The organism is Paenibacillus sp. FSL M7-0134, assembly GCF_038007865.1.
In the GTDB taxonomy this organism is placed as follows: Bacteria; Bacillota; Bacilli; order Paenibacillales; family Paenibacillaceae; genus Paenibacillus; species Paenibacillus polymyxa_B.
In genome coordinates this window covers 402,501-517,843 of the sequence record NZ_JBBOXV010000001.1, presented here as the reverse complement: position 1 = coordinate 517,843, position 115,343 = coordinate 402,501, and the positions used below count along the sequence as shown (strand labels likewise).

General features: G+C 44.6%; 77 protein-coding genes and 2 pseudogenes (2 of these 79 cut by a window edge). 66 read left to right on the top strand and 13 right to left on the bottom strand.

The window, feature by feature from the left end:
* From NSQ58_RS02145 to NSQ58_RS02115, 7 genes are all read left to right on the top strand, one after another.
* Positions 1-607 carry the 3' portion of a glycosyltransferase family protein gene (locus NSQ58_RS02145; RefSeq protein WP_341056810.1) on the top strand. Its footprint begins 128 nt before the window's first position, so only the last 607 of its 735 coding nucleotides appear in the window; its start codon lies off the left edge, out of view; its stop codon occupies positions 605-607.
* Positions 604-1,647, top strand: a complete 1,044-nt coding sequence (gene pseG / locus NSQ58_RS02140) for a UDP-2,4-diacetamido-2,4,6-trideoxy-beta-L-altropyranose hydrolase (RefSeq protein WP_341056808.1) — start codon at positions 604-606, stop codon at positions 1,645-1,647. Before NSQ58_RS02145 ends, pseG begins: the two co-directional genes overlap by 4 nt.
* A 15-nt stretch (positions 1,648-1,662) precedes the next feature.
* Positions 1,663-2,130: a GNAT family N-acetyltransferase gene (locus NSQ58_RS02135; RefSeq protein ID WP_341056807.1), complete on the top strand. Its 468-nt coding sequence runs from the start codon at positions 1,663-1,665 to the stop codon at positions 2,128-2,130.
* The gene (gene pseI, locus NSQ58_RS02130) at positions 2,123-3,172 is read left to right on the top strand and encodes a pseudaminic acid synthase (protein WP_341056805.1); all 1,050 of its coding nucleotides are present in this window, start codon (positions 2,123-2,125) and stop codon (positions 3,170-3,172) included. Before NSQ58_RS02135 ends, pseI begins: the two co-directional genes overlap by 8 nt.
* Before the next feature lie 26 nt (positions 3,173-3,198).
* On the top strand, positions 3,199-4,146 hold the full coding sequence (locus tag NSQ58_RS02125; RefSeq protein WP_160788504.1) for a dTDP-glucose 4,6-dehydratase: 948 nt from the start codon (positions 3,199-3,201) through the stop codon (positions 4,144-4,146).
* A 30-nt stretch (positions 4,147-4,176) separates the two neighbouring features.
* Entirely contained in the window at positions 4,177-5,361 is a 1,185-nt protein-coding gene (pseC, locus tag NSQ58_RS02120) for a UDP-4-amino-4,6-dideoxy-N-acetyl-beta-L-altrosamine transaminase (RefSeq protein ID WP_160788505.1), read from the top strand.
* Between the two features lie 287 nt (positions 5,362-5,648).
* Positions 5,649-5,846 carry a cold shock domain-containing protein gene (locus NSQ58_RS02115; RefSeq protein WP_013312263.1) on the top strand — a complete coding sequence of 66 codons (198 nt, stop codon included), beginning with the start codon at positions 5,649-5,651 and terminating at the stop codon, positions 5,844-5,846.
* A 159-nt stretch (positions 5,847-6,005) separates the two neighbouring features.
* Here NSQ58_RS02115 and NSQ58_RS02110 read toward each other — a convergent pair whose 3' ends face one another.
* Complete coding sequence (locus NSQ58_RS02110) at positions 6,006-17,081, bottom strand: DUF7507 domain-containing protein (RefSeq protein ID WP_341056802.1); 11,076 nt, start codon at positions 17,079-17,081, stop codon at positions 6,006-6,008.
* A gap of 434 nt (positions 17,082-17,515) precedes the next feature.
* On the opposite strand from NSQ58_RS02110, the gene hpf reads away from it, so the two are divergent.
* From hpf to NSQ58_RS02090, 4 genes are all read left to right on the top strand, one after another.
* On the top strand, positions 17,516-18,076 hold the full coding sequence (gene hpf / locus NSQ58_RS02105) for a ribosome hibernation-promoting factor, HPF/YfiA family (protein WP_023990642.1): 561 nt from the start codon (positions 17,516-17,518) through the stop codon (positions 18,074-18,076).
* A gap of 413 nt (positions 18,077-18,489) precedes the next feature.
* Positions 18,490-20,940, top strand: coding sequence for a preprotein translocase subunit SecA (secA, locus tag NSQ58_RS02100; protein WP_023990640.1), 2,451 nt, complete (start codon positions 18,490-18,492; stop codon positions 20,938-20,940).
* A gap of 445 nt (positions 20,941-21,385) precedes the next feature.
* Positions 21,386-22,499 (top strand): peptide chain release factor 2 gene (prfB, locus tag NSQ58_RS02095; RefSeq protein WP_103744773.1). Its coding sequence is split into 2 segments (ribosomal slippage): positions 21,386-21,457 and positions 21,459-22,499, totalling 1,113 coding nucleotides; the frame shifts between segments, so codons are not numbered across the junction.
* A 96-nt stretch (positions 22,500-22,595) separates the two neighbouring features.
* Positions 22,596-23,495 (top strand): YitT family protein, encoded by a 900-nt coding sequence (locus NSQ58_RS02090; RefSeq protein ID WP_023990638.1) that lies wholly within the window; start codon positions 22,596-22,598, stop codon positions 23,493-23,495.
* Between the two features lie 94 nt (positions 23,496-23,589).
* Here NSQ58_RS02090 and NSQ58_RS02085 read toward each other — a convergent pair whose 3' ends face one another.
* Positions 23,590-24,510, bottom strand: a complete 921-nt coding sequence (locus NSQ58_RS02085) for an SMP-30/gluconolactonase/LRE family protein (RefSeq protein ID WP_013312255.1) — start codon at positions 24,508-24,510, stop codon at positions 23,590-23,592.
* 390 nt (positions 24,511-24,900) lie between these two features.
* Here NSQ58_RS02085 and argC point away from each other — a divergent pair, with 390 nt between their 5' ends.
* The 13 genes from argC to NSQ58_RS02020 all read left to right on the top strand — a co-directional run bounded on the left by argC (position 24,901) and on the right by NSQ58_RS02020 (position 41,319).
* Positions 24,901-25,950 (top strand): N-acetyl-gamma-glutamyl-phosphate reductase, encoded by a 1,050-nt coding sequence (gene argC, locus NSQ58_RS02080; RefSeq protein WP_023990636.1) that lies wholly within the window; start codon positions 24,901-24,903, stop codon positions 25,948-25,950.
* A gap of 103 nt (positions 25,951-26,053) precedes the next feature.
* On the top strand, positions 26,054-27,280 hold the full coding sequence (gene argJ / locus NSQ58_RS02075; protein ID WP_028542130.1) for a bifunctional glutamate N-acetyltransferase/amino-acid acetyltransferase ArgJ: 1,227 nt from the start codon (positions 26,054-26,056) through the stop codon (positions 27,278-27,280).
* Positions 27,281-27,398: 118 nt separating this feature from the next.
* Positions 27,399-28,238 (top strand): acetylglutamate kinase, encoded by an 840-nt coding sequence (argB, locus tag NSQ58_RS02070; protein ID WP_025723996.1) that lies wholly within the window; start codon positions 27,399-27,401, stop codon positions 28,236-28,238.
* 53 nt (positions 28,239-28,291) lie between these two features.
* On the top strand, positions 28,292-29,554 hold the full coding sequence (locus tag NSQ58_RS02065; protein WP_341056799.1) for an acetylornithine transaminase: 1,263 nt from the start codon (positions 28,292-28,294) through the stop codon (positions 29,552-29,554).
* Positions 29,555-29,602: 48 nt separating this feature from the next.
* Positions 29,603-30,559 carry an ornithine carbamoyltransferase gene (gene argF / locus NSQ58_RS02060; protein WP_028542128.1) on the top strand — a complete coding sequence of 319 codons (957 nt, stop codon included), beginning with the start codon at positions 29,603-29,605 and terminating at the stop codon, positions 30,557-30,559.
* A gap of 60 nt (positions 30,560-30,619) precedes the next feature.
* Positions 30,620-31,855, top strand: coding sequence for an argininosuccinate synthase (locus tag NSQ58_RS02055; protein ID WP_013312249.1), 1,236 nt, complete (start codon positions 30,620-30,622; stop codon positions 31,853-31,855).
* Between the two features lie 86 nt (positions 31,856-31,941).
* Complete coding sequence (gene argH / locus NSQ58_RS02050; RefSeq protein WP_028542127.1) at positions 31,942-33,354, top strand: argininosuccinate lyase; 1,413 nt, start codon at positions 31,942-31,944, stop codon at positions 33,352-33,354.
* Between the two features lie 513 nt (positions 33,355-33,867).
* Positions 33,868-34,119 (top strand): hypothetical protein, encoded by a 252-nt coding sequence (locus NSQ58_RS02045; RefSeq protein WP_028542126.1) that lies wholly within the window; start codon positions 33,868-33,870, stop codon positions 34,117-34,119.
* Positions 34,112-36,571, top strand: a complete 2,460-nt coding sequence (locus NSQ58_RS02040) for a glycosyltransferase family 2 protein (RefSeq protein WP_279835377.1) — start codon at positions 34,112-34,114, stop codon at positions 36,569-36,571. The genes NSQ58_RS02045 and NSQ58_RS02040 overlap by 8 nt, the downstream gene beginning before the upstream one ends.
* Before the next feature lie 23 nt (positions 36,572-36,594).
* The gene (locus NSQ58_RS02035; protein WP_023990627.1) at positions 36,595-37,602 is read left to right on the top strand and encodes a glycosyltransferase family 2 protein; all 1,008 of its coding nucleotides are present in this window, start codon (positions 36,595-36,597) and stop codon (positions 37,600-37,602) included.
* Complete coding sequence (locus NSQ58_RS02030) at positions 37,565-37,984, top strand: GtrA family protein (protein ID WP_023990626.1); 420 nt, start codon at positions 37,565-37,567, stop codon at positions 37,982-37,984. The genes NSQ58_RS02035 and NSQ58_RS02030 overlap by 38 nt, the downstream gene beginning before the upstream one ends.
* Positions 37,981-39,582, top strand: a complete 1,602-nt coding sequence (locus NSQ58_RS02025; protein WP_341056797.1) for an ArnT family glycosyltransferase — start codon at positions 37,981-37,983, stop codon at positions 39,580-39,582. Before NSQ58_RS02030 ends, NSQ58_RS02025 begins: the two co-directional genes overlap by 4 nt.
* A 102-nt stretch (positions 39,583-39,684) precedes the next feature.
* Entirely contained in the window at positions 39,685-41,319 is a 1,635-nt protein-coding gene (locus NSQ58_RS02020) for a glycosyltransferase family 39 protein (protein ID WP_076156394.1), read from the top strand.
* A 75-nt stretch (positions 41,320-41,394) separates the two neighbouring features.
* Here NSQ58_RS02020 and NSQ58_RS02015 read toward each other — a convergent pair whose 3' ends face one another.
* Positions 41,395-42,183, bottom strand: coding sequence for an alpha/beta hydrolase (locus tag NSQ58_RS02015; RefSeq protein ID WP_341056796.1), 789 nt, complete (start codon positions 42,181-42,183; stop codon positions 41,395-41,397).
* Between the two features lie 266 nt (positions 42,184-42,449).
* Here NSQ58_RS02015 and NSQ58_RS02010 point away from each other — a divergent pair, with 266 nt between their 5' ends.
* On the top strand, positions 42,450-43,613 hold the full coding sequence (locus NSQ58_RS02010; protein WP_028542121.1) for an S-layer homology domain-containing protein: 1,164 nt from the start codon (positions 42,450-42,452) through the stop codon (positions 43,611-43,613).
* Positions 43,614-43,684: 71 nt separating this feature from the next.
* Here the strand turns inward: NSQ58_RS02010 and NSQ58_RS02005 are convergent, their stop codons facing one another.
* On the bottom strand, positions 43,685-45,103 hold the full coding sequence (locus NSQ58_RS02005; RefSeq protein WP_341056794.1) for a VanW family protein: 1,419 nt from the start codon (positions 45,101-45,103) through the stop codon (positions 43,685-43,687).
* A gap of 224 nt (positions 45,104-45,327) precedes the next feature.
* On the opposite strand from NSQ58_RS02005, the gene ftsE reads away from it, so the two are divergent.
* The 9 genes from ftsE (at position 45,328) to NSQ58_RS01960 (ending at position 58,784) form a co-directional block, all read left to right on the top strand.
* A complete protein-coding gene (gene ftsE, locus NSQ58_RS02000; protein ID WP_023990620.1) occupies positions 45,328-46,014 on the top strand; it encodes a cell division ATP-binding protein FtsE in 687 nt (228 codons plus the stop codon).
* Positions 46,004-46,921, top strand: a complete 918-nt coding sequence (gene ftsX / locus NSQ58_RS01995) for a permease-like cell division protein FtsX (protein WP_013312238.1) — start codon at positions 46,004-46,006, stop codon at positions 46,919-46,921. The genes ftsE and ftsX overlap by 11 nt, the downstream gene beginning before the upstream one ends.
* A gap of 86 nt (positions 46,922-47,007) precedes the next feature.
* The gene (locus NSQ58_RS01990) at positions 47,008-48,291 is read left to right on the top strand and encodes a M23 family metallopeptidase (RefSeq protein WP_076156385.1); all 1,284 of its coding nucleotides are present in this window, start codon (positions 47,008-47,010) and stop codon (positions 48,289-48,291) included.
* 206 nt (positions 48,292-48,497) lie between these two features.
* On the top strand, positions 48,498-49,964 hold the full coding sequence (locus tag NSQ58_RS01985; RefSeq protein WP_023990618.1) for a S41 family peptidase: 1,467 nt from the start codon (positions 48,498-48,500) through the stop codon (positions 49,962-49,964).
* A gap of 164 nt (positions 49,965-50,128) precedes the next feature.
* Positions 50,129-51,445, top strand: a complete 1,317-nt coding sequence (locus NSQ58_RS01980; RefSeq protein ID WP_076264487.1) for a PDZ domain-containing protein — start codon at positions 50,129-50,131, stop codon at positions 51,443-51,445.
* 177 nt (positions 51,446-51,622) lie between these two features.
* Positions 51,623-52,180 carry a class I SAM-dependent methyltransferase gene (locus tag NSQ58_RS01975; RefSeq protein ID WP_341056793.1) on the top strand — a complete coding sequence of 186 codons (558 nt, stop codon included), beginning with the start codon at positions 51,623-51,625 and terminating at the stop codon, positions 52,178-52,180.
* A 273-nt stretch (positions 52,181-52,453) separates the two neighbouring features.
* A complete protein-coding gene (locus NSQ58_RS01970; protein ID WP_023990615.1) occupies positions 52,454-52,837 on the top strand; it encodes a hypothetical protein in 384 nt (127 codons plus the stop codon).
* A 302-nt stretch (positions 52,838-53,139) separates the two neighbouring features.
* Positions 53,140-57,195 carry a glycosyl hydrolase gene (locus NSQ58_RS01965; RefSeq protein WP_341057729.1) on the top strand — a complete coding sequence of 1,352 codons (4,056 nt, stop codon included), beginning with the start codon at positions 53,140-53,142 and terminating at the stop codon, positions 57,193-57,195.
* A 191-nt stretch (positions 57,196-57,386) separates the two neighbouring features.
* Positions 57,387-58,784, top strand: a complete 1,398-nt coding sequence (locus NSQ58_RS01960) for a DNA-binding protein (RefSeq protein ID WP_341056792.1) — start codon at positions 57,387-57,389, stop codon at positions 58,782-58,784.
* Positions 58,785-58,870: 86 nt separating this feature from the next.
* Here NSQ58_RS01960 and NSQ58_RS01955 read toward each other — a convergent pair whose 3' ends face one another.
* The gene (locus NSQ58_RS01955; protein WP_341056791.1) at positions 58,871-59,251 is read right to left on the bottom strand and encodes a helix-turn-helix domain-containing protein; all 381 of its coding nucleotides are present in this window, start codon (positions 59,249-59,251) and stop codon (positions 58,871-58,873) included.
* Between the two features lie 257 nt (positions 59,252-59,508).
* Here NSQ58_RS01955 and NSQ58_RS01950 point away from each other — a divergent pair, with 257 nt between their 5' ends.
* A complete protein-coding gene (locus tag NSQ58_RS01950) occupies positions 59,509-60,918 on the top strand; it encodes a DNA-binding protein (protein WP_341056789.1) in 1,410 nt (469 codons plus the stop codon).
* A gap of 205 nt (positions 60,919-61,123) precedes the next feature.
* Positions 61,124-61,351, top strand: coding sequence for an aspartyl-phosphate phosphatase Spo0E family protein (locus tag NSQ58_RS01945; RefSeq protein WP_023990607.1), 228 nt, complete (start codon positions 61,124-61,126; stop codon positions 61,349-61,351).
* 235 nt (positions 61,352-61,586) lie between these two features.
* Here the strand turns inward: NSQ58_RS01945 and NSQ58_RS01940 are convergent, their stop codons facing one another.
* Both NSQ58_RS01940 and NSQ58_RS01935 read right to left on the bottom strand, forming a co-directional pair.
* On the bottom strand, positions 61,587-62,402 hold the full coding sequence (locus NSQ58_RS01940; protein ID WP_068938859.1) for a flagellar motor protein MotB: 816 nt from the start codon (positions 62,400-62,402) through the stop codon (positions 61,587-61,589).
* Positions 62,386-63,213 (bottom strand): flagellar motor protein, encoded by an 828-nt coding sequence (locus tag NSQ58_RS01935; protein ID WP_028542113.1) that lies wholly within the window; start codon positions 63,211-63,213, stop codon positions 62,386-62,388. The genes NSQ58_RS01940 and NSQ58_RS01935 overlap by 17 nt, the downstream gene beginning before the upstream one ends.
* A gap of 208 nt (positions 63,214-63,421) precedes the next feature.
* Between NSQ58_RS01935 and uvrB the strand changes: the two genes are divergently transcribed.
* The 3 genes from uvrB (at position 63,422) to NSQ58_RS01920 (ending at position 70,071) form a co-directional block, all read left to right on the top strand.
* Entirely contained in the window at positions 63,422-65,413 is a 1,992-nt protein-coding gene (gene uvrB, locus NSQ58_RS01930) for an excinuclease ABC subunit UvrB (protein ID WP_068938857.1), read from the top strand.
* Positions 65,414-65,585: 172 nt separating this feature from the next.
* On the top strand, positions 65,586-68,447 hold the full coding sequence (uvrA, locus tag NSQ58_RS01925; RefSeq protein WP_023990603.1) for an excinuclease ABC subunit UvrA: 2,862 nt from the start codon (positions 65,586-65,588) through the stop codon (positions 68,445-68,447).
* Between the two features lie 412 nt (positions 68,448-68,859).
* Positions 68,860-70,071 (top strand): hypothetical protein, encoded by a 1,212-nt coding sequence (locus NSQ58_RS01920; RefSeq protein WP_341056787.1) that lies wholly within the window; start codon positions 68,860-68,862, stop codon positions 70,069-70,071.
* Positions 70,072-70,183: 112 nt separating this feature from the next.
* Here the strand turns inward: NSQ58_RS01920 and NSQ58_RS01915 are convergent, their stop codons facing one another.
* Positions 70,184-71,809, bottom strand: a complete 1,626-nt coding sequence (locus NSQ58_RS01915; protein WP_023990601.1) for a nitrite/sulfite reductase — start codon at positions 71,807-71,809, stop codon at positions 70,184-70,186.
* Positions 71,810-72,168: 359 nt separating this feature from the next.
* On the opposite strand from NSQ58_RS01915, the gene NSQ58_RS01910 reads away from it, so the two are divergent.
* The 3 genes from NSQ58_RS01910 to NSQ58_RS01900 all read left to right on the top strand — a co-directional run bounded on the left by NSQ58_RS01910 (position 72,169) and on the right by NSQ58_RS01900 (position 78,648).
* Entirely contained in the window at positions 72,169-73,413 is a 1,245-nt protein-coding gene (locus tag NSQ58_RS01910; RefSeq protein ID WP_023990600.1) for a S1C family serine protease, read from the top strand.
* A gap of 48 nt (positions 73,414-73,461) precedes the next feature.
* Entirely contained in the window at positions 73,462-75,375 is a 1,914-nt protein-coding gene (locus tag NSQ58_RS01905) for a stalk domain-containing protein (protein WP_023990599.1), read from the top strand.
* Between the two features lie 762 nt (positions 75,376-76,137).
* Positions 76,138-78,648 (top strand): U32 family peptidase, encoded by a 2,511-nt coding sequence (locus NSQ58_RS01900; RefSeq protein WP_076294074.1) that lies wholly within the window; start codon positions 76,138-76,140, stop codon positions 78,646-78,648.
* Between the two features lie 136 nt (positions 78,649-78,784).
* On the opposite strand, the gene NSQ58_RS01895 is transcribed toward NSQ58_RS01900, so the two are convergent.
* Both NSQ58_RS01895 and NSQ58_RS01890 read right to left on the bottom strand, forming a co-directional pair.
* Positions 78,785-79,222: a GtrA family protein gene (locus NSQ58_RS01895; RefSeq protein WP_223821961.1), complete on the bottom strand. Its 438-nt coding sequence runs from the start codon at positions 79,220-79,222 to the stop codon at positions 78,785-78,787.
* Positions 79,223-79,236: 14 nt separating this feature from the next.
* Complete coding sequence (locus NSQ58_RS01890; protein ID WP_076294076.1) at positions 79,237-80,268, bottom strand: glycosyltransferase family 2 protein; 1,032 nt, start codon at positions 80,266-80,268, stop codon at positions 79,237-79,239.
* Positions 80,269-80,456: 188 nt separating this feature from the next.
* Between NSQ58_RS01890 and galU the strand changes: the two genes are divergently transcribed.
* Positions 80,457-81,338 (top strand): UTP--glucose-1-phosphate uridylyltransferase GalU, encoded by an 882-nt coding sequence (gene galU, locus NSQ58_RS01885; RefSeq protein WP_341056786.1) that lies wholly within the window; start codon positions 80,457-80,459, stop codon positions 81,336-81,338.
* Between the two features lie 63 nt (positions 81,339-81,401).
* Here the strand turns inward: galU and NSQ58_RS01880 are convergent.
* Positions 81,402-82,335, bottom strand: a pseudogene (locus NSQ58_RS01880) (IS3 family transposase).
* 244 nt (positions 82,336-82,579) lie between these two features.
* On the opposite strand from NSQ58_RS01880, the gene NSQ58_RS26735 reads away from it, so the two are divergent.
* From NSQ58_RS26735 to NSQ58_RS26730, 4 genes and pseudogenes are all read left to right on the top strand, one after another.
* A complete protein-coding gene (locus NSQ58_RS26735) occupies positions 82,580-82,747 on the top strand; it encodes an FDLD family class I lanthipeptide (protein WP_445671665.1) in 168 nt (55 codons plus the stop codon).
* Positions 82,748-82,822: 75 nt separating this feature from the next.
* Positions 82,823-86,053, top strand: coding sequence for a lantibiotic dehydratase (locus tag NSQ58_RS01875; RefSeq protein WP_341056784.1), 3,231 nt, complete (start codon positions 82,823-82,825; stop codon positions 86,051-86,053).
* Positions 86,031-87,371: a lanthionine synthetase C family protein gene (locus NSQ58_RS01870; protein ID WP_341056783.1), complete on the top strand. Its 1,341-nt coding sequence runs from the start codon at positions 86,031-86,033 to the stop codon at positions 87,369-87,371. Before NSQ58_RS01875 ends, NSQ58_RS01870 begins: the two co-directional genes overlap by 23 nt.
* Before the next feature lie 297 nt (positions 87,372-87,668).
* Positions 87,669-87,924 (top strand): annotated as a pseudogene (locus NSQ58_RS26730) (transposase); the annotation flags it as partial.
* Between the two features lie 723 nt (positions 87,925-88,647).
* Here the strand turns inward: NSQ58_RS26730 and NSQ58_RS01865 are convergent.
* Positions 88,648-91,098, bottom strand: a complete 2,451-nt coding sequence (locus tag NSQ58_RS01865) for an O-antigen ligase family protein (RefSeq protein WP_341056782.1) — start codon at positions 91,096-91,098, stop codon at positions 88,648-88,650.
* Positions 91,099-91,249: 151 nt separating this feature from the next.
* On the opposite strand from NSQ58_RS01865, the gene NSQ58_RS01860 reads away from it, so the two are divergent.
* From NSQ58_RS01860 to NSQ58_RS01825, 8 genes are all read left to right on the top strand, one after another.
* Positions 91,250-92,038: an ABC transporter permease gene (locus tag NSQ58_RS01860; RefSeq protein ID WP_028542104.1), complete on the top strand. Its 789-nt coding sequence runs from the start codon at positions 91,250-91,252 to the stop codon at positions 92,036-92,038.
* A 10-nt stretch (positions 92,039-92,048) separates the two neighbouring features.
* The gene (locus tag NSQ58_RS01855; RefSeq protein WP_028542103.1) at positions 92,049-93,356 is read left to right on the top strand and encodes an ABC transporter ATP-binding protein; all 1,308 of its coding nucleotides are present in this window, start codon (positions 92,049-92,051) and stop codon (positions 93,354-93,356) included.
* Between the two features lie 13 nt (positions 93,357-93,369).
* Positions 93,370-94,908: an asparagine synthase (glutamine-hydrolyzing) gene (asnB, locus tag NSQ58_RS01850; RefSeq protein ID WP_341056780.1), complete on the top strand. Its 1,539-nt coding sequence runs from the start codon at positions 93,370-93,372 to the stop codon at positions 94,906-94,908.
* Positions 94,905-95,318 (top strand): adenylyltransferase/cytidyltransferase family protein, encoded by a 414-nt coding sequence (locus NSQ58_RS01845; protein WP_013312205.1) that lies wholly within the window; start codon positions 94,905-94,907, stop codon positions 95,316-95,318. Before asnB ends, NSQ58_RS01845 begins: the two co-directional genes overlap by 4 nt.
* 42 nt (positions 95,319-95,360) lie before the next feature.
* Positions 95,361-99,197: a glycosyltransferase gene (locus NSQ58_RS01840; RefSeq protein WP_341057727.1), complete on the top strand. Its 3,837-nt coding sequence runs from the start codon at positions 95,361-95,363 to the stop codon at positions 99,195-99,197.
* Positions 99,198-99,266: 69 nt separating this feature from the next.
* Positions 99,267-100,403 (top strand): hypothetical protein, encoded by a 1,137-nt coding sequence (locus tag NSQ58_RS01835; RefSeq protein ID WP_028542100.1) that lies wholly within the window; start codon positions 99,267-99,269, stop codon positions 100,401-100,403.
* A gap of 13 nt (positions 100,404-100,416) precedes the next feature.
* Entirely contained in the window at positions 100,417-101,145 is a 729-nt protein-coding gene (locus tag NSQ58_RS01830) for a sugar phosphate nucleotidyltransferase (RefSeq protein WP_028542099.1), read from the top strand.
* A 65-nt stretch (positions 101,146-101,210) separates the two neighbouring features.
* On the top strand, positions 101,211-102,311 hold the full coding sequence (locus NSQ58_RS01825) for an acyltransferase family protein (protein WP_028542098.1): 1,101 nt from the start codon (positions 101,211-101,213) through the stop codon (positions 102,309-102,311).
* Positions 102,312-102,381: 70 nt separating this feature from the next.
* Here NSQ58_RS01825 and NSQ58_RS01820 read toward each other — a convergent pair whose 3' ends face one another.
* Entirely contained in the window at positions 102,382-104,256 is a 1,875-nt protein-coding gene (locus NSQ58_RS01820) for a hypothetical protein (RefSeq protein WP_071558173.1), read from the bottom strand.
* 83 nt (positions 104,257-104,339) lie between these two features.
* Here NSQ58_RS01820 and rfbC point away from each other — a divergent pair, with 83 nt between their 5' ends.
* The 11 genes from rfbC to ligA all read left to right on the top strand — a co-directional run.
* A complete protein-coding gene (gene rfbC, locus NSQ58_RS01815) occupies positions 104,340-104,885 on the top strand; it encodes a dTDP-4-dehydrorhamnose 3,5-epimerase (RefSeq protein WP_071558174.1) in 546 nt (181 codons plus the stop codon).
* 27 nt (positions 104,886-104,912) lie between these two features.
* Positions 104,913-105,932 carry a dTDP-glucose 4,6-dehydratase gene (gene rfbB, locus NSQ58_RS01810; protein ID WP_071558175.1) on the top strand — a complete coding sequence of 340 codons (1,020 nt, stop codon included), beginning with the start codon at positions 104,913-104,915 and terminating at the stop codon, positions 105,930-105,932.
* A gap of 1 nt (position 105,933) precedes the next feature.
* Entirely contained in the window at positions 105,934-106,806 is an 873-nt protein-coding gene (rfbD, locus tag NSQ58_RS01805; protein WP_068938835.1) for a dTDP-4-dehydrorhamnose reductase, read from the top strand.
* A 192-nt stretch (positions 106,807-106,998) separates the two neighbouring features.
* Entirely contained in the window at positions 106,999-107,910 is a 912-nt protein-coding gene (locus NSQ58_RS01800; protein ID WP_081365980.1) for a glycosyltransferase family 2 protein, read from the top strand.
* Between the two features lie 184 nt (positions 107,911-108,094).
* Complete coding sequence (locus NSQ58_RS26725; RefSeq protein WP_219727884.1) at positions 108,095-108,187, top strand: putative holin-like toxin; 93 nt, start codon at positions 108,095-108,097, stop codon at positions 108,185-108,187.
* Between the two features lie 371 nt (positions 108,188-108,558).
* Positions 108,559-109,467, top strand: coding sequence for a glycosyltransferase family 2 protein (locus tag NSQ58_RS01795; RefSeq protein ID WP_071558177.1), 909 nt, complete (start codon positions 108,559-108,561; stop codon positions 109,465-109,467).
* Positions 109,464-110,864, top strand: a complete 1,401-nt coding sequence (locus tag NSQ58_RS01790; RefSeq protein WP_071558178.1) for an undecaprenyl-phosphate glucose phosphotransferase — start codon at positions 109,464-109,466, stop codon at positions 110,862-110,864. Before NSQ58_RS01795 ends, NSQ58_RS01790 begins: the two co-directional genes overlap by 4 nt.
* A gap of 106 nt (positions 110,865-110,970) precedes the next feature.
* Positions 110,971-111,843 (top strand): phosphatidylinositol-specific phospholipase C/glycerophosphodiester phosphodiesterase family protein, encoded by an 873-nt coding sequence (locus NSQ58_RS01785; protein WP_023990579.1) that lies wholly within the window; start codon positions 110,971-110,973, stop codon positions 111,841-111,843.
* A 126-nt stretch (positions 111,844-111,969) separates the two neighbouring features.
* Complete coding sequence (locus tag NSQ58_RS01780; RefSeq protein ID WP_071558179.1) at positions 111,970-112,680, top strand: heptaprenylglyceryl phosphate synthase; 711 nt, start codon at positions 111,970-111,972, stop codon at positions 112,678-112,680.
* A 41-nt stretch (positions 112,681-112,721) separates the two neighbouring features.
* On the top strand, positions 112,722-115,046 hold the full coding sequence (gene pcrA / locus NSQ58_RS01775; RefSeq protein ID WP_023990577.1) for a DNA helicase PcrA: 2,325 nt from the start codon (positions 112,722-112,724) through the stop codon (positions 115,044-115,046).
* A gap of 89 nt (positions 115,047-115,135) precedes the next feature.
* Positions 115,136-115,343: the 5' end (the start) of an NAD-dependent DNA ligase LigA gene (ligA, locus tag NSQ58_RS01770; protein WP_341056778.1), read on the top strand. 1,808 nt of this gene lie beyond the right edge of the window; the window shows 208 of its 2,016 coding nt (coding positions 1-208); it begins with the start codon at positions 115,136-115,138; its stop codon lies off the right edge, out of view.

Sequence of the window (115,343 nt, the reverse complement as noted above, 5' to 3'; positions counted from 1 at the left end):
TAATAAAATTGTAGTGGCAACTACTGATTTAACGGCAGATGAAACAATAGTAAATCTGGCTCATAAAGCAGAGGTTGAAGTATATCGTGGTAGTGAAAGTGATGTGCTAAAACGCTACTATGAAGCGGCTGTCACACATAATGCGGATGTGATCATTCGCATTACTTCAGATTGTCCTGTGATAGATTCTGTGATTATTGATGAGCTAATCGCAAACTATATTACTGGTTCTTATGATTATGTCAGTAATACGATTGAGCGTTCTTACCCAAGAGGATTGGACGCAGAGGTGTTTTCTTTCGCTTCTCTAGAAAAAGCACATATGGAAGCGAAGAGTGTGGAGCAAAGAGAACATGTGACACCCTATATTTACCAAAATCCAGATCGATTTTCTATGCTAAGTGTTACTTGTGCGAAAGATTACTCTAATTATCGCTGGACTTTGGACACAACTGAAGATTGGGAGCTAATTCAGCAGATATATACCTATTTTAGGGATAGGGACAGCTTTGATTGGCAGGATATTGTGGAACTAATGGAGACTCGCCCAGAAATTGCCCTTATTAACTCGCATGTGGAGCAGAAGAAGCTCAAGGGGGAAGAATGAAATTTTTGATTAGAGCGGATGCCTCTGTTGCAATCGGTACAGGACATGTGATGCGTTGTTTAGCCTTAGCAAAATCACTGATAATCTCAGGAAGAGAAGTGGTTGTTGTCTTTCAACAAATGCCTGATCACTTAGTTGAGAAAATTAAACAGATTGGTTGCATTCCGTTCTATTTAAACAGCAAATATCCGGTAGGATCAATTGAGGATGCTGTGTATGTAAGCTCAAAAGTCAATAATGCTTTTCAGAATGGTTTTGATTGGTTGATTATTGATCATTATCAAATCAGTGATATATGGGAAAAAGAGATGTCTCGGATTGCTAAGAAACTTTTAGTAATTGATGATTTAGCTAATCGAGCGCACATTTGCAACATCCTTTTAGACCAAAATTTATATGAAATTTCTGATTCAAGATATAATGAACTAACGAATAATGCAAAACAATTGATAGGACCAAGTTATGCTTTGTTAAGAGATGAATTCCATCTGGAACGTCAGAAAGTTAAAACAAGAAGCGGCACCATTCGACGGGTATTGGTCACTTTTGGAGGGACTGATCCTACTAATGAGACGCTGAAGTCTCTTTATGCGTTAGATAAAGAAGGGTTACTGGATAGCAATCTGAATTTTGATATACTAGTCGGTCAATCATATGCTCATCTCAATGAATTGAGAAAGATTGTTGATTCAAAAAAAAGGTTGAGTCTGCATATTCAATCCAATTCTGTTGCAGCTATTATGAATAAAGCTGATTTAGCCATTTGCTCTGGGGGGACCTTGACTTGGGAACGATATTGTATGGGCCTTCCGGGTTTGGTTATAGCGGTTGCTGAAAATCAGATTCATAATGCTATTATGGGAGAAAAGTTAGGGATAGACAGATTCTTGGGTTTCCACTCCGATGTTAGTGATGGTCATATTGTGAACAATTTAAAGGATTATGAAGGTGACTTAAAGAACAATAGCTTAACAGCGTTTAATATTGTTGACGGCAGAGGAGTAGAGAAAGTAATTAAAAACTTGGAGGATACTATTTAAATAAGTGGGGATCATATGGAACTTCGAAGCGCGACCTTAAATGATTCGATCATCATTTTTAATCTAAGAAATGATTTAGACACTAGAAAAAATTCATTTGTCACGGACGAGATTCCCTATGAAGAGCATAGACATTGGTTTGAAAAGTCATTAGACACCAAAACAAGGAAAATTCTCATTGCTTATGAAAATGAAGCCTTAATAGGCGTAATTAGGTTAGACTTAAAGAGTGACAATGAAGTGGTAATTAGCATAAATATTGATCCAAGTCTTAGACAAAAAGGATATGCTAATAAAATACTATGCGAAATTGAAAGTTATACAACCTCTTGGAATAATAAAGTAAGGATTCTGACTGCTCTGATAAAGCCAAGCAATATTGCTTCAATTAAATTGTTTAGTAAGAGGGGTTATGCTGTCGTTTCAAAAGATAAGGAAGAAATAATAATGTGTAAAGAGCTTAGGGGGGAATGTCTTGACTGAATTTAACATATTGAACAGGGAAATAAGCACCAATACTCGTCCCTTCATCATTGCAGAAATGTCAGGAAATCATAATCAATCATTGGAGCGTGCCTTGCGTATTGTGGAAGCAGCGGCAGCTGCGGGGGTAGATGCTCTAAAAATTCAAACCTATACTGCTGAAACTATGACTCTTAATATAAATTCAGGAGAATTTTTTATTAAGGATGAGGATAGTCTGTGGGAAGGCAAGAGCCTATATAATTTGTATCAGGAAGCATACACTCCATGGGAATGGCATGAACCTATTTTTAAGAGATGTAATGAGTTGGGGATTATAGGGTTTAGTACTCCCTTTGATGCTACAGCGGTAGATTTTTTAGAATCACTTAATGTTCCGGCTTATAAAATAGCTTCATTTGAAAATACGGATATTCCATTAATTAAAAAGGTAGCCTCTACGGGAAAACCTGTGATCATCTCTACTGGAATGGCTACTATAGCAGAATTAGAAGAAGCTGTTCAAGCAGTGAGAGAAACAGGGAATAATCAAATTGTATTGTTAAAATGCACTAGTACTTATCCCGCATCACCTGAAAATACGAATATACGTACAATTCCTCATTTAAAGGATTTATTTAATACCCAAGTAGGATTGTCTGATCACACTATGGGAGTGGGAGTTGCTGTTACTAGTGTTGCGTTAGGTGCTACTGTAATAGAAAAGCATTTTACTTTGTCTAGAGCTGATGGAGGAGTAGATTCAACGTTCTCGTTGGAACCAGATGAAATGAAGTCACTAGTTATGGAAACTGAAAGAGCTTGGCAATCTCTCGGGGGGATCTCGTATGGAGCAACGGATGCAGAAAAAGCTTCTCTTCAATTCCGAAGATCATTATATATCTCTGAAGACTTGCAGGCGGGAGATATTCTCACAGATAAAAATGTGAGGGCAATACGTCCAGGTTATGGTCTCCCGCCTAAATATATAGATCAGTTATTGGGAAAACCAGTTCGTAAGAATGTATTAAAAGGGACGCCTATCAGTTGGGATATCTTATGAATTCAAAAAATAAAGGAGGATAAAATATGAATATTCTACTTACTGGTGGTGCAGGATTCATTGGGCGTTGGGTTGCCAAGCGCCTGCTGGAGGATGGGCATCAGGTTTGGATTGTCGACGATTTGTCGAATGGTCGTGAAGAAAATTTGTCGGAATTGGTCGAACATAGCAACTTCAAGGCATTCATCAAAGGGAGTATTTTGGATGAAGCGCTGTTGGAACAGTTGTTTGAAGAGCATTCGTTTGAAATTTGCTACCATTTGGGAGCTTCTATAAATGTACAGGATTCTATTGATGATCCACGCACTACTTTTAATAATGATACGGTAGGAACTTTCGCAATCTTGGAGCAGTGCCGCAAGCACCACACCAAGGTAGTTTTTATGAGTACATGTATGGTATATGACCGCTGTAGCGACGATCAAGGTATTAATGAGCTACATCCTACCAAACCTGCTTCTCCTTATGCAGGAGCAAAGGTAGCTGCTGAGAATATGGTACTGTCCTATTATTTCGCTTATGGTTTACCGACCGTGGTTATTCGTCCATTTAATACGTACGGCCCTTTTCAAAAGACAGGCGGTGAAGGGGGCGTAGTTGCGATTTTTATTAAAAACCACTTGGAAGGTAAAAATCTTAATATCTATGGAGAAGGCACACAAACCCGTGATCTTCTGTATGTTGAGGATTGCGCTCGCTTCGTTGTAGAGACAGGCTTTAGCGATCGTGTCAACGGTCAGATTGTCAATGCGGGATTGGGGCAAGATATTTCTGTGAATGATCTAGCGTTGCTTATTAGTGGGGACTCGTCGCGTATCAAGCATGTGGAGCATATCCATCCGCAAAGTGAAATTCAAAAGCTTCTGTGTAACTCGACGAAGGCGAAGGAGTTACTTGGTTGGGAACCGCGTATTAGTTTGGAAGAAGGTATCCGGCGTACGACGGTATGGATTCGTGAGAGCGGCATGATCTAGTTTGCTTCAAGTATAGAGGGGGTTAACAGGATGTCCAATGATGTAATATCTGGACCTGTGCGTGATACGCTGCTGCCCTATGGACAGCAATGGATTGACGATGAAGATATTCAAGCTGTAGTGGATGTACTCCGTAGCGGGTTTGTTACACAGGGGCCTGTGATTCAGCAGTTTGAGAGCAAGGTTGCTGAGTATGTAGGAGCCAAGTATGCAGTGGCGTTCACCAACGGAACTGCTGCACTGCATGGGGCATGCTTTGCCGCAGGAATCGGAAAAGGTGATGAGGTCATCACGACGCCGCTTACGTTCCTCGCTAGTAGTAACTGCGTGTTATACCAAGGAGGAACACCGGTGTTTGCTGACATTGATATGCATACCTACAACATTGATGCGGACCGGATTGCAGAGCGGATTACCAAGCATACTCGGGCGGTCATTGCTGTCGATTTTACGGGTCAGCCAGCTGAACTCGACAAGATATCGATGCTGTGCCGAGATCATGGGCTGGTATTCATTGAGGATGCGGCTCATTCTTTGGGTGCAGATTACCAAGGGAGCAAAGTCGGTTCATGGGCAGATATGACTATGTTCAGTTTCCATCCGGTCAAGCATATTACGACAGGCGAGGGTGGCATCATTGTGACGAATTCTGAGGAATTTTATCGAAAGTTGTTACTGTTCCGTAGTCATGGTATGACACGCGATCCACAGGAGTTGACAAAAAACGACGGCCCTTGGTATTACGAAATGCAGGAACTGGGGTATAACTACCGTATGACAGATATCCAGGCTGCATTGGGTCATTCCCAGATGGACAAACTGGATGCATTTGTAGAGAAGCGTCGCACGATCGCTCGGTTGTACAATGAAGCATTGAGTGAGTTGACAGGGATTGTCCTTCCTGAGCAGCTTGCTGGGGCATACTCCAGCTGGCATTTATACGTGATTCGTTGGCAACCGGAGCATTTTAATGCAAACCGGAAAATGATATTTGAGGCCCTACGGTCTGAGAATATTGGTGTAAATGTGCATTATATTCCTGTTTATCTGCAACCTTATTACCAACACCTCGGATACGAGGAAGGGTTGTGCCCGAACGCAGAGGAGTACTATCATACAGCGTTAACACTCCCTCTCTTTCCTAAGATGACAGATCAGGATGTACAGGATGTAATTCAGGCGGTTCGTAAGGTATGGACTAGATACACAAGATAGGTTGCTGAAGAAAATGTAACAAAGTGAGACCTTTACTTTAGTTGATTTATAGGGAAAATTTATTTTAATTTTTGATTCAAATTAATTTGTAAAGGGTAAAGGAGCTGAGAAGCTCCTTTATTTTTATATAAACTACCTTGACTAAGTTAATACCTAACCATAATTTGTGGTAAAAAAATGAATGAAAACATTATCAATTCCAATTGACAATGGATAACTTTGGGTGGTATAGTCGGAAATGTGGGCGAGAGCTTCACTTCATTTGATGACGAAGGGAATGTTAGTGCATGCAAGGTAAAGTAAAATGGTTTAACGCAGAAAAAGGTTATGGTTTCATTGAAACGTCTGACGGCGGCGACGTATTTGTACATTTTTCCGCAATTCAAACAGAAGGCTTCAAAACACTTGAAGAAGGACAAGACGTGGAGTTCGACATTGTCGAAGGCGCACGTGGACCACAAGCCGCTAACGTAACCAAATTATAATCATCCCCGGCATAGCCGACCTACATAATTGGTAAGATGGTTAGCAATGGATAACGCGCTAGCAACTGCCCTGGAAAATATTCCAGGGCTTTTTTATGTTTTCTAATTACATAAAAAAGCCCCTTACCCAGTGGTAAGGAGCTCGACACAATAGAACATTTACTCTAGAGAACCATCAAAGTCAGCCATCTCCACAAAAATGGTATTGGAGGAGGCAGATTGTTTCTCTACGCTTCCGTCTGGATAGCGGAATTGATAGCGCAGGATGACCTGGGCGATCAGATACGCGCGGAGCGCAGATTCGATGTCGAAAGAAAAGACGATAACGGCTTTGTGGTCTGGGTCAAGCCGACCTAACGGAATACCTTGGAGCAGGTTAGGATGCGGAAGCGGCACAGAATTCACGGTGACAGTTCGCAACAAAATGAAATCTTCGGCTGCAAATGGTGCAGTGAGCAAGAGTTCTTCCAGCGGAGTATTGCCGATGTTTTCCACATGGACGGTGAAGGACAGGGTATCTTCTTGCCCGACACGCAAAGCGCTGGAGCTAAGTGTAAGTTTAGGGATGGCTGCAATAACGGTCACGCCGACGGTGTTGGTTTGGGTTGTTTCCTGGATGGTCTCTCCTCCACTACGACGTGAGGTATATTCGATGGTGGCTTGGTTGCTGAATGTTCCCTCTGTTGGTGCTTCACGAATTTGTGCCTGGAGCGTAAGGGTGAGCGTCTCCCCTGGTGCAATATCCGGAAGCGTGATACCTGCGGCGGGATTAGCGCCTGGCTGTGCTTTTTCTTGGATAGTTAGGCTGTTGGGTACATAAATGAGTCCATGCGGCAACGGGTCTGTGAACAGCGGATACTGTGCTGGAATTCCTCCTTTGTTTGTAATCTGAATGGTGAAGGTGAGTATGTCTCCTACAGAGGCATCCGTGGTATTCACTTTTTTAACTAATTCGAGCAGTGGGAATACAACTGGGATGGTAACGGTATTCGTAGTCAATGTCCCTGATACGACTCTTCCTCCAGGTAACGTAAACGAGTAGGCAAAGGCAGCTTGATTTACGATGTAGCCAGATGGAGGCGTCTCCGATACGGTCACTTGATAAGTCAGTGTCAATGACTGTCCAGGTTCCACAGACCCCAGACTAACACCGACAGCAGGATCGGTTCCCAACAGTGATTGACCGTTCAACTGTATGCTGTCAGGAATCAATAGAGTCCCGGCAGGAATGAAATTTTGCAGTGTAACTTCGGATGTTACGTTGCCAAAGTTGTTGAGCAGTACCGTATAAGTAAGGCTTTCTCCTGCGATGGCCTCCGTATTTTCCGTAGAGATACTTGCGGCAAGCTGTGGATCAAAAACAGTTATAGTCACGGTGTTGCTGGTAACCTCGCTCGCACCCTCATTGCCAGCATAATGGAGCCGTACGCTATTGTTTAGACGTCCTCCGAGAGGCAGAGACTGAACGTTCACGCTGTAGGATACATCCATTGTCTGTCCCGCCTGTAAGCTGCCGATAAATAATGGTTCACCCGGCTTGCTAGAAGCAGGTGGAGAACCGTTAATTTTCAAGCTGTCCGGGTTTATGATGGTTCCAATCGGTACGTAATCGGCTAACACTACATCGGTAATGACTGAGCCTCCATCGTTAACAAGAGTCAGCTGATAAGGCACAGAATCGCTTAATGCGACAGTAGATACTGTTGTGCGTAGCACAGCTGACAAGGCTCCTTTACCAGTAGGGGCCACTTTAACTGAGACAGAAGGTGAAGCAGTTACCAAATTCATGCTTCGTCCGTCCGGCAGCTGGTAGGAGTAAGCCAGCGAAGCTTGATTCACCAGTGTGTCTGACTCGGAGGCACGAACGACAAGCGCGGAGAAGGCGGAAGTCGTTTTTTCTCCTGGTGCGATGGTACCTAGGGCAATGCCTTGCCCTGGACTGACCCCATAATGAGGGGTTCCATTAACCGAAACAGAGCCAGCAACAAAAGAAAGCTCCGATGGTAATGAGTCCGTCAACAAGCCAAAGGCACCGATATTTCCAGTATTTTCTGCAATGATGGAATAGGTGATGCTTTGGCCTGGCTGCACGCTCTCCGTGCTGGCTATTTTCGTCAGCTTCACCACAGGCTGGAGTACGGCAATGGTGACAGCATTGGACAAAACGGCACTCGCTTCTTCACTATTCGTGAGTAACAAGCGCGCCTGATTCGTACGCGGTCCTGGCTGTTCTGTTGCTGTGATACGGACATCAAAGGATATGACAGTCTTGGTATTCGCTTCTAACGGTGGCAAAGGTATGCCGGTGCCGGGATCGCTTTCTGCCACCGTAGATCCATTAATCTGAACTGAACCTGTAATAAACTCGATGTCCTCTGGCAAAGTATCCAGCAAACGGGCATCTTGCACGGTATTCGTATCCTCGTTGAGGATCACGAGTTCATACGTCAAGGTATCGCCAGTAGTGGCGAAAGGTGAGCTTACGCTTTTACTTAATGTGATGTCTAGCGGTGACACGGCAACCTCAACAATGTTGGATAAATGGAAACCGCCTGCCTCTCGCCCATCTGGTGCATTAAAGCGATAGTCTACCTCAGCCTGATCGACCAGTAATACGGTTGCAGGGATGGAAGATACCAGCACTTGGAAAGTGACGGTTGCCGATTGTCCTGGTGGTATGGCTGGAGTCGGGATGCCGGAAACTGGGCTTGCACCGGGAGCTGCAATGCCGTTAATCGAGACTGTGTTCGGAAGGAATACAGAGCCGTCCGGAATATTGTCACTTACAGTAGTTGAGGCTGCAATGTTACCCGTGTTGGATACGACAATCGTGTAAGTGATGATGTCTCCGACTGTGGCATTATTGGTATTGCTTGTTTTGACTGCTGTCAGGATCGGCTGGAAGACCGGAATGGTTATTACATTAGATGTTGAGCTACCAGTAAATGCCCCGCTGGTAAAGCTAACGGATGCCTGATTGTTTAATTGTGCCGGTGTGGGCAAGAAATCGACTCGAACCTGGAACGTAACAGTAGTAACAGCTCCTGGAGCGAGCGTACCGATGGCAATACCAAATCCAGGATTTCCATCAGGGAAGGAAGTTCCGTTTATGGTAACACTGCCATTTACAAAGGAGCTTCCCGCCGCAATCATATCTGAAACCACTATATTATTGGCTGTACTGATCCCATTGTTGGAGACAGCCAGTGTGTAGGTGATGATATCGCCAATAATGGCGTCGGTAGCCGCCGTTCCTTTGACAATGCTAACGTCTGGTGAGGATACAGAGATACTAACTGAATTGGATACCGCAGATCCGGATACAGTTCTGCCATCTGGTGGTTGGAAAGTGAATGAGCCTGATGCCTGATCGACCAGTACCTGTGGATTAGGCAGTGTATTGATAATGGTTTGGAACGTTACGGATACCGTTCCGCCTGGCAACACGGATCCAACTGGAACGCCAGTTTCGATGGACAATCCAGGTTGCGGACTGCCAGCAATGCTGACACTGTTGGCAAGGAAAGTCGATCCGGCCGGGATGTTATCACTGATGGTAAGCGCTGCTGCAATATTGCCGCTATTCACGGCTGTAATCGTGTAGGTCAGTGTATCGCCGACGGAGGCGTTAAGAGTGCTGGATGCTTTAGTAATTGCAATTAACGGTTGGAACACAGGTACGATGAGTGGATCGGAAAAGGCAGTGCCAGTGAACGTTCCGCTAGTAAACGTGACGGCTGCAATATCTGAGAGCAGTGGTGGCTGCGGCAAAGACTGGACAGTTGTCTGGAAACTGACGACGAATGTATTTCCAGGTGCGACGTTTCCGATGGCAATTCCAGCAACCGGAGAGGCATTAGGGAAGGCTACTCCGTCGATTAGGACACTGCCCGGAACGAAGGAGGTACCTGCAGGAATTGTATCGGTTACAACAGTATCTGTGACTGAATCCACGCCACTATTCGTGATGCTCAGTGTATATCTGATCGTATCTCCGACTACAGCGGCTGCCAGGCTGGATGTTTTAATTACCTGAATATTAGGTGCAGACACAGCAACGTTGACTGTATTCGATGTGACAGAACCGCTCAGTACTCTACCGTCAGGTGGTGAGTAGGTAAAGTCCGCTTGCCCTTGGTCGGTCAATATAGGCGGAGTTGGCAGAGACGAGACGATGGTTTGGAAACTCACTGTAATACTGCCTGAAGGGGCCAGTGATCCGAGCGTTATGCCTGTAACTGGCGAAGCTCCCGGGACAAGGATGCCGTTAACGACTACGCTGTTAGGCAGTAGTTCAGAACCTGCGGGGATGTTATCTGACAGCACAGGTATAACGGCAATATTTCCGGTATTAGTTAGCGTCAGGGTATAGACCAATGTTGATCCGATCTGTGTGTTGACGGTATTGACGGTTTTGGTCAGGCCGATGATCGGCTGATAAACAGGCAAGGTAACCGGATCGGATTGCGAAGACGTGGTCAACGCGCCTGAAGTAAAGCTAACGGTCGCTTGATTGGTTATTTGCGGCGGCTGCGGCAGACTAACGACGGAGACCTGGAATGTAACTGCTGCCGAACCACCTACTGCAATGGTGCCTACAGGGATACCGGAGCTTGGTGACGCAGCAGGTACAGAAGTTCCATTTACGGTTACGCTACCCGGAACAAAGCTGGTGCCGGGCGGCAGCTGATCAGATACAACGGCATTGACGACTTGACTGATTCCGTTATTCGTAGCAATCACAGTATACGTAATGGTATCTCCGACTACGGCATCTGTAGCGGATGCTGTTTTGATAACGTCCACATCTGGCGAAGAGACCGAGACGGTCACGGACGGAGATACTGCACTTCCAGTCAGGACACGACCATCTGGAGGTTGATAGCTGTAAGCTGCGGTCGCCTGATTGACCAATGTACCTGATGCGGGCAGTGAGGTAATGACTGCCTGAAAGGTCAGAGTGACAGTCGTAGCTGCACCTATGATACCTAATGGAATCCCAACACTTGGATCTGAGCCAGGTGCGGCGGTGCCATTGATCACTACACTATTAGGGATAAAGGCAGCCCCTGCCGGGATGGGATCACTAAGGACGGTATCTGCACCGATGTTTCCAGAGTTTGTAACGGAGAATGTATAGGTTACCGTATCTCCAACCGTAGCTCTTCCCGTTCCCGCGCTTTTAGTTACAGTGACGATCGGTTGATACACAGGGATGGTAACGGGATTGGATACCGAAAATCCATTAAATGCACCTGAAGTAAAGCTTACGGTCGCCTCATTGGTAATGGACGCTGGCGACGGCAGAGATTGTACGTTAAGCAAAAAGCGAATGGTAGCTCCGCCACCAGCTCCAAGCGTTCCGACAGGAATACCGTTTTGTGGGTTGGCTGTAACAACAGGCGTACCATTAATTGTAACGCTGCCCGGGACAAAGGCGGTTCCAAAAGGAATGGTATCCGTGACGATTACGCTAGTAACAGGATCGAGTCCGTTATTGAACGCAGTTATGACATAGGGGACAGAATCACCCACGACAGCGACAGCCACATCAGCTGCCTTCGTGACTGTTACATTCGGTGACGAGATCGGAATGGATACAGGCAGGGCCGCTCCGCTTCCGCTCAGCGTTCGTCCATCGGGCAATTGGAACGTGTAGCTCACAGTGGCCTGGTTGGTTAGTATGGAGCCAGGTGGTACTGATATGACCACGGCGCTAAACGAGACGGTTACCGTCGCACCTGGGGCGACCGAACCGATATTAATGCCTGTAATCGGGTCTGCTCCGGGAATGGGCGAACCGTTGACCAGTACGCTATTTTGATTCAGACTAAGCGAGCTGGACAACAGATCAAGCACGACCGTTTCTGCGGGCGCGTTGCCGGTATTGGTTACAGTGATGAAAAAGCCAAGTGTATTCCCTACGGTTGCACGATCTGCACTGAGGGTATTGGTCACATTCAAGATTGGCTGAAATACAGGCAGGCTGACCTGATTCGAGGCGGATTGACCTGCGAAAGCCCCGGAATTAAAGGAGACCGTTGCCTGATCCGTTGACAAACCTGACGCTGGCAAGGATGTTACCGTTGCCTGGAAGGTGACCGTTACTGAGCTGGCAGTAGGGATAGTGCCTACGGATACGCCTGTGGCGATGTTGGCTCCCGGTATAGTGACACCATTGACTTGTACGGAGTTAGGTATAAAAGTAGTGCCATCAGCAATCGGGTCGATAAAGACAGTTCCCGTTACGGGTGTAATACCGCTATTTACTGCGTTAATGGTATACGTAATGGTATCGCCGAAGGCTACAGAGGTCTGATTGACCGTTTTGGTCACGGTGACATTCGGATTGGATACGGGAATGAACACCGGATTCGATTGTGCGCTTCCATTTAATGTGCGACCGTCAGGTGGCTGGAAGGTGAATGTGGCCGAACCTTGATTTAACAGACCCAGGCCAGCAGGGACAGCGTTAATGACCACTTGAAAGGTAAGGGCGACAGAAGCCCCCGCTGCAATGTTTCCGACCAATACCCCTGATTGGGGATTGGCTCCAGCAACAGGCAGACCGTTCACGGTGACGCTATTCGGTATAAAGGAGGAACCAGATGGAATAGCATCGGTGAATGTGGCGGTCGCTGCTAGATTACCTGTATTTTGAGCAGTGAGTGTATAGACTACGGTGTCGCCTACCGTTGCTTGACTCGTATTTGCAGTTTTAACAAGACTGACAATAGGCTGGTAAACAGGGATGACAACAGTGTTGGAGAGTGATGTGAAATTCAGTGTACCGCTGGTAAAAGAAACTGTAGCCTGATCACTCAGCTGAGGTGGGTCAGGCAGGCTGTTGACAGATACGGAAAAGGTGACGGTTGTTGACGCACCAGCAGCGATGGAACCGATTGGAATCCCCGTTAAGGGGCTGGCTGACGGCAATGTCGTTCCATTTACAATAACCGAGCCAGGAATAAAAGTGGAGCCCGACGGGATCGTATCGTTTACCCGAACATCCGTCACGGTTTGGACTCCGCTATTGGTAGCTGTAATGGTATAGGTTATCGTATCCCCAGGAACGGCATCAGCTACCGAGGCGCTTTTGCTTACCTGTACATTGGGTGACGATACAGGAATTGTGACAATATTGGACGAAACATTGCCGTTAACAATCCGGCCATCCGGCGGTTGAAAGGAAAAGCTGATATTCGCCTGGTCGGTGAGTTGGGGAGGTAAAGGCACGGAAGTAATCACCACCTGAAAAGTTGTTTGAGTCACGGCTCCAGGTGCAATGGAGCCAATAGACAGACCTGCTTCGGGACTGGCACCGGGAACAGGAACACCGTTGACGACCACACTGTTCGGTACCAGTGCTGAGCCTGCGGGGATATTGTCTGTCAATGTGGCAGCAGCTGCAATATTACCGCTGTTGGTTACTGCCACAGAGTACGTTACGATGTTCCCGACTGTGGCTGATATAGGTTCTGCGGTTTTGCTTACGCTTAATACCGGAGCGTTCAAAGCCACTGTCACTGGGTTAGATACTGATACGCCTGAAAAAGCACCGCTGGTGTAGCTGGCACGCGATTGATTGGTGAGCTGCGGCGGACTTGGTAATGGAGAGGATACCGTTACCCTGAAAGTGATTGTAGCTCCCCCTCCAGCGGCAATGCTCCCAATTACGATACCTAAAGACGGATCTCCACTGGCTATTGTGGAGCCATTCAGCGTTACGCTACCGGCAGTGAATTGAGAGCCGGCCGGGATAGGATCGGAAACGACCACATTGCCCACGGTCTGGATTCCGTTGTTGAGTACGGTCAGGGTGTATAACACCGAATCACCCGGAATGGCGGTGAAACGGTCTGCAGTCTTCAAAATGGACACATTCGGCGCAGACACGGGAATGGATAACACGTTGGACGATGTGCTATCTGTTCGCACTCGCCCATCGGGCAAGGTAAAGGAAATGGCGGCGGTGGCCTGGTCTGTCAGTTGGGATGGTGTTGGAAGGGTAGCCACTACAGTTTGGAATGTCAGTGTGATAGGGCTTTGCGGCGACACGGTTCCGATGAAAATACCTGCTGCTGGACTGGCTCCGGGCTGACTAACGCCATTGATTACCACGCTGTTCTCCATAAATGTGGACCCGGCAGGAATAGCATCTGTCAGCGTTACAGAAGCATTATAGTTGCCGCTGTTCGTGACTAACAATGTGTACAGAATCGTGTCGCCTATCGTAGCTGCTGTTGTATTTGCAGATTTGACCACACTGATACGAGGCTGATAAACCGGCACAGAGACGGTATTTGTCTGGGATGTTCCGGTAAAAGCACCACTGGTGAAGCTGACACTGGCTGTGTTTTGCAGCGGCTGCACGGATGGAACGGCATTGACTAGCACGGCATAGGACACCTGCACGGATGCGCCTGCGCCAATGGTGCCGACTGGAATGCCACTTCTTGGGTCGGCTGTGCTCACAGGTGAACCACCGACGGTTACGCTTCCGGGCACAAATGACACGCTGCCGGGGAGTGGATCGGTAATCACGGTGTTTGTGATGGGGTCAATTCCGTTATTAACGGCGTTCACGCTGTAGGTCAGCGTTTCGCCAACACTAACGGATGTGAATCCCGCAGACTTGGTTACTGCTACGTTGGGAAGAGAAATCGATACGGAAACAATATTGGAGAGAAGCGAGCCCGACAGGGTTCTTCCGTCTTGCAACTGATATGAATATTGGAGCAGGCCCTGATCGTTTAATCCACCCCCGGGTGGTAGCGAATCCACTGTCGTCCGGAATGAGACTGTAATTTGTGCACCAGGGTTTACGGTGCCTACTGAAATTCCCGTATTAGGATTGGCGCCTGGCACTGAGGACCCGCCAACAATGACGCTTCCGGGAATAAAGGTGGAGCCTGTCGGTACAGTTTCCGTCAAGGTCGTGTTTAATACGGCTGTTCCGGTATTAGCGATGAGAAATGAATAAGTAATCGTCCCGCCAACGCTGGCACGGTTGGAGCTGGCGCTTTTGGTAATCGTCGGCGCTGCAATAACGACAGGTATGGTTACAAGATTGGACAAAGATGATCCGGTAAAGGCCCCGGAAGTGAAGCTGACAGTTGCACGATTGTTGATTTGTGCAGGAGAAGGTAGAGAATTAATGGCTGCCCGAAATACAACCGTAACCGATGCGCCTGGAGCTAAAGTGCCGATCGGAATACCGTTCACAGGTGTAGCAGTCGCAGAAGCAGTTCCGTTCACGGTGACGCTACCAGGTACAAAGGCAACTCCGCTTGGCAGCGGATCGGTAACGACTACATTGGTCACATTGGCGATTCCGTTGTTTGTGGCGGTTATGGTAAATTGAACAGTCTCTCCGACTGCGGCTGCCGCCAGGGAAGAGGCTTTTGTCACGGTCACATTTGGTGAGGATACGGGAATGGTGAGCGTGTTGGACGTCCCGCTTCCGTTCAATATACGTCCGTCAGGCGGTGTGAAGGTATACGTGTAAGCCGCCTGATCGGTCAAATTACCAGAGGCGGGAACCGCGTTGACGAGGGCCTGGAAGGTCACGGGTACAGTAGCACCTGTATTAATCGTTCCTACTGAAAAACCAGTAGCGGGATTGGCAGCAGGCACGGAAGAACCACCAATGGTCACACTGCCCGGTATGAAGGATGATCCGGCGGGAATGCTCTCCGAAAAGCTGAGATTTGCAGCAATGCTGCCCGTGTTGGATATCTGAAACGTGTACGTAATCGTATCTCCAACTGTAGCAGCCGTTGTATTGGCACTTTTAACAATTCCAATAACAGGTTGGTAGATTGGTGTACTGGCAGTGTTGGACGGAACGTTGCCAGAAATGACAGGTCCTCCAGGCACGGTTTGGAAGGAAAAGGATGCCGATGCTTGATTGCCCAGCTGGGTGTTTGCTGGCAATGAAGTGACGGTTGCACGGAATGTAATGGTCACCGTGGAAGCAGGAGCTACACTGCCCACTGTGATACCTGTAGCGGGATTGGCTGTTGGCTGGGCTGTGCCCGCGACAACAACACTGCCGGGTACGAAGGTAGCCCCAGCTGGTATGGTATCGGTAAGTACTGTGTTGGAAGCACTGACGAGCCCCGTATTCGAAATGTTAACCGTATAGGTCACAGTATCGCCAATAACCAAGCCTGTAGAGCTGGCAGTTTTGGTCAGGGTCACCAGTGGAGCATTGATATCAATTTGAATGGCATTGGCATTTACAGTGTAAATGTCACCATTTGTTGTCAGCTGGAGGACACCTGTGGTTTGGCTATTGAGCAGCGTGGAGGAAATATCGACATTGGTAATGTCCCAACCTTGCCGTCCACCCGTGACCTGCGTTCCAGGTGCTCCATTCACGGCATTAGTTGTACCGAAGGTCCCCGTCGTGACCAATGTACCGTCGTCTCCGTTAATTTGGGAAGCGAAAAAATTAGTCGAAAAATTATTAGGCCCAGACAGCGCAGTCAAACTCGATGTGGTAGGTCCAAACAACGCACGGTCACCCGTAATGTCCACGTCACCCTCTTGGGCGCTAATCAGCGCCCTACCACGCAAAGTCCCCTGCACAGGTGTGGCAAAGCCGCTCACCACTACATTGACCGAGCCTGTAGCGGTACTGACCCCTTCACCACCAACACGTAGCGACAGGTTGCGGAAGGGCAGAGACGGGTTATTGTACACCACAGCCAGCGTCCAGCCGGCATGGTTGGTGTTGGTGGAATCGGGAACCGTGATGGTGCCCGTCACATTTCCGACCGTATACGCACCAGCGCCACCTTGAATGACCAGATTTGTGACATTCGCTGTTCTCACATAGGTACTGAGACTAGTGACGTTGACCGATGTTGCAGATTCAGGACTGACCGTAGTAGATAAAGCAGGTGTCTGAAATGTGACAGGGTTGCTGGTGCTGGACAATACATTGGTACTGCCGTTGGCATAACTTCCTCCCCAAATAAGCTCAGCATACAGCACCGTACTGCCCGCAGGGAGCACAAGGAATGCTGTCGATGAGTTACTGGTAAAGGTAGAAGTCGTGCCAAATGGATACGTACCGAAGCGAGAGGCTGTATTAGTTGTGATGAACGCGCCAATGCTGGTCGCTGTTCCCGGCACTCCTACCGAATTAGAGCGTGCCAGCCCAAGTGTATTCCCTATAAAGGTGACAGCCCCCGTCTGGTTCGTTACGTAACGCTGAATAAAAGCCATGGATTAGCTTCCTACTTTCCATCTCTTCCAAATCCGTTATCTTAGGATTTTCGTATAGGAAGAGCCAGCTAGGCTGGGTGTAATAATCCTTTCGTATAAATTGCCTGCGTTATAACCAGGCCTTGCATATCGCACAAGCCCATGTACCTAATCCAGCGGGAAAAGGCCACCCCCTTTTTCGATAAAATAGCTTAGCATGAAGCCCAAAATAGTTGTTTGTCGTGACGTCAGCGGGGCAATATTTATATATGCACTCATTATTCACATATGTATGCAAGTCAATTTTAAACATACCTGTTTTCAAAGAATGACGTTATCGGAAGCGTTTTAGCGAAAAAAGAAGAATTTTGTAAAATAGCTTCGAAATGTTGGTCTCTTTTTTTACTTGGCGTTAACATATGTGCTATACTGAAGGAGCAAAGGAGGCGTGCCCTATGAACTTAACAGTACGAGGTCAACAGATCGAGGTTACCGACGCTTTGAAGGACTACGTTGATAAGAAATTCAGCAGACTTGAAAAGTATTTCGATGCACCCCCGACGTCTGATGGAAGTGTAACGTTAAGCACAACCAGAGATTTGCACACTGTAGAAGTAACCATTCCTTTGCCGGGGCTTGTACTCCGTGCCGAAGACGAGAGCGATGACATGTATTCATCCATTGATGCCGTGGTAGACAAGCTTGAACGGCAAATTCGCAAGCACAAAACCAAGCTAAACCGTAAATTCCGTCAGGAAGGCAGTTTGAAAACTCTTTTTGTGGAAGATCCGGCAGGTGGCGTGGCTGTTGCTGAAGATGAGGATGTAGAACTGGATGAGCTGGAAGTCGTCCGCACCAAGCGTTTCTTATTGAAACCTATGGATGTGGAAGAAGCTATTCTTCAAATGAACATGGTTGGACATAATTTCTTTGTGTTTTCCAATATTGACAACGAAGAAGTTAACGTAGTTTACAAGCGCAATGATGGTAAATACGGTCTGATCGAACGGGAATAGCCTATGAAGTAGGAACTTTTCACATTTTAAAATGAATAGAACGATTTTGATTGAAGCATGCTTCATGGATATTAGGAAAATGAAAACAACACGAGCCTTATCCTTGCGAACCTGGCGGGATAGGGCTCTTTTATATGTTTTTTTTGTAAATGTAAGGAAATTTCAACTTGGATAAGCGTAACGAAGTTGTGTATTTCGTGCGTCAATTGTTTTGGTATCTTTAACCGGATGCAAATCTGGAGGCTGCTTGTGTTGCGGCATGTCCTACAAACTGTTACAATTTATGCAAAGAACATCGCACGATGGGCTGGTACAGCCGGGCCTGTCAAACATATCGGGAATCAATTTCATCATGGACCCTTTCTTATTGTGAAATTGATTCTATTAATTGTTTTGCGCGAAAGGGGTAAACCATGCTAGGAATTGTTAAGAAAATCTTCGGAGATACCAATGAACGTGACGTCAAGCGTTTAATGAAGACGGTTGAACTGATCAATAAGATAGAGCCGGATTTCGAAAAGCTCTCGGATGAGGAGTTGCAAGCGAAGACGGCAGAATTTAAAGCTCGGGTCGAACAAGGGACTACGGCTGAAGAAATTTTGCCGGAAGCTTTTGCAACGGTTCGCGAAGCGTCAAAGCGGGTGCTGGGTAAACGTCATTATGACGTACAGATGCTCGGCGGTATTGCGCTGCATGAAGGTAAAATTGCCGAGATGAAAACCGGTGAAGGTAAAACACTGGTAGGAACACTGCCGGTTTATTTGAATGCTCTGTTGGGCAAAGGCGTGCACGTGGTTACGGTCAATGACTATTTGGCGCAACGTGACAGCGGAGAAATGGGACAGATTTATAACTTCCTGGGAATGTCCGTAGGGCTGAATTTGGCCAATATGGATCATGCCGCCAAGCAGGCAGCCTATGCTTGTGACATCACGTACGGTACAAACAACGAGTTCGGGTTCGATTATCTGCGTGATAATATGGTGCTTTACAAAGAGCAGATGGTACAACGTCCGTTGTACTTCTGTATCATTGATGAAGTCGATTCTATTCTCGTCGATGAAGCCCGTACGCCATTGATTATTTCAGGACAAGCTCAGAAATCGACAGAGCTGTATTTCGCGGCTGACCGTTTTGTGAAGAGCCTGAGTGTTGAAGAAGATTACACGCTGGATATTAAGGTGAAGTCGGTTGCTTTGACCGAAAACGGCGTATCCAAGGCCGAGAATTTCTTTGGTCTTGAAAACTTGTACGATCAGGAAAGTGTTACAATCAATCACCACATTGTACAGGCATTGAAGGCTAATGCTATTATGCGTTTGGATGTGGACTATGTCGTAGCTGACGGTGAGGTCCTGATTGTCGATGAGTTTACAGGTCGTCTGATGGCTGGACGCCGTTACAGTGATGGTCTGCATCAAGCCATTGAAGCGAAGGAAAACATCATTGTACAAAATGAAAGCATGACGCTAGCGACGATTACATTCCAAAACTATTTCCGTATGTACCGCAAATTGGCGGGGATGACGGGTACAGCGAAAACAGAAGAAGAAGAATTCAAAAAAATATATGGTCTGGAAGTACTCCAAATTCCAACGAATCGGCCTAACCAGCGTGTAGATATGCCTGACGTTGTATACAAGAGCGTAAAAGGCAAATTCCATGCAGTGGTGGATGAAATCCTGGAGCGCAACAAAAAGAACCAACCGATATTGGTAGGTACGGTTTCTATTGAAAACTCGGAGCTTCTTTCTGAAATGCTGAAACGCAAAGGCGTTCGTCACAAAGTGCTTAACGCCAAGTATCATGCTGAGGAAGCTGAGATTATTTCCCGTGCAGGTGAAGCTGGCGCAGTTACCATCGCTACCAACATGGCTGGACGCGGTACTGACATCGTACTGGGCGAAGGCGTATCAGAACTCGGTGGTTTGCACATCATCGGTACAGAACGTCATGAATCCCGTCGTATTGATAATCAGCTTCGCGGACGTGCAGGACGTCAGGGTGATCCGGGCTCCACACAGTTTTACTTATCGCTGGGCGATGAGTTAATGAAGCGTTTTGGTGCGGACAACGTGCTGAGTATGATGGAGCGTTTGGGCTTCGAGGAAGACCAACCTATCGAGAGCCGTATGATTACACGTGCTATCGAATCAGCTCAAAAACGTGTCGAAGGCAACAACTTTGATCAGCGTAAAGTTGTTCTCCAGTATGATGATGTAATGAACCAGCAGCGTGCTATTATTTACAAGCAACGCCGTGAGGTGCTGGAATCAGAGAACATCAAGGAAATTGTGTTCGATATGATCAAGCCTGTCATTGAGCGCGTAGTGGAAGCTCATTGCGGCGATGACATTCCTGAAAACTGGGAGCTTGAAGAAGTAGCAGAGTATGTGAACAACAACCTGCTTGAGGAAAATACACTTACGCGTGATGACCTGTGGGGCAAGGAAAAAGAGGAGATCGTGGATATGATCTTCGAGAAAGTTACCAACAGATACCACAGCCGTGAAGAAATGATTGGCGAAGATATGGTACGCGAGTTCGAGAAGGTTATCGTATTGCGTGCAGTCGATAGCAAATGGATGGACCATATTGATGCTATGGATCAATTGCGTCAAGGTATTCACTTGCGTGCTTACGGCGGTACCGATCCGCTGCGCGAATATCAATTTGAAGGCTTCGAGATGTTCCATGCTATGATTGCTAGCATCCAAGAGGAAGTAGCCACATACATCATGAAAGCACAAATCGAATCCAATCAAGAGCGTCAGGCTGTCATCGACGAAGACAAAATCTCGACGAGTGGTGAACCTGCGGCTCCTAAAAAGAAATCCGCTCCTTCGCGTCCGCGTAGAAAATAACGGATTGAAATTAAGGGAGAGATCTTGAGATACACTATTCCCTGCAGTGCATATAATGGCAGGCGGCAGTTCAACCACTGACCGTCGGCCATTTTGTGCCATACAGGGGTGAGACTGATGTTTTCAACTTATAGGTCTCTGTTGGAGGATCAGTTTGAACATTGATGAATGGCTAGCTTGATCTCAATTCTTTTTAAACAATTATGACAAGCAAGCTGGTCTCTGCTTGTTTGTCAGTTAATTCAGTTCTTGACTCGGCTCATATACCAGAGCCGATAATTTAAAAGTCGTTTGACTCTACGGCGGTCGGCAGCGAAGCGGAGGATTTGAATCTGGAGAAGCGCCAGCGATCGTAAGATCAAATCATTCGCGCAGCGCCTACCCATCAGCCGTAACTCACAACGCTTTTACTCCCCTAACCCTATATTAAAAGGAGAATGTCATCATGATTGATCCAAATGTAAAACATGATTTAAGAGAAATAGGCAAGAAACTAACAAACCTTAGGGGGTCTCTTTGACTTAGATCTCAAACAGGAAATGATCTCAAACTTTGAGGAAAAGATGGCTGCGCCTGATTTTTGGGATGATAACGATAAAGCTCAAGCCGTGATCGCGGAAATGAACGCGGTTAAGTCTTCTGTAGACAGCTATGAACAGCTCCGTCAGGAATATGAGGATGCGGGGATGATGGCTGAGCTAGCTGATGAGGAAGGCGACGAAACACTGGCTGGAGAAATTGAAAATAGTATCAGATCTTTGCTGAGCAAGCTTCAAGAGTTTGAACTCCAATTGCTTTTGAATCAGCCATATGACAAGCTTAATGCCATTTTGGAGTTGCATCCGGGGGCGGGTGGAACCGAGTCGCAGGACTGGGGTCAAATGCTGCTACGGATGTATACACGCTGGGCAGAAAAACGCGGTTTTAAGGTAGAAACGCTGGATTACCTTGCGGGTGATGAAGCAGGGATCAAAAGTGTAACGCTGCTGATCAAGGGCTATAATGCTTATGGCTACCTCAAAGCAGAAAAAGGCGTGCATCGTCTCGTTCGCATTTCTCCATTTGATTCCTCGGGTCGTCGGCATACGTCGTTCGTATCCTGCGATGTCGTACCGGAAATTGCGGATGATGTGGACGTTGAGATCCGGACAGAGGATCTTAAAATTGATACGTACCGGGCCAGCGGTGCAGGTGGTCAGCATATTAATACGACCGACTCAGCCGTTCGAATTACGCATCTTCCTTCCGGCATTGTGGTAACTTGTCAAAATGAGCGCTCCCAGATCAAGAACCGTGAGCAGGCAATGACGATGCTCCGTTCCAAGCTCTACGAGCGTAAGATCGAAGAGCAGCGTCAGCAATTGGACGAAATCCGCGGAGAACAGTCCGATATTGCATGGGGCAGTCAAATTCGCTCCTACGTGTTCCATCCATACAGCATGGTTAAGGATCATCGTACTAGCGTGGAAACTGGCAACGTAGGAGCTGTCATGGATGGCGATCTCGATCCGTTCATCGATGGTTACCTGCGCAGCCAAATTAAGCTGGACGCAGAATAATAGCCTGTACGTTTTCCTACAGTCTGCAGACCATGTGCCTGCGGACTGTAGGAATTTTTGTGTAACGGTATTTTTAACTAAAGGAGAACACGAATGATGTCTCAATTGAATCCCCCCGCTGCCCGCCGAAGACGCCGTAAGCCTCTGATTGCCGCCAGCGGACCCGCACGCAACGTGACCGACATTTTGCTGATTATACTCGGCTCTTTCATTACAGCGCTGACCTTTAACATGTTCTTGCTTCCAAACCGGATTGCATCCGGGGGTGTATCGGGCTTGTCTATCTTGGGTGAGGACCTGTTTGGCCTGGAACCAGCCTATACGCAGTGGGGAATGAATATTCCGTTATTTATAGCAGGGGTCCTGCTGTTAGGGAAAAAATACGGTTTGCGTTCTTTACTGGGAAGTATTATGCTGCCGCTATTCGTTTATGTCACGAAGGACTGGGCAGTTCCGACAACAAATCCGTTGCTGGCTTCGCTATATGGTGGAATCGGAGTAGGGTTGGGTTTGGGGACTGTATTTCGGGGCAGGGGCTCGACGGGTGGACTGGCTATTTTGGCGCAGATTATTCAAAAGTATACGGGCTTTAGTCTTTCTCTCTGTGTTATGTTGATGGATGGCACGGTGATTACACTGGCTGGTTTCGCCCTCTCGCCGGAACGTGCGCTGTATGCGTTGATTGGCTTGTTTGTAACTGGTAAGGTCATTGATGCTGTGGAAATGGGACTGAGCTACTCCAAAGTAGCTTACATCATATCCAATCAGAAAGAAACGATCACGCAGGCTATTTTGCAGGATTTGGACCGAGGATTGACAGAGCTGGCAGGGCGGGGTGGTTACACGAACGAAGAACGTCCTGTTCTTATGGTTGTAGTCGGACAAAACGAGGTAACTCGCCTCAAGACGCTCGTCCGCTTGGTAGACCCGGAAGCTTTTGTGATTATTAGTAATACTCGTGAGGTATTGGGTGAAGGGTTTAAGAAGGAAAGCTAAAACAAAGGGGCCTGTCTGAGACTTGCTCTTAACTGAATCAATGCAGGAGAGCCCACTAATGTAGTAGGCTCCTCTCTCTTTTAGAATAGCTTTACTAGATTCTTTTTACTAATCGTTCAAGCCAATTTGCCGGTTGTCCTTGATTGAAATACGAGGTTAGCGTTCCTCTTACCCCTGTTTTGACCATAAATAGACCGCCTGCTAATGGTTGATCGGCACTATCATTATCTTGAGCAGTCGTAATATATAACTCATCCAGATGTTCACCGCCAAAAGCACACGAAGTCACACAATTGACGGGGAGTGACACCTCAGCAATCACTTCTCCATGAGCAGGATGGATACGGGAGACACGTTTACCACCCCATCGCGCGACCCACAACATGCCCTCTGCATCGATTGTCATGCCATCTGGATACCCTTCACTTTCATCCAATCTAGCCACCAGTTGCTTATTCCTAATCGTGCCTTGTGCCACATCGTAATCGAAGGAGACGACCTCCAATGTTGGAGTATCAATGTAATACATTGTACGATGATCTGCGCTCCAGGCTAATCCATTAGATATGGAAGCTTTATCAACCAGTAAGGAGACATTGCCTTTTGTGCTCAGACTATACAATGCTCCTTGCGCGTGTTCGCCATTTAGGCTCATTGTTCCTGCTAAAAAACGTCCTGTAGGATCGCATTTTCCATCATTAAAACGATTACCTAGTTTACCTTCCTCAGGATCATGGATCAATACTTTGGCCCCTGTCTCAATATCCAAACAATATAGACCGCTAATCAGCGCTACGATCACTTTATTTTTGAGATAAGGTACAACTGCACCAATATGTTCACCAACCTCTATTGTACGATCTGTGCACGTAGAAGGATCATAGATATGCAATTGAAAACCTTCAATATCGACCCAAAATAAACGCTGAAACCGCTGATCCCAGCTGGGACCCTCGCCTAACTTTGCCTTTGCATCTATAACGATATTCGCTGTATATGTTTCGATGTGTAGCACCCCTAACGTTTAAGTTTATTTTCGACCCCAATTATCCGCTTCAGCGGCTCCTCTGCGCAGATTCACTAGATGCAGCCCATGTGACTCCCTTCATGTTCAACAAGTTCATAAAGTGCAGCAAACGGCCAATCGAGATGAATACCAATATATGAGATAATTTAAAGGGAATATCCCCCCCTTTTCTTTATGCAAAACGGCAGACTGTATTCAAGAGACTCTCTGTCTATTTTTTATTTCCTTTATTATAGCTCGTACAGCTTGTCCGTCAAAAGAATAGACAAGAGCGCATATTTTAAATTTGGAGGAATAACATGACATGAGGTGTTGTATTTATATGAATAGAGTCGTATAATAATACATATTTCATAAGAACGGAATGGAGGAAGGTCTGTGAGCAGCAAGTTAAAAGTGGCAATTGTCGGTTCCACCGGGTATGGCGGGGTGGAGCTGATTCGTTTTTTGGTTCATCATCCGCAAGTAGAGATTGTATCTGTTATTTCTTCGTCCAGCGCGGGTGTCCCAATCAGTGACGGGTTTCCACATCTAACGGACATTGTGGTGCAGGATTTGGACGGTGTCGAAGTCCACGAAATTGCTGCCAAGGCCGATCTGGTTTTCACTGCTACGCCATCGGGCGTTAGTACCAAGTTAGTGCCGCAGCTTCTTGATGCCGGACTGAAAGTCATTGACCTTTCCGGGGACTTCAGGCTTCGAAGCGGGGAAACGTATGAAGCATGGTATAAAAAGCCTGCGGCTTCACCCGAGTATCTCAAGCAAGCGGTATACGGACTCAGTGAGGTGTATGCAGAAAAGCTGGCGGGCGTTTCTTTTATTTCAAATCCAGGCTGTTATCCGACCGCAACATTGCTGGGGATTATTCCTGCGCTGAAAGCGGATTGGATTGACCATCGGTCGCTGATTGTGGATGCCAAATCCGGTGTATCCGGCTCGGGTAGGGGAACAAGTCTTGTTTCGCATTATGCGGAAATGAACGAGAATTTCAAGGCTTATAAGGTGAATAAGCACCAGCACATCCCTGAGATCGAACAGGTACTAGGTGATATTGCGGGCGAGGACGTTACGATTACGTTTACGACACAACTTGTTCCAATGACCCGAGGAATTATGAGTACAATTTATGTCACGCTGAAGGGTGACCATACAGATCAGGATCTTATCGGGTTATACCGGGATTATTATAAAGGGCATCCTTTTGTCCGTGTACGTGGCGAAGGTATATGGCCAGCAACGAAGGAAGTATTGGGTTCGAATTACTGCGACATCGGTTTTGCAGCAGATGCCCGAACCGGGCGTCTTACGATTATTTCTGTCATTGATAATGTTGTGAAGGGTGCAGCTGGACAGGCGATTCAGAATTTAAATTTGATGATGGGATGGGAGGAGACCCTCGGGCTGGGCTTCATACCGGTATATCCGTAAGTAGCAAGTAACCGCAACAAGATGCAGGAAACGTCAGCGAGCGGAATTTCGAATACAGGCAGCTGCCATTCATCGAATATGTTGCGAACGAGGGCACATAATTATGGGCAAAGTAGAGTTTACAGTAGTAAACGGGGGGAACATTGTAACTCCGCGTGGCTTTACAGCCGGGGGATTACACTGCGGACTAAAAAATTCGAACCGCAACGATATGGGCGCGATTCGTTGTGAGGTAGAGGCGACAGCTGCTGCGGTGTACACCACCAATGTGTTTCAAGCTGCACCGCTGAAGGTGACCCGCGAGAGCTTGGCAGATGGTCGATTGCAGGCAGTAGTGGTGAACAGCGGGAACGCCAATGCCTGTACGGGACAGCAAGGGGAGCAGGATGCCTACGCTATGCGTTCGGCTGCGGCTCGTGAACTGGGTGTTGCTGAGAGCAATGTAGCCGTCGCCTCGACGGGCGTGATCGGCGAGCATTTGAAAATGGATCGTGTGCTTGGCGGAATATCCTCCTTACCTGACCGTATGAACGGGGCAAACGATGGAGCGGAGCAATTTACCCAAGCCATTCTGACAACGGATTTGGTTAAAAAGGAAGCATGTGTGGCGGTTGAGGTGGACGGTGTGACCGTACACATCGCCGGGGCGGCCAAGGGATCGGGCATGATACATCCGAATATGGCAACGATGCTCGCTTTTATGACCTGTGATGCAGTGATCGGACAGACGGCGCTTCATCAACTATTAAAGCAGGCAACGGATACCAGCTTTAATATGATTACGGTGGATGGGGATACGAGCACGAACGATATGCTAATCGCCATGGCGAGCGGACTGGCTGGCAACCGTGAGCTGCACGTAGGGCATCCCGATTGGGACGCTTTTGCCGAGGCGTTCACCTATATCTGCCGAGAGCTGGCGAAGGCAATTGCTCGCGATGGAGAGGGTGCTACGAAGCTGGTAGAGGTGTCTGTAAGCGGAGCGGTAAGCGATGCGTCCGCCCAAGCGATAGCCAAGACAGTGGTTGGGTCCAGTCTGGTCAAGTCGGCCGTTTTCGGAGCAGATGCGAATTGGGGACGGATTATTGCGGCCGTAGGGCGTGCCGGAGAACCTGTTAATCCAGATACGGTAGATATTCGCTTGGGTGATATTGTTGTGCTAAGCCAATCGAGTCCGGTCGCTTTTGGCGAAGAAGAGGCGCTAGCCTATTTGCGGGGAGATACGGTGCAGATTATTGTTGATTTGCATCACGGGAACGGAACCGCTACAGCATGGGGCTGTGACCTAACCTATGATTATGTGCGGATTAACGCAGCTTATCGGACATAGGTACCAGAATAAAATACGGATTGAATAAGGATAGTAGTTGTTAGAAGCAACGAGCGGATGGAAGTCCAGTATCATTTGAAAATGGCACGGATATGCAGAGAAGAAAAGGAGAGATGATATGCAATCGGCAGTGGAACACGCGGATCAAGCGAATCATGCGGGAGTGGCACGTCGTAATTTTGTGATGAAATGCGGAGGAAGTACGCTGGCTGCGTTACCTGATTCCTTTTTTGAAGATTTGGCGCGTTTGCAGTCGGAAGGTCTTCAACCTGTCATTGTACATGGCGGTGGCCCTGCGATTTCCGACAACTTGGCGAAGCTGGGGATCGAAACGGAGTTTATTCATGGATTACGCAAAACGACCGAACCTGTGTTGGATGTCGTGGAAATGGTACTGGCAGGCAGCATTAACAAGCAGATTGTACGTAGAATAGGGATGCATGGGGGCCGAGCGTTGGGGTTGTCAGGCAGTGATGGCTATTTAATCGAAGCCAAGCCTGTGTCGAATGCCGCTGAGGTCGGTTGGGTCGGAGAGGTAACATCCGTTCAAGCCTCGATTATTACAGGTGTACTGGATATGGACTATATGCCTGTTATTGCACCCATCGGGATTGATCGATCGGGTCAGCGTTACAACATTAATGCGGATACAGCGGCGGGTGCGGTAGCCTCTCATCTGGGGGTCAGTCGGATGATCGTCGTTACAGATGTACCAGGCATATTGAAGAAGTATGGCGGAGAAAAGAGAGTGCTGGACTCTATCACTGTACAGGAGATTGAGGATATGATCAGCACAGGTGAAATATACGGTGGTATGATCCCGAAAGTGAGAGCGGCTATTGCCTGTATCCACGGCAAAGTGAAGGAAGTCGTCATTGTGAACGGTAGCGAACCGCAGGTACTAAGCCGTGTGCTGGGCGGAGAATCGATTGGAACACGCATCGTGCGTATGCAGTAATTACAATATATAGCTCGACCTATATAACCAAACGATAAAGGAGCGTGAACATAATGAGTAAGGAACCGAATACGCTGGTGAGCGAGGAAATGCCAAGTACGGATGGAAGCGGAGTGCAAACGGAAAAGGTGTCGGCAAAAGCGCAGACAGAAAGCTCTCTTTTTCCAACCTACGCAAGATACCCGCTTACGCTGGTAAAAGGACAAGGAAGCTGGCTGTGGGATGATCAGGGCAAGCGTTATCTGGATTTCATGTCAGGCATTGCCGTTACCAATCTCGGCCATGCGCCTCAAGCAGTAGCTGAGCGATTGAAAAAACAGATCGATGAACTGTGGCATGTATCCAATCTGTTTCATATTCCGGGGCAAGAACGAGCCGCTGCCTTGCTGACAGCAAATAGCAGCGCGGATGCTGTGTTTTTCTGCAACAGCGGGGCCGAAGCGAACGAAGCTGCAATTAAGCTGGCGCGTCGTTACCACCAGAAGGTAAAGCAGACTGGTCGCTACGAAATCATTACGTTCACGCAATCCTTTCACGGACGGACGCTGGCAACCTTGACTGCTACGGGTCAGGACAAAGTTAAAGAGGGTTTTTTACCGCTTCCTGCTGGGTTCAAAAGTGTTCCGCTTCATGATCAGACGGCGCTTGAAGCAGCCATCAGTGAGCATACGGCGGCAATTATGCTGGAAATGGTGCAGGCCGAAGGCGGCATGTATCCGGTAGACCCTGTTTTCGTAGATGTGATCACAAAGTTGTGCCGCGAGCATGGTTTGCTGCTGATCATTGACGAGGTACAAACAGGTATGGGACGGACGGGCAAACTGTTTTCCTTTGAGCATTATGGTATAGAGCCGGATATCTTTACATTGGCGAAAGGACTGGGCAGTGGTTTCTCTGTGGGTGCGATGCTAGGCAAAGGATATTTGTGTGAAGCGTTCACAGCGGGCAGTCATGGTTCTACCTTTGGGGGTACGCCACTTGCTATGGCAGCGGTTCAAGCTACTATTGAAACGATTATTGATGACAAGCTACCAGAACGTGCAGCTGAGATGGGAGATTACCTTTTCCGTAGTCTGCAAAAGCAGCTTGGAGATAGTCCTTTTGTAAAGGATATCCGTGGAAAAGGTCTGATGGTCGGTATTGAGTGTGCAGAACCGGTAGCGGAGCTTGTTTTGGCAGGACAGAAGAAGGGGATTCTGTTCATTACAGCAGGACCGAACGTGATTCGTCTGTTGCCTAACTTGTATGTAACGAAAGACGAAATAGATCAGGCTGTAACATTGATTGCTGAATTGATTCGGGAGCATGTGGCTTAGTGTAAAGGCCAAATCATCCTAGACTAGAGTGTAAAAGGAGACGATAGCATGAGCCAGGGCGGCGCACTGCAGCAGATGAATTTGAAGGGGCGGGACTTCCTGGAACTGGACGATTACTCTCCAGAGGAAATCCAGTATTTAATTGATCTCGCCATTGAAATTAAGCGTAAGCACAAAAACGGAGAAACCTATCAGCCGCTAAAAGGGAAAACGCTCGGACTGATTTTCGAAAAATCCTCTACACGTACACGGGTATCTTTCGAAGTCGGTATGTATCAATTGGGTGGGCATGCTCTTTTCCTCAGCAAAAATGACATTCAATTGGGACGCGGCGAACCGATTAGCGACATGGCTCAAGTCATGTCACGTTATCTAGATGGCATTATGATTCGTACCTTTGGGCACGATAATGTTGTAGAGTTGGCACGTTATGCGTCCGTTCCTGTGATCAATGGATTGAGTGATTTAGCTCATCCGTGCCAAGTGCTAGCTGATTATCAAACCTTGTATGAGCAAAAGGGTAAGCTAAAAGGGCTCAAATTGGCTTACATCGGAGACGGTAACAATATGGCTCATTCCCTCTTGATTGGGGGAGCGAAGCTTGGAGTGCATGTGTCCATCGCAAGTCCAGCTGGATACGAGCCTGACCCGAGTGTGGTCGCAGCTTCCCGTGAAATTGCCAAACAGACAGGTAGTGAGATCGTTATAACCCAAAGTCCGCAGGAAGCAGTACGAGATGCGGATGCGATCTACACAGATGTGTGGGCGAGCATGGGCTTTGAGGAAGAGCAGAAGGAGCGGGAGCTTGCTTTTGCCGACTTCCAGGTGAATGAGGAGCTGGTCAAGCTGGCGAAGCCGGATTATTTATTCCTGCACTGTCTCCCTGCGCATCGTGGGGAAGAAGTGAGCGCAGGCGTAATCGATGGTCCGAATTCGGTCATTTTTGATGAAGCGGAGAATCGTCTGCATGCGCAAAAAGCACTGTTAGTTGCTTTAATGGCATAAGATTGATAGGTATTGATAGGTAAAGAAGATAAAGGTAAGCAATCGGGGAGGACTTCAACAATGGCAAAAGAAAAAATCGTACTCGCATATTCCGGCGGTCTGGATACGTCGGTCATTCTGAAATGGCTCAAAGAAACTTATGATGCTGAAATCATCGCATTCACCGCAGATATCGGTCAAAAGGAAGAACTGGACGGTTTGGAGGAAAAAGCACTCGCTACGGGGGCTTCCAAAGTATACATTGATGATCTGCGTGATGAATTCGCCAAGGATTTTATCTATCCGATGTTCCAGGCGGGTGCTTTATATGAAGGACAATATTTGCTCGGAACGAGTATTGCACGTCCATTGATCGCTAAGCGGATGGTCGATATTGCGATTGCCGAGGGAGCAACAGCCATTGCTCACGGGGCAACAGGCAAAGGTAACGATCAGGTGCGCTTCGAGCTGAACGCGGCGGCGTTGACGCCGGATATCAAGGTGATCGCACCTTGGCGGCTGGAAGAGTTCCGCAATCAGTTCCCGGGCCGTGCAGAAATGATTGCCTATGCGGAAAAACACGATATTCCGGTAACTGCTTCTGCAGCCAAGCCATACTCCATGGACCGTAATCTGCTGCATATCAGCTATGAAAGCGGTGTGCTGGAGGACCCTTGGTTTGATCCAAGTGCTCCTGAAAATAAAGAAATGTTCTTGCTCAGCAACGCGCCTGAGGACGCTCCTGATGAAGCAGAATATTTGGAGTTGGAATTTGAAGCAGGTAACTGCGTCGCTTTGAACGGAGAACAGCTAAATCCACTGCAAGTGATGGAAAAACTGAATGAGCTGGGCGGCAAGCATGGTATCGGACGTGTGGATATGGTGGAGAACCGTTTTGTTGGTATGAAGAGTCGGGGAGTCTATGAGACGCCGGGCGGTACGATCCTGTTCACAGCTCACCGTAAAATGGAATCTATCACGATGGATCGCGAGGTTATGAATCTGCGTGATAGTCTGATTACCCGTTATGCTACCTTGGTTTACAACGGTTTCTGGTTCGCACCGGAACGTGTCGCTTTGCAGGCTCTGGTTCATGAGAGTCAGAAAAATGTCAGTGGTACCGTGCGCGTGAAGCTGTACAAAGGCAACATTATCGGCGCAGGCGTTAAAAGTCCGGTTAGCTTGTACAATCCGGACATTGCGACCATGGAAGCCGATCCGACACAAGCCTACGATCAAGGCGATGCAACAGGCTTTATCCGCTTGAATGCTCTTCGTTTGAAGGTCAACGCGGGTGTAACACAAAATCATAAATAATGATGTAACCTAAAAAATGTACGGGATGCGGGCCGTTCTTGTCCAAACGACGAGGGCGGCTTGTATTGCAGAGAGGGGATCATGCAATGAGTAAGCTATGGGGCGGACGGTTTACGAAGCAAACGAACAAGCTGGTAGAGGAATATACGGCTTCTATCGGGTTTGATCAGGCGTTGGCGGAAGAAGATATTCAAGGCAGTTTGGCTCATGTGGCCATGCTGGGGAAATGTGGAATTATTCCGCAGGAGGATGCAGACACGATCAAGGAAGGACTACACACGGTCCTAGAGCGTATCCGCCGTGGGGAAATTGAATTTTCTGTTTCGGATGAGGATATTCACATGAATATCGAAAAAAATCTAATCGAGGCCATTGGTCCGGTCGGGGGTAAGCTGCACACTGGGCGTAGTCGTAACGATCAGGTAGCAACGGATATGCACTTGTATTTGCGCGGACGTGTGGTATCGCTGGTGGGTATGCTGCATGATGTACAAGCTGCATTAATCGGGCAGGCAAAGGATAATCTGGACACGATTGTACCTGGATACACACACTTGCAGCGTGCGCAGCCTATTTTATTTGCACATCATCTGCTGGCGTATGTGTCTATGCTGGAGCGTGATATTGACCGACTCAAAGACAGCTACAAGCGGATTAACGTGTTGCCGCTCGGTGCTGGCGCTTTGGCCGGGACCACTTTTCCGATCGACCGTCATTTTGTAGCCGAGCAACTGGGATTTGATGGCGTATATGAAAATAGCCTCGATGCCGTCAGCGACCGGGATTTTATCGTAGAGTTCCTGGCTGGCGCCTCGCTGATTATGACGCATTTGTCTCGTCTGAGCGAAGAATTGGTGCTATGGAGCAGCACGGAGTTTGGTTTTATCGAGCTGGATGATGCTTTTTGCACAGGCAGCAGCATTATGCCGCAGAAGAAAAACCCGGACGTGCCCGAGCTGGTACGTGGTAAAACCGGACGTGTCTATGGAAACCTCATGGGCTTGTTGACTGTACTGAAATCCTTGCCGTTGGCATACAACAAGGACATGCAGGAGGACAAGGAAGGGATGTTCGATACCGTTGCCACGCTGGAAGGAGCCTTGCAACTGTTCGCACCGATGATCGCCACGATGAAGGTGAACAAGGATCGCATGCGTCAAGCGGTCAACCAGGATTTCTCCAATGCAACTGATATTGCGGACTTTTTGGTCGGCAAAGGGCTTCCGTTCCGTCAGGCGCATGAGGTCATTGGCAAAACCGTGCTGTATTGCATCCAGCATGGAAAATATTTGCTTGATCTGACACTGGACGAATTTCAGCAGTTTTCGGATCTGTTCGACGATCGTATTTATGAGGTGCTTCAACCAGAAGCGGTAGTTAATGCACGGAATGTATATGGCGGAACCGCTACTGGGCAGGTACAGGCAGCCATTGGGCGCAGTGAACAGCTCCTGGCTAATACATCAACATGGTTTGAAGGGCACAAGCCGAAAAATTAATCAGTAAAGAAAGATATTATTGTCTTGCACAGTAGCGGGATGCTGTGTAAAATCAGATTTTAAGGAATTAGCAATCTAGGTTTCAAAGGCACCGCTCGCGGTGTCTTTTGTGCTTTTTGAGGTATTTGTTTTATTCATGATCCCAATGATCATGAAATGCATAGATTTCCTGGAAGGTATTTTTCATAGCATTTAATTTATAGTTCTAAATACCTACTAGTACGCTAGTGTGAAAGTTTCTAGAATTTACATTTTTGTATACTACGCCTACGATGATTATGGTAGAATAGCACTAAGTTTTTCATTGAATTACCAATTCAATAGGACAAGAACTATATTCAATAAATAAATGTCAAGTTACTAGAGGCACTTTTGATTAGGCCAATTTCATAAATGTGTAAATGAAGGGCTTGAATGAGAACATAGGTATGTCCTGGTTTCGGGAGAACGGCAAGTAAAAGCTCTAAAGTCGATGTAGCTGAAGGCAGAGTCGGGATGATCTAGGGAGGTATTATGAGAACTAAAAGGACGGCGCGTCAGTTAAAGAGCGCTTGGTTCGGTTATCGCGCTTCTGAAGCCGATCAACTGATATCTTCATTGCATGAGGAACGGATGCAAGCGGAGGAGTTACTGCGTGAGGAGCGGGAACTTTTCCATGCGGCGCTGGAACGGAAAAAGCAGCGGGATGCGGAGTTAAAGCAGCTGCTTGCGGATGCGCTTGCGGAAGAGCGGCGCTGGATTGAAAGGGCGGGAATTCATGGGTGACAAGCTTAGGTGGCAGGTTGGAGGAGTTTCAATTCGCCAAACCAAGAGAAGAATAAAAGAAGAGCGTCAGCGAATCGAACAACTGCAACAACAGCTAGAGGCTCAGCGGTTAGAGCAGGCCCCGGTGCTGTACAAGCTTGATTTTCATATTGAAGAGTTAGAACGGCGACTTCAGGATACAGAACTTCGTATCCAGGCGATACAGAACGCCAATGATACAGCAGCAGCTGTGGAACAATTGCTGGATGAAGGGATACAGGATGGACAGGTGCAGGAGGCTCAAGTCCAATATGCCTCTGGGCAGGAACAGACAGCAGCAGGAGCTGCTATGGGCGCTGCTTCCAGTATCCCTGGTACGGAAGGCGAAGAGGCCGCAACAGGAACGCAGAGCGGACGAAACGGCAAGGCCCGTCTAGGGGATCAACTGGTGGAGAACGGGATGATCACCCGCGATCAGCTGACAGATGCCATCCGTAACCAGAAGCGTTACGGTGGCAGGTTGGGCGATATTCTTGTAGAGATGGGCTTCATTACAGCCGAGCAGCTCCAAGAGCAGGTTGACGGCGACGAGTCCAAGGAGCGTCTAGGCGATATGCTGGTTCGTTCCGGCTATATATTACCGGAACAACTGGAGCGCGCACTGGAGTTCCAGGCGAAGAGCGGCGGGCTGCTCGGCGACATCTTGCTGTCATTGCAAATGCTGGAACCTGCGGATTTGTACCGCGCGATTGCTACACAGAACCGAATCGGGCGTATTGGTGAGGAGCTGGCGCTGGATGCGGCGTACAAACTACCCGAGCAAGTGGCAATGGCTTATGGCGTGGTCGTCATCCATCAGTATATGAACCGATATATTGTGGCGGTTAGCGATCCGTTGCCAGAAGAGCGACGCTTGAAGCTGGAGGAAATCCTGGGTATGCCGGTAGAGCAGGTGCTTGCTACGAAGGAAGAGATGGAGCAGCTCTGGGGTAAAATCTACGGTGAAGAAATGATGCAGGAGAGCACGACTGGGCTATTGGAAAAAGAACCGCACAATTCGGCGCGGACGACTTTTACAAAGGGACAACTTTGGGTGTTCGCAGCTATGGGTATGATTACACTGCTCGGTCTCTTGTGGAACAGTTGGAAAACGGTGTTGATCATCAATATGATGATTCAGCTGTTTTATTTTGCGATGACGCTATTTAAATTTGGCATTATTTATCTCGGTTCCCGGCGTGGGGCGCAGCTTCGTTTTACGAAGGAAGAGGTTGACGCCATGGATGAAAAGAAACTGCCGATCTATACCATTCTTGTACCTATGTATAAGGAGGCGGGCGTGCTTCCGATGTTGTTGCGGAATTTGGAGCAGCTGGATTATCCAAAGTCCAAGCTGGATGTGCGGCTGCTGATTGAAGAGGATGACATTGAGACGATCGAGCTACTTCGTGAAATGAAGCTGCCGGCCTATTACACGACACTGGTCGTTCCAGACGGTTTGCCGAAAACCAAGCCGAAGGCATGTAATTATGGACTTATTCGGGCACGTGGCGAGTTTGTCGTGATTTACGATGCTGAGGATCGTCCCGACGCTGATCAGCTTAAAAAGGTCATTGCAGCGTTCGATTCACTCCCTGAGCATTATGCATGTATTCAAGCGAAGCTCAACTACTTTAATAGTACACAAAATTTGCTGACCCGCTGGTTCACTCAAGAATACAGTATGTGGTTCGAGTTACTGCTGCCGGGTATTATGCAGTTAGATACCCCAATTCCTTTAGGCGGCACATCCAATCATTTTCGGGTATCTGTATTGAAAGATATTAATGCGTGGGACCCCTACAATGTAACCGAGGATGCCGATCTGGGCATACGTCTGTATAAAGGCGGCTACAAAACTGCTATTGTCGATTCCCGCACATGGGAGGAAGCTAACAGCCGCGTGGGCAACTGGATTCGTCAGCGGTCACGCTGGATCAAGGGGTATATGCAGACATGGCTGGTTCATATGCGCAATCCGGTTAAGCTGGTGCGCGAAGTGGGCTGGAAGGGCTTTTTCGGCTTTCAGGTGATGATTTTGGCAACTCCGATGTTGCCGTTGCTGAATCCGATTTTTTGGGGTTTGCTTATTTTATGGTTTGGCTGGGAATTGTCCTTTATTCCCAAGCTGTTCCCGGGGTATGTGTATTACCTGGCCAGCGCGGAATTTTATATTGGTAACTTTCTGTTCGTATTCAGTAACGTGGCCGGAATGTATTGGGTCATCGGAGAACTGGAAGAGCGCGGTGAACGAACATTTTCATACGCGATGGTCAAATATGGGCTACTCTCGCCGTTATATTGGGTACTTATGAGTATAGCTGCGGTGAAAGCCGCTTGGCAGCTCATTACCAAGCCGTTCTATTGGGAGAAGACGACACATGGTCTGACCGATATGCACGACTTGGATGATACCCCGGCACAGTCCTCCTGAATATGAAGAAAGAAGGAGCAAGAATGGAGACAAAAACACCTTTTTTATCCGTCGTCATTCCCATGTATAATGAAAGCTCGCATCTCGAGCGTTCACTTAAGGTAATTGATGGGGTATTGTCTGTTGTCACCTCACGCTATGAACTCATCATAGTAGATGATGGTTCCAAAGACGATACGTGGCTCAAGCTGTCCGAATTGTCCCGTCGTATGCCCTCTTTGCTCGCGCTCCGACTGAGTCGGAACTTCGGTAAGGAACTGGCGTTGTGTGCAGGTTTGGAAAATGCCTCTGGCGATGCAATCATTGTCATGGACGGTGATTTGCAGCATCCTCCTGAAATGATTGGTGAAATGGTACGTTTATGGCAAAATGAAGGTTATGATTTGGTCGAATGTGTGAAAGAATTTCGGGGAGAAGAGTCGGTGGGCAAAAAGCTCGGAGCTTCTTTGTTCTACGCGACCCTGAACCGCTTGACGGGCTTTAATCTCAAGGATGCCTCCGATTATAAGCTACTGGATCGACGAGTGGTGGATGCCTGGATGGCGATGCCAGAACGGATGCCGTTTTTCCGTGGGATGACGGCCTGGCTAGGTTTCCGCAAAACCCAGATTTCATTCCGGGTGGCTCCACGCGAAGAGGGGCCAAGCCGCTGGAGTCCGTTAGGGCTGACTCGACTGGCAGCAGAAGCGATCGTTTCGTTTTCGACAGTACCGTTGCGGGTAGTAAGTCTGATGGGCCTCATTTTTATGCTGATTTCAGTCGTATTGGGGATTCAGACCTTAATGCGCAAATTAACGGGTGATGCTGTGACCGGTTTTACCACTGTCATTTTGCTGCTCTTGATTATTGGCAGTGTACTCATGCTGTCAATTGGTGTGGTAGGAGAATATATTGCCGCCATATATCACGAAGTCAAAGCTAGGCCTCGCTATCTGATAGCAGATAAACGGGCGAATGCTGACCGATTGTGGGTGGACAGGGAGTTTAATCAACATGATCAGACGTTCATATCTAAAGTATCCAATCATTAAATACGGTATTGTGGGGCTGCTGGGTACAGGTATCCATGTTGGTGTGCTTGTGTTGCTGGTGGAGTTGTTTACGGTACCAGCAGTAACGGCTACTACAATCGGATTCGTGGTTACATTGCTCGTTTCGTATGTGCTGAACCGAAACTGGACGTTCGAGCCTACCGGCGAGGGAAGCCGCACCCAGTTTCTTAAATATTTATTGGTCTGTACCTGTGGCTTGCTCTTAAATGCCGCTCTGATGTACGTGACCATTCACTGGATCGGTTGGTCGTATCTGATCGGTGAAGTACTAACTACCATCATCGTGCCTGTTCATAATTATATCTGGAACCGTTACTGGATCTTCTCCGTTCCGCAACAGCGTCAGAAAGAGGTTTCATGATTTTAAGAAAACACGGAAAATTGCTATCATTGTTTGCTTGTATTACTACTCTTGAACTGGCCGTGGGTGTGTATTTTGCATGGCATCTTGGCTATATGCATACCGATGCGCTCAGTCGAGTGGCTAACGCATTTTATGTGCTATACAGTCGTGACCCACACTTGGGTGCTATCGGGTTTGTATGGAATCCGCTGCCCAGTTTGATGGAACTGATTGTGCTGTTGTTTTATCCTTTATTTCCAGTACTCGCTTCCCACGGGCTGGCGGCAGTGATTGTGAGTAGCCTATTTGCAGGGGCGAGCGCGGCATTATTGTATGCGACGGGCAAACAGTTGGGGCTTCACGGTGCAACCAGTTTGCTGATTGCGCTATTATTTTCACTGAATCCATTTATGTTTCTGTTTGGCTTCAACGGCTTGAGTGACTCGCCATATATCTTTTTCATCCTGTTGACAGTGAGTCGATTTTGTATGTGGTTGAAGGATCGCAAGGCGGCGAATTTGATCGTATCCGGTTTTGCGCTTGCACTGGCATTTTGGGTACGCTATGAAGCGGTCCCGCTCGGCGTTGCGATGGCTGTGGGTGTATTGCTGACGATCTTTTTTCTGCACCGGTGGCGTACAAACAGAGAGAGGGTTAGAACGGAATTGTCTTTAAAAGAGCGCCTGTACAAGGTGGAGGCGACATGGCTTCTATTATTGTTGCCACTTGTCTTTTCCGGTCTGCTGTGGCTCTTTTTTAACTGGATTATCATGGGCGATCCGCTTTACTTCTTACGCTCGCAGTATTCCAATTCCACACAATCAGCGGCTTTGTTGGAGGATCAACGCTTTGTGGCCATGTTTGCCCACCCTGTGCTGATGCTAAAGTTTATCGGGCAACGAACCTTATGGTATGCTGCTCCGTTGATTGCCATTTTGCTCATACGACTATTGGACAAACGTCTGTTGAGTTGGAGCACGCTTACGCTATTAGCAATCTTTTTATCGGTGCCAGGACTTCAGCTTTTGCTGATGCTCAAGCAGTCTTCTTTTGGCTGGTTCCGATATTTTATGTATGTATTCCCGATTACGGTTGCCTGGTTGCCGTATGAGCTAAGTTTATTGAAGGGGAAAATGAGGGGGATCGGAATCTCTCTGGTAACAGCAGGAATGTTGGTAACAGCAGGCTTGTTATCCTACGCACTGACGAACCCCGCGATTGCAGCAGATGAACACAGCTATTTAACGCATAGTGGTAATGAAAGCTACGAACGGCAAATTATTGAGCGGAAAATAGCGCCGTGGCTGGATGAGCATTATGGTTCATCTCTCATTTTGACAGATTCTTATGCCGCCTATCCGATCATTTTGAGCAGCAAAATTCCGAAGAAGTTTATGATTACGAGTGATTTTGATTTTGGGGAATCTTTAACGGATCTGCCTGCTTCCAAGGTGGATTATGTCTTGGTCACGCGCTTGGTGGATGGGGTACCGCTGGATCAGGTGAACCGGAACTATCCTGATTTGTTCGAAAAGGGAGCGCCGTGGGCCTCGTTGGTACATGACTTTGACGGTCAGTGGCGACTGTACAAAATAGAGCATGAAGAATCAAAATAATTATGATATTTAGTGCATCGTAGCGGAGGAAAGCATACAGCTGTGGGGTGTGATTAGGCTACAGCTGTATCACCGCAAGAAGTTTGAGGGGGAACGAGAGGAATGTCCTTTCGCAAATGGTCTGCAAGCAGATGGATGGCTATAGGTCTGTTTGTATTTATACTTGCATTGGAACTGTCTGCGGGCATCTATTTCAGCTATGTTCTGGGATATATGCACACAGACGCGCTCAGTCGCGTAGCTAATGCATTTTATGTGCTGTACAGCCGTGACCCGCATCTGGGCGCAATCGGATTTATCTGGAATCCACTACCCAGTCTTCTGGAAATGGTGATTCTACTGCTGTATCCAATCTTTCCGGCATTAGCCACCTATGGATTGGCTGCTGTCATTCTTAGTGCTACCTTTGCCGCTTTGACCGCTATGTTGCTGTATCGGGCGGGGGTCAGAACAGGGCTTAGCTCAGGGATGAGCATCATGCTGGCACTGTTGTATGCACTGAATCCGTTTATTTTACTGTTTGGTGCCAATGGGCTGAGCGATTCGCTATACATATACTTCATTATGATGACGGTGATTGAGTTTGCATTGTGGCTCAAGGATCGCATGACCGCAAGTTTGATTGTTTCTGGATTAGCGCTTGCCATGGCGTTCTGGACTCGCTATGAAGCGGTTCCTCTGGGCGTGGCAATGGCGGGTGGAGTGGTATTGGCGATCATGTTTCTACATCGAAACATGGGCAGACGTGAACTGGCCTTGCGAGAAAAACTGCACAAGGTAGAGGCAACTTGGTTACTACTTCTGCTCCCCGTGGTCTTTTCCGGGCTGTTGTGGATTTTCTTTAACTATCTCATTATGGGGAATGCTTTTTACTTCCTAAATTCGGAGTATTCGAACACGGCCCAATCGGCAGAGCTGCTGAATGATGATAAGTTTGTAGAGATTTTCTCCAATCCGCTGGTGGCCTTGAAATTTATTGCTTCCAAAACACTCTGGTATTCGGTACCGTTGTTTGCTATTCTGTTCATTCGTCTGTTGAGTGGACGCTTGTTCCGATGGGGAACATTGATTATTTTGCTGTTGTTCCTATCAGTGCCAGGGTTGCAATTTTTACTCATGATGAAGCAATCTTCGTACGGATGGTTTCGTTATTTTATGTACGTGTTCCCAATTACCGTAGCCTGGTTGCCCTATGAGCTGAGCCAGCTTCAGGGACGATGGCGGAGGGCAGCCTTTGGCCTGGTGTCCGTCAGTCTGCTGCTTACCGCTGGATTACTTTCCTATGCATTGACTCGCCCGGATATTGCGCCGGATGAGAACAGCTTTCTCACACGAACGGGTAATGTGAACTATGTAAGACAGGAGTCAGATCGTAAGATTGCCGTCTGGTTGGATGAGCATCTGCCGAAGTCTACCATTATGACCGATTCGGCTTCAGCCTACACCATGATTGTCTACAGCCAATATCCAAAACGCTTCCTGATTACCAGTGATTATTTGTTCAATAAGGCATTAAGTTATCCGCAGGATAACCATGTGGATTATATCCTTGTACCTAAGATCATGTCAGGCATGCCACTGAGTAAAATCAATATGGTATATCCGAATTTATATGAAAAAGGCGCTCCTTGGGTCCAGCTTGAACGTGAGTTTAACGGTGAGTGGCGCTTGTACAAGGTGCTACCCAAGTCACTAACTAAAGGATCTCCATCGACGGAGACCACGACAAATCCCTAATGTGCATAAAAATCCCCGAGCCTATCCCTTCGCCATGGTGCGATGAGGGAAGCTGCGGGGATTTTTTTAACCTGTTTAGTGCTCTTTGAGCGGTAGCCACGCCAGTACATCCTGAATTTTCGCGTCCCAGTATCCCCATTCATGAGCTCCAGGACCTTCTTCGTAGGTCAGCGGAACTCCGATAGTATTACATGTTTCACGAAAAGCCTGATTTCCCTTATATAGGAAATCCTCCGTGCCGCAGCATTGGTAGAGCCGGGGAAGTGAGGTCCCCAAAGCAGCATGACGTTGTAACAGTTCCAGCAAATCGTGATCCGTTCCACGTATTTCATCTGGACCAAAAATGTTAAGCCATTCCGCTGGACTCATCGCATTTTGCATAGGATCGGTGTGTGATGCGTGTAAATCCATGACTCCCGAAAGGCTGGCAGCGGCTGCAAAACGCTCTGGATGCTGGAGTGCCAGTTTGAAAGCACCATATCCACCCATAGAAAGTCCGGCTACAAAATTATCTTCACGCTTGTCGGACAGAGGAAAGAATGAACGTGCCAAAGCCGGCAATTCTTCGCTGATAAAGGTCCAATAAGCCGCGCCTTGCTCCATGTTCGTATAGAAACTCCGATGTACCTGGGGCATGACGACAGCTAGGCCCAATGAGGCGACATAGCGTTCAATGGAGGTTCGACGTAACCAGGTTGAATCATCGTCCGATAGGCCATGCAGCAAATACAGCGTCGGATGTGGCCCGGTTCCTTGCTTGCCTTCCAGTCCAATTTGCGAACGGGTTGCCTGAGGAAGAATAACATTCATGGATGTGCTCAGACCAAGAACTTCAGAATAAAACTGACATTGAATAAGAGCCATAAGAAGACCTCTTTTCTTAGGGTTTTGTGACCTCATTGCAGTGTTCCAGCATATGACCGAATATTCATTCAGTATACCTTAGCTTGTCTAAATATACATATCCAAGTGAATAACTAGGCATTAAGTCCCGTTTCTTATTTATCCTACATAAGGAGGGGGTATGGTTATATGGGACGATTTTTTTAATTTGGGGGTTATTTGGGTTTGATTTCTGGTAAAGTGTTTAAAAAAGAATGATGAATCCAATCAGAGGAGGAATTTATAGCATGGGAAAAAAGTTAAGAAATACAGTTACAGGTGTATTGAGTACAGGTCTTATTCTTAGCGCATTCAGCGCAGCGGCAGCTGCTCCTCAAACTACAAGTGGACATTGGGCAGGAGATCAGGTGCAACGCTGGTCAGCCACAGGACAATTGGACGGCGCGGTGAAACCAGATGCGGCAATCACACGTGCAGAGTTTATTGTTCTCCTGAATCGCAGCTTGGGTACGTTCACGCAGGATACTCCAGCAGTGACTGACGTAACGTATGCGGACAGTGTAAAAGTAAACGGTAATGGAAGCAGAACGTTCACAGATGTACCAGCCTCTCACTGGGCATACAACGAGCTGACAAGTGCCGTGAATGCAGGTTACATAAGCGGCTATGCAGATAACAAGCTCAAACCAAATGGTAAGGTAACACGTCAAGAAGCTGCGGCTATCGTAGGCAAAGCTATTGGACTCACTGCCGGTAACGCAGCAGATGTTACTAAATTCATTGACTCCGACAAAATTGGAGCTTGGGCGAAGAAAAGTGTAGCGGCAGCTGCGGAGCAAAAAATCATCAACGGTTATCCGGATGGTAAATTCCAGCCACTGAAGTCGCTGACTCGTGCAGAGGCGATTGCTATTCTGGATGCTGCTTCCGGTTACAACCTGAGCCCTGTTGATAATCTGACGACGACTCCTGGTGGAACGGTGACGGATTCCACATACGGCAATGTGACAGATTCCACTTATGGTAACACGTCGACTACTTCTGGCAGTGAAACAGAAGATAGCAGCACAAGTACCAGCACAGATAGCACGACTACGGACAACTCTACAACCATAGATACCAACACAGATACTGACACAACTACGGATACGACTACAGATAGCACTACAGACACAGCTGCTGACGCGGTTGCAACTACGAAAGCACTGAAAGTCAACGATGTGTATGACGGAGAAGGTACAATTACGGGGACAGCTAAAGCAGGTTCCACAGTAACCGCCTATTCCAACGAACTGCCTATCGGTAGTGCAGTAGCCAAAGATGATGGCACATTTAGTATCAGTGTGCTTGCTCAAAAAGCAACGGTTAGGCTGGTAATCAAAGCTGAAGATGCAGACGGTAACGAAAGTGAGCCTGTAGAAATTTCTGTTTTGGGTAAACGCAGCGAGTAATTTATAGCTAAAATCCCCCTTTCACTCTGTCTGGAACAAGTCCAGCCGACAGTGGAAGGGGGATTTATCGTTTATTCGCTTATACCGTCCTCGACAATAGACTTCTCGGGTTCACGTGTTTGTGGCTCAGACGATGTGCCACCGCCATAACTAGCTATAATGCGTTGCTGCGCTCGATACGTATCGCGGCTGATTCGGGTCCGATTTACGGTTTTTCCGTCCACCTTTTTTACCCGGAATGTTTCTACCACATATCCTTCTTTGCCCTGCCGAAGTACTTGATAGAAGCCGGGGGAAAGGGAGTCATTACGGAATCTCTTCTCCGGTATGGGAAGTATGCGAACCGTATGGGATTCCAGTTCATACGAAACATTGGACGGAAATGTACCAAAAAATTTAACAGTAAGCGTTCGGTTTTGGACAGCCGCACGAAGTAGTAAATGCTTGCCTGTATTGTTTCTAAAACGAAAATTAATGGACCCTGTAGCAAAAGTCGCATCCTGACCTTTGGGCAGGTAGCTGACCGGCAAGGAATGGTTGCGGCGCTCAACAATGTCCAAACCGACTCGCAGTGCTGCATTATACACCGTGCTGGATACCTGACAAATCCCGCCGCCTATGCCGGACTCCAACTGACCGTTCACGATCACTGGAGCTTCACGAAAGCCATGAGTGCGCTCGGCCTTGGCAATCAATTGACCGTAGTCGAATATGTCGCCTGACTTGAGAATTAAACCATCAACGGTGCTTGCCGCTGAATTGACGTTATACACACGTCCTTCCGAGCTGCTGCCGAGACTGGTGGAGAACTGGACGATTTTACGCTCAATCCCTTCGTTACGCAGGCTGTCCACCGAAATTTTCGGCTCCAGCTGAAGGAACGGTAATTCCACTCGTATCGGCTCCTCAGAAGCGGTAAAATCCTTGGGCAGCGCCTTATCCAGTGCGGCGTCCAGTTTGGGCCAATCCAGACGTCGCGCAGAGCGCCCCGGAATATAACGAACCTGATCATTCCCGTCAATCTGACGCACAGCATTGATAGGCATGCCATATCGTTGCTCCTCCCAATCGGCTCCGAATTGGGCTTTCAATATCTCCTTCTGTCGGAAAGATGCGATAGACCATTCCTTTTCGAAGCTAAAACGTGTCTGCACACGAGTCCATAGATGCTCCGAGCTGAGCGCCTTAACGGCATTCCGAAATGCCTCCGCTTTATAACGAATCCCTGCTTCCCCGAGTGTAAGTTTTATATCCTGTGCACTGCTGTCACTGTCCGTCAGAAGCAGTGGGCGTTGCTTTAATGCATCCAGCTTTTTATCCACCAGCCGGAGAGCGGATGTGTAATCCATGCTTCCTACGTTGACTCCTCCGACCCTCACTCCCTCCGGCAGCGTTTGTCTGTCGGCGTACAGATGAAGTCCCCCCCACAACATGGCCAGCGCCAGAACACCAGCCCATATCCAAATGACAGATAAATGAATTTTTTTCATAATGCAGATGTCTCCTGTCTGATAAGCTTGATAGCGTACTCGTGTGCCATATTATTCATATATATGTGCCAAAAGCAGAAAACTTTCGGTACTATTTAGGTAACAAATTTGTTACAATGATAAACGGTATGATGAAATAGAGAAGTTTTTAAAGGAAATGCATGGAATATGTCGAATGGATATTAGGTTATGCGTAATATGATTAAGCAGCGGGAAGTGATCGAGTGATTGAAATGCAGGATGTGTGGAAGACCTATACTAACGGAACCCACGCACTTCAAGGAGTATCGGTCAGAATTGACCGTAATGAATTTGTATACGTAGTCGGCCCGTCTGGAGCGGGGAAATCGACTTTTATGAAGCTTATTTATAGAGAAGAAGTACCTACCAAGGGGCAAATTTCAGTCAATGGTTTTAATATCGGGAAGCTCAAGCAGCGTAAAATTCCCTACGTTCGTCGTAACATCGGAGTCATTTTTCAGGATTTCCGCCTTTTGCCGCGTTTGACGGCTTATGAGAATGTGGCTTTTGCTATGGAAGTTATTGAAGCTCCCAAGAAGCTGATTCGCAAACGGGTACCAGAAGTGCTTGAACTGGTTGGCTTGAAAACAAAAATGAATCGTGAGCCTGCCCAGCTTTCCGGTGGGGAGCAACAGCGTGTAGCGATTGCACGGGCCATCGTAAACAATCCTTCCGTGATCATTGCCGATGAACCTACGGGAAATCTGGACCCCGAGACATCGTGGGAGATCATGCAGTTGCTGGACGAAATTAATTTTAGGGGTACGACCATTGTGATGGCGACCCACAATAAGGACATCGTGAACTCCATGCGTAAACGCGTAATTGCTATTGAGAATGGCAACATCGTAAGGGATCAGGTAAGAGGGGAGTACGGATATGACTTTTAATACCTTCTTACGTCATGTGCGGGAAGGTTTCAAAAACATATTCCGCAATGGCTGGATGTCCGTGGCATCCGTCACCTCGATTATTGTGTCATTACTTATATTGGGCGTATTTATCATGCTGGTGCTCAACGTCAATTCCCTGGCTGATCAGGCAGATAGTCAGGTAGAGGTTAACGTATTTCTGGAGCTAAATGTAGAGCAGAACATGCGCGAAACACTGCAAAAGGAAATCGCGGCGATGCCGGAAATCAGCAAAACGACCTTTGTGACTAAAGCTCAGGGTTTGGAGGAGCTGCGCAAAGATTTGGGAGACAGCGGCAAGGAGCTGCTGGAGGGTTTTGACAAGGACAGCAATCCACTCCCGGACAAAATTGTGGTAGAGGTTATTGAACCAACAACGGTTCCATTTGTGGCTGAAAAGATTGAGAAGCTGAATACGTTGCATCCAGAGAAACCGATTTTAAAGGTTCGTTATGGAAAAGGCACCGTAGAGACGCTCTTTACGATTACGAAGCTCATACGTAATGTAGGCTTTATATTCGTCGCCGGACTGGCGATCATGTCCATGTTCCTTATCTCGAATACGATTCGCGTGACCATATTGGCACGACGCAGAGAGATTGGCATTATGAAGCTGGTCGGTGCGACCAACTTTTTTATACGCTGGCCGTTTTTTATTGAAGGCGCGCTTATTGGTCTTATTGGTTCCCTTATTACTGTAGGTATTTTATTTACTGGCTATCAGCGTTTGCTGACCGCCGTTCAGGGCGATATAGCTCTGAATATGTTGAAGCTTATGCCACTTGAAGGCATTTGGATTCAGTTGAGTGCATTGCTGATTATTTTGGGTATGCTGGTCGGAATTGTTGGCAGTACCCTGTCTATGCGCAAGTTCTTAAAAGTATAAAGAAGCGTTGGCTGGACGTCGTGGTCGGTATCAATTAGAACGGGGAAGCCCGGTGTTATTTTGCGATAAAGGATGGGGAGTGCAAGTTGAAAAAAACAGGATCTGTGTTGGCCGCTACCTTGGTAGCCGCATTGCTAATCCAGCCTTCTGACGGATATGCCAAAAGCATGAGTGAAATCAATTCGCAGCTGAACCAATTGGAAAAGCAGGCCCAATCTGCCAAGCAACAACAGGAAAAGGCTGCTCAAGATAAACAGTATGCCCAACATTACAAAAATAAAACCGTGCAAAACCTGAAAATTGTACTTGATCAGATTAACAGCGTCAGTGATCAGCTGACTCGTGTTGCGGTTCAGATTGATCAAACGGAAGATAATCTGCGTGCGACTAAAAAAGATTTAGCTGAGGCAATTGATCGTATCCAGTCACGGGAAAAAATGCTGGAAACTCGTGTGCGTTTGATGTATACGGATGGAACCGTCTCATATATGGACGTGCTTATGTCTTCGTCCAGTTTTAGTGACTTTCTCAGCCGGGTAGATTCCTTGAAAACGATCGTGGAGCAGGATCAAATCCTGTTGGACGAGCATAAAAAGGACAAGGCATTGGTCGTAAGCAAGAAGAAACAGCTGGACACGGAATATAAAAATGCCAAGAAGCTCTATGCGCTCAAGCAGGACGCCAAAGCAGAACTGAATTCGAAGGAAAAAGAGAAACAAAGACTGATTTCCAATTACGATCATGATATTGCTGAGTCAGATGAAATCAGTGAAGAGCAAAATGACATGCTGGTAGCACTCGCTAACAAGCGTGTGGGTCTGGTGCAGGAGAAGAACAAGCTTAGAGCGGAGCAGGCTGCCAAAGCAGCACGCGCTAGAGCGGCTGCACGTGCGGCTGAAGCCAAACGATATGCATCTTCATCCTCAGGTGCCGCCTCGAATTCCAGCCATGCGGCAGCCAGTACGTATACAGGCGGAACGGGCACATTGGCTTCGCCTGTATCCCATTACCGACTTTCATCTACTTTTGGCATGCGGGTACATCCGATTACCGGCAAGCTTAAAGGCCACACAGGTGTTGATATGGCGGCTCCTCAGGGAACCGATATTCATGCAGCCGAAGATGGTGTTGTCATTGTTGCCGAATGGTGGAGTGGCTATGGAAATACGGTTGTGATTGACCATGGAGACGGGCTATGGACCCTATACGGACACATTCGCAATGGCGGTACGGTGGTTCATACCGGGCAGACTGTGAAACGTGGTCAAAAAATTGCAGAAGTTGGTTCGACGGGCAATTCCACAGGACCTCACTGTCATTTTGAGGTGCGCGAAAATAACAAACCTGTAAATCCGATGAACTATTTATAGTAGATAAGGTAAGCCCTATTTATAGCCATTACGGTTGTAGATAGGGCTTTGCTGTAATGGTTAATATCCGATGAAGAACATGTGCATTGAGACACGGAGTAGGATACAATTAACATATTCCGTACAAGCTAGACGTATACTTCGTGGATGGATATGCGTTGTAAGGCAATAGGATACAAGATAATGAGAAGGCGGTGGACGATTAGATGTTGAAAAAAAGTACAGCGATACTCTTGATGGTGATCGGGCTGCTTGGCGGCAGTCTGCTCACTTTTGCCTATACTGGAACGACTACAGTAGGGAACAGCGCTCTGGGCGAAGGACTGCTGGCGAGTGTGACAGGTAGCAGTTCTACCTCCAGAAGTGATATCCGCAAAATCGAGACGGCGATGGACCTGATTCAGGGACAATATTATCAGGATGTGGATCGTACCAAGCTGGTGGATGGCGCCATCAATGGTATGATGGAGTCGCTCGGCGACCCGTATTCCTCTTATATGGGTAAAGAAACTGCCCAACAATTCGAGCAATCCATTGAAGGTTCTTTTACTGGGATCGGAGCCGAAGTAGCTGCCGAAAACGGGAAAGTAGTTGTAGTCACGCCAATTAAAGGCTCCCCGGCAGAGAAGGCAGGGTTACGCTCTAAGGATATTATTTTGTCTGTTAATGGTGAAACACTGGACGGATTGGATCTAAACAAGGCCGTTTCCAAAATCCGTGGGCCTAAAGGCAGTCAGGCAAAAGTCAAAATTCAGCGCAGTGGCTCTCCTGATCCGCTCGAATACACGATTACCCGTGACAACATTGATATGGAAACTGTAACGGCTCATATGGAAAGCGACGGTGTAGGCGTCATCACGATCACCCAGTTCTCCTTGAATACAGCAGAACGTTTCAAGGAAGAGTTAGCGAAGCTCGAAAAACAAGGGCTTAAAGGGCTCGTCATTGACGTGCGTAATAACCCGGGCGGCGTGCTTTCCGTGGTCATTGATATTGCACAGCAATTTGTACCTTCTGGCAAAACGATTGTACAAGTGGAAGACAAGAATCAGAAGCGTGAAGAAGAGAAATCCAAAGGATCACGTAAGAACTATCCAGTGACTTTGCTAATGAATAAAGGCAGCGCAAGTGCGTCCGAAATTCTGGCAGGTGCTCTCCAGCAATCAGCAGGTGCTGTGTTGATCGGGGAAAATTCCTTTGGTAAAGGTACTGTACAAACCAGCTATGACAAGCAAATGGGTGACGGTAGCCTGCTCAAAATCACGATTGCCAAATGGTTAACGCCAAATGGAACGTGGATTCATAAAAAAGGGATTAAGCCGAATATTGCGGTGGAACAGCCTGAATACTTCACAGCAGCACCGTTGAACAAGGAAAAGTCCTTGAAATACAATATGAATAGCAGTGATGTGAAAAATGCACAAATCATTCTGCAAGGCTTGGGATACAAACCAGGTCGCGAGGATGGCTATTTTGACAAAGTAACTGAAAGCTCTGTTATTGCTTTCCAAAAACAAGCGAAGCTGACGGCTAGCGGCATCATTGATGCGAAGACAGCAGCAGCGATGGAAGCCAAGCTGATTGAGAAAATTCGTGATCCGAAAAATGATAATCAACTCAAGCAGGGGATTGAAGAGATTCGGAAGGAAATGAAGACAAGCGCAGCGAAATAATAGTGAGGCTACAACAAGGGGGCTGGAAACAGCCTCCTTTTATATTGGGATTTATTTGCAGTCTGTCGGTTTGTCTTCCCTACGTTGGCAATTTCATATAGAATAAATGGATATGAAATGTACGTGATCCGCTATACAGCGGGCCAGGGGCATAAGGAGTGTGAATGGACTTGGAATGGGCATTACAATGGGGATGGAGCGTCTTGAATGCTTGCTTGTACCTGCTTTTGCAGCCGTTTTATTATATCTCAATACTCATTGTAGCACTTGGTTATCGTCGGCAAATGCTGCTGGAGCGCAAGCTATTTCATACCAAAATGCATAGCTGGACTGCAGAGACCTGGCGTGTCGTATGGAGTGGTTTGCTTGCTGGAATGGCGCTATCTGCTCTGGGAATGTTCGTCAGTGTGCATCTGAACTCGGCTTCCATCGTGTGCCTGTGGGTAGCGACATTACTGCTCATGCTGGTACGCGTCCGTTACCTGTGTCTCGCTTATTCGGTAGGTCTGCTAGGTGTGGTTCAGTTTTTCTTAAACGTGGCCAGTGGCTGGCAACCTGGGGGAGCGCTCGGAACGTCAGTAGCAGCCATCCGCGGATTGGATATTCCAGCACTGTTGGTGTTGGTCGCCGTGCTGCATGTGGCTGAGGCGCTGTTGGTTCGCTGGCAAGGGGGGAAGGCGGCCACTCCGCTGTTTGTCGAGGGCAAACGGGGAAGATTGGTTGGCGGTTATCGTATGGAAGACCTCTGGCCCATTCCGTTGTTGTTGTTGGTACCGACTCAGGGAGGCTTCATGCTTCCCTGGACACCTTTGTTCGGCGGCGATGCCGGAACCGGGTATATGCTGGCAGCCTTGCCAGTCCTAATGGGCTTCAGTAGCGTGACGCTAGGCCAGCTACCACGACAGAAGGCGGTACTTACTTCGAACCGTTTGCTCCTGTACAGTGTGGCTTTACTTCTGCTGAGCTTGCTGGCTGCTTGGTGGAATCCGCTGATATTGCTCGCAGCATTATTCTCCTTTCTGGCTCATGAGGCGCTGATCTGGTATGGTAATATAGAGGAAAGTCGTCTTAGCCCGATGTTTGTCCATCCGGAGCAAGGGATGCGTGTTCTCGCTGTGCTGCCAGACAGTCCAGCGACAGCCATGGGCATACTGCCGGGCGAGGCCATTTACCGCGTGAATGGGGTTGTTGTGAATACCCGTGCCGAGTTACACCAGGCCTTGCGAATCAACTCTGCTTTTTGTAAGCTGGAGGTACGCAATCTGCAGGGCGAGAGCAAGTTTGTGCAGCGAGGCATGTACGATGGCGATCATCACCAGCTAGGGGTCGTGCTTGCACCGGATGCAGACGCGAGCTGGGCCGTATCCATACAGCCAGCCTCCATCTATCGGATTGTTGCCATGCATATAGGCGCACGACGACGTAAAGCTGGACAGGCATCGCAGGCAGAGGGTGCACATTTGGATACCATGGACAAATAGATGTTACAACAAGAGGGTAGTCATTATTTGATTAGAGTCGAATAAGGCTACGCTCTTTTTATATGCCGACAGTAGCCTGCTTGAAATCAATATTCTGATCGGTATACAATGAATATGTAATAAGAAGTGTTGATGAACCGAATGCCTATCATGTGTGTCAAGCAGGGAGAGAAAAAGATGAACGCGATTCACTTTATTCGAGAGTACATCAGGCATCCACGTAGCGTAGGCGCTGTTATACCCAGCTCAAGACAGTTGGCCAAACAAATTGCCACACCGATTTACTTTGACAAAGCATCGTGCATTATTGAATATGGTGCAGGAACCGGTGTGTTTACGCAAGAGCTTATTTCGAACAAGCGTCCAGAAACGCTACTTTTAGTGATTGAAGCTAATGAATCGTTTTACAAAACGCTACAAAGCAAGTACGGACACCTGGAGAGGGTACACATTATTCATGGATCGGCTGAGCATGTAGCGCAGTATATACGACAGTATGAGGTCCCAAAAGTGGATTATGTCGTGTCAGGGCTCCCTTTCACCAGCTTGCCCGCTGCATTATCCAGCCTCATTTTGGGACAAACGGCTGAGGTTTTGGGCCAGGAAGGCAAATTTATTACGTTCCAGTACAGCAAGGTCAAACACAATTTTTTTCGCACCTTTTTTGCTGACATTCAGATTAAAAAGGTAAACTGCAATGTCCCTCCCGCTTATGTGTTCACTTGCAGCCTGTAACCTTGCAGCTATGTAGAGGATTAGAATAAATACGAATGTGAATATACGGATAATTATGAGAAGACTTGGTCAGCGTCATTAAAATGCTGAAACAGTCTTTTTTTGTTGTGCACTTTTATGGATATATAAGAAGGGGATATGTTAAAAAGCAAAATTCATTTAAGGAATCATATTTTAAAATGGGGCTTAACCTATATATTACATAAGATGGAACCCGCTAGATTTTTGTAAGATTCATGATAAATCTGAACTTTTGTTAAAGGAGATTTATATATGGTAAAACCGCTGATATTCATGCGTTGGTGTGAGTACTATGAGTTAAGTGACCGTGAGACGGATTTTGTATCTTTTTTTATGATGAATTTCTCGGCTGCCCGTTCAGGCAATCAACCGAAGCTTAGGGAGCAGTTTGTTGAAATTCAGAAAAAAACCTTTCCTGAGTACCCGTTTGATATTACCCCGGAAGAACTGGATTACTCCAAATTCGAAGGCTTGATGAAGCAAGTGTTGAAAATTCATTTTGACACGGCCGAGCTGCTATACTCCTTTTATCTCCAAAAACTGTGCGCACCTTTGGCAGAATACATTTTATCCACTGGAGAATCAGAGCCTGCACGCATCTATTATAAGCTTATTCAAAAGGATAAAGTGCGCTAGGGAAGACGAGTGTGGATGAGCAAGAGCTATTGTGATACCTCAAGCTATATGGTTATTTAAGAAATTAATACTAGCTAATTAAAACAATAGTTAAAAATGTCAATATACCTTTGTGTTAAGGTAATATTATAAATCCAGTTTCAAAGAAAGAGGGTGTTGTTTTCGGCTGGAACATTTCAAGCATGGATATGACGCTGCAACGGAACGATAAGCTCGTTTGGTGACAGGGAAGGGGCCTTAAAGCCTCAAGGAGGGGCATTCGTATGGGTGCCGCTCTTTTTAAATTGAAGGGAGGAAGCGGCATGAAGGCGAAAAATAGTAGTAGTATTTGGTCCAAACGTTCCAAATGGCTGCCTGTCGTCATGGCATGCACGATTATAGTAGGGGGTGCTCTACCGACTCCAACTGTAGTTCACGGTCAAACGGCAAAGACTGTTACCATTAAAGTCGATACATCCAAGGATCGTAAGCCTATTAGCCCTTATATTTACGGTACGAATCAGGAGTTGGCAGGCGATGAGAATCTGACTGCCAGACGACTTGGTGGCAATCGAATGACCGGATACAACTGGGAAAACAATATGTCCAATGCAGGAAGCGATTGGGAGCAATCCAGCGATAACTATTTATGCAACAATGGCGGTCTGACAAAAGCTGAATGTGAAAAGCCGGGGGCGGTGACGACTTCGTTTCATGATCAATCGCTGAAGCTGGGCACTTATTCTTTAGTTACGCTGCCGATGGCCGGTTATGTGGCCAAGGATGGAAACGGAAGTGTGCAGGAAAGCGAAAAGGCTCCTTCCGCTCGGTGGAATGAGGTCGTAAACGCTAAAAATGCGCCGTTCCAACTACAGCCTGATCTGAATGACAATCAGGTTTATGCGGATGAATTCGTCAACTTTTTAGTGAAAAAGTACGGCGTTGCTTCAACAAAAACGGGCGTGAAAGGATATGCGCTCGACAATGAACCCGCTCTCTGGTCGCATACGCATCCGCGTATTCATGGTGAAAAGGTTGGAGCCAAAGAGTTGGTAGACCGGTCGGTAAGTTTATCCAAAGCTGTTAAAGCGGTTGACGCGAGTGCGGAAATTTTTGGGCCCGTTCTTTACGGTTTTGGCGCCTATAAAGATCTTCAAACTGCACCTGATTGGAACTCTGTAAAAGGCAACTACAGCTGGTTCGTGGACTATTACCTGGATCAAATGCGTCTCAGCTCGCAAGCCGAAGGCAAGAGATTGCTGGATGTCTTCGATGTACACTGGTATCCTGAAGCGATGGGCGGGGGCATACGAATTACAAATGAAGTAGGCAACGACGAAACGAAGAAAGCCAGAATGCAAGCGCCTCGTACTTTGTGGGATCCGACCTACAAGGAAGATAGCTGGATTGCTCAATGGAACAGCGAATTCTTGCCTATACTGCCTCGATTAAAGCAGTCGGTGGATAAGTATTACCCGGGAACCAAGCTGGCTTTGACTGAGTATAGCTATGGCGGCGAAAATGATATTTCCGGCGGTATCGCTATGACTGATGTGCTGGGCATCTTGGGCAAAAACGACGTCTATATGGCAAACTACTGGAAGTTAAAGGATGGTGCTAATAACTACGTTAGTGCCGCTTACAAGCTTTACCGCAATTTTGACGGAAAAAGCTCTACTTTCGGTGATATCAGCGTTCATGCGCAAACGTCGGATATTGTTAATAGCTCGGTGCATGCTTCCGTAACGGATGCATCCTACAAAGAACTGCACCTCGTTGTCATGAATAAAAGCATGGACAGTGCATTCGACGCCCAATTTGATCTTTCCGGCGAGACGACTTACGGTTCCGGTAAAGTATGGGGCTTCGACAAAAATAGCTCGCAAATTAAGGAAGCAGCGCCAATTACGCAAATTTCAGGCAACCGCTTTACCTATACAGTACCGCCTTTGACGGCTTATCACATCGTGTTGACTGCTGGCAATGATACGCCTGTAGAAAATCCTGAAAGCTTTGCGCTGAGGGCTGAGGCTGGCGATGGGAAAGTCGATTTATCCTGGGACGCTTCCAGCGGAGTTGTAGGTTACAGCGTACAGCGGGCAACGTATGAAAACGGTCCTTTTGCTGCTGTAGCATCCAACTTGGTCGAAACGTCTTATACGGATACGAACGTAACGAACGGCACTTCTTATTATTATAAAATAACCGCAAAAACAAAGACGGGAACGAGCGAATCCAATGTTTTGAAAGCGGTTCCGCGAACGCCTGTAGACGAACAGGATCGCTATGAAGCCGAAGATGGCACGCTGAAGGGAACCATTGTGGAATCCAGCGGGACCGGCTTCTCCGGTACTGGTTATGTAACTAATTTCCACAATGCAGGGGATTCCCTGACGATGACGATCCAGGCAGAGGCGGCAGGCTTGTACAATCTTACAATCGGCTACCGTTCGCCTCATGATGACAAACGCACCAACTTCTCTTTAAACGGCAAAGCGTCTGGCGAGCTGGTACTTTGGAAATCGGCTGATTTTAAAGAAACCTCCGGTGGTAAGGTTCTGTTGAATGCAGGGGCGAATACGATCGGTTTTGAAACAGGCTGGGGCTGGTATGATATCGACTACGTCAAGCTGGAGCCAGCTGCTGACCGTCCACCACATGCAGTAACCAAAACGCTCACCAATCCGAATGCGACGGTAGAAGCAAGAGCATTGATGAACTATCTGGTTGATCAATACGGGAAGAATATGCTTTCCGGTCAAGAGGATATGCCCGAAATTGATTGGCTTCAAGCGAATGTAGGTAAAAAGCCGGCTATTGCGGCACTTGACCTGATTGACTATTCCCCAAGCAGAGCGGAACACGGTCTTAGTTCCACAGAGACGGAAAAGGCGATTGAATGGGATAAGCAAGGGGGCATCGTTACCTTTGCATGGCACTGGAACGCGCCGAAAGGTCTGATCGATACGCAGGGAAAAGAATGGTGGAGAGGCTTCTATGCCGATTCGACTACATTCGATATAGAATATGCGATGAATCATCCAGAGTCCGAAGATTATAAATTGCTTATTCGCGACATCGATGTGATTGCAGGGCAATTGAAGAAGTTGCAGGATGCGAAAGTTCCTGTCCTGTTCCGTCCTTTGCACGAAGCGGAAGGCAAATGGTTCTGGTGGGGCGCTAAAGGTCCTGAGCCTGTTAAAAAATTGTATATTTTGATGCACGATCGTTTGACTAATGTGCACAAATTGAACAATCTGATCTGGGTCTGGAACTCTGTTGCTCCCGACTGGTATCCGGGACATGAGTATGTGGATATTTTGAGCTTCGACTCTTATCCGCAAGCAGGCGACTACAGCCCGCAAATTGCAAAATATGAAGACCTTGTTACATTGGGCAAGGACAAAAAGCTAGTTGCCATGAGCGAAAACGGACCTATCCCGGACCCTGATCTGATGAAGGCGTATCAAGCCCATTGGAGCTGGTTCGCTACATGGTATGGGGATTTCTTGAGAGACGGCAAACAAAACAGTCTTGAGCATCTGAAAAAAGTGTATAATCATCCGAACGTCATTACGCTTGAAAAGCTCCCGACTAACTTGAAAACGTATGGCATTACCGAGCAACCGTCAGTACCGGGCAGCTTCACGCTGAACGCAGCGGGCGAAACGGCGAAAGTAAAGCTGAGCTGGACAGCATCAGCGAATGCAGCAAGCTATGAAGTGAAGCGTTCGACGGTTGAAAACGGCGCGTTCGCCACAGTAGCGAGCGATGTATACGGAAGCAGCTACACCGACACAGCCGTAACAGCAGACACGACGTACTATTACCAAGTCGTAGCGAAGAACGATGCAGGTCAAACGGTTTCGAACACGGCTAGCGCAGCGCCGAAAGCGGATACTCAGCAGCCGACAACGGGATTGGTGCTCCAGTATCGCACAGCGGATACAAATGTGAACGACAATAACTTGAAGCCGCATTTCCAAATTTTAAATAAAGGTACAACCTCCGTACCGATCAACGAGTTGAAACTTCGCTACTACTACACGATCGACGGTGACCGTGATCAGACATTTAACTGCGACTATGCGGTGCTGAGCTGCTCGAAGCTGAATGGTAAACTGGTTAAAATGGATAAAGCCGTAACTGGCGCTGATTATTATTTGGAAGTCAGCTTCCAATCGGGTGCAGGCGTGTTAGCACCTGGAGAAAGCACGGGCGAAATCCAAACTCGAATTCATAAAACAGACTGGTCGAACTATAACGAAAGTGACGATTACTCGTATAAAGGCACGCAAACTTCATATGCCGATCATACGAAAGCTACGTTGTATCATAATGGCGTACTTGTTTGGGGAACCGAACCGGCAGCTAATTAAAATGATATAAATACCATCGCTGAAATGAGCAGGGGGATTTAGTATCCTACCTGCTCATTTTTTGTACAAAAATACTCCAAGAGATATGTTTGATTATTATATTCAGGTTTAAGGAATCACGAACCAAAATTACCTTATAACGTTAGAAGAGATGAAAAATATAATTTTTCAAGCTAAAGAGAGGGATTAGCATGGAACATACACCTACGATCCGCTCGAAGATAGAGACAGAACTAAAGCAAAGGGGATATACATTTAGCAGTTTCAGTAAAATATCTGGAATTAACCGTGGTATATTTAGCACCATGCTTAACAGCAACCCACCTAAGCCGATCTCGGTTCGGCAGATGGACTTGATTACCAAGGCATTGGGATATCCCGAAGGCTGGCTGTATGAGTTATACATAGATGAATGCTTTTATGAGGGAAAAGGACACTGGAAACGGATTAAGCCTTTTTTATTACGTTGTGTAGAGTTAGGGAGGGAAGACTGTATTCAAAAGGTACTGTCAAGACTAACCGAGGACTTGTCCTATGTACCGACGATATTTGAGCTTGCAGAAGAACTACACGAAGCAGGAAAGAAAAAGGAGTCTACTCCCTTTTATGAGTGTGTAATTGAAAATGAAAAATATTACCACTCGGAGCGGTTGGCAATCTGCCAGTATCGTTTGTTTTGTTATTCTCTGAATACTGACTTGGATAATAATCGTCAAGCAACTATAAAGTTTGCACCGTTTCGGAGGAATCTTCCCGAGAATTACCAATTAGACGCGTTGTTAAAATTGACTAATGCATATTTCCAATTTTATGATTATGAGGCGGCTATACACTATGCGAAGGAACTTGAGGTACTAGTCACAAGCATTTATTGGCATCAAGCTCAAGCGAGGGCGAAGAATCGCGAAGTTATACGTTTAAATACAGAAAGACATCTAATCGTTTATTATGGTCAAGCCTATTTAATGCAGGGAAACTCCTTCGAAAAACAAGGGCTATATGAAGCAGCTATGAAGTTCATACCTTACTATGAAAATCTAACTGGATTTGAAGGTCTGGATGAGATTGGAATGATAGAGGCACAGAAATTCGAAATATGGGGAATAGCAAACCGTTTGAATTTAGAAATTCTGATGGGGGATACGGCTAGTTTGCCTGCCTATGTTGAACTTATTAGAAATAATCCTCAGGAAATATTACTTGGGCTATTGACCATTATAGAATCGGCCAATCATTACAGTTACTCAGTAGACGATACTCTGGCTCTTTTTGCTGAGAATATTAATGAATTTAGGGAGCTACGTACAAATATTTCGTATTATCATACAAATAATGATCTGCTGACATATTCTCGTTTTTTTCTTGAGCTTAGTCGATACTATTTCAGTAAAGGAAGCTATACCGAGGCAATAGACAGTATGCTGATTAGTTTAAAAGCCTCCTCAGAGTTAAACGATAAGAATTACTATATCAAGTCCATCACGCTATTATTTGAGAAATATAAGGATCACTCGACCGAAGAACAACGGACAGAATATAAAAAAGTGTTACAAGCAGTGGAAATTAGTATGAGGCAAATGACCTCTTAGAACAAAAAGGGCTGTGTTTCTCTACCTAGAGTAGGGGATCACACAGCTCTTTTAATTTTTCGTACATGTTAATTGAGTGAAATTTACTATTCCTCATGTGTATCAGGGGTGTCGGAGCTACTCTCCAAAAGCTCGCTTTGTGAAGAAGAGAACAGTTCCTTCAATATGCGATAAGCTTTATTTTGCCCTGCTTCATTCTGCTGGGAAAGTATATGAATGCATTCCCAAATCCAGGGCTGGCTTTTGAGTTCTTCATATGGATTATAGTCAAAAAATGCAAATACGTTCGTGTTCAGCGCCTCTGCTATTTTCTCCAATGTCTTGATCTGCACATTGACCTCACCGCGCTCCAACTTGCCGATATAGGAACCTGTTGAATCGGATGCTTCTGCTAACTGTTCTTGTGTAATACCCCGCAATTTTCGAAATTGACGGATTTTCGTTCCTAAAAGTTTCGTTGTTTCCATAGACAACCCACACTCCTATAGTATGAGTGTAGACAAAGCTGGATTAAGCGTGGAGGTAATTAAATTGCCTTAATTATTCAGTATTTAGTTCTTGTAAGAACTATTTTAATAAACATCAAATTCCATAATATAATAAATCAGTGTAGAAAAGGGGTTGACCGTCATCCAATTTATTCATATAATTTCTAGTATATTGTAATTGATTGTCGAGGAGGGTGATTTTTTAAAATCATCTGAATACGCCGGGGGTGTTTTTATTGGAAAATGCAACCACGATCCGTTCGGAAATTGAGAAAGAACTAAAACTTGGTGGCTACACTTTTAATAGTTTTGGACAAGCTACGGGGCTTAACCGGGGCATATTTAGTGCTATGCTTAACGGCAATCCGCCTAAACCTATCTCTGTAAGACAAATGGACTTGATTACCAAAGCATTTAATTATCCAGAGGGCTGGTTGTATGACCTGTATGTGGATGAATGCTTTTACGATGGAAGACCTCATTGGAAAAGAGTTAAACCATTCCTTATACGTTGTGTTGAAGTAGGAAATCTGAGGTGTGTGGAGAAAGTGCTCTCACGCTTAATGGAAGATCTTAACCACATTCCAACAATCTTTGCTTTGGCAGAGGAGCTTTATGAAGAAGGGAAGTTAAAAGAGGCAATTCCTTTCTATGAATGTGTCATTGAAAATGAGAAATACCAACATTCTGAGAGGTTGGCTATCAGTCACTATAGAATTTTTTCAATATCTGTTAGTGAAAATATGAAGATAAATTTGGAAGTTGCACTAAGATTCGTACCCTTTAGAAATCGGGTACCCTTAGATTATCATTTAGATGGTCTGCTTAAACTGTCAAATCTTTATTACAACTTGCATCATTGGAAAGAAGCAGAGCGTTATGCAGATGAATTAAGAGCGCTTGCAACTATTGTATGTAAAAGTAGAGAAACTAATAAAAAGAATTCTACATTGAAAACTGAGAGACATTTAGTTGTCTACTATGGTCAAGGTTACTTGACGAAGGGAAATGCTTTGGAAAAACAAGGAAAATATGAAGAGGCCATGCAGTTTATTTCTGGCTATGCCGATTTGAGTTGGTTTGAAGATTTAGGGGAAATTGGTCAGCAAGAAGTGCAAAGGTTCACACTTTGGGCAAATGCTAATCAACTTAACTTGAATATTCTTATGGGTGATACAAGTAGTTTGCCAATGTATATTCAATTTCTTAAAAGTAACCCTCCCGAAATTTTATTGGGGTTATTAACGATAGTAGAGTCGGCTAACAAGTATGATTTTTTGATAGAACATATTTTACAGCAGTTTTCTAACGAACTGACGTCCTTTAATACTGAATTATCTGTTGGTACGAGTTACTATAAGCAGTCATTTAGTTATGACACTTATGCTGATTTGTGTTACCAACTGGCCATATATATGTTTAATAACCTTTTCCATGAGAAAGGTGTTTATTATATTTTAAAAAGCTTAAGAAAATATCTTGAAATCAATAACAAAGAAAAGTGTATGGTCTGTACAGCTTTGTTCGAAAGATTCAGACTTGAGGCCACGAAAGACCAAAAAGCAGAATATGAAAGTATCATGGAGGAGGTTTTAATCAATGCAAGTAAAAAACCTGAAATACATGCTAATTATAGGGCTTTTTAGTTTCTTTGAATTGTCCCATACTATTACTGTTTTTGGACATGGAACTGGAGCTTAATATTTATCAAAAAACCAGCCTCAGTAAGGCTGGTTTTTTGATTCATCCCGTTAAAGGGATGAATTGGGTTTTATTATATTTTTAACCTGTAGGGAAGGTATCAGCTTGTAAACTAATGTAAATACCACACCGAACAGGAGGTTTATTGATGTGAAATGGAAACAATTGGAGGAATGCATCGAAGAAAAGCGGAAGGAACTAAATGATTTGGCGAATGAGGTGGGATTGAAGGATCGACGGGTGTTAATCAAGTCCATGGAGTTGGATCGACTCCTTAATAAATACAGTGACTGGAAATATAGCTATCGCAGACAACAGAGCATACCCCAAAGTTCACAAATACAAGAGAAGCAACACGAGCTTGTCCTATCTTATTAATCTCCAAGTATCATGACAAGATAAACCTAACTTCACCAGGGCTTCTAATACATAGTGGGATATAGAATAAACAAAATAATCTCTATTGCATCTAGTACGCCGCTCTTATCCACGTTGTTCGTACAGTTTATTGTTCTGCGTCTACATCAGAGGGGAAGCCATGTATTAATGATGAATATGTATCAAAAAAACCTCCCGATTCACGTTATTGCGTGACTCAGGAGGTTTTTGGGTTTTACTGTTGAAGCTGGCGAAGCACGGTGATTTCGACACGACGGTTTTTTTGTCGTCCAGCTTCGGTGCTATTGTCACCAACCGGCCGGGTATCTGCATACCCCGCATACTGAAATCCTGAGGGTGAAAGTTGCTCTCTGTCGAGAAAGAATCGGAGTACGGACAGTGCCCGTGCACCGGAAAGCTCCCAGTTGTCCTTATACGTCGATGAGTTCGAGGAGCGAGTGAACGGAATGTTGTCCGTATGGCCCTCAATACTAATCGGTGTTTTCAAATCTCGAAACAGACTGGCCAACTTGGATAGCGTGTTGGCAGAGCCTTGCTTGAGTGCAGCTCTACCTTGATCGAATAAAAAGCGGTCATTTAGCGTAATGACAATACCACGCGGCTGATCTGACACAAAAATCTGGTTTTCCAGTTTGTTGTCCGTAATATATTCTTGAATGACACCCATTAAATTTTGCAGCTCTTTTTCCTGCGTGCGAAATGCTTGTTCACGTTCGGTGAGCTTTGTCGATCCAGCTTCCTTTCTATCGGCTGCCGGTTGCTTGGTCGTGGGTGGATTCTTGCTGGTGTAACGATCGGCAGTACCTGTAATGCCCGAGCCTTGCTCCAAAATAGAATCTCCTTTGTGGAACGTATCCTGGAGGGATTGAACAACGACATCGTATTTTTTAGCATCCAGACTACTCATGGCATACATCACAACGAAAAATATGAGCAGCAGGGTGATCAGATCGGCATAGGTAATCATCCAGCGGTCACGATGGTCTCCGCCGCCTCCTTGACCCCCACGGCGCTTACCGCGCGCTCTCATGGAAGTCCTCCTTTGGAGAAGCGTCCTCTGTGCGTGAGCGACGAGGCGGTTTGTGATCTATATTTTGCTCTGAGCGGATAAAGAACTCCAACTTTTTGCGTACAAGCTTTGGATTCTCTCCGTTTTGAATAGCCAGAATACCTTGCAGCAGCAAATCCATTGTGATAATTTCACTCTCACTGGCTGCTCTTATTTTGGATGCGATGGGCAGGAAGATCAGGTTGGCGCTAGCAACGCCGTATAGTGTTGCGATAAAAGCAACAGCAATGGACGGACCAAGCGCAGTAGGCTCGGTCAGGCTGCCCAGTACATGGATCAGGCCCATGACAGTACCGATAATCCCCATCGTAGGGGCATAACCGCCTGCGGATTCAAATATTTTGGCGTACCCTTCATGTTTGTGTTCAATGGCATCTAACTCAAGCTCTAAAATCTGTTTGATCTGCTCCTGCTCGGTGCCGTCGATGACCAACTGAAGACCTTCACGCAAAAATGCATTCGGATGCTCTGATGAAGTACGCTCTAGCGCAAGCACACCGGATCGGCGTGAGGTGGCCGCCATGGAAACCAAATCTTCTATATATTGCTTCGTAGGATTGTCCTCACGGCTAAATGCCATCCGTAGAGCGGTGGGGATCGTCTTCAGCTTGGAAGCTGGGTAGCTGATCACAACTGCGGCGAAAGTTCCCCCAAATACAATTAGAGCCGATGTACCTTGAAGCAGCCCTGTAAATTCGCCGCCTTCCCATAAGAAGCCACCGATTAATGCTATGATTCCGGCGATGATGCCCAATACGATGGTGATATCCAAAATTTAATTCACTCCTATTCAAGACTTATCGTTTGCATCCACGGTAAGAAAGAGGTATAATACGGGAACAAACATTCTTATCCAACCATATTTCCCAAGTATCATTGCTCGGGAAATATCGACATAGAGTTACAGGTAAAGACGTTAAAGCTCGACTGGTGTAAAATCATGATGTTTCCATTTTAGACGATAAGGGTGATGCAGGGCAATGAGTGATATCGTTGTTAGCGATAAGACTTTTGAAATTCAGTCGGAATTCCAACCTCAAGGCGATCAACCTCAGGCCATTTTTGAATTGGTAGAGGGAATTGCAGAAGGAAAGAAGCATCAAACGCTATTGGGTGCTACGGGAACAGGTAAGACGTTTACCATCGCACAGACCATTGCCAAGTTGAATCGGCCTACGCTGGTTATTGCACATAATAAGACTTTGGCTGCTCAACTGGCGAGTGAGTTTAAAGAGTTCTTTCCGAATAACTCAGTCGATTATTTTGTCAGCTACTATGATTACTATCAACCGGAAGCATACATTCCGTCTTCCGATACGTATATTGAGAAGGATTCCAGCATCAATGAGGAGATTGATAAACTTCGCCACTCAGCGACAAGCTCTCTGTTTGAGCGTCGTGACGTTATTATTGTAGCGAGTGTCTCCTGCATTTATGGTTTGGGTTCCCCGAAAGAATATTCAAGCTTGCTGCTTTCGCTTAGAGTCGGCATGGAGAAACCCCGCAATCAGATTTTGTCCCGCTTGGTCGATATTCAATATCAGCGGAACGATATCAACTTCGTGCGGGGTACTTTCCGTGTACGGGGGGATGTTGTGGAGATATTCCCAGCTTCCCACGGGGAACACGCTATACGTGTAGAACTGTTCGGGGATGAAATTGAACGAATTACCGAGATTAATGTGCTTACGGGTGAATTGATCGGTGAACGTGATCATATTGCCATTTTCCCGGCATCTCACTTCGTTACTCATGAGGATACGATGAAGGTAGCATTGGTCAACATTGAACGTGAGCTTGAAGAGCGGTTAGCGGAGTTGAAGGAGCAAGGGAAGCTGTTAGAGGCACAACGTTTGGAACAACGTACCCGCTATGATATCGAGATGATGAAAGAGGTTGGCTTTTGTTCCGGTGTCGAGAATTATTCAGGTCCACTGACATTCCGCGAGCGAGGAGCAACACCATATACGCTGATGGATTATTTCCCGGATGATATGCTGATCGTCATTGACGAGTCCCATGTTACGTTGCCGCAGATTCGTGCCATGTATAACGGTGACCAAGCACGTAAGAATGTACTGGTAGAACATGGTTTTCGTTTGCCATCTGCATTGGATAATCGTCCGTTGAAGTTTGAAGAGTTCGAGGACAAGGTAAGTCAAATCGTCTATGTATCGGCTACTCCAGGACCCTATGAGATGGAGAAATGCGAAACGATGGTACAGCAGATTATCCGTCCTACCGGGCTTCTTGATCCGATTATTGAGGTGCGTCCGAGCAAGGGGCAGATTGACGATCTCATTAATGAAATACGGCTTCGCATGGAACGTGAGGAACGGGTACTGGTGACCACACTTACGAAGAAGATGTCTGAAGATTTGACTGACTATTTAAAAGAAGTAGGCATCAAGGTTCGGTATATGCACTCCGAGATTAAGACGTTGGAGCGGATGGCTATTTTGCGGGATCTTCGTCTAGGGACCTTCGACGTGCTAATTGGGATCAACCTGTTGCGGGAAGGTCTTGATTTGCCGGAAGTATCGCTGGTCGCGATTTTGGATGCGGACAAAGAAGGCTTTCTGCGTTCTGAGCGCTCTCTGATTCAGACGATCGGACGGGCAGCACGGAACAGTGACGGTCGTGTTATTATGTACGGCGATAAAATTACCGATTCTATGGATAAAGCGCTAAAGGAAACGGAACGTCGTCGTGCGATTCAAATTCAGTATAATGAAGAACATGGGATTACCCCGCAAACCATCCGTAAAAAGATTCGTGATGTTATTGAAGCAACCAAGGTGGCAGAGTCAAAGAATGATTACCTTCCTAATGAGACGGGTAAACTTTCCAAGAAGGAGCGTCAATCACTCATTCAGCGTCTGGAAGCAGAGATGAAAGACGCCGCTAAGAACCTACAGTTCGAGCGGGCAGCCGAGCTGCGTGATGCTTTGCTGGAGTTGCGAGCTGATTAAACATTGAGAATAAGCTAGAAGCAAAACATATGAAAATAAAATGTTTGATTGCTTTGCTTTTAAAAATAGTGAGGGCGGCCTATGTGGTCGTTCTCTTTGCGATATATCACTTCCATGGGATAATCCAATGCGATATAGCATGACGTGAACTACGGCTAAGGAGATGAAACATTTGGCGAATGAAAGCATCATCATCAAAGGCGCACGCGCGCATAATCTCAAAAATATTGACGTGACGATTCCACGGGACAAGTTCGTCGTCCTGACAGGGCTTAGCGGCTCAGGTAAATCGTCACTGGCTTTCGATACGATCTATGCGGAAGGGCAACGGCGGTATGTGGAATCTTTATCTGCGTATGCCCGTCAATTCCTCGGGCAAATGGAGAAACCAGACGTTGATTCGATTGACGGTCTGTCTCCTGCCATTTCCATTGACCAAAAAACGACAAGTCGGAATCCGCGTTCTACCGTCGGAACGGTTACCGAAATCTATGACTATCTGCGGTTGTTGTTTGCCCGGGTGGGTCATCCTCATTGTCCTGAACATGGCATTGAAATCACTTCACAGACCGTTGAACAGATGGTGGACCGCATTTTGCAGTATCCTGAAAAGACAAGACTGCAGATTCTGGCTCCATTGGTATCCGGCCGCAAAGGTGAGCATAAAACACTGTTCACTGATATAGCCAAGCAGGGCTTTGTACGGGTACGTGTGAATGGAGAACTACGTGAATTGTCTGAGAAGATTGAGCTGGAAAAGAATAAGAAGCACTCGATTGAAGTGGTCGTAGACCGCATCGTAGTCAAGGAAGATGTGCGTGCGCGTCTATCCGACTCTATTGAGACGGCACTAAATCTTTCAGGTGGGCAGTTGCTTGTAGACATTATGGGGCAAGAGGAGTTGCGGTTCAGCTCCAACTTTGCATGCCCTATTTGTGGATTCAGCATAGATGAACTGTCTCCAAGAATGTTTTCCTTTAATAGTCCGTTCGGCGCTTGTCCGGATTGTGATGGGTTAGGAGTTAAAATGGTGGTTGACCCTGATTTGCTCATTCCCGATCCTGAAAAAAGTGTCGAGGATGGGGCTTTTCAGGCTTGGAGTGGTGGAACTTCCACTTATTATCCTCAATTTTTACAGTCAGTATGCGAGCACTACGGTATTCCACAGGACATTCCTGTTAGTCAATTGACGACAGAGCAAATGAACCTCATTTTACATGGAACGGGAGAGCAGAAGATCCGTTTCCGCTATGAGAATGATTTTGGTCAACGTAAGGAAGCCTATGTGACCTTTGAGGGGATTATCCCCAATCTGGAGCGTCGTTATCGTGATACGGCTTCTGAGGGTATACGTGAATTTATTGAAGGCTTTATGAGTGCAAAGCCATGTAACACTTGTAAGGGACACCGACTGAAAAAAGAAAGCCTGTCGGTAACCATTCAAGAGCGTAATATAGCTTTTGTGACAGCTTTGTCTATCGGTGAAGCCTCAAACTTTTTCCATACACTGGAGCTGAGTGAGAAGGAGAAGTCGATTGCCAATCTCATTTTAAAAGAAATTAACAGCCGCCTGGGATTCCTCGTTAACGTTGGTCTGGAATACCTGACTTTAAGCCGTGCGGCAGGCACGTTGTCAGGCGGTGAGGCACAGCGTATCCGACTGGCGACACAGATCGGGTCCAGTCTGATGGGTGTGCTTTATATTTTGGACGAGCCTAGTATAGGATTGCATCAGCGAGATAATGACCGTCTGATTAGTGCTTTGGAGCATATGCGTAATCTTGGCAATACGTTGATTGTGGTGGAGCATGACGAAGATACGATGATGGCGGCGGACTATATCATTGATATCGGGCCAGGAGCTGGAATCCATGGTGGGATGATCATGTCGCAGGGGACTCCGCAGGAAGTCATGGAAGACCCGAATTCCTTAACCGGGCAGTATTTGAGCGGACGCAAGTTCATTCCGGTCAATACCGAGCGGCGCAAGCCTGCTGATAAATGGCTGGAGATTCGCGGAGCCAAGGAGAACAATCTCAAAAATGTGAATGTCAAAATTCCGTTGGGTGTTTTCTCAGCTGTTACTGGTGTATCTGGTTCTGGAAAATCGACGCTGGTCAATGAAATTTTGTACAAAACGTTGGCGCGTGATCTGAACCGTGCGAGAGTACGTCCAGGGCAGCATAAAGAAATTCGCGGACTAGAACATATCGAAAAGGTTGTTGAGATCGATCAATCGCCAATTGGTCGTACACCGCGTTCCAATCCTGCAACGTATACTGGTGTATTTGATGATATCCGTGACTTATTCTCGCAGACGAACGAGGCCAAAGTACGAGGCTACAAGAAAGGCCGCTTTAGCTTTAACGTTAAGGGAGGTCGTTGTGAAGCTTGTAGAGGCGATGGCATCATCAAGATTGAGATGCATTTTCTGCCGGATGTGTATGTTCCATGCGAAGTGTGTAAAGGCAAGCGTTATAACCGGGAGACCCTAGAGGTTAAATACAAAGGGAAAAGTATTGCCGATGTGCTGGAGATGACGGTAGAGGATGCAACGGAGTTTTTTGTAAATATTCCGAAGATTCATCGCAAGATCCAGACACTGATGGATGTAGGTTTGGGGTATATCAAGCTGGGTCAGCCTGCGACTACCTTGTCTGGCGGTGAAGCACAGCGTGTGAAGCTAGCCTCCGAATTGTATCGTCGCAGTACGGGCAAAACCATTTATATTTTGGACGAGCCGACAACCGGCCTGCATGTTCACGATATTGACCGATTATTGACGGTGCTGCATCGTTTGGTTGATTCAGGAGAGACGGTGCTGGTCATTGAGCATAATCTGGATGTGATTAAAACAGCCGATTATCTAATTGATTTGGGACCGGAAGGCGGAAGTGGCGGTGGAACGATCTTGGCTACCGGGACACCGGAGCAGCTCGTGAAAGTCGAAGAATCCTATACAGGTCGATACTTAAAGCCGATCCTTGAACGGGATACAGAGCGTAGTCAAGCGCTTCAGACAGTCGATCTATAGATACCGTTTAGCATAGTTTTAAAAGCCCTGCACAGGCAGGAAGGCAGAATACGAACTAGTGTATTGATGCCTTCGTCTTGGCAGGGTTTTATTTTTTTTGTAAAAAAAGAAAACTTTTATCAAATTCCTGCGTTAAAGCATGTGACACATAGTTTACCAAGCGCTGGAATAATAAGTATATACGTATATTCATCGACAGAAAGTCTCTGAGTGGTCTCTAAATTTTGGAGTTTTGGATGTTTAGGCTCGGGCTTGAAGAGGTAAATATATAACTCATGATTATATAGCATCATACGAAGTTCCGTGCCCGCGTGACAACCATTACAAGTTGAAGCGAAACCGTCTGTAGTTTTATCACATCTAAGAGGTTCATACAACATCTCTGAGGAAGTCATGAAGGGAGCTGGAACGCTTGAAGGTTAAGCAAAGTAGAGTTTTACGTACACGTGTGTATACATGGGCAGCAGGAGCTGCTTTGGCGGCATGTTTGATGGGATATAGTGCTGCACCGTCCTATGCCTCCGAGGTGTCCGAGGCGTTTGCGCCCAAACAAGCCGAAATCGAAACAAGTGCGGCAATTGGTAGTATTAAGGATTTAGGAAACGCTCACAATTACATTCAACCCGCAGCGAATGGTGGGTTCTTTATGCTGAATGTCGAGGACGATACAGAAGCAAGTGTAGTACACGTCACATATGGCAAGCTGGACAGTTCTGTGGAGGCTGTATGGAAACATCAACAGGATCTGAACGTACAACCCGGAACAAGCAGCAGTGGAGTCCAGCGGGAGACGTCGGATGGGGGATTGCTGTTTCTGATTGATTATACAAAACCGAACGGAATACGAGATGTGCAGGCTTCACGATTGGACGAGGATGGAAACACCTTGTGGTCCAAAACATTACCCACAGATGGCTTGATATCTCATGGACAGGATTCTCAGGTTGGTTTGGAGCCACTGGAGGATGGCAGTTTCCTGGTCTCCTATCTAAACCTTGCGGAACAGTCCTTCACTGTACTCAAATACACTGAGGCTGGCGATATACAATGGAATCGAACGACGGCCGGAGTGACCTCGGGTTGGCTGGTCGGCAGTCCCAATGGATATTATGCGCTTTTGAACAGTTCAGATGGTCCCGTTGGGGTACAAGCAGATGTATATGGTCGCGATATTCGTGACATCCATCTGGACTTAGGATCAGGTAAAGAAATTGCCGCAGTACGTGAGTTGCCGAGCGGTCATATTGCTGTAACAGGGCTTAAAGGAAACAGCAAGCGTACACAGGTGCTAAGTAATGGTCTGCAATTATTTAGTAATACAGAGGACTATGCGGCTGACCGGGTGTATCTGCCTGAGGAGCAGTTGTATGTCCAGTTCAGTGATCAATATGATCCACTGGGTAAAACCACGAAGATGCATGGCATCACCATTACAGGCTTGAAAGGAAACGGTACGAAGGTGTGGGAAACGAGGACTCATTATAAGGAGGATAATTCCTTCGGCATCCGGTATGATACGGGATTGATATATAAGATACCTTCAGGCTACGCGGTGGTGACATCTACAACAGGCGCTCATAAGCCAACAGTACTCGATTTTGCGAAAATATTGATACCGGAGTAATCCGGTGTCTTTTTTTATGAAAGTGAGGGAAACAATATTGCGGGGCTCCATGAGGATAAGAAACAGCCTGCTTGTATATGTCATACAAGCAGGCTGTTAATAGACTCTATATTTAGGATGCAACGTGGCTGGACTGTAAAATAGCAGACAGCTTTTCCTGAAAAGTCGGAATCCCTACACGCTGTACATATGCGTAAAAGCTTTCGCCAGCGCTCCTGTTTTCTTTGTAGAACAGAATGAGCTCTGCCAGTACAGGTCCAACCTGATCCCCGCGTACGCGACCTTTGAGCGCTTTGTTAAACTGGGCGCCTGCTCCAAGCGCTCCGCCGACAGCGATGTCGAACGCGTCGACCAAGCCTTCCGGTGTCTTTATGAGCGAGCCTTGCAGACCAATGTCCGCAATATGCTTTTGACCGCAGGAATTCGGGCAACCGATAAAATGAATGCGCACCTTTTCATCCAATTGCACGTGCTGATCCAAATACTCGGCGACGTCAACCGCCCGTTTTTTGGTTTCCACAATCGCCAGATTGCAAAACTCATTTCCTGTGCACGATACCGTACGGCTCATAAAATGCTTGGGCTGTGGTGTCAGGCGTTGCAGCACGGGGGCTTCCAGTAGTTCATCCACTTGCTCATTCGGCACGCCGCTCAGCAAAATATTTTGCGACATCGTGGTACGAATCTGCCCATCGCCATAGCGGTCAGCCAGTTCGGCCAGTTCATGCAACTCGTCAGCACTAAGGCGACCGACAGGCACGTTCAGACCGACATAGTTCAGGCCTTTTTGGGCTTGAGGATGCACACCGTCAAAATAGGCGGCTTGCCAGCCAATTGTTTTGTCCTCGCCTCGTCCGGGCATTTCACCGATGTACTCGGTGAGCTTAGCCAGAAATTTGTCCGGGCCCCAATCGGCAACGAGGAATTTCAAACGGGCATGGTGCCGCTTTTCCCGATAGCCGTAATCACGGAAAATGGTGGTGACAGCAATAGCAACCTTCAGTACTTCCTCAGGACGAACAAACAAATCCAGAGACTGTGCCATATGTGGCTTGGCGGACAAACCTCCACCAACCATCACATGGAAGCCGATCACTTCTTTTCCGTTGAGGATCTTGGTGGCCGGAGTGAAGGACAGGTCGTTAATTTCAGCCTGTGCATTGTTGTACGTATTACCGGAGATAGACATTTTGTACTTACGCGGCAGATTGGAGAAGTCTCGATTTAATAAGAAAAAACGATTTACTTCATCTACAATCTCCTGAGTATCCACCAATTCATTGGGATCGATGCCAGCCAGCGGATTACCGACAATGGTACGCGGGCAGTCTCCACAGGCTTCAAAGGAATACAAATTGACTTTTTCCAGCCTTTCGAAAATATCGGGCAAGCTTTCGACCGTCAACCAGTGAAATTGAATCGCTTGGCGAGTGGTGACATCCACAAGACCGCGTCCGTATAGCGCGGATATGTCCGCCAATGCATGTGCCTGTGCTGAAGTCATGATCCCTGTGTTGATGCGGACCCGCATCATGAAATGACCATCCTTGGGCTTTTGCTGATATACCCCAGCCCATTTGAAACGGTCCATATCGTCCGCAGAGATCGAGTCATAGCCATCGTTGGCATAGTTTTCGATAATGGTACGGATAACGTCGAGACCGTCCTTTTCCAGTTTGACCAACTCGAATTTGTTAAGCTTATCGGGATGAGCGTTCCAGATTGGTTCGTAGGCCATTCTTTTAACCTCCTTCAAGTGTTTATTTATACTTTAGTGTTTTGGATAGAGGACTCATGATTTTATTCTTTATTTCCGACAATAAAACTAAGATATAATGTGATGGTATCATAGTTGGTTATGCCCGTAAACGAAGGAATGACCTAATTGGTATAACGATTATTTATCGTTTTTGCTTATTTTTTTGATATAAGGATTTGGAAAATTTATAATATAAATAGCATGAGAGGACAGGGATGTAGCAAACGGAGCCTTTTAGAAAAAGATAGGGCTTAAAGCGATTGTATACGTGTCCCCTCTATGGTAGATTTGGACTAACTGATAGAACAGGGTCATGTAAGAGAGGAAATGGTGAGTATATGCGTAAGATGGGGAAAAGGGCAGTTGTTCTGGCTTTGGGCAGCGCTCTATGTGTTTCTGGAACGGCAGGTGCAGCTAGCAGTGGAACTGCGTTAAAGGCCAAAGTCATTAATGGTGGGGTCTATGTTAACGTAAGCGATATGAATAAAGCATTAGGAACCAGCGGCGCATATAACAGCGCAAATGGTACATATACGTTATCGGCCGATCGTGTGCCGCAGGTTGTTAAAAATGTATCTCCTTCTGTGGTCGGTATCATTGGCCGTTCAGCCACGGGAGAGACCGTAGCGGGAGGAGATCGCTACAATCTGGCTCACGGCACGGGTGTCATCATTCGTACAGATGGATGGATTGTGACGAATGCGCATGTTATCGAAGGATTAGGTGATGCCGTGGTTGTAACCTCGGACGGAAAATCTTACGGAATCACCGACAGCTACAGCGATCCGATCAGTGATTTGGCATTAGTCAAAATCAAGGCAAGCGGCCTCAAACCCGCTACCTTGGCAGCTTCAACGAACAGTCTACAGGTAGGTGAGCAGGTAGTGGCTATTGGTACGCCTATATCCTTTTCACTTCGCAATTCGGCAACCTCGGGTGTCGTTAGCGGGCTGAATCGTGGTGTCAACGCTGCTTATCGTTTGATCCAAAGCGATACCGCGATCAATCCTGGTAACAGCGGCGGTCCGCTGGTCAATCTCAAGGGTGAGGTCATCGGGATCAATACGATGAAATTCTCGGCGGTCGGTATTGAAAATATGGGCTTTTCGATTCCGTCGGATACAGTGAAATATGTCATCGGCCAATTTTTCAAATACGGAGAGGTTCGGCGCGCCAGTCTTGGTCTAGGGCTGGAAGAGAGCTGGTCAGCTATCGTCGGATTACCTACCGAGGATCCTTTGAAAGTTACGAAAATTACTTCAGCCAATGCCGTTCAGGCCAAAATCAAGGAAGGCGATGAGCTGTATAGTATTAACGGTAAGCGTGTAGCTTCGGCCATTGACGTCAATGAGCTACTTAAAAACTATCAACCGGGTCAAACGGTGAATGTGCTTATGCAGTCGGACGGTGATATTGTGAAGCGCAAGCTGGTACTGACACAGGATAATGGTGAAATCTATGAGTCCATTCAGTCTGGGGAAGATGGTGAAGATTCGAACGGTTCGGAAGCCGCTGAAGATGGTGGCATAGCGCTTTCTAAGGAAACATCGGAGCCAGCTCAAGGGGCAACTACTGGAAAGTGACAATAACGGCTCTTGAATCTATAAAATAAAGCTAAAAGGAGATTTACTGTGAAGCATATTCAAAGAAAAATGATGCGTAAGCTGGGGGTCGGCGCTGTCGCATTGTCCCTTCTGCTTTCTGCTTTGCCAGCAGTTGCAGCAGATCAAGATAAAAACATGCTGGAATTGCGTCTGCAAAGCGGCAGCAATACAGCCGTCGTAAACGGCCAAAATGCAAATATCACGAAGCCCTATTCCAAAAGTGGTGCACTGATGGTTCCGGCTGGTGTGTTTAAAAAGGCATTTAACAGCAAAATCCGATTGGCTGAAGATAATGTGGTTAAAATCACCAGCGGAACTCATGTTGTTTCGCTAACCATTGGTAGCCGTACAGCATGGGTGAGAGGTCACAAGGTAACACTTCCAGCTCCACCGGAAATGTCATCAGGTATCCTCATGGTGCCTCTGCGTCAAGTAGCAGAAGGGCTTGGCGGTAAGTTGGAGAAGAATGGTGCCGGAATCATTATTCGGATGGAAGCACAAGAAGAGGCGGGCACGGTAGCTGAAGAGACACCGAACATTGATAATGATGAGGGCAAGACGCAGATCGGGAACAGTTACTATGACTGGTCTATGAACTATCCAACAGGGCTCGTCATCGGTCAGGGAGGTGGAGATGAGAGTATCTCCACTTTTATGGATGAGAACAGTGCCTACTATATGGAGGTGCACACAGCGTCACAGCCGGTTCCACTGAATGCGGACGATCTGTTGCAACAATTAGTGCAGGCAGCCAAGGAAACGGGAGAAACTGTGATCGATCGAAAATCCTTCCCGAAAGCGAAGGTACCTTATGCTCGTGTCATTACGAAGGATGGGGACGGCGTATTGTGGGAAAATCGTCAGTACTATGACAACGGACGATTGTATGTAGTTTATTTTTCCGATGCTAAAGCAACGAATTATAAAGATCTGGCCCAGTATGCAGGACTTTTAAATTCCTTCAAGACCTCCTTTAATGCGCAGGATAAAAGTATTAAAGACTTGTCTACTGTTGTAGGAGGCACACGCGAGGCCGGGAATCCAGACTACGGTGTGTCACTCAGCATACCCGCAGGCTGGAAAATGGACGATCAACGGATGCAATATGAAAGTAATGATGGATCGAGCTTCCGCGTGAAAATAACCTCAGCTCCAGCGGATGGAAAGTTGGAGAACTGGGGCCAGCAGCTGCAAAAATGGCTGAGCGATTCCTTTGTGTCCACGGCTTATGAGGCACAGAAGACGTATCCGCTGGAGGTTGCAGGCGTTCAAGGGTTAGTACAGGAGTACCGTTATAATTTTGGCGATGGTTGGGTCAAGGAGTACAATGTGCTGATTCAGCAAAATGGATACCGCTATTTGGCTGAATACGCAGTTCCTGAAAAAGTAAGCAAAGGAAATGATCAGTTCAACGCGCTCATTTCCTCGCTTCAAATCGATTTTCAAACCGTAGCGAGTAACTTTGGACAGTTGGAAGAAGACGACTATTTGACGGATAAAACGAAAACGGTCAAAAAGACTTCAAAAGCCTATGAATATACGGTGAATATCCCACGATATTGGACCGCGATTAGCGATCAATTTGAATTGGGCGATGTAGAGTACCAGTTTACTGGAGGACGTTTTTCCGTCAAAATCGACAACGACCAATCATTTGAACTAACGGTATCCCAACTCAAGGACTTCTACGATAAGCAAGCAAAGAACTACAAAAACCTCAAAGTCGAGGAGGTTAAGGACGTAACGTTTGCTGGTGTTCCGGCAGTTTCCTTTACATTCCATCGTATAGAGGAAGGCATTGGCTACACAGGCCACCAATTGGTTTTGGAACGTGACGGAAAAACGTATACTGTGACAACGACATTGAATGATGCGAACAACACGGCTGTACAGTCTAACGCACTGGATTCGACGTTAAATTCGTTTAATTTTGTGAAGTAGAAGGTGTAAGTAAAAGATTGGCGAGGTATGGTGGGAAGAGGCTACGCGTGCCATTTGATCCTACGATCGCTGTTGACCCGGGATTCTTGGATTGTATAAGTGATTTAATATGTAAGAATCCCAGGTCAAAGGCGAACGCTGACGCTTCTTCGGATTCAAATGGCCCGCTTCGCTGGCGCCCGCCATAAGATTTCCAATCCTTTTAAAGAGTGAGGTAAGCAGGGAAGAGCGAAGGCAGCTATTTACGGTACTTAGACCTGCGAACGCCTTTTCTCGGATTCATGGCTAGTACGCTGGTATCACCACAAGGATGCCTTTTTCTAAAAGGCTTAGGCCTACTAGCGCGTCTAAGTTGCCTAGTCTCCATCTCCATTTGGCTTCTTGCTGGATAGCACTGTTTAATTCGTTGTTCCTCTTGTTTTATATGATTCCTCACCTCCAAAGTACCGTTTGACGGGAATGGGGGTGTTTTTTATGTTTTAGTAAGAGATTTTTACGAGGAATCGCTTGGAAAGTGTAGAAGCTTGGGACGCAGTCTGGTACACTAGATTAGTTACAAGATAAGAATGATTATGCCGCAAATGTTCGTGATGCGGATTTTTTGAGTTGGATGCCATTTATCCCTCGAGCCAGTGGTTCAGAGTGGGGATGATCGGATAGGATGATAATTCATAGGGCTATAAAATAAGCAGCATCGCTGCTCTGGAAAATAACGTTTAGCTCAAGGTTAATCAGTTATTTCTCCATATAGGGAGGACAAAGATGAAATCAGTAGTACGAAGAGAAGATGTTGAACTTCTGGCACCAGCCGGTGACTGGGATTGTATGCGTGCGGCAGTGGCAAACGGGGCTGATGCGATCTTTTTCGGGGTGGAAAAGTTCAACGCACGGGCACGGGCGAATAATTTCCGCATGGAGGAACTGCCTGAAATTATGGCGTTTTTGCATAGCTATGGGGTTAAAGGTTTTTTAACATTCAATATATTGGTATTTGAAAACGAGTTGGAGGACGCTAAGGAGCTGGTCGATGCCTGTATTGATGCTGGAGTCGATGCCTTAATTGTCCAGGATATGGGCTTGGTGAAAATGATCCGCGACATTTCACCGGATTTTCCGATCCATGGTTCTACCCAAATGACGATTACCTCGCCGGAAGCGGTAGAGTTTACAAAGCCGTACAATATGGAACGGGTCGTGCTTGGACGCGAAAACAACCTGAAACAGATCCAAAAAATAGGCGATCAGGCGAGACTTCCAATGGAGGTATTCGTACATGGAGCGTTATGCGTATCTTATTCTGGCCAATGCCTGACTTCAGAAATGTGGGGCGGCCGCTCTGCTAACCGCGGTGAATGTGCACAGGCATGTCGTTTGCCTTACGATCTGATGGTGGATGGAGAGCAGAAACCAATGGCAGATGTGACGTATCTGCTTTCACCTAAGGATCTAGCAGCGATCGATTTGATGCCTGAACTGATCGACGCGGGTGTTGTTTCTTTTAAAATTGAAGGGCGACTGAAAACACCTGAATATGTGGCGAATGTGGTCAGCAAGTACCGCAAGGCCATTGATAAGTATTTTGATGGCGATACGTCCAAGACCAGCAAAGAAGATATCCGCGAGCTGCAGCAGAGCTTTTCACGCGGCTTTACGCACGGTTTTCTCGAAGGAACCAATAACAAGAAGCTGGTTGACGGTACGTTCCCGAAAAGCCGGGGTGTGTATCTGGGGCGAGTGGAACAAATCCTTCGTGATGGCGTAGTTTGCCGTATTGATGCACCGCTCAAGCGTGGCGATGGTATTGTATTCGATGCGGGAGATCCCACGCAAAAAGAAGAAGGCGGACGCGTATACGATATCCGTCGCAAGGGCGTGAAGATTGAAGGCGAAGCCGGAGAAGGCTGGATCATTGACATCGTAGCGGGACGCAACGATGTGGATCTGCGCCGTGTACACGTGGGCGACCGCATTTGGAAGACCAACGACCCGGCGCTGGACAAGCGTCTGCGCCAGTCATATGACACGGACAAGCCGTACCGTGTCTTCCCGGTACATGTGCGGGTCAGCGGCTCCCCAGGGCAACCGCTGTCGACGTGGTGGACCGACGTGCAGAAGGGCACAACGGTCCGTGTGGACTCTGAGTTGGAACTGGAGATTGCCCAGAAGCGTCCGATGACGCACGAACTGCTCGAAGAGCAGTTTGGACGACTGGGCGGAACGGTGTTCCAGCTGGAAGAGCTGGACGTCCATCTGCATGGGGACGTCATCGTGCCGATGCGCGAGCTGAACGGTATCCGCCGTCAGGCGGTGGAACTGCTCGCGGGCGAACGCCCCAAACCGCCCGTGTACACGAAGCGGACGGTCGAGGTGTATGACGATGCATCGACTCCGGCATCGTCTGTGGCACGCGGTCAGGCAGAGCTGACCGCGCTGTGCCGCAGCCTCCCTCAGGTGGAGGCTGCGCTTGAGGCCGGCGTGGAATTCATTTACGCCGATTTCGAGTTCATCAAGCAATTCCCGGCAGCCGTAGAGGCTGTGCATGCTGTAGGCCGCCGAATTGCACTAGCGACCCCGCGTATCCACATGCCGGGTGAAAATGGCTACCACAACAACATCCTGCGCCTGAAGCCGGATGCTGTGTTGGTACGCAATCCAGGGGCACTCTATTTCTACTTGCGACATCGGTTGGAGAACCCGGACGCACATCACCCGCAATTGATTGGTGACTTCTCGCTGAACATAGCCAACCATAAAGCGGCTGATCTGTTCCTGGATTCCGGCTGCGACTTGGTTACGCCTTCGTACGATCTGAACATTCAGCAAATGGTCGATATGCTCAGACGTACGCGTACCGATAAGCTGGAGATTGTGATCCAGCAGCATATGCCAATGTTCCATACTGAACATTGCGTATACTGTACCTTTATGAGTGAAGGCACCGACTACACTAACTGTGGACGTCCGTGTGAGGACCATCGCGCATCCCTGCGTGATCGAATTGGTATGTCTCATCCGGTCCGTGTGGACGAAGGCTGCCGCAACACGGTATACAACGCGATTGAGCAATCCGGCGCGGAATACCTGTCCAACTTCCTGGAGCTGGGCGTGTCCCGTTACCGCGTGGAATTTTTGGAGGAGACACCGGAGCAAGTGCATGAAGTTATTGATCTCTATAACCGTGCCCTGCGCGGAGAAATCAGCGGAACACAAGTATGGAAGACGCTTAAAGCAACGAATCAGTTGGGTGTTACACGTGGGCAGCTGGTGAAGTAAAAGGATGCTATAGGTTATCACAGTTATTTATTTTGATATTTGAACGTAGAAAAAGAAAAAATAGGGTATGTGCGTTGAGAGCACATACCCTATTTTTATCAATAAGTTCATCTGAACTACCATGAATCTCGTATCGTTATACTTTTTGGGCTTTTGTTTTTTTTGAAAAAACAATGAACTTTTGCCCGACATAATTAATTAAAGTATAAAAAATATTCCCGATTAAGATGGACAGATTGCCTAAAATTGCATTGTTTTTAATACTCAGACTTGAGATCAGGAAGTGGCTGATTAGATAGCTGAGACAATACGATAGCAAATAGCATATCAATATGATAAAGACAAACTTCCAAATGGTCTGTCCATGGCTTGCATTGTTTTTGAAAGTAAATCTTTTGTTTAAGAAATAGCTTACAGTAGCACCTACAGAATTACCAATAAAGGTCGATAACCAGTAGTTAGTCCCTAAAGTATTAAAGAGCAAGAACATGACGGACATGCCGCATATTGTATTTAGGACACCTACGACAAGAAAACGGAAAAAGCTATTCTGAAATAAAGTCAAATTAGTCACCTGTTCGCATCTGTTTATTGGACAGCCACAGCTTCCCTTTCACTATTTTTCACTTTTTTTGTGTTTTCAGTATCTAGGGTGCTTTGGGAATCTAATAGGGTCTCAATAATATATTTGGGTCTTTGTTTTACCTCTTTATATATTTTACCGATATATTCGCCAATGAGCCCCAGTGCTACAAGTTGCAGACCACCTATAAACCAGATGGACAACATTAAAGAAGACCAGCCCCAGACAGTGGTTCCAAGGAGCTTACTAATAATGGTATACACAGCTATTAATAAGCTTATGCCAAACATTGCAAAACCTACAGCTGAGATAAGCCGGATTGGGGTTATACTAAATGAAGTGATTCCATCGAAAGCAAAAGCGAGCATTTTCTTTAAAGGATATTTGGATTCTCCTGCAAAGCGTTCATGTCGATCGTAATAAACTTCAGTAGACTTATAACCTATTAACGGAACTAGACCACGTAAAAAGAGATTGACCTCTTTAAAGTTGCTTAATTCCTGGAGAACTCTTTTGCTCATTAAACGGTAATCCGCATGATTGTATACAATATTGACTCCCATTTTACTCATAACACGATAAAAGCCTTGGGCTGTTGAACGCTTGAAGAATGTGTCGGTGGTTCTACTTTTTCGAACCCCATATACGATGTCATAACCTTCTTTGAATTTTATTATAAATTCTCGGATGGCATTGAGATCATCCTGCAGGTCGGCGTCAACGGATATTACACAATCAGATGTCTCTTTAGCTTCCATTAACCCAGATAATAGAGCGTTTTGATGGCCAGCATTTTTCGCCAATTTGAGACCACTGACAAAAGGATTTTTTAGATTATATGATGCTATGATGTCCCATGTTTTATCACGGCTACCATCATCAACAAACAACATTTTACTATGTTTAGAAATGAGCTGACTCTCTGCCAACTCCTCAAGAATGACCGTAAGTCTGCTTATAGTTTCAGGCAGTACTTCTTCTTCGTTATAACAGGGAATAACTAACGTTAAAACAGGGTTACTGATTATTGAATCCAAAGAACTCTCTCCTCAAATTTTGGCATATCTGGTACTCAAATTTCTATCTTTTTTAGTTTATAATATGGTTTACTTAAAGTATATAACATTGCAATGACTAAGTGCTATAATAAACTATTAGCAATTTACAAACGTTACTCGAATTATTGAATAATTTAGTAAGTTTTGTTGAAAAGGAGTTTTAACCTATGAAAATCCGTAAAGCGATTATTCCTGCTGCGGGATTAGGGACCCGGTTCCTTCCTGCTACGAAAGCGATGCCTAAAGAGATGCTTCCCATTGTAGACAAACCAACAATTCAATATATTATTGAAGAGGCTGTTGCATCTGGTATAGAGGATATCATTATCGTTACTGGTAAAGGCAAAAGGGCGATTGAGGATCATTTTGACTACTCCTTTGAGCTGGAGCATAATTTGACTGCGAAGGAAAAATGGGATCTGCTCAATGAAGTGCGTAAACCATCGGAGATGGCAGATATCCACTATATTCGTCAAAAGGAACCCAAAGGGTTGGGGCATGCCATCTGGTGTGCACGTAAGTTTATCGGTGACGAACCTTTTGCCGTCCTTTTAGGGGATGACATCGTTGAGTCTGAGAATCCGTGCCTCAAACAGATGATAGACGTGTTCGATGAGTATCAGCGTTCTGTTGTAGGTGTAAAACAAGTGGATTGGAACGAGGTACATCGTTACGGCATAGTTGAAGGTCATGCACTTACTTCCAAAATCTCTGAAGCGGAACGATTGGTAGAAAAGCCAAAGAAGGAAGAAGCAACCTCCAACTTGGCGATCATGGGACGTTATATCTTGACGCCTGATATTTTTGATATCCTGGGTCAGCAATCTGCGGGAGTAGGCGGGGAGATTCAGTTGACGGATGCATTGTCCAAGCTGGGAGAAAAGAATCCGATCCTGGCCTACGAGTTTGACGGGAATCGCCATGATGTTGGCGAGAAATTGGGATTCATTGAAACTACTATTCATTATGCTCTGCAGCATAACGAAATCAAGGATGAAGTACTGGCTTATATGAGACAGGTTATTGAAGATATTGATAAGCAAAAATAAGCCTTACTGTAAGAAGTGTGAATGGCCACCATTTGTGAGACAGAGAGAAAAACACCTCTCAGTTTAAGCGACCAGTTGCCGGAAACGAACCAGCAACTTGTTATTTGTTTTTGTTTGAATGCGAATTAAGTTCTAGTAGGTAATGTAGTCTCGAACCGTCTGTTCGACGATGGCCGTCGTCGTATAGCTCAAACTTTCGAGATAGGACTTTTCAGATTTTAGGGTGGAATGGAACAATTCGATGGGGCATTATCAGCAGGCACCCCCTTGCGGGATATGCTTATGGTAATGCTTTTTCCCTTTACAACTTCCTGATACGCTTGGGATGTATAGACGCTGCCTTGATTGCTATGGAGCATCGTACCTGGTAGAAACGGTAATTGGTGAAGCGTATCCAACACAAACGCGGTATTTTGCTTGTCAGCTATACTTTATGCCACAATCTCACCATTGAAAAGTCAAAGATACTCAATAGATACAACATTTTTTCACCAAACGGTAAATACATAATATCCACAACGAGTTTTTGCATAGGGCTTCGGTCCCGAATTTGTGCTTTAAAAGATGCTCTGCTATATACGCTGGCTGACCTATGGGTTTTCGTTTCTTGACTTTGAGACGACACTGTAACTGCTCACGCTGCATGGTCTATTGTACACGTTCATGATTGGCCTTATGCTCATACGAAACAAGGCCGTGACCTTCCTGTATCCATACCAAAATTTATACTGTATGCAGAGTTCGCGAACTTTCCTACGACGGAATCCTTCTCCACAGCCTCGTAGCTGACTTTCCAGCGGTAGTATGCGGCTTGAGGAAGACCAATCCATGCACAAGCTTGACTCAAACTCACTTCTCCCCGAATAGATTCCACCCATTGTACTAAGTAGCTTCTTATGCCCAATTGCTCCATGACTTGTCTGGCCGAGATACTAGCCAGTATCGTTTCAATGGCTTTCATCTTCACTTCTACCGAGTAGCTTACTCTAGTTGCCAACGGTAAAAATACCTCCAAGGTTATCTTCAAATTTTACGACATGACTTGATTCTCTTGAAGGTGTTTTGATTTGTCCTACATTATGGGGTCAGTCCCAGTATCGAGGAGATGTTTTCATTGTGTTAAAAAAGGTAAAAATTTTAAATGATGTAATAAAAAGAAACTTTTTCTCTCTTGATGCGTCTTATATATTGAGAGATTGCTCCTTGAGGTTCTCTCAACTTTATCGAAGGGAGGGATTAAGATGAATTCTCCAGAATTAGTCTTTTTCGAACAAGAGGACACCTTTGATTTGGACTTACAAATTAATGATCTAACATTAAAGCAAGCGGCAAGTCCTTGCACACGCACTGTAACTTGTAGTGTTTCTGCATGCCTTGGTACACATGTGACTTGTGAGTGTTGGTGCTAACTTTAAAAGAAATCTGACCCTGGATATTATTTCATACATCCAGGGTCTTTTACTTCAGGAGGAGGTTATCCTATAGTGGATAAAGTTACAAATATAAATATGTTTCAGTCATTAGATTTTTTTATGGTGAGAGTACCACTATTGCCTATTGATTTTTACTATAACTTATTCAGTGAAAATACTACATATGATGTGACAAGGAACAAGGTTTTATCTTTGTTAACAGACCCTGTTATACGGGAAGCGATCACCATAGCCAGCCCTTCACTTATGAATTCTATCAATAATGTCCTAACCAATAAAAATACTAAAAAAATGAACACGGTGCTACGGGCAGTTGTGAATTATCTAATCAGGCTTTCTTCAAGAGCTACACCTTATGGGATTTTTTCTGGAGTTTCTATAGGTCTCTTTTCGGAACTTAGCTGCTTGGAAGTGGGTGATACTAGGCAGAACAGGAAAATATCCCGTCCAGATATGGAATGGATCATGGGATTGGTTAGATATTTAGAGAAAGAGGAAAATGTGGTAAAACAGTTGGCGGTGCGGACTAATCCATCCTTGTATTTATCTGGTACAAGAATAAAATTGCCACTTTTAAACTATATTGAACAACACCACGATCCTGATGTGAAACGAATGAAAAGTAGTTCGATAAAAGTGTCCAAGCCGGTTCAGCTTGTGATGGATTATGCACAAACTCCGATTTCTTTTGCTAATCTAGTTAAGAAAATACAAGAAGAGTATCCCGAAAACAAAGAAACTTTAATAACTGAATTTCTGATGAAGCTATTGAATCAGGAGTTTTTAATTAGCAATTTGAGACCACCATTATGCATTGATAATATGGATTTGCCTTTTGAATATCTACGAAAACAGATAGCACCTATAAACAATATTGAATATATCAAAAAAGGTCTGGATGAAATTAGTGAAGAAATAAAACAATACGATGATTCTCCAATAGGTAAGGGGGAATCCTTGTACAATCAGCTATGTATAAGAATGAGAAAATTAGTTCCAACGAAAGAAACTTTGCAGATTGATATGGAGACAAAAGTAGAAGAAGCCTTTTTAAGCCAAAATGTCTCTAAAGATATTGCTAGATCAGCAGAGGTCTTATGGAGGCTGTCGCCGGATTTGAGTAATCCTCATTGGACACAATACCGAAATGATTTTATAGAGAAATATGGTATTGATCGTCAGGTTCCGATCTTAGAGCTTTTGGACGAAGATTTAGGGTTAGGGGCTCCGCCTGATTATAAATATCCTGAGAGTAGATATAGTTTAGAACACCCTATACTAAATGCAGAGAGAGAGAAGGTTCTGGCAAACTGGATTACAAATGTTATTAAAGAAGGAAAAATAGAAATAGAACTGACGGATGAAAAATTAAAGAGAATCGAGACTTTATCTGATGAGCTTTTGCCCCCTACCTCTATAGAAATGTATGTTACCATAGCAGCAAATAGCGAAGAAGCTTTGAAAAATAACGAATATAAGATCATTATCAATTCCAATTCGGGAAGTGCAGGTGCGGGTAGGACATTTGGAAGATTTAGACCAATCCTAGATAAGACTGCAAGAGAGAAGATCAAGAACACGTATAAAATTCAAGAGGAATACAGAAAAGATGCTATATTTGCTGAACTTGTATATTTAACGGTCAATAGTAGACACTCTAACGTAGTGATTACCAACAAATCATGTAGTCACCAAATTGTGTTGGGAACTAATTATTCCAATGTAGATACTTCAAAACAAATTTCAATTTCTGATTTATATGTAGGATGTACCCACAATTACTTTTATTTAAAGTCACAGTCGTTGAATAAAGAGATAATTCCAGTTTCCACCAACATGCTAAATTACAATAATGCTCCCAATGTATACCGTTTTTTAATGGAAATTTCACAAGAAAGACACAGAAGCATTTTGCCTTTTCAGTGGGGAGGGCTATCGGAATTCCCTATGCTGCCTCGTGTAAAATATAAAAACATAATTTTATCCTTAGCGAAATGGTCGCTTAATAAAAATAACGATGAATTTAAAAAATGTAAAAACGAGGAGGATTGGATTGAGGGTTTTGAAAAGTGGAGAGGGGAGTGGCGCGTTCCAAGATATGTTTATATTACCACTTCTGTTTCAGATAACAGAGCACTAATTGATCTTAAAAATGAGTTTTTCATATTAGAGCTATTTGAGAAATATCATAAATTAAGTGATTCACAATCATTATGGTTAACTGAGAGTGGATTTGAACCAAGTGATGTATGGGCTAGAGGGAAAGAAGGGCGCTTTATCGCAGAGTACGTTATTCCCTTAGTAAGGACAAATGTAGAGGAACCTTTGACCCCGAAGCAGCGTGAAGATATGAATCTTATTCAAAGACCAATCAGAGAGCATTCAAATATTATATATTTACCGGGAAGTGAATGGCTTTATATAAAGCTTTATGGTATGTCTGAACGAGAGGAAGAGTTTATTGGCAATTACATTAGAACATTTTGTGAGCAGGTAGAGAATCAAGGAATAATAAATCGTTATTTTATTGTCAGGTATAAAGATCCGGATCATCATATACGGTTACGACTTCATGGTGAGGAATCCGTTGTTTGTAAACAACTAATACCTGCTATTCATATGTGGGCTAGACGCCTAAAGGTTGAAGGTCTACTAAGTAAAATAATATTTGATTCATATGAGCCGGAAATTGAGCGATACGGTGGTAAACGTTTAATTAGTATAGCGGAGCGTTTTTTTGCTGTTGATTCGAAGATTACAGTAGAACTGGTCTCTTTAAAATATAACAATAAGTTGAATGTTCCTATAGAGATTATTGGTTTCATTAGTGTGATTGATATTTTAAATCAGTTTATACCAGCGGTAGAACGGCAAGTTACTTGGTTTCATGAAGAAGAATGGCATAAGGAGCATGTAAAAGATTTTATGAAGGATCGCAATTTTTATATAATTTTGTGCGATGTTTCGGACAATTGGTCCTCACTTAGAAATTTGGAATACGGGGACTACTTATTATCTAAGTTTCAAGAGCGAAAAGAAATAATAAATGAATATAAAGAGGCACTTGAACATGAAAAGGATTTAACGAATACATTACCCAATATTCTAGGTAGCCTCATTCATATGCATTTAAACCGTCTTATAGGTACGAATAGGGAAATGGAAAGAAAGATAATGTCGTTGTTAAGTCATTCCTTATATCATTTTAATGAATCAATAAAGCACAAGAAAAAATGTATTTCAAAGGAGTTGAACGTTGATGACAGTAGTACAAAACAATAAGAGCCTGCATAACGATATTATGAAAATTGTAAGTGTTATAAGTGCCAGGTTGACTGACCCCCAGTATGTACAGACCATATGTTCTTCTGAGCAGAATCATGTAGATAAACAAGAGGAGTTTAATTGGAATGATATAAGCCTGGCAACTGGATTTCCAGCAATCAGTATTTTGTATGGGAGACTAAGTACTGTATTAAAGGATGAGAGATTAAAAGAGTATGCACACTCCTACCTTTTAAGTACTCGTGAATCATTAAAGAAATCAGGAGCATCATTATCACTATGGGAAGGATTATCTGGTGTTGGATTTGCCGCGTATCTATTATCTGACAATGGTATAAAATACAGGAGATTTATCAACCAAATTAACACTTTGATATTGCGTCATGGTAGTGCTGATCTACTGAATGCAAAAAGTAGGCTGGAATCAGGTACGTCAATTAATGATTATGATGTAATTTCCGGATGGAGTGGCATAGGAAGGTATCTGTTGCTGTTCTCTGATATACCTGAAATTAGGGAGCTCCTTATTGGTGTTCTTGAGTATCTTGTTCTTCTGAGTAAAGATAGGATTATCAACGATAATCAAGAGGTTCCGAATTGGTATATTTCAAATAAGTGTTTACTTTCACATGAAAAGGATGAATATCCATTTGGATATTTTAATATGGGTTTAGCTCATGGAATTCCTGGCCCCTTGGCATTATTATCTATAGCGTTGCTTCAAAATATAAAGGTACCTGGTCAAATAGAGGCAATTCAACGATATTGTGATTGGATAACAAAATGGAAATTGGAACAAACAGACAAAATACAGTGGCCTTTAATTATAAGCTATGAAGAATTTACAAATGATAAAATTTACGCTAAAAAACATCGGGATGCTTGGTGTTATGGTTCGGCAGGAGTTGCGAGAAGTCTATTTTTAGCAGGCAGATCCGTGGGGGATAGAAGTTTGGAGGATTTAGCAGTAAACGCATTTAAATCGATATACAAAAGATCTATCGAAGAGTGGAATATTTATTCACCAACAGTATGCCATGGATATTCAGGGCTATTGAAAATTACCTACCATATGTATCGGGACACACACGACCCTGAACTGCAAGAAAATTATCAAAGCTTGCTCCGAATAGTCATTAAAATGTTTGATGAAGAATCGGCTTTTGGTTTTTATGATTTATATAGGGATTCTAATTCTACTAAAAATTTAAATTATGTAGGTTTACTTGACGGTGTTTCGGGAATAGCCATGACATTACTAGATTCTCTTTATCCTGATGAAAAGGATTGGGGGGCGAGCTTATTGATTTGCTAAGGTAATAAGTAAAGTAACGGATGAATTACTCAAACCACAGAGAGGAACTGGTTAGCGTTCTTAATCGATAACAGGGTTACAATTCCACTCAAAAGATGAACAATAAAAAGGGTTATCTCAAAGGCAGTTTTTTTATAGTGAAACAGCCTAAATGAGACGAATTATTAATTAACTTCATGAGAAAAAGCGTAGGTTCCAAGGCTGAATTAGTCCGAAACCTGCGCTTTTTGCTTCACTAGAGTCTGTAAAATAGTTTGTTTAGTAAAATGGAAGTCATAGGAAGGGTGGGGAGAATACATGGGGCTTTGGTCAAAAGAGCAACTGCGAGCTTTCATTAAGGAGAAAAACCTGGTTACTGCACAGGATGTGTAAAATGCCTTAAATGAACTGCTCGCGGAGACTCTTCAGGAGGTGTTGGAAGCAGAAATGGACGCGCACCTGGGCTAGGAGGAGCAAGAGATCAAGGGTAAAATGACGCCAAACAGCCGTAACAGCAATAGCAAGGAAGAACGTCGTTAGCGAGTATGGCGAGCAGGAGCTTGCTGTACCTCGACGTGACGGGCGGCCAGCCAAATGAATGGAATAGCTCTTGAACGGCTTTGACGATTTGACGGGATGAGTAGATGCACTACATGTAGGCGTAGAGAATGACTTTGGTGAGCTTATTGTGATGATTGCTGTTTCGCCCCTTTTCAGGGTAGGCTGTGTCTAGGTGGTGGCATTGAGCCAATTCAGGGTCTCACTTACGACGCGAGCGAGTTGATACTGATGACTTCTCGAATGGAATCGACCCAAGCAATGATGACTTTAGGTTCCACCTATTTTCCAGTCCTTGTACTTTTTTTCTGCTTTTACTTTTTCAAGCTCTAAAGAGAGTTCTGGACCTTTCCGTAGCTGTATTGCTTACCTACAGGCTGCTCCAGACGGTATACTTCGTCCACCACATCCACGTCTTGAGCTGTGTCTTATTCCGTATCCCGAACTGCTCTATAACCTCTTTTACAGGTACTCATGCCAATCTAATTTCTATCACTTTCATTTTTATTTCTAACGGGTAACTCAACTCTAGTTGCCAACGCAAAAACACCTTCAAGGTTATCACCCTATCTTACGACAGGATTGCATTCTCTTGAAGGTGTTTTAATTGTCTCACGTTATGGGGTCAGTCCCACTTCCATTTTACCAAGGATGGGCTTTTTTTGTTTTTTAGGGCATCCCATCGATTTATGGGACAGCCTCAAATAATACAAAACAGAGAACAACTAAACTCCAGGGACTATTCTCTTTTCAGTTCGTTTATCAGTTCTTTTTCCTTGGGATTAGCTTGAATCAGCTTATCGTACAATGCTTTGTCATCTTGTCCCTGCTTTTGCAAAGCGGCAATATAGTATCGGGTTACCTCACGATTCGTAGCGTCACTCAGATCGTCCTTCAAGCCGTTTTTCAGGATGATGGCAGCCTCGGCGGGTTTACCTGACATGAACTCAATTTTTCCAGCACTGAGCGCAATGCTTGGAGTTACTTCAAAAGTACGTGTCAATTGAATTTCAGGTGGAATCGTCTTAAGATGAACTACCCCATCTAGAACCTGCTGATAAGCAGCAAGACCTGCTTGGAAATACTTCTGTTCCTTGGCTGAGTCCTTAGCCAATCGAGCTTTATTACCAAATTCAAACGCTTGGGTAATCAGCAAATTGTACCAATCCAGATCCCAGGTGAAGTTAGCACGGTTATTTTCCAAAATAGCAAATGCCTTGTCATTGTTTCCTTTAGCTTGCTCAAGTCGCATTTTGATAAACAGCATATTTCTATTATACGGTTCTGCCTGCAGCCCCAAATCAACAATGGTCATACCGCCTGTATAGAACTCTTCGCGTTTGGTTTGCTTGTAGACCTGATAATACATACTAGACAAACCAACAATTGAATCAATATGAGTTGGGCGCAGATTCAAGTCCTTATTATAAGCAGCTTGTCGTTGTTCGAACGAATTGCTGCTTTCCAGCGCTTTTGCTTCCCAGGCAGCATTGCTGGCTTGTGTAAAGCGCAGCCCTACAAACAGAAGCACAATACTGAGAACACCAATGACGATACTATAAATCGGACGGAAACCTTCAGGCTTCATCGCCAAGCGTTTTACAGGTTGTGCATCCATTGCTGCAGCCATACCCCCGAGTCCAATAAACACCAGTATACCCATGAACACATAACTCATATTAAAGTCCAATAGACTATGGAGCAAAATGGACATTGCCAAGATCAGGTAAAGGAAGTGGCTATCCCGCTTTTCCTCATCGCTCTTGATGTAACCTTTAATGTATTTATAGAAAATATAAAGGATAAACGCCATAAAAATAATGAATCCAATAATACCAGCCTCTACCAGATATTGCATAAAAAAGTTATGTGCCTGTGCGCTTGTGTAGCCATAGTCTTGGTACTTTCCATACAGCGTAGCCCAACCGCCGCCACCTGCGCCAATCAACGGATAATCAGCAATTAGCTTGGAAGCATCGCGATAGAAGGTTATACGTTCCAGCACACTATGCTGTTGGAAGTTGATATTTTCCAGGCGTGTCTCCACATTGGCTGGTAGAAAACTTCGTAGTCCTGTACCAATGAGCAGGAACGCAATTACACCAATCACGACCACAGAGCCAACAGGCAGCCACAGATTAGAGAGTTTACGTGAGGCTAGACCGTGCATCCCTTTTTCCAAACGAGATCCCAGAGAGGTTTGTATAAGCCATAGAACAACTGCAGTCACCAAGGCAGCCCCAAGAAGCAGTCCCCAGCCTTTAGCAGCCACAGCACCGTTATAGGTCTGATTCAGCTGTAATCCCCAATTTGTAATAGGACTCAAAATAACAAGTGAAACGACACCTGCAATTGCACAATGCAAAAGCCATAAGATTTGCCGTGCTGGCTTAAAGAACAGAAGTAAAAGAACAAATACAACTGGCAGCATAATGAGACCACCACGTGAAAGTGTCAGGAACAGTGATACCATTATAGGCACCAGCATAAAGGCATGAGTCGCTTTTCCATACCACGTCTTCGACTTCATCAGACAAAAGATAGCTGCGAACAAAAAAGCCATCAAAAATGCCGCATATGTATTCGCGTACTGGAAGACGGATGTAAGACGCGGACCATTAGTATCTACCTTTATGGCATCAACGTAACGATTACCGCTTACCATTGATGAGAACCAATCCACCAGTCGTCCGGCCAATACCCACTGTCCAAACCAGTTGAGGAGGCCGAAGCCTATAATAATATAAGCTACGGTCATAATCGCGGTTTGGATGATCTGGTTGCTCAACCGATCTCGCAAGGCGTACAATGTAATGATGAAGAACGAGGCATAGATGCACTGCACCACTACCATGTTCATCGCAAGATAATGAGAAGCAGCAGAAATCAATGAAAGCACGAACGTCAGCGGAAGTAAGATAACAAGCACCGCCAACCAGTCTCTTTGATCTTCCAATTTGAATTTCTTATAATAGGTTACGATTCCCAATATCAGCAGAATCATGCTGATGATCAAAGCCCAATAGAGAGGCTTTTCAAAATCGAGCATTTGCCCATTAAAAAGTGCAGCCTGGAAGGGAGCCCAAGCTAAAAACAGAATCATGCCAACAATTAACACCCAAAACATAGCCGGCCTTTTATCGTCACGGGTCGACGTTTTGGCCTGTTTCCCGTATACTGGATTCGACAAGGTTTACAATCTCCTTTTCTTGTAGATACGTCAACATTTTAGCATATCGTAGCTGTTAGAGCCATATCGCAAGAGTAATCATGTCAAATTTTTACTTTTTTTGTATTGTAAGAGACTTACCAAACCATGTTTAAGGTCGTGACACACTCGTATGAATTTAACTCAAAACTTTTCGAAAAATTTAAAGTTACTCTGGGAATTGTCTAAAAAAGATATTAAATCTAGATACCTTGGTTCATTTATGGGGGTACTCTGGGCTTTTATACATCCTATGGTATCTATACTTGTTTATTGGGTCGTATTTCAGGTTGGTTTTAAAAATGTACCTATTGGAGATACTCCCTTTATACTTTGGTTATTAACAGGAATGGTGCCTTGGTTATTCTTTTCTGAAAGCTTAGCAACTGCAACCAATAGTATTATAGAAAACAATTATTTGGTAAAGAAGATTGTTTTCCGAGTTGGTTTGCTGCCGATGGTGAAAATTTTGTCTGCTCTTTTTGTACATGTATTTTTTATCATTGTTCTTTTCATTATGTTTAAAATATACAATGTTGAATTTACGATTTATAACATTCAAATCCTTTATTATTTATTAGCCACGATTTTTCTTTCCTTGTCCATTTCTTACATAACAGCGACATTAGTTGTTTTTGTAAAGGATGTTGGTCAAGTTGTTGCGGTATTTATTCAGCTATTCTTTTGGCTTACGCCGATCTTCTGGAATTTAAATATTGTTGAAGATAAGTATCAGTTTTTCTTTAAACTAAATCCTGTTTTTTATATTGTCGAGGGATATCGGGATACTTTTATTGATCACAAATGGTTCTGGGAGCATCCATCAATGACGATCTACTTTTGGGCTATTGTGATTATCGCAGGTACGATAGGAATCAAAATTTTCAAGAAAATGAAATCTCATTTTGCAGATGTATTGTGAGGAGAAAATGATGAATCAAACAGAATCAGTTGCTGTGGAAGTTAATAACGTCACTAAAATATATAAAATATATGATAATCCCAATGAGCGATTAAAAGAGGCTGTTCATCCCTTTAAAAAAAAGTATCATTCTGAATTTAAGGCCATCAGTGACCTGTCCTTTTCCATAAATAAAGGACAAGCGATTGGTATTATTGGTAAAAATGGTTCTGGAAAATCGACTCTTTTAAAGATGATCACAGGCGTGATTACTCCCACCAACGGAAGCATTAAAGTGAATGGGAAAGTTGCTGCTCTTTTGGAATTGGGCGCGGGTTTTAATCCGGATTTAACAGGAATGGAAAACATATATTTGAACGGAACCCTTATGGGGTACAGCAAAATAGAGATGGATGGTAAACTTGAATCTATTGTATCCTTTGCGGATATCGGGGACTTCATTAATCAACCAGTCAAAATGTACTCCAGTGGTATGTTTGCCCGTTTAGCCTTTGCAGTAGCTATCAATGTTGATCCAGATATTTTGATTGTGGATGAGGCCTTGTCTGTTGGAGATATTTATTTTCAGGCAAAATGTATTACCAAAATGAAAGAGCTCTCCAAAAAAAGTACGGTTTTATTTGTCTCACATTCCATGGATACCATTAAAAGTTTTTGTGATACAGCGCTGCTGATTGATAAAGGACACATGGTCGAAATTGGTCCAGTGAAACGTGTAGCACAAATTTATGAAAACATTGTTAACCAGGAAATTGCAGATATGAAACGTGTTCAATCTTTGGATGTATTTGTTAATTCTGAAACAGATAAGAAAAGTTCGCTGTTGCTATTAGAAGAGGACCCTGCTTTTGCAAAACGTGCTAATGAGTTTCGTTCTGGAACGGGAGATGCGCGCTTTATAAGAGCGGACTTGTTAGTCAATGGAGAAGTTGTTAACCAGGTCCCTTTTGGCGAAATGGTTACTTTGCGTTTATTGGCACAATATTATAAAGATATAGATTCTGAGGGAACCATTGGCTACATGGTTAGAAACCATACTGGTGTCGATGTGTTTGGCATGAATATCTATAATAAAGCAAAATTAGTTCCGAAAATGCAAGCGGGGGGCATTCTAGAGGTTAACTTTAATTTCCGTAATCTATTATCTGAAAGTGGTAAATACACCATTTCTATTGGTTTGAAGCCTAAGCCTTTTGAGCCTCTTTATCTGGATAGCGTAAGTATAGCAGCTGTTTTTGAGGTTCCTAAGCCAGAGAATAATTACGTACCAGGATTAATATTTGTAGATAACACAATAGATTTGCAAGTCATTAATTAAGGCTGGTGATAAAATGTGTGGGATTTTGTTTTCTAATGTAGCCATAAATAAAGAAGTATTTCTTAATTCTTTAAATATAATGAAACACCGGGGGCCTACGGCCCCACTTTGTGTATATCAGAGTGAAAACTTTATGCTGGGGCATAACAGATTAAGTATCTTAGATTTGGATCGGAGAAGTGATCAGCCTTTTTTCTCTGATGACGGAAGATATGTGATTATATTTAACGGAGAGATTTATAATTATAAAGAATTAGCCTCCAATTATTCAATTCAAATGAGAACAAACTCAGATACTGAACTTTTATTGAAGCTTTATATTCAATATGGTCCCCAAATGTTGAATTGGCTTAATGGAATGTTCAGTTTTATTGTTTTAGACGTCCAGCAGAAATCATTTTTTGTAGCACGAGATCGTATGGGAGTAAAACCGCTTTATTACAACAGATATGGGGAAGAGTTCATTTTCAGTTCTGAAATTGCTCCATTGCTCCCATTAGTCCACAACATTTCTATAGATCAAGAAGCCGTAAGACAATATAAAAAGATGAGATGCTTTTTTAATGATCGTACTATCTATAATGAAATAAAAGAGTTTCCACCAGGATATTATTACGAGAATGGCGAATTTATTAAATATTGGGAAATTGATTACTCTGAAAAAGAACCTCCTTCCGATGAGGAACTTGAGTTTCTAATTCGCTCTGCAGTAGAGTACCGTAAGATCGCAGATGTTGAAATTGGAAGTTACCTAAGCGGGGGATTGGACAGCACGATTATTACCGCACTTGCCAAAGTAGAGCATACTTGGACTGTTGGTTTTGAAGATTATAATGAGTTTCAGTGGTCTGAAATCGCAGCAACAAGATACAATACCATTCATCATCCGATATTGTTTGAACCTGATCACTTTTTATCATTAGCTCGAGAGCTTATAACTGTAAAAAAAGAGCCTCTGTCTGTGCCCAACGAAGTGTTACTGTATCATATGACTCAGCAAGCATCTGCTAAAAATACAGTCATATTAAGCGGAGAAGGCGCTGATGAGCTTTTCTTTGGGTATGACCGTATTTTCAGATGGGCTAGTAGCGCTACAGACTTTGATATCCGAGCCTTTAGTGAACTCTACACCTACGGATCTGAAGATGATATAGAGATTGTAGAAGACGCTTTAGCACCTTTCATGAAGTTAAAGTCACCTCAAAAAATCGTAGCTGCATTCTTCCAGCAAGCCCACTTGAGAGGGTTACTTAAAAGGCTGGATAGTGCCTCAATGTTAAATTCCGTAGAAGCAAGATCCCCTTTCTTGGACTATAGATTAATTGAAAGGCTTGCAGGTGTAAACTCTATGTACAAAATGAAGGATGGGGTTGTTAAGGCTCCTCTCAAGAGAATTTTTAAAGATATTGTCCCTGCAGAGATTGTAAATAGAAAAAAGGTGGGTTTTCCTGTTCAACTTGAAAGAGTCCTATCTTCTGAGAAAATTGAAGGGAAGACGACATTCGACAAATGGTTTAACTTCAATTTAACTACGTTAGGAGAAATCTTATGATTATCGGCTATACTTCCGGAGTCTTCGATTTATTTCATATTGGGCATTTGAATTTGTTGAGAAATGCTAAATCACTCTGTGATAAACTCATTGTTGGCGTGACAACAGATGAGTTAGTTTCATATAAGTATAAAAAAGCAGTAATTCCTTTTGAGGAAAGAATTGAGATTGTCAGAAACATCAGCTTTGTTGATACTGTAATTCCTCAGGACTCCATGGATAAATTTGAGGTTTGGCAAAAATTAAAATATGACGTAATGTTCGTTGGTGATGATTGGTTTCAAAATGAACGTTGGGACCAGTATGAGTTGCAGTTTAAGGAAGTTGGAGTGAAAATTATTTATTTTCCCTATACGAAGAGTACATCATCGACTTTACTGAATGAGACATTACTGAAATTAAGAAAATAAGTATAAGATTTTTGCCTGAAAGGAAGAGGTTTTGCAGTGAATATGAACAGATCTATAGCTTTTGTCATTCACAATCTAGTTTTATATGAAACGATTAAGCCTTTAATTGAGGAGTGTGAAAGAAAGCAGATCGTTTGTGATATTTATGTCCCTCACATTGAAGAAGAAGATTGGGGAGACATGTCCTTAGATACCTATCATTATTTGAAGAACAATGGTATAAAAGTGACTCTAACAAGCTCTGTACCTGACAAGGCATATAAAATAGCTTTCTATCCTTATCTTCCTTATTATTTGGAAGTTAAGTCCGATTATAAGTTTAGATATCAGTATGGAATGGCTAAGCCAAACTGGAATTTAGACACATGGAGTCGAAATTTCGATTTTATCTTTTGTAATGGGCTGTATGATTCCTCGGTTCTGGCAGCGTACACTCAGACTGAAATCGTAGGAATGATTAAATACGCCAAATTTCAAAGGAAGAAGCGCGAAACGGATAAATATAATTTGCTTTATTTGCCTACGTATGGGAATGAGTCGTCTATTGAGCTTGTTATGAACCATATTGAAGAAATGTCAGATACCTTTAATATGAAGGTGAAATTGCATCATGGCACTTCTTTTTTGGAGCATGATCGGGTTAGTCTAGTTAAGTCTCATATTCCTAATGTGCTTGATCACAAGGCTTCTCTTGTTCATTTAATAGAGGAAGCTGATGTGATATTGTCTGACGGCTCTGGGGCTATATTTGATGCGCTGTTTACGGACACTCCAATTGTAATATTCCAACATCCCCAAACAGAATCTTTCGAGGGGATTTTACCTTTGGAAGAACAAATAGTTCAGCAAAACATTGTTCCTTTTGTGAGCGATAACGGCAATATTAAACAAACCTTACTTAATGCAATCTTAGATGAACAACTAATACAACAAAGAAGGAAATTTACTTTAGAGATGTTTCCGGTTAAAGGAAGAGAGACGATAGATAAGTGTATGGATGTAATTAGCAGATTTCTAAAAGATGACGTGGACCATGCTTATAGAGCAGGGCATACACGCCTGAATAATGAATTTAATGAATTACAAGCTCATAATCATGCTCAAAGCCAAGAAATAGAGCAGCAAAAACAACACATTGTTGAGCATATGGATCAGATTAACACATTGATTCAAACGCGAGATCATCAGGAAAATGTAATAAGTAGCATGTCAGCAGATTTTAAATCTCTGTCTGAAAAGAAAGACGAATTAGAACAGAAATATGTTCAACTTACACAGGATTATAATAATGAAAAAAACAACTTGGATATATTAAATCATCAATATAGACAACTATTTGGTCAATATAATGAATTGAACACCCAGTTCAGTGAGTTGGAAGAATATAATGGAAGACTGTCTACAGAGATTCACAATATTTATAACTCTAAAAGGTGGAAAATGGCGAATAAACTTAAACATATCTTACACAAGTCCAAAATGATATATGTTCTTAAGGGATATAGAGTATGGAAAAGTTATGGCACCACTATCTTACTGAAAAAGATAAAATCTAAAGTGTCGCATAAGCTTAAAAGAACGAACGCGGGGGATCAGCCGATTGATCTACGCAAAGATGAAGGGAATTACAATCAGTTATTAACCTGGTATGAGTATAAATTTTACAATTATAAAGTATCTAAAGATAACTCATTTTCTCTGGAGCTTGATAAGTTCGAGATTAAATTTGAGAAGGATCTTATATCGGTCGTCCTTCCTGTATATAACGGTGAGGATTATGTATCAAAAGCTATTGATAGTATTCTGCAGCAATCTTACAAGTATTTTGAACTCATTATTATTAACGATGGTTCAAAAGACTCAACGGCAGAAATTATTGATGAGTATGCTAAAGCAGATCATCGTATCAGAGTAGTTCATCAGGAAAATCGTAAAATACCAAGAACATTATCCAGAGGTTTTAAACTAGCCAAGGGTGAATATCATACGTGGACAAGTGCAGATAATATCCTCCCTGAAAATTTCCTGGAGAAGATGGTAGCTGATCTTAAAAGTGATGAAAATATTGGTATGGTATATGCGAACATGAGGTTAATCGACTCTGCTGGTCAAGTGATTTCCAACCATGGCTGGTATGAAGAACCACAGTTCAGTGGCAATGTTATGCTGCCTAAGTCTGCATTGGAGTTAAACGTATATCCTAACAATACGATTGGTGCAGCTTTTATGTATAGGGCCAAGGTAACCCAGTTATTGGGTGACTATTCTAGTTATAAGCATACCCTTGAAGATTATGATTACTGGATGAGAGTGAACTCTCTATTTGAGCTCAAACATGTGACGTTCGATGAGCCTATATATGATTATCGCTGGCACGATAAGTCACTGACCGCTTTAGATCAAGAACTGGGCATCACCTCTAACAGATATAAACTCATGGTACTTGATGATTTTAGAAGAGATTTTTATCTGACCCCATTAGTATGGATCATTGAGGGAGATGCTACTGAAGTTGGTGAGTTTAAGAAGTATGTTCTTGCTAAAGGACATACTGTGGTTGGAAGAGATGAAGTGAATACGATTATTGGTCTTAATTTGGCAACGCCTATTTGCTATTTATATATAAAAACAGGCGAAGTCCATGATTTTGAATTTATTGATTCTAATGCTTTATCGTCTATGTATGCACTGCTTATAGATAAATCAGAGCATACAACAGATACATTTGTAGCTGACTATCCGTGGGATCTGAAAATAAAGGATAAAATGAATGGTGAAACAGATAGCAATTATGACTTTTTTGCACAGGATACGGAAGTTCTGTTCTCTCTTATAAATACGAAGGTTAAGAACGATCACTTGTACCGTATTGAGGCGGTCATTGAAAGTGAACCTGCTTATAATAAGAGATTATCAGTTATTATTTGTACTTACCAGCGGAGTGAAAAGCTATCGAATGCGATTAAATCTGTCATAGAACAGTCGTTGGATAAAGCAGACTATGAAATTATCGTTGTAAATAATGATTATCTGAATGAGGAGATTCATCATTTGGTTCGTGAGTTCAGAGCAACCTATAATATTGACCAATCCTTCCTGCGATATATGGAGGCTCCATTAAAAGGTCTTTCCTTTGCACGTAATGTTGGTTTATTTGGGGCAGAGGGGGAGGTCATACTCTATATTGATGATGACGCTATCGCAAACTCCAACTTGCTTGAGGAAACCATCAGAGGATTCTCAGATCGTCCCGATATCGGGGTCATGGGTGGGAATATCATACTCAATTTACACGAGGAACGGCCTGAAGTGGTTAAACCAGGTACTGAAGCATACTGGAGTCAGCTTATTGTGGAAGGCGACGAAATTATCGATTCTAATTTTCAGTGGGAGTTCCCTTATGGAGCCAACTTTGCGGTTAGACATGCTGCGCTAATGCGAATTGGGGGCTTTAGAAGCGCCTATGGGCGTAAAGGAAACAATTACGCTGGAGGAGAAGAAATTGTTGTATCTTTTGCTATGAGAGAAATCGGCTATAAGGTTGGTCTTAATCCTAAGATGAAGGTCATTCATGATGTGGACACCTCCCGATATACTGTTGAGCATGTTAGAAAGACAATGCGAAACAGTATTTTAACCAATTACCAATTGCAAAAGGATCTGTATGCGCCGATGGAATCGGATATTGAGGCAGATAAGAATCACCTCGAAATTGTTAAAGCTGAATTAGATCATTTGCAGAAGATTCCGACTAAAAATCGAGACGTTGAAATTGATATTCTGTATAAACAATACACAGTTGAAGCGTATGAAGAGTTAATACAAATGAAGGAAAACGATATGAATTCGCGAAAACAGTTGGCAGGATCGTATAGATAATTAATAAAACTTTAAAGGCGCCTCTTTTATAAAAATAAGGGGCGCCTTTATTAGTATGGAGCGGTTAAATTGAAAATTTTATATTTCTCCCCGATCTATTGGGATGATTTAAAACAACGTCCGCAACATTTGGCCGAAGAGTTTGCTAAAATGCCGGGGGTTCACATCACCTTTGTAGAACCATCCATTAGTATACTTAATAGTATTGTAAGGCAGAACTCAGATTATAAAAAAAGAAATCAAACCATAAATGATAGCCTTCAAATATTCAGGCCTTCGGGCAGTCTGAGATTACCCCGAAGCTTTGAAAGCTTAGACGTATTTCATATGAATCAATGGTTTGAAAAGAGACAGTTGGAAGATTTAGTTTCCAGTGCAGATATCATTTGGTTGGGAAGTCCAGTCTTTTATCCTCTTATTAAATCAAATAATAATAAGAAGATTGTGTTTGATCGAATGGACGACTATGTATTTCTAACTAACAATGCATTGATGAAGAAATTACTCGAAAAGTGGGAACTTGAATTACTTGCCAAGGCGGATCTTGTTATTTCTACAAGTAACCATTTGCATAAGCATTCTCAAACATTGTGTAGACAATCTTATTTGGTGAAAAATGCTGTTGATACAGCTATACTAAATATAAATGTAGCTAGCTTGGTTGTTAGCGAGTTAAAATGGTTAAAGCACGAAGGCTACTACATTTTTGGATATGTAGGGGCGATTGACCACTGGTTTGATGTGGAAGCGGTTAGGGCTATTACTGAATTTGATGAGAAATTTGTTGTATGTTTGGTTGGGAGAAATAACCTGAATTATAATTTTGAACAGCATAATAGGATTAAATATTATGAGACTGTCCCTAAATCAGAAATTGGTGCGATTATTGATGCTTTTGATATTTGTTTATACCCCTTTTTGAGGAATTCGGATAGAATTGATACGATCAATCCAGTAAAAGTTTATGAGTATTTGAGTTTTAATAAAGTGATATTAGCGGTGGATAGCGAAGAAACAAGGCTTTTAAATCAGGAAGGGATTTATCTATATAATAGTTTAGAGGAAATAAGAAAATATCTAAAGGATATAGATACCCTGCAACGCCCTTTTTATGATCAAGAGCAACTGGAGGACTTCGTAGTCCATAATAATTGGGAAGCTCGTGCAAAAACCATTATGGAGCTGCTTATAAAAGAGCTTCAATAGGAGGAACTTAGATATGAAAGGGATTATACTAGCTGGAGGGACTGGATCTAGATTATACCCCCTTACTAAAGTTACAAACAAACATTTATTGCCAATTGGTAAATATCCGATGATATATTACTCTATTGATAAGCTCAAAAAGGCGAATATAAATGATATTTTAATCGTTACCGGAAAAGAACATATGGGAGATGTAGTTAATCTCTTAGGAAGTGGTGTCGACCTTGGAGTTACTCTGACTTACAAAGTGCAAGATGAAGCCGGGGGGATTGCCCAGGCTTTGCTTTTAGCTGAGCACTTTGTTGGCAATGACAAGATGGTTGTTATTTTGGGGGACAATGTTTTTAAAGATGATATATCATCTTTTGTTGAAAAATTCAAACTTCAAGAATCAGGAGCGAAATTACTACTTCATAAAGTGCCTGATGCTAACCGCTATGGGGTACCAGAATTACAAGGCGATAACATTGTAAATATTGAAGAAAAGCCGGAGATTCCTAAGAGTGATTATGCAGTTACGGGCATTTATATGTTCAACCACTCGGTATTCAATATCATCAAGACCTTGACTCCTTCAGCAAGAGGAGAATATGAAATAACAGATGTTAATAACGCTTATATTCAACGAAACCAACTTACATTTGATATTTTAGAGAATTGGTGGACTGATGCGGGAACACATAGTTCATTGATGCTTGCTAACAAATTAGTAAGTGAAATGAATTATGAGCTTTTTTCTTAGTATTATCATAGAACTAGCGACATCTTATGGTGATACTAAATAATTAAGAAAGCGAGACTGTTTAAATGCAAATTGTGAATGCTCTTCCAACTAGAATAAAGTGGGTGGATGTACTAAAGGGATTGGCAATTATTTTTTTAGTTTTCTCACATTTGGTGCCTCATGGTTTTAAAGGGAATGAGATGATGGATAAGAGCTTTATTATAGGTTATTTTTATTCCTTCCATATGCCTCTTTTCTTTTTTGCTTCTGGGTTTACTTCTAATTTTCAAAAGTATAAGTTTAGTAGTTTTTTGTGGTCTAAAATCAAAACAATTCTTTTACCATATACGACTCTTTATATATGCTCATTATTGTATTTTGGTTGGATGCATTGGATGGGGATTGTCGGAACGCTTGATCCAATGGTTGTTATTGAAACTTTTTTATATGCAGATGGAAATCACTTGGGTATTCTAAATATGTCTCTTTGGTTCCTACCTTGTCTCTTCTTAGCCCAGATCATTTCGTACTTAGTCTTGAAAATTTCGTCTAAAAGAAGTTATATGTATGTATTTTGGATATTGCTAACCATACTTGGTGCATTCTTAAGTAAGCTTGACACACATGCACTTCCTTGGTCATTTGGCACGTCAATTAATGCAGCTTCTTTAATTATTTGTGGTTATATATTCAAGTTGAATGAGCAATATTTTATTGAAAAAATCAGAATTAACAAACCATATTTTGCTTACGCGGCGGGTTTCCTGGGTCTTTTATTATTTTTAATAAATGATAAACCAGGCATGTCAGGAAATTACTATGGACATAATTATGTATTATTTTATCTGTCAGTGTTGGCTAGTTTAATATTTTATATATACGTATCCAAAAAAATAGAGTCGTCTAGCTTACTGTCCTATTTTGGCAAGAATTCTTTAATTATATTTGGTCTGCATGGTTTAATACTTAGCTTCTGGGAGAATGTGAATTTTTACGAGAAGTTTTCTGTTAAAACAAATATGTATTTAGACGGTATTTCATTTGTTGTTATTTCTACCTTACTTGTCTTCTTAAGTTGTATTCTTTTTATTGAACTATTTAATAGATTCTTACCTTTCCTGATTGGCAAAAAATTTAGTTTTGGCAGCTCTAAAACAACAACTATTCCTTATAAGAATGCTTGATAATTAACTTACACAAAAGCCCCCGATTTTTTTCGAGGGCTTTTGTGTATGCATCGACATCTGTATTGATTTAGAATAGATCTGGATTATCAGGGTATATTTTTTTGAATTGTGAACGTATAAGTTCAATTTTTTCTTTCGTGATGGATGATGTCTTTTTCAAGACTATGGTTTTTACGTTATTATCAAGAGTATAGCTCTTTAAAGGTATATAATTATTTTTAAGAGATCCGTTCATTACCTCTTCTGCGAGAATACCTACAACTTTTTGACCACTTTCACCTAAATGGTATTGTGTAGGTGATGCGATCACGACATAATCGGACTCAAAAAACGACACTGGAAAGCCATCTCTTAAATCAACGTGATGGGTCAGATTCATAAATGGAAGAGCGTTGCTATTGTCAGGCATTTCAATCTGTCTGAGTATGTCATCATTAAGAATTCCAGAGCTAGACAGAACATATACTTTATGCTGCTCTGATGAGATTTCCTTAAGATAAGCCGTTAATTGTTTTAAAACAGGTATATCCGTTCTTACTCTAGGTGTTTGTTTAAAGTCACTGAATAAAGAAGAAAAATAGGTAACAGGTCGTGCATTTACATTAGTGAACGTTACCAAAAAATTACAAGCGACTAAATAAACTAGAATAACTAAGAAAACACTTTTTGCATACTTTATCTTGGACAAATAGTTTAGAATAAGAATAACGCCACAAATAAATAGAATTAATACGTTCACTGTAAGAAGATAATAATGCTGAGAAGCTAAGCTTTGAATTCTTGTAAAAAGAAAGTACGTAATAAATAAGTTCGTAACTACAAAGATTGATATATACCTAGTTGTACTAATAAATAACAAGCCTATGCAACCAACAAGAGCTATCAGAAAAATGAAGGCACCATAATGATAAAATAAATTCTGTAAGTTACTTAAGACGTCACCAAAATAATAAGCTGAGTAGGCGTTTTTAAAGTTATTGGTTAGGGCTCTTTGAATAAATTCATTGAAGAATATAATAAGAAATAACGCGCTTGAAGATCCTATAATGAAAAAATTTAAAATAACCTGCAAGAGCTGTTTGAAGCGAAACTCTTTTTCTAGAATCCATTTGAACAAAAAAGCGATACTGATCGAGCCAAAAAGAGATACGATCCAAAACCCATACCATCTTCTTGTGAATGTTAGTAATACCAAGCAAGCTGCTAAGAGTAAAACTGCTTTTAAATTTAAGCGTTCAAAATCATTATTAAATAAGATAACAAGGGACAAGCAAATAAAAATGAGTCCTATAGAATCCAGATATCCACCTAACATAGGAGCTATCATAATTGGAAAGGTAAATGTAAGTACAAAGATCATAAAAACGTTCAACTTTGTGTTTAACTGGATTTGATCAGCAATCTTGATACATAATAAGAAAAGTATCAAACAAGAAGGATACAAGAAGCAGGTATAGATTGCCAAGACATAGCTCATGTAGCTTGTACCTAAGAACTTTAATGGTAAAGAGAGAAAGACTGTTGGGAAAACGGAATAATCGTCTCTTAAAATGCTTGCATAGATTTGTTTAGATGCTGCTATAAAATCTGTACTTAAAAGGTTATTAAATTGTATGGACGTATTCCAATAGGCTGAAAAGTCCCAATAATAAATGAAATGCTCCCTTTGAAGGAATGCGTAAATGAATATTATCCCAACTAGATAACCGCCAAAAGCTAGGTATTGCACCATTATTTCTTTCTTGGCATATGTTAAGATACCACTAATGTGTAAAATGTATGTAGCACCTATGACAAACGACTGCGCAATATTTAGACCGAATAATATGGAAATATAGTAAGAATCGACTTTAAACAGTATTAGAATCGGGATAAGTAGCCACATCAAAACCAAATAGGACCAAACAAAATTTTTATTAACTCTCGATAAATTCAAAAGCATATTCCCTCCCAATATAGTGTGCTTATTAATCTTATAGTAATCATAAATGAAAGTATATACTCAAGATGTTGGAGGTTTCGTGAATGATAATAAAGGAAGTACTTTCAGGTGCAAAAATCATTGAACCCGTGGTTCATGGTGATCACCGTGGTTTTTTTATGGAAAGTTACAATGAACAGATCATGAAAGAAAACGGAATAGACCATGCTTTTATTCAGGATAACCAATCCTTGTCTGCAGAAGCCGGTGTGATTCGTGGCTTGCATTACCAACTTAATCCTAAAGCGCAGACCAAACTCATTCGTGTGCTTTCTGGAGCTATCTACGATGTGATTTTGGATATTCGTAAAAGTTCTCCGACGTTCGGTCAATGGGTCGGAGTCATCTTAAGCGAGCATAATAGACGTCAGCTACTGGTGCCTAAGGGGTTTGCTCATGGGTTCTGTACGCTTGTTCCTAATACGCAAGTGCTGTATAAGGTAGACGAGTATTATTCACCTAAAAATGATCGTGGAATTATGTGGAATGATCCTGCACTAGGGATTGATTGGCCAACTTCTCATGCTATTCTTTCGGAGAAGGATCAGAAGCATCCAGCACTGGCTGACGCAGACATTAATTTTGATTAGAGGAATAATAAGATTTAGGAGGTCTGTATGAAACTTCTTGTCACCGGCGGGGCCGGATTTATAGGCAGTAACTTTGTATTGTATATGCTAAAACACCATCCAGATTACGAAATTGTAAATATAGATGCTCTTACCTATGCAGGTAACCTGGAAAATTTGAAATCCATTGAAAATAATCCCAAACATAGCTTCATCAAAATAGATATTACCGACGCACAAGCGATTGATCAGTTGATGGAGCAGGGAATCGATGTGGTAGTTAATTTTGCAGCGGAGTCACATGTGGATCGGAGTATTTTGGAACCGGAAGTGTTTGTGAAAACAAACGTATTGGGTACGCAAGTGCTACTGGACGCAGCCAAGAAATATAACGTGACCAAGTTTGTACAGGTATCAACAGATGAGGTGTACGGTTCTCTGGGAGAAACAGGATTGTTTACGGAGGAAACTCCGTTGCAGCCTAATAGTCCTTATTCTGCATCCAAGGCAGGTGGCGATCTGCTAGTTCGTGCATATCATGAAACCTTCGGTTTACCAGTGAATATCACGCGTTGTTCTAACAACTATGGTCCATACCAGTTTCCTGAAAAATTGATCCCGCTAATGATCTCACGTGCACTGAGCGATCAACAGCTACCTGTATACGGGGATGGCTTGAACATTCGCGACTGGTTGTATGTAGAGGATCATTGCAGTGCAATTGATCTGGTCATTCATCAGGGTAAACTGGGTGAAGTATACAATATCGGGGGAAATAACGAGCGGACAAATGTGCATATCGTCAAAACGGTATTGGAGGAGCTGGGCAAGCCAGAATCTCTGATTTCGTATGTGCAGGATCGTCCAGGTCATGACCGCCGTTATGGCATTGATCCAACGAAGACGATGAATGAGTTGGGCTGGAAGCCAAAGCACTCTTTTGAAACCGGCATTAAGGAAACGATTCGCTGGTATTTAGACAACGAAGAATGGTGGACTCGCATTCAATCTGGCGAATACCAACAATACTATGCAAAGCAGTACGGTTCCCGCTTGGGGGATGCGTAGAATGAAGGTATTGGTTACTGGAGCATCCGGCCAACTTGGTAAAGACGTAGTAAAGGTTTTTCAGGAGCAAGGACATGATGTCCTGGGTTACGATCGGGAACAATTGGATATCACGGATTTGCAGCAGACCGTGAAGGTTGTAGGACAATATCAACCTGACGCCGTAATCCACTGTGCAGCGTATACAGCTGTGGATGCAGCAGAGACTGATGTAGACGGGGCTTATCAAGTCAACGCGGCAGGTACACGTAATATGGCACTGGCTACGGAAAAGGTTGGAGCCAAGCTGGTTTATATCAGCACAGATTATGTTTTCGATGGAAAGGCAAAGCAGCCATATCATGAGTACGATAATACCAATCCGCAGAGTATCTACGGAAAGTCCAAACGGGCGGGAGAGGTATTGACCCAAACACTTTCCTCTAGGTATTTTATTGTTCGTACATCTTGGGTTTATGGATTGCACGGGAACAATTTTGTCAAAACGATGCTGAAGCTTGGTCAGGAGAAGCCGCTCCTGCAGGTGGTGAATGATCAGAAGGGTTCACCTACCTATACAGTGGATTTGGCACGTTTCTTGACGGAATTGATTCAAACGGAGAAGTATGGCGTATACCATGCATCCAATAGTGGCTCCTGTACCTGGTATGAATTTACGCAAGCTATTTTACAGGATGCGGCGGAAATATTAGATGCCAAGATCACAGCGAAATTGGAGCCGTGCAGCACAGAGCAATTCCCCAGACCGGCAGCGCGGCCACGCAACTCTGTTATGGAGCATATAGCGATCCGAACCAACGGGTTAAATGATTTGCGCGACTGGCGTGAGGGATTGCGTGATTTTTTGCAGGAGTGTCTTAGTAAATCCGAGTAATTAAAAACCTTATTATAAATATCAACAATCTCCCATCAGTTCATGATTGGGAGATTTTATTATATTAAAGCCTATGTTGATTAAGGACGCTGAGCATTATAATGTATAAGCAGATGGAACCTATTGTCCCTCTATTACACATTTTAAAAGAAGGAGGTCATTACTCTGAACAGACCTAACATACAAATTTTATTGTCTACATATAATGGAGCAGCTTATTTAGATGAGCAAATAGAAAGTCTCATCAATCAAAAAGACGTAGAAGTTCAGATTCTAATTCGTGATGATGGCTCGACAGATGATACGGTTGCCAAGTTGAGAGTGCTGAAGCAACGTTATCCTCAACAGATTATTTTATGCCTCGAGAGCAATGTAGGGGTTATTAAAAGCTTTTTTGATTTGATTCAAAGATCGTCTGAGACATTCGACTATTACGCTTTTTGTGATCAGGATGATGTGTGGATGCCGAACAAACTCGCTCAGGCTGTGTCTCATCTCAGGGATCAGGATGGAAGTCGGCCGCTGATGTACTGTTCTGCTACACAAATGGTCTCTCAAACATTGGAACCACTCAAAGTATGGCCAGCTGACATCCCACGACCTGTATCCTTCTATAATGCTCTCATTGAGAATGTGTGTGTAGGTTGTACCATGGTGATCAATAAAGAAACACTCGAGCTCGTGAAAAAGAGAATTCCGACTTCTTTGGATAACATTATTATGCATGACTGGTGGATTTACTTATGCACCTCCTCTTTTGGTGAGGTTGTTTTTGACCCCGAGCCGTCCATTTTGTATCGGCAGCATCAAAACAATGTGTTGGGAGGTTCTACTGATGGCTGGGTTAGCAAGTGGAGGAAAAGACTAAGTAGATTTATAAAAGGAAAAAATCGCTATATTTTAAGCAAACAAGCCCAGCAATTTATTCAACTTTATGGACAAGACATGTCTCCTCAAATGTATAAAGATATGGATCAGTTCCTGGAAAGCTACCAAAAGGGCGTATTTTCTCGTATGAAATATATTTGGCAGTCTCCATTTTATAGGCAGTCACGGTTGGACAACTGGATTTATAAGTTGGTTTTCATAATGAGGAAGTTATAGAGGTATGGAAAGAAAAATATTGAAACTTTTTTCCATATATGAGCGTCAAATAGTCAAAGGTGCAAATGAATACTAGATAAAATACCATCGAATGCGTGTTCCTTTATGGAAAAATATAGTATAATTGAAACGTGCAACCGATAGAGCTGGCAAGGGCGGTCGGCTAACTCTCCCGAGGAGGGGGGTGAAGCCTGTGACAGTGTTTGAGGCGCTCAGTTTAATGCTGACGTTCGGGGCGTTAATCGTCACACTGTTAGAGTTTAACAAACGAAAATAGACCGCCCCCGCAAGGAAGGGTCTATTTTCGGCCTGATTGTTCCAAAACCGTCCGCTCTTGGAGCGTTGGTTGCGCAGGGGCTGGCTGGCACCAGCCCTTTTTCCATGTATATCTTACCACGATGAATTTTAGACCTCAACCGAGGATTTTACAAAAATCTAATAAACGACTTCCAATGAACAATATATAGATCTAAATGGTTTCGTTTGTCTATATTTGCACTTTGGAGCGACTGGAATCAAATTTTTTGAAATTCCGCTAACTATGTAAGGTTACAAGTTATGTGCTTTTTTGCGCCCCGTGGTCTGCGCGGTATGCTATAATAGGCGATAGTAGAATAGATTACTGAATTTGTCAGGAGCGTTTTAAATATGGATGTAAGCATACTGGTCGTCAACTACAATACGTGTCAATTGACGCTGGATTGTTTGCAATCGGTGTATGCGTCAAAGTCGCAGTACCGATATGAAGTGATTGTTATTGATAATCACTCCAGTGACGGATCTGTTGAGGCTATTCGTGCTGCATACCCGGAAATTACGTTGATAGCCAATAAGAATAATACAGGTTTTGCCAAGGCGAACAACCAGGGGATGGAAGTAGCCAGCGGGCGTTATGTATTGTTGTTGAACTCCGATACGTTGGTGCAACCGGACACGCTGGATACAATGATTCAGTTTATGGATACGCATCCGGAGATGGGGGCATCGGGCTGCAAGGTTATCTTGCCAGATGGCTCGCTAGATAAGGCTTGTAAGCGAGGATTTCCAACGCCGTCAGCTTCTTTTTACTACGCTTTCGGCTGGTCGAAGCGTTACCCGGATAACCCGAAGTACAATCAATATCAGCTTGGGCATCTAAGTCCGGACGATGAGTATCCTGTAGATGTACTGGTAGGCGCTTTTATGCTAGTGCGCCGGGAGACGATTGACCAGGTCGGCGGCTTGGACGAAACCTTTTTTATGTATGGTGAGGACATTGATTGGTGTTATCGGATTAAGCAAGCCGGGTGGGGCATTTACTACTACCCGCGCACATATATTATTCATATCAAAGGGGGCAGCGCTCGCCGTCGTCCTTTGAAAATTATTTATGAGTTTCATAGAGCTATGTGGGTATTTCATCGTAAGCATTATAAACAGCAATACAGTTGGATCACCAATATGGCTGTATATGTGGGGATTACCGTGAAATTTGGCATGGCTTTCCTGAAAAATAAGTTGTCCGCACCGGCCAAGCCGGACGGCGGGGAACAATCTCATACTGAGGTGAAAGCATGATACGCAGAAATCAGCGTTTTTTAACCCAATTATATATTGTGGCGGATTTCGCGGTCATTCAGTTGTCCTTTCTGATCGCTTGGTTTTTCAAATTTGAAAGTGAGTGGATCACCTATACAGAACCGCTTCCTATTCAAGTATATGGAGGCTGGAGCTTAATTTACGGCCTGATTGCCGTAGTGCTGGGGATGTTATTTTCGCTCTATTCGCCCAAACGCAAAAAACGATTTGCAGATGATGTATTTCGCGTCACCCAGATTCATATCGTTGGCCTGTTCGTGCTGTTGAGTGTGATGTTCTTCGTGAAACAAATCGACATCTCGCGGTCCTATCTGGCAATCTATATGATTGGAAACGTGCTGCTTATTTTGTTTTATCGATTTTTCTTGAAGCAAGTTCTTAAAGCTCTCCGTCAAAAAGGGTACAACAAACAATTCATGCTTATTCTCGGGGCGGGTACTCTAGGCCAGCGATTTTATCATAACCTTGGACAATATCCTGATCTGGGATACGAGGTAGTGGGTTTTCTGGATGATAAGCGGCATTGGAGTGAAGAGGAAGAGGCGCATTTTCGCCCGATTCTTGGAGGCTTAGATCAATTGGAGGCTACGCTGTCGCGTCTGATGATTGACGAGGTCATTCTGGCGCTGCCGCTGGATGCTCATGATAAGTATCCCAAGATTATCAACATGTGTGAAAAGGCTGGAGTGCGCACGCTTATAATCCCCGACTTTTTCGATTATTTGCCGGCTCGCCCGTACTTTGACAACTTTGCAGGTATGCCGATGATCAATGTACGGGATATTCCACTGGATGTGGCGGGGAATCGATTGTTTAAGCGTCTGTTCGATATTTTATTCTCTTTATTCGCGATTCTCCTGACCTCTCCGATCATGCTAGGGGTGGCGATTGGTGTGATGATTACATCCAGAGGGCCAATCATTTTTAAGCAGGAGCGGGTAGGCTTGAACCGTCGCACCTTCCGAATGTACAAATTTCGTTCGATGAAGGTGCTGCCCCCTGGAACTGAAGATACGGGCTGGACGACTGCTAATGACCCAAGACGCACACGTTTTGGTACTTTTATTCGTAAAACGAGTCTCGACGAGTTGCCGCAATTTTTCAACGTTCTGCTGGGTGATATGAGTGTCGTTGGTCCACGCCCAGAACGACCCTATTATGTGGATCAGTTCCGTGAGGAAATTCCAAAATACATGGTGAAGCATCATGTTCGTCCTGGAATCACAGGCTGGGCACAGAGCAACGGGTTGCGTGGAGATACATCTATTGAGGAACGGATTAAGCATGACATTTTCTATATTGAGAACTGGTCGCTCTTATTCGATATTAAAATTATTTTCCGTACGATTCGCAATGGTTTCAAGAACGCGTATTAATCCAGAGTCACCCTTCGGTTTAGCCGGAGGGTGTTTTTGCGTCTGGCAGTTGTTTTGAGTATGCGTATGTGGGGTATTGACCTGTACGAAAAGGATGTGACACCCTATGAAACGACTAATTGCTGCGGTCATTCTTTTAATATTAACCGGCACATTTTTACTGGGTTACAAAGGGCAATCTACAGAAGAACATACTGGCTTTACCACGCACCGTGTGATTTCGCATGCCATGGGAGCCGTTGATGGTTTGGCCTATACTAATGCGCGTGAAGCGTTTGTGGAAAATTATAAAAAAGGCAGCCGCGTATTCGAGGTCGACCTGATGTTTACTTCGGACGGACATTTGGTGGCGCGCCATGAATGGACAGAATCCTTTACAGAGCAAATGCAACAGGAACACGCAGTTGCTACAGAACAGGGCGGAAAACCTTGGAGCTATCATCAATTTAAAAACACACCCATACACGGTTCCTATACCCCAGTAGATTGGAAGGATGTATTGGATCTATTGGAAACATACCCGGATGCTTATATTGTGACCGATACGAAAGAACAGGACCCTGCCCAAATCAAACAGTTGTTTGCACAACTGACCCGTCAGGCACAGGAGAAAAACCCCGAGCTTTTGTCCCGTATTGTTCCTCAAATTTATAATGAAGAAATGCTGCAAACGTTGCGGAGTATTTATCCCTATCCATCCGTTATTTATACGCTCTACGCCACAGAGGATAAAGATGACCAGATCATTCGATTTGTACAGCAAAATGATATAACGGCAGTAACTTTACCAGAGAATCGGGTAAGTGGTGCTTTAGTGGAAAGTTTGCGTCAGGCAGGGGCAGTGTGCTACGTAAATACTATTAATGAGTTGAAGGATGCGGCTGAGTATGAGCAGATGGGTGTGCGAGGTTTCTATACAGATATTTTAACGGAAAAAGAACTTAGTAAACGCAGTTGGTTGTATGCGCTACGACCATGAGCTGTCTGAACGGGGTGTTCCCATTTGATACGAACATTGACACCTTTTAAGCACTGTCATAGACTTAGCATAGAACGCTTTTGGATATTGGAATTCGGCTCGACTGGATCATAACAAAAGCAATGGATGCTGGAGGAATGTGTGTTGGCAGATTCAATTCAATCATGGAAGCATGTGTTTAAGCTTGATCCTGACAAGGAACTGGATGATGAGGCACTTGACGCCGTGTGTATGTCTGGTACGGACGCCATTATGGTAGGAGGTTCATCGGGCGTAACCTATGAAAATACGGTGGATTTGCTGTCACGGGTTCGGCGTTATGAGGTGCCGTGTGTGCTTGAGGTGTCCGATCTGGAGGCTGTAGTGCCAGGGTTTGATCTATATATGATTCCCATGGTACTGAATACCACTGACAGTAATTGGATTCTAGGGCAGCACCAACGTGCGATTGAACAGTTTGGTTATATGATCCCGTGGGATTTGCTTGTGGCGGAAGGATATATTGTTTTGAACGGTGATTCTACGGTCGCTAAGCTTACCGGAGCAGATGCTTCGCTGGGTGCTTCATCTGCCGCCTCATATGCACAGATTGCTGACAAGCTCATGCATCTGCCGATTGTATATGTGGAATATAGCGGTGCTTTTGGGGATATGGAGCTGGTGCAAAAAATACATCGCAGTACGGAGCGCTCTCGTGTCCTATACGGGGGAGGAATCGTGGATAAATCTACCGCGTTACAAGCGGCTGCGGTTTGTGACACCATTGTAGTAGGTAACATCATTTATCGTGACTTGGCGAAGGCGCTGGAGACGATAGCTGTGAAATTGGAAGTATAGAACGTGAATTTATGGAAGCTCAGGGAAAGGAGCATGCACGCATGCAATCAATAGATATACACGAGGCGGTAGCTCGCCTTAATCCGCCTCAGCGTCAGGCTGTGGAGGCGGTAGATGGTCCGCTGCTGATTATGGCTGGCGCAGGCAGTGGTAAAACACGGGTGCTCACGCACCGAATAGCTTACCTCATCGCGACCCGCAAGACGGCTCCATGGGGCATTTTGGCGATTACCTTTACGAACAAGGCTGCGCGTGAAATGCAGGATCGCGTATCCAAGTTGATTGGCCCGCAGGGGAGAGATGTTTGGGTATCTACCTTCCACTCGATGTGTGTGCGTATTTTACGTCGGGATATCGAGCGGATTGGCTTCACCTCCAATTTCAGCATTTTGGATTCTACGGATCAATTGTCTGTCATTCGGAGCTGCATGAAGGATCTGAATATAGACACCAAAAAGTTTGAACCCAAAGCGGTTCAGTCTATGATGAGTACGGCTAAAAATGAACTGGTCACTCCCGAAATGTATGAGCGCAAGATTGGCGACTATTTTGAGGGGATTGTGGCGAAGGTATATACCAAGTACCAACAACGGCTCAAAAACAACAACTCTCTTGATTTTGATGATTTGATCATGGCAACGATTCAGCTATTTAAAGAAGTACCTGAGGTACTGGATTTCTACCAGAAGAAATTTCAATACATTCATGTTGATGAATATCAGGATACGAACCGTGCGCAGTACATGCTGTGCAAAATGCTGGCCGACAAGCATCACCGGATTTGCGTAGTAGGTGACAGTGACCAATCCATCTATCGGTGGCGGGGGGCGGATATTAGCAACATTTTGAATTTTGAAGAGGACTACCCGGAAGCGCGCACCATTTTGCTGGAGCAGAACTACCGATCCACCTCAAATATTCTCAATGCTGCCAACGAAGTTATTGGTCAAAATACAGGCCGCAAGCCGAAGAAACTATGGACTGACAAAGAAGGCGGAGCCAAGATTAAAGTTTACCGTGCTGACTCCGAGCATGATGAGGGCTACTTTATCGCCTCAGAAATTCATAAGAATATTAATGCGGGCAAAACCTATAGCCATCATGCCATTTTGTACCGTACGAATGCTCAGTCTCGGGTTGTCGAGGAAATTTTGATTAAATCGGATATTCCTTACCAGATCGTGGGCGGTATCAAGTTCTATGATCGTAAAGAAATTAAGGATTTGCTGGCGTATCTTCGCCTGCTCTCCAATCCTGACGACGACATCAGCTTGATCCGAATCATTAATGTGCCAAAACGAAGCATCGGAGACACAACCGTCGGTAAATTGCAGGCAGCTGCAGCGGAACGGGGAGTTTCGATTTTCCGTGTCCTTCAAGTTGTAGACGATTTGGGCTTTGCAGGACGTACACGCAATGCGTTGGTAGAGTTTTACGATATGATCGAAGGTTTAAGTCGGATGGTAGACTACCTGTCGGTTACCGAGTTAACAGAAAAAATGCTGGAAACCACCCAATATCGATTGGAGCTGCAAAACGAGAATACACTTGAGTCACGCTCGCGTTTGGAGAATATTGATGAGTTCCTTTCGGTAACCATGGAATTTGAAAAAGGAGCGGAAGACAAGTCACTCGTCTCCTTCCTGACCGACCTTGCTCTGATTGCCGATATTGATTCCATGAATGACGATGAAGAAGAGCAAAGCGATGCGGTTGTATTGATGACCATGCATAGCGCCAAAGGACTGGAGTTTCCTATCGTATTTATTGTCGGTATGGAGGAGGGAGTATTCCCTCATAGTCGTGCTTTTCTGGATAACGAAGAGCTGGAGGAAGAGCGCAGATTGGCGTATGTCGGGATTACCCGTGCAGAGGAGCAACTGTTCCTTACATGCGCACAGATGCGCACTCTGTTTGGCCGCACCACAGCTAACCCGCCTTCCCGCTTTCTCGAAGAGATTCCGGACGAGTTAAAAGAGGATACGATCATTAAACGTGACCGCTACCGCCGTTCAGGCAATGTAGGCGGATCTTATGGTGGGCGCGGACTGAATAAAGGTAGTGGCAGCAACTTTGGTGGAGAACGCTCGTTTGATACGATGAGCCGCAGTGGTTCGTCCGCTTCCGCGTCACCCCGCGTAACAGTAACGACATCTTCATCTGCGAAAGCAACTCCGGCTGCTTCGGCAGGAGGCCCCTCCATTTTTGCGGCTGGAGACAAGGTACAGCATGGCAAATGGGGGATTGGAACCATTGTCGCTGTAAAAGGGACGGGTAATGATATGGAGCTTCAAATTGCTTTCCCGGCTCCAGTAGGGGTTAAACGACTGCTGGCTGGCTTTGCACCAATTACAAAAGTAGAATAAATCTCAAACATCATTAAATCTCGAACCTCATGAGTGGCAGCTTGGCTTAGGCCTCTGCCCTGATGAAGTTCCCGGAGGGATACGCCTGCATGAACCCAATGCACAGGATGGAGCAGCTTGTTGCTGAACTGAACACATATAACTATCATTACTACACACTGGATGAACCCAAGATCAGCGACAAAGAATATGATGTGCTTTATGACGAGCTGGTAGCGCTTGAACAGACGAGCGGTCTTGTGCTGCCGGATTCGCCGACACAGCGTGTGGGTGGGGAGTTACTCAAAGGTTTCACAC

Coding starts and splice junctions, on each gene's coding strand:
- NSQ58_RS01915 (WP_023990601.1), bottom strand. CDS start 71,809: ATGGCCTACGAACCAATCTGGAACGCTCATCCCGATAAGCTTAACAAA.
- uvrB (WP_068938857.1), top strand. CDS start 63,422: ATGAGTGATATCGTTGTTAGCGATAAGACTTTTGAAATTCAGTCGGAA.
- NSQ58_RS02065 (WP_341056799.1), top strand. CDS start 28,292: ATGAGTAAGGAACCGAATACGCTGGTGAGCGAGGAAATGCCAAGTACG.
- NSQ58_RS02110 (WP_341056802.1), bottom strand. CDS start 17,081: ATGGCTTTTATTCAGCGTTACGTAACGAACCAGACGGGGGCTGTCACC.
- hpf (WP_023990642.1), top strand. CDS start 17,516: ATGAACTTAACAGTACGAGGTCAACAGATCGAGGTTACCGACGCTTTG.
- NSQ58_RS01855 (WP_028542103.1), top strand. CDS start 92,049: ATGAATCAAACAGAATCAGTTGCTGTGGAAGTTAATAACGTCACTAAA.
- rfbB (WP_071558175.1), top strand. CDS start 104,913: ATGAAACTTCTTGTCACCGGCGGGGCCGGATTTATAGGCAGTAACTTT.
- argB (WP_025723996.1), top strand. CDS start 27,399: ATGCAATCGGCAGTGGAACACGCGGATCAAGCGAATCATGCGGGAGTG.
- argJ (WP_028542130.1), top strand. CDS start 26,054: ATGGGCAAAGTAGAGTTTACAGTAGTAAACGGGGGGAACATTGTAACT.
- NSQ58_RS01960 (WP_341056792.1), top strand. CDS start 57,387: ATGGAACATACACCTACGATCCGCTCGAAGATAGAGACAGAACTAAAG.
- NSQ58_RS01790 (WP_071558178.1), top strand. CDS start 109,464: ATGATACGCAGAAATCAGCGTTTTTTAACCCAATTATATATTGTGGCG.
- NSQ58_RS01975 (WP_341056793.1), top strand. CDS start 51,623: ATGAACGCGATTCACTTTATTCGAGAGTACATCAGGCATCCACGTAGC.
- NSQ58_RS01900 (WP_076294074.1), top strand. CDS start 76,138: ATGAAATCAGTAGTACGAAGAGAAGATGTTGAACTTCTGGCACCAGCC.
- NSQ58_RS01795 (WP_071558177.1), top strand. CDS start 108,559: ATGGATGTAAGCATACTGGTCGTCAACTACAATACGTGTCAATTGACG.
- NSQ58_RS01845 (WP_013312205.1), top strand. CDS start 94,905: ATGATTATCGGCTATACTTCCGGAGTCTTCGATTTATTTCATATTGGG.
- NSQ58_RS01980 (WP_076264487.1), top strand. CDS start 50,129: ATGGACTTGGAATGGGCATTACAATGGGGATGGAGCGTCTTGAATGCT.
- rfbD (WP_068938835.1), top strand. CDS start 105,934: ATGAAGGTATTGGTTACTGGAGCATCCGGCCAACTTGGTAAAGACGTA.
- NSQ58_RS02115 (WP_013312263.1), top strand. CDS start 5,649: ATGCAAGGTAAAGTAAAATGGTTTAACGCAGAAAAAGGTTATGGTTTC.
- NSQ58_RS01940 (WP_068938859.1), bottom strand. CDS start 62,402: ATGAGAGCGCGCGGTAAGCGCCGTGGGGGTCAAGGAGGCGGCGGAGAC.
- NSQ58_RS26735 (WP_445671665.1), top strand. CDS start 82,580: ATGAATTCTCCAGAATTAGTCTTTTTCGAACAAGAGGACACCTTTGAT.
- NSQ58_RS02025 (WP_341056797.1), top strand. CDS start 37,981: ATGATTTTAAGAAAACACGGAAAATTGCTATCATTGTTTGCTTGTATT.
- NSQ58_RS01860 (WP_028542104.1), top strand. CDS start 91,250: ATGAATTTAACTCAAAACTTTTCGAAAAATTTAAAGTTACTCTGGGAA.
- NSQ58_RS02055 (WP_013312249.1), top strand. CDS start 30,620: ATGGCAAAAGAAAAAATCGTACTCGCATATTCCGGCGGTCTGGATACG.
- NSQ58_RS02125 (WP_160788504.1), top strand. CDS start 3,199: ATGAATATTCTACTTACTGGTGGTGCAGGATTCATTGGGCGTTGGGTT.
- NSQ58_RS02135 (WP_341056807.1), top strand. CDS start 1,663: ATGGAACTTCGAAGCGCGACCTTAAATGATTCGATCATCATTTTTAAT.
- NSQ58_RS01970 (WP_023990615.1), top strand. CDS start 52,454: ATGGTAAAACCGCTGATATTCATGCGTTGGTGTGAGTACTATGAGTTA.
- rfbC (WP_071558174.1), top strand. CDS start 104,340: ATGATAATAAAGGAAGTACTTTCAGGTGCAAAAATCATTGAACCCGTG.
- NSQ58_RS02015 (WP_341056796.1), bottom strand. CDS start 42,183: ATGGCTCTTATTCAATGTCAGTTTTATTCTGAAGTTCTTGGTCTGAGC.
- NSQ58_RS01785 (WP_023990579.1), top strand. CDS start 110,971: ATGAAACGACTAATTGCTGCGGTCATTCTTTTAATATTAACCGGCACA.
- NSQ58_RS02005 (WP_341056794.1), bottom strand. CDS start 45,103: ATGAAAAAAATTCATTTATCTGTCATTTGGATATGGGCTGGTGTTCTG.
- argF (WP_028542128.1), top strand. CDS start 29,603: ATGAGCCAGGGCGGCGCACTGCAGCAGATGAATTTGAAGGGGCGGGAC.
- NSQ58_RS01955 (WP_341056791.1), bottom strand. CDS start 59,251: ATGGAAACAACGAAACTTTTAGGAACGAAAATCCGTCAATTTCGAAAA.
- NSQ58_RS02010 (WP_028542121.1), top strand. CDS start 42,450: ATGGGAAAAAAGTTAAGAAATACAGTTACAGGTGTATTGAGTACAGGT.
- NSQ58_RS01870 (WP_341056783.1), top strand. CDS start 86,031: ATGACAGTAGTACAAAACAATAAGAGCCTGCATAACGATATTATGAAA.
- pseC (WP_160788505.1), top strand. CDS start 4,177: ATGTCCAATGATGTAATATCTGGACCTGTGCGTGATACGCTGCTGCCC.
- NSQ58_RS01965 (WP_341057729.1), top strand. CDS start 53,140: ATGAAGGCGAAAAATAGTAGTAGTATTTGGTCCAAACGTTCCAAATGG.
- NSQ58_RS01985 (WP_023990618.1), top strand. CDS start 48,498: ATGTTGAAAAAAAGTACAGCGATACTCTTGATGGTGATCGGGCTGCTT.
- NSQ58_RS01825 (WP_028542098.1), top strand. CDS start 101,211: ATGCAAATTGTGAATGCTCTTCCAACTAGAATAAAGTGGGTGGATGTA.
- NSQ58_RS02035 (WP_023990627.1), top strand. CDS start 36,595: ATGGAGACAAAAACACCTTTTTTATCCGTCGTCATTCCCATGTATAAT.
- galU (WP_341056786.1), top strand. CDS start 80,457: ATGAAAATCCGTAAAGCGATTATTCCTGCTGCGGGATTAGGGACCCGG.
- NSQ58_RS02090 (WP_023990638.1), top strand. CDS start 22,596: ATGTCTCAATTGAATCCCCCCGCTGCCCGCCGAAGACGCCGTAAGCCT.
- pseG (WP_341056808.1), top strand. CDS start 604: ATGAAATTTTTGATTAGAGCGGATGCCTCTGTTGCAATCGGTACAGGA.
- pcrA (WP_023990577.1), top strand. CDS start 112,722: ATGCAATCAATAGATATACACGAGGCGGTAGCTCGCCTTAATCCGCCT.
- NSQ58_RS02045 (WP_028542126.1), top strand. CDS start 33,868: ATGAGAACTAAAAGGACGGCGCGTCAGTTAAAGAGCGCTTGGTTCGGT.
- secA (WP_023990640.1), top strand. CDS start 18,490: ATGCTAGGAATTGTTAAGAAAATCTTCGGAGATACCAATGAACGTGAC.
- asnB (WP_341056780.1), top strand. CDS start 93,370: ATGTGTGGGATTTTGTTTTCTAATGTAGCCATAAATAAAGAAGTATTT.
- NSQ58_RS02040 (WP_279835377.1), top strand. CDS start 34,112: ATGGGTGACAAGCTTAGGTGGCAGGTTGGAGGAGTTTCAATTCGCCAA.
- ftsX (WP_013312238.1), top strand. CDS start 46,004: ATGACTTTTAATACCTTCTTACGTCATGTGCGGGAAGGTTTCAAAAAC.
- NSQ58_RS02020 (WP_076156394.1), top strand. CDS start 39,685: ATGTCCTTTCGCAAATGGTCTGCAAGCAGATGGATGGCTATAGGTCTG.
- NSQ58_RS01910 (WP_023990600.1), top strand. CDS start 72,169: ATGCGTAAGATGGGGAAAAGGGCAGTTGTTCTGGCTTTGGGCAGCGCT.
- NSQ58_RS02030 (WP_023990626.1), top strand. CDS start 37,565: ATGATCAGACGTTCATATCTAAAGTATCCAATCATTAAATACGGTATT.
- argH (WP_028542127.1), top strand. CDS start 31,942: ATGAGTAAGCTATGGGGCGGACGGTTTACGAAGCAAACGAACAAGCTG.
- NSQ58_RS01830 (WP_028542099.1), top strand. CDS start 100,417: ATGAAAGGGATTATACTAGCTGGAGGGACTGGATCTAGATTATACCCC.
- NSQ58_RS01820 (WP_071558173.1), bottom strand. CDS start 104,256: ATGCTTTTGAATTTATCGAGAGTTAATAAAAATTTTGTTTGGTCCTAT.
- NSQ58_RS01840 (WP_341057727.1), top strand. CDS start 95,361: ATGAACAGATCTATAGCTTTTGTCATTCACAATCTAGTTTTATATGAA.
- NSQ58_RS01780 (WP_071558179.1), top strand. CDS start 111,970: ATGCTGGAGGAATGTGTGTTGGCAGATTCAATTCAATCATGGAAGCAT.